Consider the following 112,661-nt stretch of genomic DNA (forward strand, 5'->3'; position numbering starts at 1 on the left):
CGCATTCTCTGAATCGCCCTGACCCAGCCCTCGGCCTTGGCCCGTTTGCGTACCGCGCCCTCAGAGACGGCGTACCACTCCGCGATCTTGCGGTTGGACATTGATCAGGCACGAAAATCCGCCTCGATCCCCTTCCAGTCGACCGACTTGCGGCTGGGTTGGGACACGGGCGCGCCTCGCTGGTACGCACCCCGGCGATCACGGGGGCGGCTGAAAAGTCTGCGAATGGGACCACATGCGGTTGGCGGCTCCCGCCTGCCTCGGCCGTAAACCCCCTGCCGCCGGGGTAGGGCTGGGCCAACAGGGCTCCGGAGGCCGCCAGGACGGCCGCTAGCGGCCGTTTGAGCGGTCGATGGTGGTGTTTATGCGGCCGAACCGCAGCGACGGCCTCAGGCCCGCATGCGCGTCGCCCCGACAGCCGCGCGCTTCCGCGAGTGGCGCGACCCGCACAGGCACTGGCCGTTGGCCGGGTCGAGGGGAGCGCCGCCGTCGCGACCCTCGACGATGTGGTCGGCGAAGAGACGGACTCCGGTGCGCCCGCAGTCCGGCTCTTCGCAGCGGTAGCCGGCCCGGCGCAGGACCGCTGCGCGCCAGGAACGGTGCTCCGGCGTCGTCAGCTCGGCGTCGGCCGCCCTGGCGGGCGGCCACGCCGTGCGCGTGTCGAGAATGGCGACCCGGGGACGGAGGCAGGAGAGGCGAGGCACCAGCGGTGCCGACCAGCCTCGGCGATGACGACACGTCGGATCATGGTACCTCACGAGGCAGTGCGAACCTCGGATTGGGAGCGACGGATCCGGACCATGACCATGGACGCGCCCTGCATCGCCGCGGTGTCAGCCGCGAGTGACACCGCCCTTCGCGTCAATTGGGAGGGCGGCGGTGAGGATGTCGTCGAACTGGCCGGATGGATCGGGCGGACGAGCCCGTTGCTCGCGCCGCTGCGGGATCCGGTGCTCTTCCGCCAGCCACAGATCGTCGCCTACGGCAGCGCTGTCGGCTGGGGCGACCCGGATGGCGACCTCGCCATCGACTCCCACCACCTCATCCTGCTCGCCACCGAGCAGCGGTCCTTCAAGGCCGAGGACCTCGCAGTTTGGCAGCTCCGTGCCCAGGTCACCGACCAGGAGGCCGCCGAGTTCCTCGGTATCCCTCTGAGCGCCTGGATCGCCTACAAGGCGGGCGCCGAGATCCCGAAGGTCGTCGGCATGGTGTGCCGGGCCGCGGTGCGCGACCCGGTACTGTTCTCGGCCCATCTGCGGCCCAAGATGGTCGGCCGGGCGCGCAGCAGCGCCTGACCTCGTCCCCGCAGGTTGGCGGGTCGGTTGACGCCTGGGCACTCCGACGGCTTGCATGAGCCTGGTCACCAACGAGCGCACGAAGCTGACGGCGGCGTACCTCAACACGGCCGCCGGCAGCCTTTTCACCGCCGGCGTGGTCGCACCGATCGTGGCAGCGGTGTTCGGGGTGACCGGACCTTCGGGCGGCGTGCCGACGTTGACACTCGGGCTGGGCGCCATGATCTTTCTTTGTGCGAGCATCGCGCTCCATGCCGCAGCACGCTACGTCCGCAAGGGGCTGAAACCATGACGGACAGTCAGGTTCTGGCCTTCATCGTCGTGCCGGCCGTCGCCGTCTTGTTCGGCTGGGGCGTCGCCTACTGGGCACGTCACGCGAGCTGACCCTCCGGGGAGGAGCACTCCGCTACGTGCGACCTCAGGCAGCGTCTCGATCGGCTTCCCGAGCGGCAAGGGTTCCGCGGCCGAGCCGGACCTCCATGCCGTTCCAGTGCTGCCGCTGCAGCATCAGCCAGAACGCGGCCTGTCCCGGCATCATGCCGCCGCTCCCCGCGTCAAGGGCAGGTAGACCCCGCGCTCCTGCTCCGCCTGGATGGCGGAGCGGCGGCACCGGATCACCTGCAGCTCGGCGTCCACCCGGCGCATCTGCGCGCCCTGGTAGGCGAAGTCGTCGCAGTACGCGAGCGCCGCACGCTCGGCCTTCGGCTCCGCCTCGCGGCGGGCGAGCTGCGCGATGCGTTGATCTGGGGGCGATCATCGGCCATGGTCCCAGCCGGCCGAGAGCCGACGTTCGCCCCGGTGGACGCGCGCGGCCGGCGCCGCCAGGTCCTGGGCGCTCGAGCGCCGTTCGACGGCGAAGAGCAGCGCGATCGCGCCCGCCGGAGCCATCGAGTTCCGCGCCACGGAGGTCGCGCAGCAAGGTCGATCCCCGCGTAGGCGGGGGAGCCGTTTTATAGAACTTGCGGTCGGTAAACCGCGGCGGTCGATCTCCGCGTAGGCGGGGGAGCCGCATTCTGCCGGGCGTGAGCCGCAGCGATGGCGGGTCGATCCCCGCGTAGGCGGGGGAGCCGCATCGGAGAGCGTGTGAGCGATCTCCTCGACGGGTCGATCCCCGCGTAGGCGGGGGAGCCCGGCGCTGGCCGGCCCCGGTGAGGCTCTCGGCGGGTCGATCCCCGCGTAGGCGGGGGAGCCATCGAAGCCGACATCTCGAAACTATACGATATGGGTCGATCCCCGCGTAGGCGGGGGAGCCACCGCCGGCGAGAGCGGTTCGGCACCCTTCGGGGGTCGATCCCCGCGTAGGCGGGGGAGCCTGGTCGGCTGATGGTCATCAACCCACCATTCCAGGTCGATCCCCGCGTAGGCGGGGGAGCCTCGCGCCAGTCGATCGGCGGGTCGATGCGGTCGGGTCGATCCCCGCGTAGGCGGGGGAGCCGCGCCAGAGCTCGCGATCCTTGAGCGTGTAGCGGGTCGATCCCCGCGTAGGCGGGGGAGCCTCTGCCTGCTAAGTAGCTGGCACTGTTAACGATGTCAAAGATCGTCGCTACCGGCGGACGAGAAGCGCGCCGTCGAGGTCCGCGAGGGTTCGAGGGGGTAGGCCGAGCGTGCGGAGACCGAGACGCCCGGGCGCGGCGTCATCCTTCCAGAGCAGCACGATCGAGCCGCCCGGCATGTCCACCCACCACTCCGACAGCACGGTCCAGATCCGCTCGCGAACGCCCTTGGAGAGTTCGGCGCCGACGAAGACGCCCGGTGCAGCCTCCGGCATGACGGAGGACAGGAAGCCGCGGAAGCGGTCGGCGACGTCCCGCGTCACCACCACGGTCATGGGCATGGGGGGCACCGATGCGTCATCGCGCATCGTCCTCGAACAGGGTCTTGATGCGGTCGATCATGGCCGGGATCACGCCGTCGCGGCGAAGCCGCTCGGCGACCGTCCGGCGCGCCAGGCGCTCGATCGGGTCGGTGGGGCGCTTCTCGTGCGCCTTCGCGGCCTTGAAGGCACAGGGGACGGTGATCGTGTCGCGGAAGAGATCCGCGACATCGAGCACGAAGCTCTGGCCGGAATCCTCGTGAACGAACCCGAGTTGCGGAATGGTCGCCGTGGCGGCGACCGCGATCGCGGCCGCCCCTTCGACGGCCGAGGCGGCATGGTTGAGGGCTTGGTTCGGGATGTCGGCCGCGTTCGGGTTCTGGCGGTCGTAGCGGCGGCCCTGCCAGCGGATGCCGTGGCGCTCCGCCGCCTGGCGGTAGATCTCCTTGACCCTCGCCCCTTCGATGCCGCGGAGCACGGCGATGTCGCGATGCGGCAGGACCTCGCCGAGGCGTAGCGCGTACATCCGGCGAGCCACCTTCATCCGGCCGCCCTTGGCATCGGCCCAGGCCATCGCCTGCCGGCGTGCGAGCGCGGAGCTGTCGGGCAGCAGCGGTTGGGCCGTGTAGAAACGCACGCCGCCCTCGCCGATCGCGGCGAGCCCCGTGTTGTGGCGGGCGAGGATGCGCAACGCATCGTGGCTCACGGTCGAGCCCGGCCCGAGCAGCACCATCGAGAGCGCCTGGTGCGGGATGCGGTAATCGCCGGCCTCGACCGTGTCGCTGCCGGCCGCCACGAAGCGCAGGCAGCCGTCCTCGACCGTCAGCGCGCCGCGGTCGAGCCAGACGAGGCCGTGCCGATCGGCGTGCGGCTGGCGCGCGGTCTCGAGTCCCAGGCGGCCCTTCAGCATGGCGCTACCTCGGTGGCTTGAGCAGCAGCATGCCGAACCCGAAGGCGCGGTGGCGGCCGACGCCCCGCGCGAGCAGGGCCGCGAAGGCGTCGGGGTCCCGCACCGCCAGCACCCCGGTCACGGTCGCGTCCGGGTGCCCGGCGGCGCCCTTCATCGTCGCGCTCGAGGGCGGGATGGGACGCAGGTCCCTGTCGCGGCCGCGGCGGAGCGCGCGGGTGAGCCGGAAGGCGTCGAGGCTCGCCCGCTCCATCTCGGCGCCGCCCGCCGCGAGGTGCCGCGCGAGCCACTCCCGGTAGACCTCGCCCCGGCTGAACGGGGCCGGCCGACCCTCGTGGGCGTCGAGCGCCGCGAGATAGGCATCCTTCTCGGCCGTCTTCGTCCGATCGCCGTCGCGGTCGCGGCGGACCATCGGGCGGATGCGGGTGTGAAAGCCGAGCCGCATCCCGGCCGGGAAGCGCTCCGGCATGGCCTTGGCCGCCAGCCCGTCCAGTCCGAGCGCCTCGGCCACCTCGGGCTCCGCGAAGGCGGTGGCGTGATCGCGCAGGTCCGCGACGACACGGGTCGTGTAGGCGAGGATCTGCGGGGCCGGATCGGCGCCCGGCCGGTCGCGCCGGTGCGGCGGATCGAGCAGCAGGAAGGGCTTCGGTGCAAGATCGCCGAAGGCGGCCTGGAGGATCGCGTGGAGCGCGTAGCCGAGGTCGTCCGGGCCCTGGGCCGCGACCACCTTGCGGCGATCGGCCCAGCGCAGGAGCGGGCCCATGGCGGGCCGCATCTGGAGGAGGCTCAGCGTCATGCCGGCCCCCCGGACCGCGCCAGGGCGCGCACGCGGACGAGCCGGTGCCCGCCATGCACGCCCGAGCGCCAGTTGCGCTCGTCGGTCACGGGGCGGACATGGTCGCCGGGTGCATCCGGCTCCGAGGCCGGCAGCATGACCCGCAGGGTGGGGCCGCCGTCCGCCGGCGGCAGCGCGACGAGCGCCTCGAGGAGATCGCCCGCCTCGACGATCCGGCGCGCGGGGTCCGCCTCGAGGAGCGGCCGGGACGGCAGGCAGGGCTTGCGCCCGAGAAAGAGCGGCCGCGCGGGGTGGAGCAGCGCCGCGGCGAGATCGTCCAGCGTCGGCCCGGCCTCGGCCGCCGTCAGCCGCAATGCGACGGCACAGGACACGTCGCAATCGTAGTCGCGGCGGCGCAGATGCGGCCCGACATAGCTGCCGGCTCCGCCGGCGCGGCCTTCCGGCCGTCCGCGCGTCGTCCAGCCGCGGTCGTCCTTGTCGAGCTCCGCCGTCTGGAAGTCGGTGATGCGCGGGCCCGCGCGGTCGAGGCGGGCCGCGAAGACCAGCCGGTTCTGCAGAGCCTGGAGCCGGTCGCCTTCCCCGCGGCGGTAGCCGAGGGCGTTGGCCAGCAGGCCGGTGAGCAGCGAAGCGCCGGGGAAGTCCGTGACGACGCCGCGCGCATCCACGACCTCGCCGCCGAAGGCGAGCAGGGGGGCCTCAAGACGCAGAAGGAGGAAGCGCGGCATCAGGCGGGATCCTGTCCGTTCCCCGTGGCGCGCACCGTCCCGGCGGCCCAGGCGGCAAGATCGTCCAGGGCCTGCATCTCGCCGAACCCCGGGGAGGGCGCATCGACGACCGAGAGATGCGCGCGCGCGTCGTCGTGCCCGTAGGCAGCATCGAACCGGGCGAGGCAACCGGCCATGGCGGTCACAGCCTCGATGGCGAGGTCGCCGTCGCGCCGCAGCGGCACGGCCTTGCGGAAGGCACCCGCGAGGGTGCGCGGCTGGCGCGACCCGGCTTCGATCAGCATCAGGTCGGCATAGGCGTAGGGCGCCGTCGACCCCTTCTTGGCGCCGGGCGACACGGTGGCGATCAGGTGGACGAGGTGCTCGACGACACGTGCCGCGAGGTCGGCGTCGCCCGCGAGGTTGGAGACCAGGAGCGCCACGTCGACCACGACGTAGCCGTAGTAGAGGCCGGAGGTGAGCTCGGTGTCGAAGATGCCACCCGACCCGACCTCGCCAGCCGCCTCCCGCAGGTCGTCGACGACGGTGAAGTAGTCGCTCTCGCTCTCCTGGCTGTGGACCGTGAAGGCATGAGCCACGTGAATCGCCGCGTCGGTGTTGGCCTCCGGGTCTGAGGTGACCATCCGGCCGAAGAGCGCCGCCTCGAGCCCGGAGGCGAGCTTGCCGGCCGTGGCCAGCATCGCGGCCAGGTTCGCCTTGCCGGTGCCCTTGGCGATGCGGGTGTCAATCTCTGCCTCAGCCGATTTCGCGTCCTTCGCCGCGGCGGCGGCTTCGGCCCCGATCCGGGCTAGGTAATCGATCTCGGGCTGACCCAAAAGCAGTGCCTGCCGGTCGGGGATTTTGGCGCTGTTCTTGCCGTAGAGGTGCTTCACCAGTGCTGCGCCAACTGCCTCGACGATCTCGGGCGCGCCGGAGATCGTCGGCAGGATGCGCCGCTCCACGATCTCGCGCGAGCGCACGCCCATTGGGGCGCCGATGCCCTTCAGCGCCCAGGCGTCGTCGGCGAGCCGCCAGTGTCGCTTCAGGCTCTGCGACGAGATCCGGGTGCGGACCGTGCCGCCATAGGGCAGCCGCTTGGCCAGGCCGGCATCGTCTCGGTTCAGCAGCACCGCCGGATAGGAGGCGAGGCTGTGGATCTGCAGGAAGCGGGTCACGCGGCGTCTCCGGTGGAAGTCGAATTCGGTGCGGCCTCGGCCTTCGCCTCGGCCCGGTAGTAGCCGCGGGCGATGCGGTGGCGGATGGATTGCGCTCTGTCGTCTTCGATGGTGCGGGCCGACGCGACGAGGTCGGCGACGGCGAGGATCGGTAGCCGCTCGCCCGCGGCGACGAGGAACCGAACGGCGCGAGGCAGGGCGATCCGCAGGTCGTCCATCGTGGCGTCGAGCAGGTTCGTGAACCGGCGCTCGCTGAAGCCCGCCTCGAACAGGGCGCGGCCGAATTGCAGCTGTGCGGAACGCGATCGCTCGGCCCAGACCGTCGCCTGCGCATTCTCCTCGGCCGGCTCGTCGTCGCGGCGCGGGAAGGACAGGTGGTCGGGCGCGGCCAACGCCGCCGCATGGATGACGAGAGCCAAAGCTGGAAGTCCGATCTCCCGCAACTCCGCCTCCGAGGTGTGGCGGGCGAGGAGCCGGTGCAGGGCCGGCTCGGCCAGCGCTCCGTCCGGATCGAGCCGCCGCAGTTCGGCCAGCGGCCCGGTGCCGAAGCTGTCGCCGTGCGTCATCGGAGCCGCCATCCGGGCGGCGATCTCGGCGATGCGGCGGCGGGGCGCTGGGTCTCCGCCGGCAGGGTCAGGCTGCGTCGTCACGCTTCGTCTCCGCGAAGAAGGGGGGCAGGCCGGTCTTCGGGTTGCGCGTGCCGGCCCAGAACAGGGTTTCGGCCCGGGTCAGCGCCCGCCAGCGCCGCCCCACGGCCTTCGACAGGCCGGCATCCGCCTCCACGACGAGGGGCCAGGCGATCGTGTGGACGAGGTACCGCACCCAGGCCCCGCGGGCGGAGGCGGGCTCGGTGCCCGGCTCGAACTCGGCCCACAGGTTCTCGAAGAACGTTGCATCGACCGCGCGATCGAATCGGCCGAGAAGGTCCCGCGCACGGGCCTCCGCGCCCTTGTTCTTGTAGTCGATCGTCTCCGGCCCGTTCTGGAAGAGGGCGAGCAGCGCGGGCTTCAGGACGCGGTTCTGGATGTCGCCGGCAAGCGCGACCCGTTCCATCGCGGCCCGCCCGAGACGATCGGTGTCGCGGCGCCGGATCCTGTCGCGAACGACCCTGGTGACCGATACGCGCCGCTCGTGGAGGCCTTCCCTCTTGCCCTGCCCGCGGGTCAAAGCACATGCCACGATGACGAGCCCCTCGTCGCCGTCGGTAGGAAGTGTCTCGGCGAGCACCGGCAGCGCGTGCCCGTCCTGCCCGAAGAGCAGACGGACCATGCGCCGGTAGTGAAAACCGCTGGCATCGACGGTGAGGATTCTGATGCCGTCCTTGTCGGTCACCGTCGGCGCCCAGGGGTCGCCGGGCGCGCCGCCCGGGATCGGCACGATGCGCGGCACCTTCGAGCCCCCGGCCCGGGCAGCAATGCGGCCGCCCTCGTCGACGAGCCGGACCCGCCGGCAGATCTCGACATAGAGCGGGTCGAGTTCGGAGGGCTGGAGCGATCCCGCACCGTCCCACGGGCGCAGCCAGACGAGCCCGAGACCGTCGCGGGCCGCGTGGACCGGCGAGGGCTCGTCCGTCTGGCGGCGCGCGACCAGGGCCTCGACGTCGCGCCGGACCTGCGACATCGTCCCTTCGGCCGGCGCGATGCTGAAGGCCGGGCGGTTGGCAAAGCCGCCGTTCATGCGGCTGATCCCGTAATTCCCTGCCCCCAGGAAACCTTCGGTCGTCTGCAGCGTCACGAGCGCGAACAGCCAGTCGTCCGGCTCCGCCGCCATCATGACCTCGCTCTTGAGGTCGTGGTTCTTGGACGTGACCAGCATGTCGAGCGCGTCCGGCGTCGGAACGGCGTTCTTGAGGTCCTTCAGCCCGCCCGGGATCGGCGGCTGCAGCAGCGCCGGCTTGTCGGGCGGCGTGACGAGGCACCAGGGCTCGTCGCCCGGGAAGTCGGGGGTCAGCCCGCGCAGCAATCCGCACCAGGACGCCTCGTCCTCCGGCATCGCATCGCGGCCGGCCCGGATCAGCGCGAGGGCGCCGAGCTGCACCAGAAAGGCGTGCCAGGCGTGGCGTTGGTGAGGACGGAGTGCCGGAAAAGCATCGATCTTGTTCCGGGCGAGGGCGGCGAGGACGCCGGACAAGGACGCGAACAGCAAGTCGCCATCCCGTGTGCGAACGCGCAACAGCGCCTCGACGCATGCATTCCGGACCATTTGGTTGGCCTCTCCCGACCCAAGACTGCTGTCGCACCACTACACTTTCAAGTTGTTTTCGAACTCAATAATTCGAACGTCATTTTTATAGCCTCCCGGCAGCTTGTGCCGCCTGTCTAGGCCCGGCAAAAAGAAGCCCCGCCTGCGCGGGGATTGACCCAATGAGGTTCGCGGGCTTTTCGCGGCTTCAGCGGCTCCCCCGCCAACGCGGGGTTCACTCCATCCGCCTCAGCCCAAGACGATCATACGTGAACGCAATTGAGCCGAGGCGGAAAGTGAACCCTCCCGCTTCATCGAGCGGTTCCACATCTTGGGGCTGGGCCTCGACCGGCACATCTCCGGCCATGTGGTGCGGCAGCTTCAGCGCCGGCACGAGCCGCCCGAAGGGCCCGATCGGCAACGGGCGCTCGCCGGACATGAAGTCGACGTGCCGGTCTGCGCCGCCAAGGCGGGTGGCGATGACCTCGTCGGGTTCGATCCGGAAGGTGCTGAACCGCTGATCGAAGCGCAGCAGGGCGCCTTGCGCGGCGCTGAGGTCGGCGAAATATTTTCCCGTGCGCTTGTCGAAGTGCGGCCTCCAGTCGGGATCGGTGGCCATCAGCTCCGCTTCGATCGCGCAGAGTGCATCGGGATGGGTCGCCGCCTCCACGAGCTGGCGGTTCATGTCCGGGATGGTCCAGACGGACTTGGCATCGACGAGCCGCCGGGTCAGTTCGAGGATGCGCAGATCCTCGTAGACGCCGCCCTTCTCGCCGGATCCAAGACCGTACGCGCGAAGGCTCGTGCGAATGAGCTCACGGGCTTCGGGGACGAGCACGAGAGCCCGCGGCTCCTCATACCCGTGAGGGCGCGTCCGGCCGGCATGCCGGTGGAGCCGGCCGATCCGCTGCAGCAGGACGTCGACCGGGCACAGGTCGGTGAGCAGCAGGTCGGCATCGAGATCGAGCGACTGCTCAAGGGTCTGGGTGCCGACCACGATGCAGCCGCCGGTCGCACGCTCCCGCCCGATGGTGCTTTCGACGGCCGCGTCGAGGACGCGCCGGTCAGGCTCGGCGAAGCGGGAATGATGCAGCGTCGCTACCCGCCGCCCGTCCGCATGCGGTGCTTGGTACAGCAGCGCTCCGTCCGAAATGCCGACCCGCGCCTCCAGCGCCTCCTGGGTCCGCAGCGCCTGCCCGACCGTGTTGCGGATGATCAGCACCTTGGCGCCGTCAAGGGCCGCCGAGAGGGCCGTTTCCGCGACGGCGTCGGGATCGGTCAGGATTGGGCGGGCCTCCATGCGCACGGGCTTCGGCTGCCCGGCCAGGCCGAGTTGCTGGCGGCGCTCGATTCCGTCCTCGTACCAGGACAGAGCCGGGTAGGGCACGGTGTCCGCCTCGACCCGGCCCGGGACCTCCCCGCTTCCGAGCAGGCGAGCGCGCGCCCCCGCGCCGAGCGTTGCGGACAGGAGCAGCGCATGGCCGCCCGCCCCGACATGGAAGCGGAGCAGGTTCGTCAGCAGGTGCTCCATGTACGTATCGGAGGCGTGGACCTCGTCGATCACGAGAAGCTTGTTGAGGAGCGAGGCGGCCCGCAGATGCGCGTGCTTCACCCGCACTGATCCGAGCAGCACCTGGTCGATCGTGCCGACGGCGATCGGGGCCGCGAGGAACCGCTTCGGATGCTCGGCGGCCCAGCGGGCGGCGCGGTCGCCATCGTCGCTCCATTGGACGTCGAAATCGGGCAGGCGCGTACCTTCCGCCTCGTCGACGTGCATCTGCCCGGGAACCGCGAGAACGACGGCCGGCCGCTCCTGTGGTGGGAAGACGTTGTCCCGGAAGCGCTTGACCCTTTCGAAGATCTGCGTGGCCGCCACGCGCGTCGGCAGCGCGAAATAAAGGCCATCGACGGCCCCCGCGCGGAACAGTTCGGCGTACCGCCACAGCGCGGCCTCGGTCTTGCCGGAGCCGGTCTCGGCCTCCAGAACCAGCAGCCGCGCGGGATGGCGGGCCGTCTCGGCCTGGATCGGCTTCGCCACGAACGGCTCACGACCCTGCTGCGCGAAGGCGCCGGCGAAGCTCGCGCCGATCTGATGCTCGGCCGCGCGCGCGGGCCGCGCATCGAGCCCGGTCGCGGGCAGGACGAGAGCCAGCCGTTCCCGCGCGAAGGCCATCCTGTCGGCGTGGCGACCGTTGTCGAAGGGGAAGAAACCGGGAGCGGGATTCGAGCCGAGCCAGTCGGCGAGCATGAGGAGCCCCGCGAAGGCATGCTCGAAGCCCGCAAGGTCGGGCAATGGCTCAGCGTCCGCCAGGGCCTCCCCGAACCACGTGTCGAAGGCCGCGCGCATCGGCGCGAGCTTCGCGACGGGATCTCCGGAGCCGGCGCGCCAATGCGCCGAGGCATCCTTGATGTCGGCGTGCCGCCCTTCGTCGCCCAGGGCCCAGGGCCGTCCGTGATGCGCGAACACGGCGTCGAACAACCGGGAGCCGTCGGTGAGCCACGCCTCGACCCGGTCGAGCCCCAGCGTCTCGCTCATGCGGTCACATACCGCCTCCGCGCCGCGCCCACCGGAAAACACCCAGGCGAGTTCATCGATATGGCCGACCGGCGGCGCGCCGACATCCGACCGGGCTTGAAAACCGCGATTGGCCTTCCCGATATCGTGGAGGAACGCAAGCGCCGAGAGCTTGCTCGAGAATGCGTCGTTCTCCGTTGTTTTGATCGATCCCAGACATCTCAAACGTTCGCCGATCAGCGGTATCTTGATCAGCGCCTCGAGTGCCGCGCTGACATCAGCGGAATGTCCGACCAGGGAATGCCATTTACCGTCAGATCCCCGCTTCGCCCACAGCTCGTCATGCAAGAAGGCCTTCACAGAACGCCTCCTGGAGCCGACTCGCGTGACTCGTCAGTGAAAAACTTCAGGTGGCGAATTCAGCACTTTGCGTCCATCGGCGCAAGACCATTTTCCACCACAAGTACCCTGTCCCCCATCTCGAACGCCGGCCCCGCCGTGATGTGCGCGATCGCCTCATCCCCCCGCGCTGCCCTGTCCGCACCGACCGCCGGCCGCGGCTGCCGGCCGGCGGAGAGCTCGGTGGCGAAGGCGACGACGTCGGCGCTGGTCGAGCAGGGTTTGGCGGCGATGTCGAAGGTCTTGATGGCGGTGAGCGCCTGCGCCTTGGTCCGGCCGATGGCGCGACGGCTCGCGGCGACGGAGCGGTCGAACGCCGCGCTCAGCGGCGGATCCTCCGCCTTCTTTCCGGCCACGGCGCCGGGTAGGGAGGGCTCGCGCTCCCGCGTCTTGATCCAGGCGGCGGTCGAAGGTCTTGGTCTCGCGGTGGGTGACGACGACTTGCGTGACGACGACCTGGGCCTGAGACCCGATGGACCCGTCCTTGCGCTTGCGCTCGACGATGGGTCCCACGGCAAGCTACAGCATGGGCTCCAGGGCCACAGCATTGCCGTAGATGCCGCCACGGGATGGGGCGAAACCCGCGGCCAAGGCCGCGAACGGTCCAGCATGGAGATGGGTGCAGGTGACTGCGGCGGTTGAAAAATCCAGCAATGCCAGCGCGTGGCGGTTTTCGGTTGCACCGATGATGGACTGGACCGACCGGCATTGCCGGGCGTTCCACCGCACTCTCTCGGCCTGCGCGCTCCTCTACACCGAGATGGTGACGACCGGGGCGGTGCTGCACGGGCCGCGGGAGCGGCTGATCGGGTTCGATGCGGCGGAGCATCCGGTGGCGATCCAGCTCGGCGGGTCGGATCCGGGCGATCTCGCGGCGGCGGCCCGGATCGCCGAGGAGTTCGGCTATCGCGAGGTGAACCTGAATGTCGGCTGCCCCTCCGACCGGGTGCAGGACGGGCGCTTCGGCGCCTGCCTGATGCGCGAGCCGGCCCTGGTCGGCGAGTGCGTCGCCGCCATGAAGGCGGCGGTCGCGGTGCCGGTGACGGTGAAGTGCCGCATCGGCGTCGACGACCAGGACCCGGAGGCGGCGCTCGACGCGCTGACCGCGTCCGTGCGGGCGGCGGGCGTCGACGCGCTCGTCGTGCATGCCCGCAAGGCCTGGCTCAAGGGATTGTCGCCGAAGGAGAACCGGGACATCCCGCCCCTCGATTACGGCCGGGTCCATCGCCTGAAGGCCGCGAATCCCGATCTGGCCGTAGCCCTCAACGGCGGCCTGCAGGACCTCGCGGCCGCGAGGGCCGCGCTCGAGCCGGTGGACGGCCTCGCCCTCGACGGGGTGATGCTCGGGCGCGCGGCCTATGCCGAGCCGGCCCTGCTGCTCGGCGTCGATCCCGGGCTGTTCGGCGAACCGGCGCCGGTGGCCGATCCGTTCGCGGCGGTCCAAGCCTACGAGCCCTACATCGCCGCCCGGCTCCGGGAGGGGGTGCGTCTGCACGCCATGACCCGCCACATGCTCGGCCTGTTCAACGGCAGGCCCGGAGCGCGGCCCTTTCGCCGCCACCTCTCGGTCGCCGGGACGCGGCCGGATGCGAACCTCGACACCCTGCGCGAGGCGGTGGCGCTGGTCTCCCGCGAGCCGGCGAGCGCGGCGGCCTGAGGATCAGACCTGCGGTCAGCTTGGCAGCCGGCCGGTCCGCGGGCATGTTCGCTAGCGAACAGGCTCGTGCCCGAGGGCAGGCTGGCTTCCTGGGGAATGACGGACCGGATGATCGCACTCGACGACGGAGCGCCCGCGCCGCTCGGCGCCCATTTCGACGGGCGCGGGGTCAATGTCGCGCTGTTCTCCGCCCATGCGACGGCGGTGGACCTGTGCCTGTTCGACCCGACGGGCCGGATCCAGACCGACGTGATCCGGCTGCCGCGGCGCACCGACGACGTCTGGCACGGCTACCTGTCTGGCGTGCTGCCCGGCCAGCTCTACGGCTACCGGGTGCACGGCCCGTGGGAGCCGGGGCGGGGCCACCGCTTCAACCCGCACAAGCTCCTCCTCGACCCCTATGCCCGCGAGATCCACGGCCGGGTGCGCTGGCACGACGCGCTCTACCCCGCTCGCCGCGGCAGCCATCGCGAGGACGCGCTCGACCGGCGCGACAGCGCCCCGATGATGCCGAAGGGCGTGATCACCGCCCCCGAGGCGCCGGTCCACGACGATCCGCCCCTGCGCCACCCGCTGGTCGACAGCGTGATCTACGAGGCCCATGTCCGGGCCCTGACCCAGGCCCATCCCGGGGTGCCGCTGCCCTGGCGCGGATCCTACGCGGCGTTGGGCCACCCGGCGATCGTCGATCACCTCGTGCGCCTCGGCGTCACGGCGATCGAGCTCCTGCCGATCCAGGCCTTCGTCGACGACCGCTTCCTGGTCGAGAAGGGCCTTTCCAACTTCTGGGGCTACTCGCCGCTCAACTACTTCTCGCCCGAGCCGCGCTATCTCGGCCCCGCGGGGACCGCCGGCCTCAAGAGCGCGATCCGCCAGCTCCACGCCGCCGGCATCGAGGTGCTGATCGACGTGGTCTACAACCACACCTGCGAGGGCGACCATACCGGCCCGAGCCTGTCGTTCCGCGGCATCGACAATGCGAGCTACTACAAGCTCCAGCCCGACGATCCGCGCCGCGACATCGACTGCACCGGCTGCGGCAACACCCTCGACGTGGCGGTGCCGCGGGTGATGCAGATGGTGCTCGATTCCCTGCGCCACTGGGTCGAGGCCTACCGCATCGACGGCTTCCGCTTCGACCTCGCCTCGAGCCTCGCCCGCTCGCCGCACGATTTCACGCCGCGGGCCGCGGTGCTGCAGGCGATGGCGCAGGATCCGGTCCTGTCGCGGGTCAAGCTCATCGCCGAGCCGTGGGACATCGGCATGGGCGGCTACCAGCTCGGCGGCTTTCCCGTCGGCTGGAGCGACTGGAACGACCAGTTCCGCGACGCGGCGCGGGGCTTCTGGCGCGGCGATGCCGGCCAGCTGCCGAAGCTGACGCAAGGACTCACCGGCTCCAAGGAGATCTTTTCCGCCTCCGGCCGCGGGCCGTCCGCCAGCATCAACTTCATCGCCTCGCACGACGGCTACACGCTGGCCGACGTCGTCGCCTACGAGGAGAAGCACAACGAGGCCAACGGCGAGGGCAACCGCGACGGCCACGGCCACAACGTCTCGCGCAACTACGGCGTCGAGGGGCCGACCGACGATCCCACGATCCTGTCCCTGCGGGCGCGCCAGAAGCGCAACCTGCTCGCTACGATCCTGCTCGCCCAGGGCGTGCCGATGCTGCTGATGGGCGACGAGCGCTCGCGCAGCCAGGGCGGCAACAACAACGCCTATTGCCAGGACAACCCCACCTCCTGGGTCGACTGGGAGACCGATGGCGGCGACCCGGACCTCACCGCGTTCACCAGGTACCTCCTGGCGCTGCGCCGCGATCACCGGGCCCTGCGGCGGCGCAAGTTCCTCACCGGCGAGACAGTGGCGGCGGGAGGGCTCAAGGACGTGCACTGGCTCTCGCCCTGCGGTGCCGAGATGGACGAGACGGCCTGGGGCGATGCCGAGCGCCGCGCCTTCGGCATGCAGATCGGCAACGATGCTCCGGATGGGCGCCGCCTCCTGATCCTCGCCAATGCCGGCGAGGCGGTGCTGGATTTCCAGCTCGCCAAGGTCATCGGCGGGCCGTGGACGCCGCTCTTCGACACGACCGTCGCGGATGGGCGGCCGGTGGGGCGGGAGGCGGTGCGGCGCGGGGGAAGCCTGCGCCTGCCCGGGCGGGCGCTCCTCGTGCTCGCGCGGGATGGGGCGTAGCGCCGGCACCCCGTCACTCCTGCGGCGGCACCCGGCAGGGGCCGGAACGGGCGACGACGAGGGCGATGCCGCCGAGGATCGTGGCCGCGCTCGCCGCGAGGCGGAGTGTCACGGCCTCGTCGAGGGCGATCGCGCCGGCGACGGCGGTGACGACGGGCACGCCGAGCTGCACCGACGCGCCCTGGACCGGGGACAGGCCGCGCAAGGCGGCGTACCAGACCGCGTAGCCGAGGCCCGATGCCAGGATGCCCGACAGCGCCGCGTAGGCGACGCCCAGGAGGTCGATGGTCGGCCCCGTGACGATCGCCGGGCCCAGCGCCAACGCGGCGACCGGCGCGGCGCGAAGGAAGTTGCCGGCGGTGGCTGCGAGCGGATCGCGCGCGCCCCGCCCCAGCAGCGAATAGGCCCCCCACGCGACCCCTGCGGCGATCATCAGGCCGCTTCCCTCCACGGAGGGGGCCGAGGCGCCCGGGCCCAGGAGCGCCGCGAGGCCTCCGAGCGCGAGGACGAAGCCGAGCGCCTGCGGCCCGGTCGGCCTCTCGCCCCGGACCAGGGCCGCGGCGACCATGGTGACCTGCACGGCGCCGAACAGCAGCAGCGCGCCTGCGCCCGCCGGCAGCGTCACGTAGGCGAACGAGAAGGCCCCGGCATAGACGCACAGCGCCAGCGCGCCGCCCCACGAGCCGCCGACCGGCGTGCCCCGTCGCTCGAGCCGGAGGACGAGCCACAGGGCGGCCGCGCCGGACACGAGCCGGATCACCGTGAAGCGGCCCGGATCGATGAGCTGATGGGCAAGGGCGAGGCGGCACAGGAGCGAGTTCCCGGCAAAGGCCAGCAGGGCGAGGGCGGTGAGCCCGGCGATTCGCATCGCCGGAACCCGCGGGAGCGCTGCGCGCGTCACGGTCCCGCTCCGGGTCAGGCGTGGGCGGCGGCGAGGGCGCAATCGAGGTCGGCATGGAGATCGTCGACGGCCTCGAGGCCGGTCGATAGGCGCAGCAGGTCGGCGGGGCAGGGGGTCCCGGGCCCCTCGATCGAGGCGCGGTGCTCGATCAGGCTCTCGACGCCGCCGAGCGAGGTTGCCCGCTTCCACAGCCGCACGGACGCGGCCGTCGCGACGGCCGCCGCCTCGCCGCCGCGGACCCGGACCGAGAGCATGAACCCGAAGCCGTTCTCCATCTGCCGGGCCGCGACGGCGTGGCCGGGGTGGCCGGGCAGCCCCGGATAGAGCACCTGGGCGACCAGCGGATGCGCCGCCAGCCGCTCGGCGAGCGCCTGCGCGGCGCGCGCCTGGGCGGCGGCCCGGACGAAGACCGTCTTCAGCCCGCGCTGAAGCAGGTAGGCCTCCAGCGGACCGAGGATCGCGCCCCCGCCCCGGCGGATCGTCTCGAGGCGGTCCCAGTACTCGTCCGGCCGCGCGCCCGCCAGGACGCCCGCGATCACGTCCGAATGGCCGTTGAGCACCTTGGTGGCGGCGTGCATGACGATGTCCGCCCCGAGCGCCAGCGGCCGGGTGTGGTACGGCGAGGCGCAGGTGGAATCGACCGCGAGCCGGGCCCCGGCCGCGTGGGCGATGTCGGCGGCGGCGGCGATGTCGGTGATCGTCCACAGCGGGTTCGAGGGCGTCTCGATCCAGACGAGCTTGGTCTCGCCCGGCCGCATCGCGGCCTTCAGGGCGTCGAGGTCGTCGGTGGCGACGAAATCGACCCGCAGGCCCCACCGGGTCGCCTCGGTGCGCAGCCAGTTGCGCAGCGACCAGTACATGACGGCCGAGGCCACGACGTGGTCGCCGGGGGCGAGCGCCATGAAGCAGGCGGTCGCGGCCGCCATCCCGGAGGAGAACAGGAGCGCGCCGGCCGGCGCCTCCTCCAGCATGGCGATGACGGCCTCGGTGTCGCGCACCGTGGCGTTGTCCGGCCGGCCGTAGACGAAGCCCGAGGCATAGCCGTTGTCGGGATCGCGCAGGTAGGTCGTGGACAGGTGGATCGGCGGCACGACCGCGCGGGTCTGCGCGTCGATGCGGCCCATCGCCTGCGCCGCCAGGGTCTGTCTCGTCCAGCCGTCCATCGTCCCGCCTCCGCGTCGCGGTCCGGCCCGTCCGGCTCGTCCGCCGCGGCAGCGTGCCTGGAAGCCGCCGCCCGGTTTGGGCTATTTCCGCTGCCGGGCGGCGAAATCAGCCGGATTGCGGGGGTTGGACGGCGAAAATGGTCGAACTCGACGATTTCGATCGCGCGCTCCTGAGGGAGATGCAGCGCGACAACCAGACCCCCGCCCGCATCCTGGCCGAGCGGGTCGGGCTCTCGCCGAGCGCGGTGCTGCGACGGCTGCGCCGCCTGCGGGCCGAGAAGGTCATCACCGCCGACATCTCGGTCGTCAGCCCGAAGGTGCTCGGCGTGCCGGTCATGGTGCACGTCCTCGTCTCCATCGAGCGGGGATCGCGGACCTACAGCGACTTCGCGCGCAAGCTCCGTCTCCGCCCCGAGGTCCGGCACGCCGCCTACGTCACCGGCGGCGCGGATTTCGTGCTGCACCTGCAGGTCGAGAGCATGGAGGCCTACGCCGCCTTCGCGCGGGAGGTCTTCCACGACGATCCGAACGTCTCGGAATACCATACCTACGTCGCCATGCAGGAGATCGTCGGCCCGGCCGCGAGGAGACCGCCGGACCCGTGAGTCGGGCGCGCCCGACGTCCGGCGTGGGTCGTTACGCCCCGGGCAGGAACAGCCCCCGCTCCGCCTCCACCACCGCGTAGATGTGCTCCGCCACCGCCCGGATGCGGGCGAGGTCGCGGCTGTCGGCGTGCATCATCAGCCAGAAGCTGCGGGTGAGCGTGATCGCTTCCGGCAGCACGCAGGCGAGGTCGGGGTGCCCGGCTGCCATGAAGCAGGGCAGCACCGCGAGGCCGAGGCCCGCCGCCGTCGCCTGGAGCTGCGCGTTGAGGTTGGCGCTGCGCAGGCGGGCGCCGACCCCCGGCGCGACCTGGTGCAGGTAGTCGAGCTCCGGCGAGTAGAGCAGCTCGTCGATGTAGCCGACGAAGCGGTGGCCCGGGAGGTCGCCCCGGCTCCGGATCGGCGGATGCCGCGCGAGGTAGGACGGGGCGGCGTAGAGCTTGAGGGCGTAGTCGGTGAGCTTGCGCCCGACGATCCGTCCCTCCGGCGGCAGGCTCAACCCGATCGCGATGTCGGCCTCGCGCTTCGACAGGCTGAACAGCCGGGCGGTCGCCACGAGCTCGATGTCGAGTTCGGGATGGCGCTCGACGAGGCCGGCGAGGCGCGGCGCCAGGAAGGTGCTGCCGAAGCCGTCCGGGGCGCCGATCCGCACCGTGCCGACGAGCTGCGACGCCGCCCGGCCGATCGCCGCCTCGCCGTGGATGATCGCCGATTCGACCGCGTCGGCGGTCGCCACCAGGGCGAGGCCGCCTTGCGTCGCGGTGTAGCCCGAGGCGCGGCGGTGGAAGAGCTGCTCGCCCAGCCGCCGCTCGAGCCGGTCGATGCGCCGGATCACCGTCGCGTGGTCGACCCCGAGGCGCCGGGCCGCCGCCGAGACCGTGCCGGCCCGATGCACCGCCAGCACGAAGCGGTAATCGTCCCACACGTCGCCTTTTCCACCCTCCGGTTCCCGCATTCGCGCACACCCGTTCCGCTCCCACGCCCCTTCCGCTATGGGGATCGCCAGGGCAAGGTGGCCCCAACACATCCGATCCAGGGAGGATCCCTCATGGCGCGCGAAGTCGGGCACTTCATCGGCGGCGAGCACGTTCCCGGCCGCTCGGGCCGCACTTCCGACATCTACCAGCCGATGACCGGCGAGGTGATCGGGCGACTGGCGCTGGCGAGCCGGGCCGAGATGCGCGCGGCGATCGAGAATGCCGCCAAGGCGCAGGTGGGGTGGGCCGCCACCAACCCGCAGCGCCGCGCCCGCGTCATGATGCGCTTCCTCGACCTCGTCGCCCGCGAGATGGACGGCCTCGCGGATCTCCTCGCCCGCGAGCACGGCAAGACCATCCCCGACGCCAAGGGCGACATCCAGCGCGGCGTCGAGGTGGTGGAGTTCGCCTGCGGCATCCCGCACCTGCAGAAGGGCGAGTACACCGAAGGCGCGGGCCCCGGCATCGACATCTACTCGATGCGCCAGCCGCTGGGCGTGGTCGCCGGCATCACGCCGTTCAACTTCCCCGCCATGATCCCGATGTGGAAGTTCGCGCCCGCCATCGCCTGCGGCAACGCCTTCATCCTCAAGCCCTCGGAGCGCGATCCGGGCGTGCCGATGCGGCTCGCCGAGCTGATGATCGAGGCGGGCCTGCCGGCCGGCATCCTCAACGTCGTCAACGGCGACAAGGAGGCGGTCGACGCGATCCTCGACGACGACATCATCCAGGCGGTCGGCTTCGTCGGCTCGTCCGACATCGCCCAGTACGTCTATGCGCGGGCGACCGCGACGGGCAAGCGCGCCCAGTGCTTCGGCGGCGCCAAGAACCACATGATCATCATGCCCGACGCCGACATGGACCAGGCGGTCGACGCCCTGATGGGCGCCGGCTTCGGCTCGGCCGGCGAGCGCTGCATGGCGGTCTCGGTGGCGGTGCCGGTCGGCGAGAAGACCGCCGACGCGCTGATGAGCAAGCTGATCCCGCGGGTCGAGAGCCTGAAGATCGGCCCGTCGACCGACCCGAGCGCCGATTACGGCCCGCTAGTGACGAAGGCGGCGCTGGAGCGCGTGCGCAACTACGTCGAGATCGGCGTGAACGAGGGCGCCAAGCTCGCGGTCGACGGCCGCGCCTTCAAGATGCAGGGCTACGAGAACGGCTTCTACATGGGCGGCTGCCTGTTCGACCACGTGACGCCGGAGATGCGGATCTACAAGGAGGAGATCTTCGGCCCCGTCCTGTCGGTGGTGCGGGCGAAGGACTACGCCGAGGCCCTGCGGCTCCCCAACGAGCACGAATACGGCAACGGCGTCGCGATCTTCACCCGCGACGGCGACGCCGCCCGCGACTTCGCCGCCAAGGTGCAGGTCGGCATGGTCGGCATCAACGTGCCGATCCCGGTGCCGCTGGCCTACTACACCTTCGGCGGCTGGAAGCGCTCGGGCTTCGGCGACCTCAACCAGCACGGGCCCGATGCCGTGCGCTTCTACACCAAGACCAAGACGGTCACCCAGCGCTGGCCGTCGGGGGTGAAGGAAGGCGCGCAATTCTCGATGCCGGTGATGCAGTAAGCACGTCGCGCGCGCGGGTTTCTCCCTCCCCCCTCTGCGGGGGAGGGTGCCCCGCGAAGTGGGGCGGGAGAGGGGCAGCGCGACGCTGAAGGACGTGGCGCCCTTCACCCTGGTCGCGACCTCTCCGGAAGCGGCGCCCCCTCTCCCGGCTCGCTCCGCTCGCCACCCTCCCCCGCAGAGGGGGGAGGGAATCGGCGCCTTTTCCGGCGCCGGACACGGACAACAACCAAACAGAACAGGAGGAAAAGCCGCCATGACCCTGTTCACCCTCCCCGAGGACCAGATCGCCATCCGCGACATGGCGCGCAGCTTCGCGGCCGAGCGGATCGCGCCGCACGCCCTCGACTGGGACGAGCGCAAGCATTTCCCCCTCGACGTGCTGCGGGAAGCCGCCTCCCTCGGCATGGGCGGCATCTACATTTCCGAGGAGCACGGCGGCTCGGGCCTGACCCGGCTCGACGCCGCGCTGATCTTCGAGGCCCTGAGCCTCGGCTGCCCGACTGTGGCGGCGTTCCTGTCGATCCACAACATGGCCGCCTGGATGATCGACCGGTTCGGCTCAGGAGCCCAACGCGAGCGCTTCCTGCCTCCCTTGTGCCGGATGGATCAGGTCGCGGCCTACTGCCTGACCGAGCCGGGCTCGGGCTCGGATGCGGCGGCGCTCCGCACCACCGCGCGGCGCGAGGGCGACCATTACATCCTCGATGGCGCCAAGCAGTTCATCTCGGGCGCCGGCGCAGCGGACTGCTACGTCACGATGGTGCGCACCGGCGAGGCGGGGCCGAAGGGCATCTCGACCCTGGTGGTGCCCTCCGACGCGCCGGGCCTGTCCTTCGGGCCGAACGAGCGCAAGATGGGCTGGAACGCCCAGCCGACCCGGGCGGTGATCTTCGAGAACTGCCGGGTCCCGGTCGAGAACCGCCTCGGCGAGGAGGGGATCGGCTTTCGCATCGCCATGGCGGGGCTCGACGGCGGCCGGCTCAACATCGGCGCCTGCTCGCTCGGCGGGGCGCAGGCCGCCCTCGACAAGAGCGTCGCCTACATGGCCGAGCGCAAGGCCTTCGGGCAGCGCCTCGATCAGTTCCAGGCACTGCAGTTCCGCCTCGCCGACATGGCGACCGAGCTCGAGGCCGCCCGCGCGCTCCTCTACGGCGCGGCAGCCAGCCTCGACCGCAAGGATCCCGACGCGACCCAGCGCTCGGCGATGGCCAAGCGCTTCGCCACCGATACCGGCTTCCGGGTCGCCAACGAGGCGCTGCAACTCCACGGCGGCTACGGCTACCTGTCGGAATACGGCGTCGAGAAGATCGTCCGCGACCTGCGGGTGCACCAGATCCTGGAGGGCACCAACGAGATCATGCGGTTGATCGTGGCGCGGGGGCTGGTGGGGAGCTGAGGCGTGGCCCCGTCAAGCCGAGCGGGGTTCGAGCGCCCGCCGAACGCCCTCGGGATCGTGCGCGATGACCGTGAGGTAGGCCTGCGCGGGCTGGTCGGGGATCGTGCGGCCCTGCTCCCAGTCGCGCAGGGTACCGAGCGGGATGTGATAACGCGCGGCGAACTCTTCCTGGCTCAGCGCCAGGGCCCGCCGCAGGGTGCGGATGCGGGGCAGGCGTCGGGCATCGGCCAGTCCTTCCGGAGTAACCGGGCGCGCGTCAGGGTCATCCGCAGCGGCGCTCGCAACCGCCTCGTCCGTCATCGGTCGCAGGGGCGTCGGCGCGAACGGTGTCTCGCGTCCGTCCGTGTGGCACCGCACGACGGTGCCGTCAGACCGAATTCTCGCGGAAATAATGGTCTCGCTCATGTCGCTCTGCCCGTCGAGCGGAGATCAGGCGGATCTCCTCACTGCGTTCCGTATAGGTCACGAACAGGATGACGCCGTCGCACATGCCGAGCATGTTGATGCGCTCCTCGCCATAAGCCTCCCTTTCGTCGATCTGCTCGACGGCAAAGGGATCACGAAACGCCGTGACGGCGGTCTCGAACGCGACGCCGTGGCGGCGCAGGTTCGAAGCCGCCTTCCGCTCATCCCAGGTGAACCGGTTCGCCATGGATGTACGGACGCCCCGCAGCTCATTCAACCAACCATAAGGCAACAAGGAAAACAACGATGACGCAGATCGCCTTCCTGGGCCTCGGCAACATGGGCGGGCCGATGGCCGCCAACCTCGTGGCGGCCGGGCACGCGGTGACGGGATTCGACCTGGTGCCGGCGGCCCTCGACGCCGCCCGCACCGCCGGCATCACGGTCGCCGAGAGCGCCGAGGCCGCGGTGGCGGGCGCCGGGATCGTCGTCACGATGCTGCCGGCGGGGCGCCACGTGCTCGCGGTCTACGATGCGGTGCTGCCGCACGTCCCGCCCGATGCGCTGATGATCGACTGCTCGACCATCGACGTCGCCAGCGCCCGGGCGGCGCACGAGACGGCGCGGGCCAAAGGGCTCGCGAGCCTCGATGCCCCGGTCTCCGGCGGCGTCGGCGGCGCCAAGGCCGCGACCCTGACCTTCATGGCGGGCGGATCTCCGGAGGCCTTCGCCCGGGCCGAGCCGGTCCTGGCGAAGATGGGCCGCAAGGTCGTGCATTGCGGCGAGGCCGGTGCCGGCCAGGCCGCCAAGATCTGCAACAACATGATCCTCGGCATCTCGATGATCGGCGTCGCCGAGGCCTTCGTACTGGCGGAAAAGCTCGGCCTGTCGCATCAGGCGCTGTTCGACGTCGCCTCGACCTCCTCGGGCCAGTGCTGGTCGCTCACCACCTACTGCCCGGTCCCGGGCCCGGTTCCGGCGTCCCCGGCCAACACCGATTACAAGCCGGGCTTCGCCGCAGCCCTGATGCTGAAGGACCTGCGCCTGGCGCAGGAGGCGGCCGCGGGCGCGGGCGCGGCGACACCGCTCGGCGCCCATGCCGAGGCGATCTACGCCGCATTCGAGGCGGCGGGGCAGGGGGGGACCGACTTCTCCGGCATCGTCCGCCACCTGCGCGAGGCCGGCCGGGAGTGAGGTGACGGGGGCGACGCCCCCGCGAAGGGTTTTTAGAAGGGGCGGCCGGGGGTCCCGGCCGCCACCGGGGCTCAGCTGTGGGCCAGGATCGCCAGCAGCAGCAGGGCGATGATGTTGGTGATCTTGATCGCCGGGTTCACGGCCGGGCCGGCGGTGTCCTTGTAGGGATCGCCGACGGTGTCGCCGGTCACCGCCGCCTTGTGGGCGTCGGAGCCCTTGCCGCCGTGATGGCCGTCCTCGATGAACTTCTTGGCATTGTCCCAGGCGCCGCCGCCCGAGGTCATCGAGACCGCGACGTAGAGGCCGGTGAGGATCACGCCGAGCAGCATCGCGCCGACTGCCGCGAAGGCCTGGCCCTTGCCGGCGATGGCCTGGATCACGAAGAACAGCACCACCGGCGACAGCACCGGCAGCAGCGAGGGAACGATCATCTCCTTGATCGCCGCCTTGGTCAGCATGTCGACGGCGCGGCCGTAATCGGGCCGCTCGGTCCCCTGCATGATGCCGGGCTTCTCGCGGAACTGGCGGCGGACCTCCTCCACCACGGCGCCCGCCGCGCGGCCCACCGCCGTCATGGCGATGCCGCCGAACAGGTACGGGATCAGGCCGCCGAGGAGCAGGCCGACGACCACGTAGGGGTTCTGCAGCGAGAAATCGACGGTGACCCCCTGGAAGAAGCGGTACTGCGTCGCCGAGGCGTTCTTGATGAAGTAGTTGAGGTCCGAGGTGTAGGCGGCGAAGAGAACCAGTGCCCCGAGACCCGCCGAGCCGATGGCGTAGCCCTTGGTGACGGCCTTTGTGGTGTTGCCGACCGCATCGAGCGCGTCGGTGGACTTGCGCACCTCCTTCGGCAGCCCCGCCATCTCGGCGATGCCGCCGGCATTGTCGGTGACGGGCCCGAAGGCGTCGAGGGCGACGACGACGCCGGCGAGCGCCAGCATGGCGGTGACCGCGATGGCGATGCCGAACAGCCCGGCGAGCGAGTAGGTGACGATGATGCCGGCGACGATCACGATCGCCGGCAGCGCGGTCGATTCGAGCGAGATCGCCAGTCCCTGGATCACGTTGGTGCCGTGGCCGGTGACCGAGGAATGGGCGATCGACTTGACCGGCCGGTAGCGAGTGCCGGTGTAGTACTCGGTGATGACGACGATCAGCGCCGTGATGACGAGGCCGGCCACCGCGCACAGGAACAGGCTGAGCGAGGTGAAGCTGTCGCCGCCGGTGGTGGTGAAGCGGGTCGAGAAGCCGCCGAACATCACGAGGTTGAGCCCCGCGATCGCCACGACCGAGAGCGCGCCGGCGCCGATCAGGCCCTTGTAGAGCGCCCCCATGATCGACTGGTTCGAGCCGAGCCGGACGAAGAACGTGCCGATGATCGAGGTGACGATGCAGGCCGCACCGATCGCCATCGGGTAGATCAGCATCGTCTCGAGCACGTTGCGCCCGGCCACATCGACCTGGCCGGCGAAGAAGATCGCCGCCAGCACCATCGTGGCGACGAGGGTGACCGCGTAGGTCTCGAACAGGTCGGCGGCCATGCCGGCGCAGTCGCCGACATTGTCGCCGACATTGTCCGCGATGGTGGCGGGGTTGCGCGGATCGTCTTCCGGGATCCCGGCCTCGACCTTGCCGACGAGGTCGCCGCCGACATCGGCGCCCTTGGTGAAGATGCCGCCGCCGAGACGGGCGAAGATCGAGATCAGCGAGGCGCCGAAGCCCAGCGCGACGAGGGCGTCGATCACCTCGCGGCTCGACGGGTTCAGGCCGGCGAAGCGGGTGAGGTAGGTGTAGTAGAGCGCGACGCCCAGCAGCGCGAGGCCGGCCACCAGCATGCCGGTGACCGCGCCCGACTTGAACGCCACCGAGAGGCCGGCGCCGAGCGACTGGGCCGCGGCCTGGGCCGTGCGGACGTTGGCCCGCACCGAGACGTTCATGCCGATGAAGCCGGCGACGCCCGACAGGACCGCGCCGATCAGGAAGCCGACCGCGACCTTGACCCCGAGGAACCACGCGAGGAGCACGAACAGCACCACGCCGACGGCGCCGATGGTGGCGTATTGGCGGCGCAGGTAGGCCTGGGCGCCCTCGGCGATCGCGCCGGCGATCTCCTGCATGCGCTGCGTGCCGGAATCGCGCCGCATGACGTCGTTGATGGTGACGATGCCGTAGGCGACGGCGCAGAGGCCGCCCAGGATGATGAGCAGGAGTGCGGTCATTCTACCGTCCTTGATTGTCGGGCGTTCCCGCGACGTCGGACGGCCGAGATGGCGAGCGGCCGTTTTGCGCGACGCGAGCCTCCCTCCCTGTTGAGCGGGTCGGCGCGCCGGCGTCGATCCGCCTCATAGTCGTGCCAAACTTCCCACCCGAGCGCAAACGCTCCCAAGCTTCGTCCGCCTGAGACTTTCGATGCCGGGCGCCGGGCATCCGGGGCGGGTCAGAAGTGGCTGAACGAGCCGGAGCGGAAGCTCCTCGGGCTGCCGTCGGGCGCGCGGAAGACCGGCGGGGCGCCGCCCTCGGTCACGATGCCGATCTCGGCGAGCGGCAGGCCGGCCCGTCGGGCCGCCTCCAGCAGCGCCGGCACCTGCGCCGGGTCGGCCGCGCACAGGATCTCGTAATCGTCGCCGCCGGTGAGCGCGGTGTCGAGGGGCGCTCCCGCCGCCACGGCCGCCCGGGCCGCCTCCGACAGTGGGATGCGGGCGATCTCGACCTCGGCCGAGAGGTCGGCGGCCCGCATCATCTTGGCGAGGTCGCCGACGAGCCCGTCGGAGACGTCCATCGCCGCGCGGGCGTGCGCCCGCAGGGCCGGGGCGAGGGGGAGGCGGGCCTGCGGGTGCAGGTAGCGGTCGACCAGGGCGGCGCGGGCGGGGAAGGACAGCGCTTCGCCCCAGGCCGCCGCGGGCTTCTGCCGGAGCTTGAGGCCGAAAGCCGCGTCGCCGATGCTGCCGGAGACGAGGAGGCGGTCGCCGATCCGCGCCGCGCCGCGCCGCACCATCGCGCCGGACGGGACCTCGCCGAGCGCGGTGATGCCGACGAGGGTCTGCCCCCCGGACCGCACGGTGTCGCCGCCCAGAAGCGGGCAGCTCGCCAGCGCCGCGGCCTCGCTCAGGCCGGTGCAGAACTCGGCGAGCCAGGCCTCGTCCCACGAATCCGACAGAGCCAGGGTGAGGAGGAAGCCCCGCGGTTCGGCGCCCTTGGCGGCGAGATCGGACAGGTTCACCCCCAGCGCCTTGCAGGCGATCGAGGAGGCCGGGTCGTCGGGGAAGTAGTGCACCCCGGCCACCACCGCGTCGGTGGTCAGCACGAGGTCGTGTCCCGGGCTCGGAGTGAGCAGGGCCGCGTCGTCGCGCAGCGACAGCCCGCCGGCGCCGGCGAGCGGCGCGAAGTAGCGGGCGATCAGCTCGTCTTCCGTGGGGCGGGGCAGGTTCTGAGGGGCCATCGCGTGGCGGTCTCGCGGCGGGGGGCGGAAGGCGGGCGACACCGCGATCCGCCCGAGCCTCGGCCGCCAGCTAGAGCGCAGTGCGGCGGATGCCGCAACGTTCTAACGGCGAAACTCGGAAAATTTTCCGAAATGCCTGCGGCGTGTCGCGCCGCCGGCCGGGGACGGCACGCGGACTCAGCCGGCGCGGGACCCCTTGGTGAAGTCGTCGGGGCGCACCGCGCGACCGACCTTGTCGAGCACCGCGTTGACGAGGCCGGGCTCCTCGCCCTCGTAGAAGCTGTGGGCGACGTCGACGTATTCCGAGATCGCGACCTTCACCGGCACGTCGCGGCGGAACATCACCTCGTAGGCGCCGGCGCGCAGGATCGCCCGCACCACCGCCTCGAGGCGCCGCAGGGGCCAGCCGGCGGCGAGGGCCGCGTCGAGGCGCTGGTCGATCGCCCGCTGCTCCTCGACGGTGCCGCGCAGCAGGTCGCGGAAGAAGGCGGTCTCGGCCGGCGGGTGCTCGACCTCGTCGATGACCTGGCCGATCCAGAAGGCCTCGAACTCGGCCAGGGCGTCGATCACGCCCTTGCCGGAGATCTCCATCTCGTACAGGGCCTGGACCACCGCGAGGCGGGCGCCGCTGCGCTCGGCGGGCTTCATCTCACTCGGTCTCCGAATTACGGCGGGGGGTGAATCCGATCGTGCGGTCCTGGCGGCCCGCTTCCTCGGCGCGGCGAAGCGCCAGCACCGCCAGCGCCGCCTCCGCCGCGCCGCCGCCCTTGTTCATCTCGGCGACGCGGGCGCGGGCCTGGGCCTGGGCCTCGGTCTCGACGGTCAGGATGCCGTTGCCGAGCGGCAGGCGAAGCCCCACCGACAGGTCCATCAGCGCGCGGGCGCTCTCGCCGGCGACGATGTCGTAATGGCCGGTCTCGCCGCGGATGACGCAGCCGAGCGCCACCACGGCGTCGTAGGGCTTGCGCGCGCGGGCCGCGGCCTCGAGCAGGATCGCGACGGTCTGGGGGATCTCGAGCGCGCCCGGGACCGTCACGACCACCGCCTCGGCCTCGGCGGCCTCGATCGCGGCACGCGCGCCGGCGAGGAGCTCGTCGGCGATGTCCTCGTAGTAGCGGGCCTCGACGACCAGCACCCGGGCTCCGGTGAGCCGGGGACGGTCGGCTCCGCTGTCGCGGCGTGGCGTGACCATGGCGAAACTTCTTGCATCTCGAACGGGCGCCGGCACGAGCGCGCGGCCGGACGGCCTCGCTGCGAGGCATCGCCGGCGGGGGAGGGGAGCACTAGACCGAAGCCGGTCCTGCCACAAGTGCGCGCGTCTCCCGCGGATCGTCGCGTCTCGCCCGCGACGGCTCGCCGGACTCGCCGCCGCTCTCCTTGCCAAGCGAGGACAATCCGGTCATCCCGGGCGTCGGAGCCGGGCCGCGACCCTGCCCGCAAGACGAATCTTGCCGCAAGAAGAAACTCGCCACAACCAGATCCGCCCGGGAGGGGAAAGCCGTGACGACCGACATCGAAGCCCGCACCATCAAACGCATCAGCTGGCGCCTGATCCCGTTCCTGATCGTCTGCTACTTCGTAGCCTATCTCGACCGCGTCAATGTCGGGTTCGCCTCGCTGACCATGAACCGGGACCTCGGCATCTCGGCCACCGCCTACGGTCTCGGCGCCGGGCTGTTCTTCATCACCTACTTCATCTTCGAGGTGCCCTCGAACCTGGCGCTCGAGAAGTTCGGCGCGCGGCGCTGGATCGCCCGCATCATGCTGAGCTGGGGCGTGATCTCCGGCGGCATGGCCTTCATCGGCGGCGAGACGAGCTTCTACATCATGCGCCTCCTGCTCGGCGCGGCCGAGGCCGGCTTCTTCCCGGGCATCATCTTCTATCTCACGCTCTGGTTCCCGGCCGCCTACCGGGCCCGCATCGTCTCGCTGTTCATGGTGGCGATCCCGCTCTCGAGCGTCATCGGCTCGCCGATCTCCGGTCTGCTGCTCGAGATGGACGGCGTGCTCGGCTTCAGGGGCTGGCAGTGGCTCTACGTGATCGAGGCGCTGCCGGCGATCGTGCTGTCGGTGATGACCTACCTCTACCTCACCGACCGGCCGGCCGACGCCAAGTGGCTCGCCGCCGACGAGCGCGCCTGGCTCGAGCAGACGCTCGCCGCCGAGGCCGCCCACAGCCCGCGCCAGGGCCACGTGCCGCTGACCCAGGAGATCCTCAACCCGCGGGTGCTCGCCATCGCGGTCGTGTATTTCGGCGCCGTCGCGCTGCTCTACGCCTTCGGCTTCTTCCTGCCGCAGATCTTCAAGGGCTTCGGTCTCACCAACGCCCAGACCGGCTTCCTGATGATCGTCCCGTACGCCGTCGGCACCGTCGGCATGCTGTGGTGGGGCAAGCGCTCGGACGCCAAGCGCGAGCGGCGCTACCACCTGGCCGCGGCGCTCGCCTGCGCCTCGCTATGCACCATCGGGGCGGCACTCGTCGGCGATCCGATCGTCAAGGTGCTGCTGTTCTCGGGCGCCGCGCTCGGCATCTTCGGGGCGCTGCCGATCACCTGGACGCTGCCGACCGAGACCCTGTCGGGAGCGGCCGCCGCCGGCGCGATCGCGGTGGTGAACTCGATCGGCAACCTGTCGGGCTTCGTCGCCCCCTACGCCGTCGGCGCGATCAAGGACTGGACCGGCAGCTTCACCGGCGGCCTGCTGCTGATCGCCTGCGCGGGCATCGTCGGCATGATCACGGTGCTGCGCCTGAGCCACACCAGCGCACCCGTGGTGTCCGGTCGCGTCGGCGCCGCCGCCGAGTAGGCCCGCGAGGCTCCGGGACGGCCCCGCCGGGCCGTCCCGGAAACCCGCGCCACACTCACGGGAAATCTGGAATTCCTCCGGATCGCGCGGCCTTTTCGCCCTTTATTCCGGGGCTTGGCCGTGCAAGAGAGCTACCCGCGCGGCGACGCCCGGTCGCATTGCCGCCACGAGCGGGGAGGTGCTTCGGTCCGGCAGGATCGGGGAACCAGAACCCCGCCGACCCTTCCCGCGGGCCTCGACGCCTTCATCGCCGCGCTTGAGCGGCCCGCGCCGTCAACGATTTCTCGGGAGAGCCGGAACTTGGCCACCACCGCCGCCCCCTCCGACGCCGCGCATCCCCACGGGACGACCCGCCGGGACTTCCTGTTCCTCGCCACCGGCGCGGGTGCCGTGGTCGGGGCCGTCGCTCTGGCCTGGCCCTTCGTCGCCTCGATGGCGCCCGATGCCGAGACGATCGCCGCGGGCGCGCCCATCGACGTCGACCTGACGCCGATCGCCGACGGGCAGATCGTCAACGTGTTCTGGCGCGGCAAGCTGATCTTCGTGCGCCACCTCACGGAAAAGGAAGTCGCCGACATGAAGGCGGTCGCCCCCGCCGGCATGATCGACCCGGCGCCGTTCCTCGGCCGCGTGAAGGACGGCCACGAGCGCTGGCTCGTGACCTACGGCAACTGCACCCATCTCGGCTGCGTGCCGATCGCCAATGCCGGCGGTCACGAGGGCTGGGGCTGCCCCTGCCACGGTTCGCAGTTCGACGCGGTGGGCCGCGTGACCCGCGGGCCCGCGCCGATCAACCTGCCGATCCCGCCCTACGCCTTCCAGGGCGACACCAAGGTCCGCATCGGCGAAGGCGCCACCGCCTGACTCCGCCGATCGTGAAGCAACGCCAGACGCGGGCTGCCCCATGAGCGCACACGCCACCACCTACGTACCCAAGAGCCGCATCGCGAAGTGGTTCGAGGCCCGGCTGCCGATCGTCGGCCTGGTCCATTCCTCGTTCATCGCGTTTCCGGTTCCCCGTAACCTGAACTACTTCTGGACGTTCGGCGCGATCCTGATGGTGATGCTGGGCTCCCAGATCATCACCGGCGTCTGGCTGGCGATGCACTACCAGCCCTCGGCGACCGAGGCGTTCAACTCCGTCGAGCACATCATGCGCGACGTGAACTACGGCTGGCTCCTGCGCTACATGCACGCCAACGGCGCGTCGATGTTCTTCATCGCGGTCTACGTGCACATGTTCCGCAACCTCTATTACGGGTCGTACAAGGCCCCGCGCGAGGTGCTCTACATCCTCGGCGTGATCATCTACCTGCTGATGATGGCGACCGCGTTCCTCGGCTACACCCTGCCGTGGGGCCAGATGTCGTTCTGGGGCGCCACCGTCATCACCAACATCCTGGCGGCGATCCCGATCGTCGGCGACACGATCCAGAGCCTGCTCTGGGGCGGCTACTCGGTCGGCAACCCGACCATCAACCGCTTCTTCTCGCTGCACTACCTGCTGCCGTTCATGATCGCCGGCGTCGTCGTCCTGCACGTCTGGGCGCTGCACGTCACCGGCCAGAACAACCCGACCGGCATCCCGATCAAGACCGGCAAGGACGCCGTGCCCTTCACCCCCTACGCGACCATCAAGGACGTGTTCGCGGTGGTGGTGTTCTTCGTCTTCTTCGCCTACTGGATCTTCCTGCAGCCGAACTACCTCGGCCACGCCGACAACTACATCCCGGCGAACCCCGCCGTGACGCCGGCGCACATCGTGCCCGAGTGGTACTTCCTGCCCTTCTACGCCATCCTGCGGGCGGTGCCGGACAAGCTCGGCGGCGTGATCCTGATGTTCGGCGCGGTGATCATCCTGGCGCTGGCGCCGTGGCTCGACACCTCGCGGGTCCGCTCGGCCAACTACCGGCCGATCTACCGCCAGTTCTTCTGGGTCTTCATCTTCTGCTGCTTCCTGCTCGGCTGGCTCGGCTCGAAGCCCCCGGAGGGCGGCTACGTCCTCGCCTCGCGCCTCGCCACGGTCTACTACTTCGCCCACTTCCTGATCGTGATGCCGCTGGTCGGCCTCTTCGAGACCCCGAAGCCCCTGCCGGGCTCGATCCTCGAGAGCGTCACCGGCCCTGGCAAGCAGGTCGGCTCCTCCGGCATGCCGGCCGGCGCCGCTGCGGCTCCCCCGACCAAGGGCTGACGAATGCCCCGGGCGGGCGGGTGCTCCAGGCATCCGCCCGCTCCATGATCGCGATGAAGCACTAACGACGCCGCAAGGGGCATCGAGGGGAATGATCAGAACACGCACTCTCGTGGCAGCCGCGCTCGCCGCCATCCTGTCGGTCGGCGCCGCCTCGGCGGAAGAGCACGGGCCGCTGCCGCACCGCGAGAAGTGGACCTTCTCGGGGATGTTCGGCACCTTCGACCAGGCGCAGCTGCAGCGCGGCTTCCAGGTCTACCGCGAGGTCTGCTCGAACTGCCACAGCCTGAACTACATCCGCTTCCGCAACCTCGAGCAGGAGGGCGGGCCCGATTTCTCCGCCGCCCAGGTCAAGGCGCTGGCGGCCGAGTACAAGGTCAAGGACGGGCCGAACGATTCCGGCGACATGTTCGAGCGGCCTGGCCGCCCGGCGGACAAGATCCCGGCGCCGTTCCCGAACGAGCAGGCCGCGGCCTCCGCCAACGGCGGCAAGGCGCCGCCGGACCTGTCGCTGATGGCCAAGGCCCGCACCTTCGCCCGCGGCGGTCTGTGGTTCATCATCGATTGGCTGCCCTTCATCGGCTACACCGAGCAGGGTCCGGACTACATCCACGCCCTCCTCAACGGCTACAAGGAGGAGGTGCCGAAGGGTGTGACCGTGCCCGAGGGCGGCCACTACAACGAGTTCTATCCGGGCCACGTCATCGCGATGCCCAAGCCGCTCAGCGACGGTCAGGTGACCTACGCCAAGGGCGCCGACGGCAAGCCGGTCGCGCCGGAGACGGTCGACCAGTACTCGCGCGACATCACCGCCTTCCTGATGTGGACGGCCGAGCCGCACCTCCTGGCGCGCAAGTCGCTGGGCCTGCGGGCGCTGCTCTTCCTCATCGTGCTGGCCGGCCTGCTCTACTACGTGAAGAAGAAGATCTGGTCGGACGTCGGCGGCGAGACGCACGGGCTGCAGCCCGAGCTGCACAAGACGCACTGACGCCAGCTCCCAACCCTGCCAGAGGCCCCGCAAGGGGCCTCTTTTCGTTACAGGAGAACCCTGATGGCCAAGGCCGTGCTCGGAGTGATCGGCGGGTCGGGCGTCTACGACCTGCCCGGGCTGGAGGACGTGCGCGAGGAGGCGATGACCTCGCCCTGGGGCGAGCCCTCGGACGCCTTGCGCATCGGCCGGATCGGACGGACCGAGGTGGTGTTCCTGGCGCGCCACGGCCGCGGCCACCGGCTCTCGCCGTCGGGCATCGACTACCGGGCCAATATCGACGTGATGAAGCGCGCCGGCGTCACCGACATCGTCGCGCTCTCGGCCTGCGGCTCGTTCCGGCAGGAGCTCTATCCCGGCCTGTTCGTGCTCGTGGACCAGTTCGTCGACCGCACGGTCGGCCGGACCTCGTCGTTCTTCGGCAACGGCTGCGTCGCCCACGTCTCGATGGCCCATCCGGTCGGACCGGCCCTCCAGGCCCGCATCCTCGCCGCCGCGGAGGCCGAGGAGATCGCGGTGCGCAAGGGCGGCACCTACGTCTGCATGGAGGGGCCGCAATTCTCGTCCTACGCCGAGTCGCTGAGCTACAAGGCTCAGGGCTACGACGTGATCGGCATGACCAACATGCCGGAGGCCAAGCTCGCCCGCGAGGCCGAGATCACCTACGCGACGATCGCGATGGTGACCGACTTCGATTGCTGGCACCCGGAGCACGACGCCGTCGACGTCGCCGCCGTGGTGGCGGTGGCCCGCGCCAACGCCGCCAAGGCCGCCCGGCTGGTGAGCCGGCTGGCCCGCGACCTGCCCGCCGAGCGCGAACCCTGCCCGGCCCGTTCCGACCGGGCGCTGGACGGCGCGATCATGACGGCGCCGACCCACCGCGACCCGGCACTGATGGCCAAGCTCGACGCGGTCTGCGCGCGGGTGCTGGCGGACCTCTGATCCTGCCGACTCCGCACCCCCACGCTGGCATGACGGTATAAAGCCCGGATCACCCCTGGCATTTCCGCGGGCTGCCTTTTAACAAGGCAGCCCGTTTTCCGTTGACGACAGCTGCCCCTCGATGACCGATACCCCTCTCCGTACAGGCCGCGTCGACCGGCGCACCGCCGAGACCGACGTCAGCGTCGCGCTCACCCTCGACGGCACCGGCAAGGCCAGCATCGCGACCGGGGTCGGCTTCCTCGACCACATGCTGGAGCTGCTCGCCCGTCACGCGCTGTTCGACCTCGAGATCAAGGTCACGGGCGACCTCCACGTCGACCAGCACCATACCACCGAGGATTGCGGCATCGCGCTGGGCCAGGCCTTCCTCCAGGCGCTCGGCGACAAGCGCGGCATTCGCCGCTACGCCGACCTGCACCTGCCCATGGACGAGGCACTGACCCGGGTCGCCGTCGACATCTCGGGGCGGCCGTTCCTGGTGTTCCGTACCGAATTCGCCCGTGAGAAGATCGGCGTCTTCGACACCGAGCTGGTGCGGGAGTGGTTCCAGGCCTTCGCGATGAATGCCGGGATCACCCTGCACGTCGAGACGCTGTACGGCGACAACCAGCACCACATCGCCGAGAGCTGCTACAAGGGTCTGGCACGTGCCTTGCGGCACGCCGTCGAGGTCGATCCCCGCGAGGGCGGCCGGGTCCCTTCGACGAAGGGCTCGCTCTGAGGTTGCAGAACGCCGAGCGCGGCGCCGATCCCGACCAGACGGATCCCGGGGAGACCGGATGACCACCTACACCCTGCACGTCCCCGACGAGGTCGATCCCGGCGAGCCGGAGGCGCTCGACCGCGCCAAGCTGGTGCCGGACGCCTTCGTCTGGCCGGCCTTCTGGTTCTCCGCCCTGTGGTTCTTCTGGCACCGGCTCTGGCTCGCCGGGCTCGTGGTGCTGGCGGCCGAGATCGTGGTCTGGGCGGTAGGCTTCGCCCTCGGGTTGAGCCCGGTCGCCGGCTTCGTCATCGCGGTGCTCTTGTCCTGGCTCGTCGGGCTCGAGGCCTCGTCCCTGCGGCGCTGGACCTATGCCCGCACCGGCCGCCCGATCCGCGACGCGGTGACGGCGTCGGACGTCAAGGAGGCCGAGGTGAAGTTCGTCGCCCGGTGGCTGCGGGAGGAGGGCGCCCGCCTCGGCACGAGCCCGACGCCCCGGCCGGTCACCCCGGCGACCATCCGCGCCGAGAGCCCGGCGCTCGGCCTGTTCCCGGAAGCGCAGGGACCCCGGTGAGCGCCGCAACCACCTCGTCATCCGTTCCGTTGACCCCGATCACCGCGACCCGGGAGGACTTCCGTTGAGCGCGGACACAGTCGCCATCATCGATTACGGCTCGGGCAACCTGCACTCGGCCGCCAAGGCCTTCGAGCGCGCCGCCCGCGAGGCCGGCCTCGACGCCCGCATCGTCGTCACCTCCGACCCCGGGACCGTGGCCGCCGCCGACCGCGTCGTGCTGCCCGGCGTCGGCGCCTACGCCGATTGCCGGCGCGGGTTGGATGCCGTCTCCGGCATGGTCGAGGCGATGACCGAAGCGGCCCACGGCCGCGGCCGGCCGTTCCTCGGCATCTGCGTCGGCATGCAGCTGCTGGCGAGCCGCGGCCTCGAATACGAGGTCACGCCGGGCCTCGGCTGGATTCCGGGCGACGTCGCGCCGATCACGCCGTCCGATCCGGGCCTGAAGGTGCCGCATATGGGCTGGAACACGCTGCAGGAGCGCCGGTCGCACCCGCTGCTGGACGGCATCCCGACCGGGCCGGAAGGCCTGCACGCCTATTTCGTGCACAGCTACGCCCTGGTTCCGGCGGAGACCGGCGACGTGGTGGCCACCGCCGATTACGGCGGTCCGGTCACCGCCATGGTAGCCCGCGGTACCGTCGCCGGCACCCAGTTCCACCCCGAGAAGAGCCAGACCCTCGGCCTCAGGCTGATCGGCAACTTCCTGCGCTGGCGGCCCTGAGGGCCGCCGCCTCCTCCATCTCCTCAAGCCTTGCGGTGACGACGCGTGATCCTGTTTCCGGCCATCGATCTCAAGGAAGGGCGCTGCGTCCGCCTCGTGCAGGGCGACATGGCCCAGGCCATCGTCTTCAGCGACGATCCGGCGGCGCAGGCCGCGACGTTCCAGGAGCAGGGCTTCCCCTGGCTCCACGTGGTCGATCTCGACGGCGCCTTCGCGGGCGCGCCGATGAACGCCGCGGCGGTCGACGCGATCCTCGCCGCGGTCGAGATCCCGGTGCAGCTCGGCGGCGGCATCCGCGAGATGCGCACCGTCGAGGGCTGGCTCGCCAAGGGCGTCAGCCGGGTCATCATCGGCACCGCCGCCGTCAAGGACCCGACCTTCGTGCGCGAGGCCGCCCGCCGCTTCCCCGGCAGGATCGCCGTCGGCATCGACGCCAAGGACGGGCGTGTCGCGGTCGAGGGCTGGGCCAAGACCTCGACGGTGACGGCGGAAGAGCTCGGCCGCCGCTTCGAGGATGCCGGCGTCGCCGCGATCATCTACACCGACATCGCCCGCGACGGCATCCTCAAGGGCCTCAACATCCCGATGACGCTGGCGCTGGCGCAAGCCGTGAAGATCCCGGTCATCGCCTCCGGGGGGCTGGCCTCGATCGAGGACGTGCATCGGATCCTGGAGCCGGATTGCGCGGGCCTTGCCGGCGCGATCACGGGGCGGGCGCTCTACGACGGCCGGATCGACCCGAAGGAGGCGCTGGCCGCCATCGCGCGGGCGAAGGCTGCACTGGGCGCGTAGGGCACGAGGCGGCCGACGGCGTGAGGCGGACGGGGCCGTCCCGTGCTAGGATCGGGACGGCTTATCCGAAGGTGTGAGACGAGCGTGACCGCCGCGACCCGCAAACCCAAACCTGCTCCGGTACAGCCGACGCGGCAGCCCGCGAAAGCGTATGACGACGATTTCTACGGCTGGACGATAGAGCAGGCCGCGGCTTTGCGCGCCGGCCACCTCTCGGCCCTCGACCGTGACAACCTGGCCGAGGAGATCGAGAGCTTGGGCCGCTCGGAGCTGAGCAGTCTCGTCAGTGCCTGGCGGGTCGTGCTGCTGCACATGCTGAAATTCGATCATCAGCCCGAGCGGCGCTCCCGAAGCTGGGCTCTCTCGATTCGCGATCAGCGCGATCAGGCAGCCGATGTTCTCGCCGACAGCCCTGGCTTGAAGCGCCGCCTGGACGAAGCGATGGCCCGCGCCTATCGCGGTGCCCGCCTCGACGCTTCGCGGGAGACCGGCCTGCCGCTGCGGACGTTCCCGGAGGAATGTCCCTACACGCGCGACGAGATGCTGACGCGCGACTTCCCCATCGACCCCAAACCCTGAAACGGCGTCCCGTGCTCAAGACCCGCATCATCCCCTGCCTCGACGTCAAGGACGGCCGCGTCGTCAAGGGCGTGCAGTTCCTCGAATTGCGCGACGCCGGCGATCCGGTCGAGGCCGCCAAGGCCTACGACCGCGCAGGCGCCGACGAGCTCTGCTTCCTCGACATCACGGCGAGCCACGAGGACCGCGGCATCCTGCTCGACGCGGTCAGCCGCACCGCGGAGGCCTGCTTCATGCCGCTCACCGTCGGCGGTGGGGTGCGCAAGGTCGAGGACATCCGCACCCTCCTGCTCGCCGGGGCCGACAAGGTCTCGATCAACACAGCGGCAGTGAACGACCCGGACCTGGTGGCGCGGGCGGCGGAGAAATTCGGCGCGCAGTGCATCGTCGTGGCGATCGACGCCAAGCGCGTCTCAGGAGCCGGCGAGCCCGGCCGCTGGGAGATCTTCACCCATGGCGGCCGCAAGCCCACCGGCATCGACGCGATCGACTTCGCCCGCCTCGTGGCCGGGAAGGGCGCCGGGGAATTGCTGGTCACCTCGATGGACCGGGACGGGATGCGTTCCGGCTACGATCTCGGCCTGACCCGGGCGATCACCGACGCGGTGACCGTGCCGGTGATCGCCTCGGGCGGCGTCGGGGGCCTCGACGACCTCGTAGCGGGCGTGCGCGACGGGGGCGCGAGCGCGGTGCTCGCCGCCTCGATCTTCCATTTCGGCCAGCACACCGTGGCGGAAGCCAAGGCCCACATGGCGGCGGCGGGGCTGGCGATGCGGCTCGACCCGACACCCTGACTTCCTCGGCAATCACCGCGGGACATGCTGCGGGTTGCCGCTTGACCGCTCGGCACCCCCGGCCCCAGGGTTCCCCCGGACAACAACGGCCGCCGCATGACCTCCTTCACCCTCGCCGACCTCGACCGCATCGTCCGCGAGCGCGCCGCCGCCTCGCCGGAGGAATCCTACACGGCGAAGCTCGTCGCGGGCGGACCGGCGCGGCCGGCCAAGAAGCTCGGCGAGGAGGCGGTCGAGGCCGCCATCGCGGCGGTGCAGGGCGACCGCGATGGGCTGACGGCGGAGGCCGCGGACGTGCTCTACCACCTGCTCGTGGTGCTCAGGACCGCCGAGGTGCCGCTCGACGCGGTGATGGCGGAGCTGGAGCGGCGCACGGCCCAGAGCGGCATCGCCGAGAAGGCGGCGAGGAGGCCGGCATGAATGATGGCGGCCTGACCGGAACCGGCCCGGCTCCGACCCTCGGCGCGGCGGAGCTGGCGGCGAGCCTCGACGAGGCGACCGACCACCTCTCGCCCTACCGGGTCTTCTCCCGCGAGGAATGGGCGCACCTGCGCGCCGACACGCCGCTCACCCTCACGGCCGAGGACGTGATGCGGCTGCAATCGCTCAACGACCCGATCTCGCTCGAGGAGGTCATCGCGATCTACCTGCCGCTGTCGCGGCTGCTCTCGCTCTACGTCGCGGCGACGCAGGGGCTGTTCAAGGCGACCCAGCGCTTCCTCCTCGCCGAGCGCGAGGTGAAGGTGCCCTACATCATCGGGGTCGCCGGCTCGGTCGCGGTCGGCAAGTCGACCACCGCCCGGGTGCTGAAGGCCCTGCTCGCCCGCTGGCCCAACACCCCGAAGGTCGACCTCGTCACCACCGACGGGTTCCTGTTCCCCAATGCCGAGCTGAACCGCCTCGGCCTCATGGAGCGCAAGGGCTTTCCCGAGAGCTACGACACCCCGACGCTGCTGCGCTTCCTCGCCGACATCAAGGCCGGCAAGCGCCACGTCGCGGCGCCGCTCTATTCCCACCTCGTCTACGACGTGGTGCCGGGGGAGACCACGGTGGTCGACCGGCCCGACATCCTGATCGTCGAGGGGCTGAACGTGCTCCAGCCGGCACGCCTGCCGCGGGACGGCACGGCGATTCCCTTCGTCTCGGACTTCTTCGACTTCTCGGTCTACCTCGACGCGCACGAGGACGACCTGCACCGCTGGTACGTCAACCGCTTCCTGCGCCTGCGCCACACCGCCTTCCGCGACCCGCTCTCGTACTTCCGCAAATACGCGGAGATCAGCGAGGAGGAGGCGCTGACCATCGCCGACGGGCTGTGGAACCGCATCAACCTGCTGAACCTGCGCGACAACATCGTCCCGACGCGCCAGCGCGCCAGCCTGATCCTCGCCAAGGGCGCGAGCCACCGCATCGAGAGCGTGGCGCTGCGGAGGTTGTAGCTGCGCCGTTTGACTGTCCTCCCGTCCGCGGCCAGCATGCGGAAAAACCGGGAGGAACCACCATGAGACGAGCCCTTCGGCGCGCCGGCCTGGCGCTGGCCGCGACCCTGTGCGCGGGCGCGGCACAGGCGCAAGTGTCCGACGACGTGGTCAAGATCGGCGTCCTGTCGGACATGAGCGCCGCCCAGGCCGACAGTACCGGCCCCGGCTCGGTGACGGCGGCCCGGATGGCGGCGGAGGATTTCGGCGGCACGGTGCTGGGCAAGCGCATCGAGGTCGTCTCCGCCGACCACCAGAACAAGCCGGATGTCGGCTCGAACATCGTCCGCCAGTGGCTCGAATTGCAGCAGGTCGACGTGGTGGCCGACGTGCCGACCTCGTCGGTGGCGCTCGCGGTCCAGAACCTCACCCGCGAGCGCGATCGCCTGTTCCTGAACTCCTCGGCCGGCTCCTCCGACCTGTCCGGCCCGGCCTGCTCGCCGAACGCGATCCACTGGACCTACGACACCTACTCGCTCGCCAACGGCACCGCCGGCCCGCTCGTCCAGCAGGGCGCGAGTTCCTGGTACTTCGTCACCGCCGATTACGCCTTCGGCCACGCGCTCGAGCGCGACACCGGCCAGGCGGTGACCCGCGCCGGCGGCACGGTGATCGGCTCTGTGCGCCACCCGATGGGCATGGCGGACTTCTCCTCGGCGCTCCTCCAGGCGCAGGCCTCGGGCGCCAAGGTGATCGCGCTTGCCGATCCCGTCGGCGACACCGCGACGGCGGCCAAGCAGGCGGGCGAGTTCGGCATCCAGCAGCAGGGCCAGAAGCTCGTCGGCCTCCTGATCGACGTGGTCGACCTGCGGGCGATCGGCCTCGAGACCGCCCAGGGCATGCTGCTCACCACCAGCTTCTACTGGGACCGCGACGACGAGACCCGCGCCTTCGCCCAGCGCTTCCTCAAGCGCCACGGCCGGATGCCGACCCAGTTCCAGGCCGGCGTCTATTCGAGCGTCTCGAACTACCTGAAGGCGGTGCAGGCCGCCGGGACCGATGCGGCGAAGGCGGTGATCGCCAAGATGCGCGAGACCCCGGTCAACGACTTCTACGCCAAGAACGGCCGGGTGCGCGAGGACGGCCGCATGGTCCACGACATGTACCTGATGCAGGTGAAGGCGCCGGCCGAATCGAAGGGCGAGTGGGACCTGCTGAAGCTCGTCTCGACCATTCCCGGCGACCGGGCGTTCCGGCCGATCGAGGCGGGGAACTGCCCGTATCTCGCCAAGCCTGAGCCGGGCAAGCCTGAACCGGGCAAGGCCGGCTGACGGGCGGACAAGGAAACGCCCACGCCAAGTTCGATGGTGGAGGTGAACGGCGTGGGCGCAGGCCTCGTCTCGAGCCAGTCCGCCAAGACTAAGCCGATCGGCCGCATCCGCTATCACCCATTTGGGGGAGGCCGCCTCCGTTCGGGCAGGATGCGTCCCGCCGGGTAGCCCCCCGGCGGGGCGATCCTCATGCCTCGTCCTCGCTCAGCGGATACGCCGCCTCGACCACGTAGGGCCCGCCGCCGACCGATTCCCGCGCCGAGTAGAGGGCCACGCGCTCGGCGGTGAACGACACGCGCGAAAAAACCGGCTGCACCGCGAGGTACTGCGCCACCCCGTCCGGGCCGGCGCCGCGCTTGAGCCGCGCCAGCGTGACGTGGGGGGTGAAGCGGCGCGTGTCGGGGGCGACGCCGAGCTGGCGCAGGATGCGCTCGTGCTCGGCCTGGAGTTCGGCGAGGTCGGGATCCGGCACCACGCGGGCGTAGAGTGCGTGCGGCTTGTCGCCGCCGAACACCTCGAGCGCGTCGAGGGTCAGCGTCAGGGGAGGGCGGGGCCGGATCCCCGCGAGCGCCTCGGTGATCTCCTCGGCGAGGCCGCCGTCGACGTCGCCGATGAAGCGCAGGGTCACGTGGTAATCGGCGGGCTCGACCCAGCGGGCGCCGGGCAGGCCGCCCCGGAAGGCGCTCAGGCCGAGCCCGGTCCCGGGCGGGAGCTCGATCCCGGTGAACAGGCGCGGCATGGCTCACGGACCCTTGCGCAGGCGCGTCAGGAACTCCTCGACGCGGGGCAGGATGCCGGCGACGATCGTCGCGACCCCGTCCTTCGTCGGGTGCAGGCCGTCGGGCAGCGTCAGGCTGCGGTCGCCCGCGACGCCGTCGAGGAAGAACGGGTAGAGGATCAGGCCGTAGCGCTCGGCCAGCCGCGGATAGATCGCGTCGAAGCGCTTGCCGTAATCGGTGCCGAGATTCGGTGCCGCCCGCATCCCGGCGAGCAGGACCGGGATGCCGCGGGCCTTCAGCCTGGCGACGATCGCGTCGAGCGCCTTCTCGGTCACCGCCGGGTCGGTGCCGCGCAGCATGTCGTTGGCGCCGAGCTCCAGGATCACCCCGTCGGTCCCGTCCGGCACCGACCAGTCGACCCGGTCGAGCCCGCCCGTCGCGGTGTCGCCGGAGACGCCCGCATTGGCGACCGTCACGGCATGGCCGCGCGCCTTGAGGGCGGCTTCGAGCTGCAGCGGGAAGGCGGCCGCCGCCGGCAGGCCGTAGCCCGCCGTCAGGCTGTCGCCGAGGGCGACGAGGTTGAGGGGGCGATCCTTCCCGGGCTCCTTCGAGCCCTGGGCGTGGAGCGGCGTCACGAGCGTCATCAGCAGCGAAACGATCAGAAATGCGAGCGCCGCGCGGCGGCCATCATGGCGAACCATCGATGCGCGGCCCATATCGGGCCGGCGGGCCGCCTGTCCTGCGTAGGTCCGTCCCAACACGTCACCTCCGGCGGCGGCCCTTCGCGGTCGCCGCGCTACAGATCGGCTTTCCCTGCATGACCGACAAGGCCACCGGACCGGCGATCGCGCTCGACGGCGTCGATCTCAGCCTCGGCCGCGGCGCCGCCCGGGTCCACATCCTGAAGGGCATCTCGCTCGCCGTCGCGCCCGGCGAGGCGGTCGGCCTCGTCGGTCCCTCGGGCTCGGGCAAGTCGACCCTGCTGATGACCATGGCCGGGCTGGAGCGGCCGGATTCGGGCCGGGTGGTGATCGAGGGCACGGATCTGGCCGGCCTCGACGAGGACGCCCTGGCGCGCTTCCGCGGTCGGCGCATCGGCATCGTGTTCCAGTCCTTCCACCTCGTGCCGACGATGACGGCGCTCGAGAACGTCGCGCTCCCGCTCGAACTGGCGGATGCGCCGGATGCCCATGCGCGGGCGGCGCGGGAGCTGGAAGCGGTCGGCCTCGGCCACCGCCTGCACCATTACCCGGCCCAGCTGTCGGGCGGCGAGCAGCAGCGCGTGGCCATCGCCCGGGCGGTGGTGCCCGAGCCCGCGATCCTCGTCGCCGACGAGCCGACCGGCAACCTCGACGAGGCGACCGGCGCGCAGATCGTCGAGCTGCTCTTCGCGCTCAAGCGCGACCGCGGCGCCACCCTGGTCCTCGTCACCCACGATCCCGGGCTCGCCCGCCTGTGCGACCGCACGGTGCGTCTGCGCTCCGGGCTGATCGACGCGGCGGTGAGCGCGTAACCCCATGCATGGCAGCCTTCCCGACCTCGCCGCCTCCGGTCCGGGCCGTCCCTCCTGCCTGCCGCTGACCCTGCGCCTGGCCCTGCGCGAACTGCGCGGGGGCCTGCGCGGCTTCACGGTGCTGCTCGCCTGCATCGCCATCGGGGTCGCCACCATCGCGGGCGTCGCCTCGCTGTCGCGCTCGCTCTCCGACGGGCTCGCCCGCGAGGGACGGCGGATCCTCGGCGGCGACGTCACCTTCGGGCTGATCCACCGCGAGGCGAGCCCGCAGGAGCGGGCCTTCCTGGATTCGCGCGGCCGCGTCTCGGTGGTGGGCTTCACCCGCGCCATGGCCTCGGCCGGGGACAAGGGCGCCGCTCTCGTCGAGCTGAAGGCGGTCGGGCCCGATTACCCGGTGGTCGGCGCGCTGGCGACCGAGCCGGCGATGCCCCCCGCCGGGATCTTCGCCGCCCGCGACGGCGTCTACGGCGCCGCCGCCGACCCGGCGCTGCTCGCCCGCCTCGACCTCAAGCTCGGCGACCGGCTCACCGTCGGCGGCGCCGAAATCGTGCTGCGCACGGTGCTGGCCGCTGAGCCGGACAAGATCGCCGGCGGCATCGGCTTCGGGCCCCGCCTGATGGTGTCGCTCGACGCGCTCAAGGCCTCGGGCCTCGTCCAGCCCGGCAGCCTCAACAAGTTCGTCTACCGGGTGACCCTGCCGGAGGGCGACGACGCCGCGGTCGAGACGACCGTGAGCGCGGCGAAGGCGGCCCTGCCGGAGGCCGGCTGGGAGATCCGCTCGCGGCTCAACGCCGATCCGCGCTTCGCCCGCAGCATCGAGCGCTTCACCCAGTTCCTCACCCTGGTCGGCCTGACCGCGCTCCTCGTCGGCGGCGTCGGCGTCGCCAACGCGGTGCGGGCCTTCGTCGAGCGCAAGCGCGCCTCGATCGCGACCCTGAAGAGCCTCGGCGCACCGGGCCGCCAGGTGGTCGGGATCTACCTGACGCAGGTCATGCTGATCGCCGGGATCGGCATCGCGGCCGGCCTCGTCGTCGGCGCCGTCATCCCCTTCGCGCTGGATGCCGCCTTCGGCGCCCTGCTGCCGCTGCCGCTCGATCCGACGCTCGCGCCCGGCGAACTCGCGGTCGCGGCGCTCTACGGCGCGCTGACGGCCCTCGCCTTCGCGATCGGGCCGCTCGGCCGCGCCCACGACGTCGCGGTCTCGGGGCTGTTTCGCGACACCGTCGATCCCGACCGGCGCTGGCCGCGGCCGCGCTACCTCGCGATTCTCGGCTTCGCTCTCGCCGGCCTCGTCGGGCTGGCGCTCGCCACCGCCTACGACCGGGCCGTGGCGCTGATCTTCATCGCGGCGGCGGGCCTCGCCTTCGGGCTCCTGCGCCTCGTCGCCGCCGGGCTGATGGCGCTCGCCCGCCGGCTGCCGCGCCCGGCCCGGGCCGCCCCGCGGCTGGCGCTCGCCAACCTCCACCGCCCGGGGGCGCTGACGCCCTCGATCGTGCTGTCGCTCGGCCTCGGCATCACGCTGCTCGTCACCTTGAGCCTGATCGACGCCAACATCACCCGGACGCTGACCCGCTCGCTGCCGGCACGCGCGCCGAGCCTGTTCTTCCTCGACATCCCGAGCCGCGATTCGGAGGCCTTCGACCAGTTCCTCGGCCGCGCCGCGCCGCGGGCCAAGATCGAGCGGGTGCCGATGATGCGCGGGCGGATCACCGCGCTCAACGGCGTGCCGGCGGGTAGGATCAAGGCCGGCGAGGACGCCGCCTGGGTGCTCGACGGCGACCGCGGCATCACCTACGCCGAGGACCTGCCGGACGGCTCGACGATCACGTCCGGCCGGTGGTGGAAGGGCGAGGAGGCGGGCAAGCCGCTCGTCTCCTTCGACGACCAGCTCGCCCGCAGCCTGAACCTCAAGGTCGGCGACACCGTCACCGTCAACGTGCTCGGGCGCAGCCTCACCGTCCGAATCGCCAACCTGCGCCACGTCGAGTGGCGCAACCTCGGCATCAACTTCGTGATGGTGTTCTCCCCCGGCACTTTCCGGGGCGCGCCGCACAGCGACCTCGCCACCCTGACCCTGCCGGAGGGGCCGGATCCCGCCCTCGAGGCCCGCATCCTGCGCGATGCGGCCAAGGAATTCCCCTCGGTGAGCAGCGTGCGGGTGAAGGACGCCCTCGACGCGGTCAACGACCTCGTGGCCAAGCTCGTCTTCGCGATCCGCGGCGCCAGCGCGGTGGCGGTGGCGACGAGCCTGTTCGTGCTGGCCGGCGCGCTCGCCGCCGGCCACCGCGCCCGGCTCTACGACGCCGTGGTGCTCAAGACGCTCGGCGCCACGCGGGCGCGGCTGCTCTGCGCCTACACGATGGAGTACGGCGCGCTCGGCCTCGCCACGGCCCTGTTCGGCCTCGCCGCCGGGACCCTGGCCGGCTGGGTGATCCTCACGAAGGTCATGCGTCTCGACTTCGCCCTCGACCTCTCGGGGGCGGTGCTCGCGGCGGTCCTGGCGGTGGTGGTGGCGATCGTGCTCGGGCTCGCCGGGACCTGGCGCATCCTCAGCCAGAAGCCGGCGCAGTACCTACGAAATCTGTAGGAGTGTTAATCCTTCGCACCGCCTGCGGCGGATTGACCTTGGGTTCGGCCGGATTCCGATCGACGTCGGATCCGCCAACGCCCTTGTGCGCGCTCGCCGCACCCCACATATTCCGGTCAAGGCGACTGGCCCCGCGAGGGACCGGATGCCGATCCGACGCGCAAGCGTCCGAGGGTCGCGTGAGAACCTCGCACCAGGAACATCCACGCTAGAGAGCTTCCGAAGGAATCTCCCATGGCATTCGAGAACAGCCCGTTCCGGCAGGGGAACGCGAGCGGCTACGGGGGGCCCACGGGCTACGCCCAGAGCCAGGTGCAGGTCGACCAGGGCCTGCGCGCGTTCATGCTCGGCGTCTACAACAACATGGTCATCGGCCTCGGCATCTCCGGGCTGGTGGCGATCGGCATCAACAAGCTCGCGGTGGCGACCTCGCAGGCCGACGCGGTGGCGCGGATCGGCTCGATCCCGCTTACCCCGATCGGTAAAGCGCTCTACGGCTCGCCGCTGATGTGGGTGATCGCGCTCGCGCCGCTCGCCTTCATCTTCCTGTTCTCGTTCCGGATGGACCGGATGTCGGCCGCGTCGGCCCGCACCACCTTCTTCGCCTTCGCGGCGGTGATGGGTGCGTCGCTCTCGACGCTGCTCATCCGCTACACCGGCGCGAGCGTGGTCCAGGTGTTCTTCATCACGGCGGCGGCCTTCGGCGGCTTGAGCCTCTACGGCTACACGACGACCCGGAGCCTGTCGGGCATCGGCTCGTTCCTGGTGATGGGCCTGATCGGCCTCGTCATCGCCAGCCTGGTGAACATCTTCCTGGCCTCGAGCGCCCTGCAATTCGCGATCTCGGTCATCGGCGTGCTGATCTTCGCCGGCCTGACCGCGTACGACACGCAGAAGCTCAAGGAGATGTACGTCTACGGCAACTTCGACGGCGAGACCGCCGCCAAGGTGTCGGTGATCGGCGCCCTGACGCTGTACCTGGACTTCATCAACATGTTCCAGTTCCTGCTCTCGCTGATGGGCAACCGGAACAACTGAGCCGGATCGGGGCGCTGCGCAGCCCCGGCCTCCGCGACCCGAAGCCCCGGCCCGCAAGGCCGGGGCTTTTCTTTTGCGAGGCTGAGGGCGGCGCGTGATGCGGGTTGACGGCGACACATTGCTGACTTAAGTCAGACATATGCCGATCGACGCCATCAGCCGCATCCGCCGCTTCAACCGGGCCGTGACCGCCGCGGTCGGGGCCCTCGACACCTCGTTCCTCGGCCGCGGCCGGCCCCTCGGGGCGGCGCGGGTGCTCAACGCCATCGGGCACGGGCGGGGCGACGTCGCCACCTTGCGCGACTATCTCGGGCTCGATTCCGGGCTGACGAGCCGGCTCCTGCGCGGCCTGGAGGAGGAGGGGCTGGTCGTCACGCTGCCCCATCCCTCCGATGCCCGCCGCCGCGTCGCCGCCCTGACCGAGGCCGGCCGGAAGGAGTTCTCCGCCTACGAGGCCCTGTCGAACGGGCAGGCCGCGGACCTGATGGCGCGCTTTCCCCGCGGCGACGATCTCCTGCGCGCGATGGACCTCGTCGCGACCGCGTTCGGCCGCGAGGGAATCGCCATCGAGGAGGCCGATCCGCGCTCCGACGCGGCCGTGCACTGCCTGACGGAGTACTACGCCGAGCTCGGGCGGCGGCTCTCGACCGGCTTCGACGTCGCGCTCTCCCGCGATCCGGAGGCCGCCGACATGATGCGGCCGCGCGGTGCCTTCCTGGTCGCCGTGTCGGACGGGCTGCCGGTCGGCTGCGTCGGCCTCAAGGGCAAGGGCGGCGAGGTCGCCGAGATCAAGCGGCTCTGGGTCTGCCCCTCCGCCCGCGGCCTCGGCCTCGCCCGCCGGCTGATGGAGGCGGCGGAGGCCGCCGCGCGCGACCTCGGGATCACGACCCTGCGCCTCGATTCGAACAGCGCCCTCACCGAGGCCCTGCAGCTCTACCGCCGCACCGGCTGGATCGAGATCGAGCGCTTCAACGACGACCCCTATCCGGATTTCTTCTTCGAGAAGCGGATGTGAAGGCGCGTCTCACCCCCGCGCCCCGCGCAGGATCAGCCGGCTGCCCCTGACCTCGTAGGAGGCCAGCCGCTCCAGGAAACTCATCCCGAGCAGGTTGACGCTCAGCGCCCCCGGGCGGGTGACCAGGGCGGCGACGCGGGTCTCGGTGATCGGACCGACCGCGACGGTATCGAGCACCACCGGCGCCGCGGCGGTGCGGCCGTTGGCGGTCTGCACCTGGACCCGGTAGGCGGCCGGCCCCGGATGGATGCCCAGCGCCGCGGCGGTCTCGGCGGTGAGCACCACCGCGGAGGCGCCGGTATCGAAGGCGAAGGACTGCCCGCGGCCGTTGACCTTGGCCTGCACGGTGAAGCCACCGTCGATGCGCCGGGCGATCACCACCTCCTCGCCGCGGCCGGGCACCGGCTGGCCCGGATTCATCTCGGCCAGCGCCCGGAACGCCATGTCCCGCGCCTGGTCGCGGTAGGTGTAGAGGACGGCGCCCCCGGCCCCGACCGCGCCCCAGACCGCGAGCGCGAACAGCCCCTCGCCGAAGCCGGCGCGGAAGCGGTGGCCGACGCCGTTCAGCACCAGCAGGAGGGCGGCGCCGGCGCCGGCGAGGCCTGCCGCCTCCTCGGGCCGCAGGCCCGCGACCTCGCGCGCGCCGAGCTGTCCCAGCGCGGAGGCGCAGGCGAGGAGCAGGAGCCCGATGCCGACGGCGCCCGGCACCGGTCAGGCGACCGCGGGAGCCGGGCCGGGCTCCGGCAGGGCCCCGGCTTCGAGGGCGGCGAGGCGTGCCGGCAGGCCCGCCATGATCCGCAGCCGCTCGGCCTCGGGCAGTCCGCCCCAGGCGGCGATCTCGCTGCCGGTGCGGCCGCAGCCTTCGCACAGGCCGGAGACCGGATCGAGGACGCAGAGACGGATGCAGGGCGAGGAGGGGGTCGGCGACGAGGCGGGCATCAGGCGGGAATCGCGATCACGAGGGCGAGGAGGGCGGCGATCTCGGCCATCTGCTGGCTCGCCCCGATCACGTCGCCGGTCTGGCCGCCGACGAGGCGGGCGGCCATCCGGGTCAGCGTCCAGGCGGCGACGAACGCCGTGAGCGCGGCCAGCGTCAGGCCCAGCCAGGGCAGGCCGAGGAGGACGGCGATCGCCAGCACGGCGAGGCAGAGCGCCCAGGCGGTGGCGTGGGTTGCCCCCGTCGGCCGCCCGACCGCGTGGGCGGCGCCGTCCGGGCGCGCGGGAGGCAGGCGGCAGAGCGGCCACAGCGCCGCGGTGCGCGAGAGCGCCGCGGCGGCGAGGAGCGCCAGGGCGACGCGCCAGCCGATCCGGTCGGCGAGCGTCGCCAGCGCGCCGATGCGCAGAGCGTAGGACAGGACCAGGGCGGCGGCCCCGTAGGCGCCGATGCGGCTGTCGCGCATGATCTCGAGGCGCCGGGCCGGCGTCAGGCCGCCCCCGAACCCGTCGGCGACGTCGGCGAGGCCGTCCTCGTGCAGCGCCCCGGTGACCAGGGTGGCAAAGGCGAGCGCCAGGGTGGCGGCGAGGAAGGGCCCGAGCCCGAGGGCGAGGGCGGCGGCGAGCGCGACGGCGCCCGGCAGGCCGATCACCAAGCCGGCGAGCGGCAGCATCCGCGGCACGATGCGGAAGTCGGGCGCGGCGTGCCGGTCGGTCTCGCCCGGCAGCGCCGGCACCGGCAGGCGGCTGTAGAAGCGCAGGCAGGCGGCGAGGTCGGCGAGCGGCGGCCAGGGGCCGGAGGAGGGCGGGGGCGGCTCGAACGCATCGTCGGCCCGATCCTCCGCCCGGCCGGGTTCGGCGCTCCTGTCCGTCGCCATCACGCAACCCATCCCGACGCCGTCGACCCCCGTTGCGACCCGCGCGCGCGGATTCGCCCCGACACGGCATTTTGCTGTATCTGCACGCCTCACGATAGCCCCGCCTCCAGGGTTGCCCCCGCAGGACACGCTCGCCATGGCCGATACACCGACCCCCGGGATCCCGACCGACGCCGCCCCGTTCGACGACATCCGCCGCCTGATCGCCACCATGCCGGGGCCGGACGAGGCCGCCGCCGCCGAGGTCTCGGCCCGGGATTCGCTCCTGACCAAGCCCCCCGGCAGCCTCGGGCGGCTCGAATTCCTCGCCGCCTGGATGGCGGCCTGGCAGGGCAAGGCGCCGCCGAGCCTCGACCGGCCGCTGGTCTGCGTCTTCGCCGGCAGCCACGGCGTCGCGGCGCGGGGCGTCTCGGCCTACCCCTCGGCGGTCAATCGCCAGATGCTCGACAACTTCGCCGCCGGCGGCGCGGCGATCAACCAGATCTGCGCCGCCTACGGCCTCGGCTTCAAGGTGTTCGATCTCGCCCTCGACATGCCGACCGGCGACATCACGACCGAGCCGGCGATGACCCAGAAGGCCTGCGTCGCCACCATGGCGTTCGGCATGGAGGCGGTGGCGGCGGGCACCGACGGGCTCGCGGTCGGCGAGATGGGCATCGGCAACACCACGGTGGCGGCGGCGATCTACGCCGCCCTCTACGGCGGCGAGCCGGCGCGGTGGGTCGGCCGCGGCACCGGCATCGACGAGGCCGGCCATGCCCGCAAGGTCGCGGCGGTGGAGGCGGCACTCGCGCGCCACCAGGGCCATCTCGACGATCCGCTGGCGGTGATGGCCCGCTTGGGGGGCCGCGAGATCGCCGCGATGGCCGGCGCGATCCTGGCGGCGCGGCTGCAGCGGGTGCCGGTGGTGATCGACGGCTACGTCTCGACCGCCGCGGCGGCGCTCCTCCACGCCCTCGATCCCCGCGCCCTCGACCATTGCCTCGCCGGCCACGTCTCGGCCGAGGGCGACCACGCCGCGGTGCTGGAGCGTCTCGGCCTGCGCCCGCTCCTCGACCTCGGGCTTCGCCTCGGCGAGGGCAGCGGCGCGGCGCTCGCGCTCGGCGTCGTCAAGGCGGCGGTGGCCTGCCACCGCGAGATGGCGACCTTCGACCAGGCGGGGGTGTCGGGGCCGGTGGCGTGACGGTCAGGCCGGGCGCGCCAGCGCCTTGCGCACCCGCCCGACCAGGGCCCAGAGCCGCGGATCGCGCTTGATCCGCCGCTTCAGGCGCGCGCCCGCCGCGGAGGCGGCGCCGAAGGCCCGGCCGCGCAGGGTCACCGGCAGCACCGCGTCGACGAGGGCGATGGTCTCGTCGCAGACGCTCGCCTTGTAGCGCGCCTCGCCGACCCCGAGATCGAGGGCGGTGCGGCCGCGCCGGGCCTGGTCGCGGATCAGCGCCTGCAGCAGCAGGTCGCCGGGGCTGAAGCGGGCGAGCGCCGGATCGGGATCGAACGAGGTCAGCATGCCGCTGAAGCGGCGCGCGTCGACGGCGCCGACGAAGGTCGCGAGGATGCGCCCGCCCTCGGTGGACAGGCAGTGCAGCTCGAGGGCGCCGGCCCGGGCTGCCGCGCGGAGGAAGCCGCGCGCCGCCGGATCGGCGAAGGGATCGGCGATGCCCCCTTGCGCGAAGCGCACCGCCTTCTGGGCGAGGTAGGCCGCCAGGATCGCCTCGCCCCCGGCCTCGTCCGCCGCGACGCGGTGCGCGACCGGGCCGTGCGCCGCGACCAGCCACTTCTCCTTCTGGCGCAGCTTGCGCCGGGCGTCGCCGCTCAGCACGCGCTTGAGCACCGCCTCCGGGTCGGCCTCGAGCGCCAGCCCGTAGGCGTCGCTCGGCGAGGCGGTACCGGCTTGCGCCAGCGGGTTGCCCACCCCGTTCCAGACCCGCGGCTGGTCCGGCAGGTGGATCACGTCGATCCCGGCCCGCATGCCCGCGCGCCGCAAGCCCAGGCGATAGGCCTCGCCCGGGAGGGCGGCGGCCTCCGGGCCGGCGAAGACCGGCATGTGGTAGTTCGCGTGCCGGCCGCCGATCACCCGGGCGACCCGGATGCCGGCCTCGCGCCCGACCGCCAGGGGCAGGAGCGCCAGGGGGCGCCCGGCGGCGTCGCGCAGGAGCACCGGGCAGGGGCGGGCGCCCAGCGGCAGGGCGGCGGCGCAGGCCGCCACCCAGTCGAAGCGCTGGTAGGGCGTCATCACCACGCCGGGCGCGGATTCGAGGGCGCGCCAGACGCTTTCCGCGGCCGCGAGGCTCGGGAAGATTTCGGGCACCAGGGCGTCGGCCGGGCCTGCCTCGGCCATCGCGCCGTCCGCCGCGAGTCGCATCGTCCCGCTCATCGCCCCGCTCCCGCCCATTCCCGTGCCGGGATAGCGGCCAAGCGTGCAGAATCCGCAAACGGCGTAACGAAGCTTTGGCCGATCGCGGCGATCCTCCGGTCATGCTCGCGACCGACGCCCGCCACCGCCTGTTCCATGCCGGCTTCGCCGCCATCGCGGCCACGGGGGCCGATCGCTGGCTCGCGCCGCTCGCCCGCGGGTGCGGGGTGATCCTGACCTTCCACCACGTCCGGCCGGACGCCCCCCCGCCGGGCGCCTACGCGCCGAACCGGCTGCTGTCGATCACCCCGGCCTTCCTCGACCGCACGCTCGCGGCGCTCCGGGCGCGGGGCTTCTCCGTCGTGCCGCTCTCCGAGCTGCCGCGGCGGCTCGGCGCGGGCGGACCGCCCTTCGCGGTGCTGACCTTCGACGACGGCTACCGCGACAACCTGGAACACGCCGTCCCGGTGCTGCGCCGCCACGGTGCGCCCTGGACGCTCTACGTCACCCACGACTTCGCCACCGGCACCGGCCGGCTGTGGTGGATCGAGCTCGAGCGGGCGATCGGCGCCCTCGACCGGGTGCGGCTGCCGGAGGTCGGGCTCGACCTTCCCGCCCGCGGCGCGGCGCGGAAATCCGCGGCCTTCGCGCAGGCCTACCGTGCCCTTCGGGCCGGGCCGGAAGAGGTCTTGCGCGCGGCGATCCTGCGGCTCTGCGCCGAGGCCGGGATCGATGCGGGGGGAATCGCCGCCGAGCTGTGCCTGTCGGGCCCAGAGCTGCGCGACCTCGCCCGGGACGAGGCGGTGACGCTCGCCGCCCACACCCTGACCCACCCGATGCTCGCCAAGCACGACGCCGCCACGGCCCGGCGCGAGATCGTCGAGGGCCGGGCGCGGCTCGCCGCGCTCCTCGGCTGCGTGCCGGAGCACCTGTCCTACCCGGTCGGCGATCCGGGCTCGGCGGGCAAGCGGGATTTCGCCCTCGCCCGCGAGGCCGGCTACCGCACCGGCGTGACGACGCGGCCCGGCCACCTGTTCCCGGGACACGCCGACCACCTGCACGCCCTGCCGCGGGTCTCGGTCAACGGCTGCTTCCAGACCGACGCGGCTCTCGACGCGCTCCTGTCGGGCGTGCCGTTCCTGGCCTGGAACCGATTCCGGCGGTTCAATGTCGAGTAAGGGAGGGTGACCCCTTGGGGTTAAGATCCAATCAAGAGAGCGCGCTGCTTGCAGTTCATTACATAATATCAAAATATCGGATTTTCAGAAGCGTTATAAATAAGGATTTACAGACAAATTTTTGTTTTTTGATTATCATGTCTGAATGGTCGAAGCATTTAATTGATCAATTAGAGCAAATCGCGATCACACTTGAATTGGACGCTTATATAGGTCGTTGATTTTTTTCCAAATTTATCCGAATAACTCGTATTAAATTTGTCAAAAACGCTCTAACTGGTTGAAAATCCTGTTACGCAGGCAGTTAGTGTGCGCTCGGTCAGTGACACACAAAAGTGTTAAAACTGCCAAATATACAATTTCCATTCATTGCATCAGATAATAGTATCCCGATTGTTTTGATACGGTAACCTTCGGAGTGTATCATGAAGGCGGATCACATGGTATTCATCAATATTGGATGAATGAAAGATTACGCTGGTCCATCGGCAAGCGACATGCCAGTAGTGGCCGCGGCTATCTCAATGACGGCAACATAGGGCTTGAGGTTCTTAACTTGGCTCCTTTTGATGGCGAAGTCTATGGCTACGTCCCTCGTTCCGCTCGTATCAACCTTAAGAACCTGGGCGGTTCGTCATCCGACGAGTCCGTAACTCCGGTCACAGTCATCTGGATTGCTCGAAATCCCAGCGACAAGAAGACATATGTCGTCGGATGGTACAAGAGTGCTGCTATATTTAAAAATAACAATCATATAAAATTAAAACGCAGTAAGGGATTCGATGTTAGCTATCAGATCGAGGCTCCAGCGGACGAAGCAGTTCTACTGCCCATCGACCAGCGTTTGTTTAAAATTCCGACTTCGAAGAAAGAGGGCAATTTGGGACAGAGCCCAGTGTGGTATGGCGGAAAAGACGAGTTCCGCGCATTGGTAGCTGCATATGTCGCTGCGGATGGTGTGTTCGCGGAGGAACCGAAGGCCGGAACCAAGGGGGCCAAGCACCAAACTGACCCAGAGTTGCGGCAGCGGATTGAGCTTGCTGCGATTCGACATGCCACCGCCTACTATCGATCAAAAGCAGGAGGCTCACAGGCCGTCCGCTCCGTCGAGAAGGATGGCATCGGATGGGATTTGAACGTTACGGCTCCCACCGGTGCGGTACTGAAGGTCGAGGTGAAGGGGTTGAGCGGACGGGACCTTGTGGTCGAGCTAACACCAAACGAATTTGCAAAAATGAGGAGCACTGAACACCGGGCACAGTATATCATCTACGTGGTCACAGAGGCTCTGACGTCCGATGCCCGCAGCCACGTTTTCAGGCACAATGCGGAGGCCAGCAAGGGCAGCGATCTCGTATGGGCAACAGCTGATGGTCGGCAGCTTGAGATCAAGCAGATCGTCGCAGCAAGGCTCTCGGCACGCTACGAAACAACCACTTGAAATCCATGCCAGAAGATCCGCCTCAGGGTGGGAGGAAGGGGTCTGCCTCCCACCCTCGGCAGCCTTTCTCAAGTTCAAGCCGCCAGATTATTGACCTTAGGGTATCCTCCGACGAAGTGGATACCTGTTCGTCGAAGACAATGCGGCAAAATCAAAGTTCTAGCAGGCTGCTGAAAAAGAGTCGTTCCGGTCTGGTGCGTAGTTCGGCGCTGTTTGGTTTGGCGGGCTTCGCCTTGCGCTGGCGTCGCGGTGGCTCGTAGCGCCGGGCTTGCCCGATGCGCTGAAGCAGGGTTCAGCCGAGTGTCGCAAGAGGCGCTGGTGTTTTTGTGTCAGGCTGTCGCTCCCGTTCCGAGGAGTTTTGGCAGCCGCGCGAGGTTGAAGGCTGCGGCTGTGACGGTGAAGGCCATGTCGATCCGCTCACGCCCTCGGACCCGGAAGCGGCCGATCAGGCCGATCTCCTTGCTCCAGCCGAAGCTTTCCTCGATCCGCTTGCGGATGGTCTGGCTGATCGCATAGCCGGGCTGGCGTGTCGTGCGGCCGTCGATCGCGGAGCGGCGTCCCGCCGTGTTGCAGGCGACGTGCGGCGTCACCGCCATGGCGCGCAGTTCGTTCACGAAATCCGCGGCGTCGTCACCTTTGTCGGCACCCTGGGTGATGCGGGTGAGACGGTTGGCCTGGGATTGCCCCGTTGCTGTGGACGGCTGTGGGGCTTGGCTGAGCAGGATCTTGGTTGCGGGTTTTGGGCTGTGCTCCTGTTCGTAGACGAGGGGTGAGCGGTAGCCCAGGGCGGAGTGTCGCCGCACGGGGTTGTAGAAGCCTTCGAGGTAGCTGAAGAGGGCCATGCGGGCCTCTGGCCGGGAGTGGAAGCGCCGGCGGGCGAGCAATTCGCATTCCAGGGTCGAGAAGAAGCTCTCGGCCATGGCGTTGTCGTAGGCATCACCGACCGAGCCCATCGAGGGCCGCACACCGGCTTCGCGGCAGCGGCTGCCGAAGGCCAACGATGTATATTGCGAGCCCTGATCCGAGTGATGGATCACGTTTTGCGGTTTTCTCTGGCCGACAGCCAACTCAATTGCGTCCAGAACCAATTCAGTTCGCAGGTGATCCGCCATCGACCAGCCGACGATACGGCGGCTGAATGCGTCGAGAACGATAGCCAGGTAGAGGAACCCTGCACGCATCGGGATATAGGTGATGTCCGCGGCCCACAGCCGGTCGGATTCATCGGCGGCAAAGCTACGATTGAACCGCTCCGGGTTCCTCGGAGGCTTTTTGTCTTGGGTCATGCAGCCAGGGCTTGGTCGCCGACGTTGGCTGGCCAGGGCGCACACCCTGGTCACGCTCAGACTGACGCACCCAGTTCCTCAGTGTCTCGCCCGAGCAGCCGATCTTGATCTCGTCTTCGCCGAGGCTGTAGCGTCCCTGGGAGCATGCGTCCGCGTCCCCACGACGACGATTGCCATCTCGGGTGATCGCGGGCGTTGCAAACAGCAGGGCGTGCCGCCGATTGGCCGGCCTGATGCGGCCGACCCGGCCGGATCACCCGGGCGCATCGATGTCGTGAACCGCCGCGTCCGACCCGACGCGGCTTCTCGGCCTCCTCGTCGCTCGCGTCCGGAAGACGGCACGATCCGGACCTTCGCCGCGGCGACGCTTGCGGTCGGCCGTGCCTCGCTTCACATCTGCGCTCCCAGTTCGGCCGACAGGCGCTCGGCGGCGTCCCGGAGCCTCGGCGCCAGGAGACCGGCCCGCTCGATGCCGAGGCGCGAGGACGGGCCGGACAGCGCGAGGGCTCCGATCAGCCGGCGCCCGGCACCGAAGATCGGCATCGCCATGGAGGCGACGTGGGGATCGGTGATCCCCGAGGTGTAGAGCGGCAGCTCGGGCGTCGCTGCCGGATCCACCCGATCGCCGAAGGTTGCCAGCACCTGGGCGATGGCCGACTGGTCCATCGGCCGCATGTCGCCCGGACGCACGTTCATCCGCAGCGGGTAGGGCGAATCAGCCCGGAACAGGCACAGCCGCTGGTTGCCGCGGCGAATGTAGAACGAGGCCGTCTCCATCGACTCGGCGGCCAGGCGCTCCAGCACCGGGACCACCCGTTCTTCCAGTGCGAAGGATTGCTGGTAGACCGAGCCGATCCGCGCCGCCTCGACGCCGAGGCGGTAGCGCCCGTCGTCCAGCCGCTCGATCAGGCCGAACTTCTCGAGCGAGATGCACAGCCGCATGATGGTGCTCTTCACGAGTTCCGTGCGCCGGGCGAGCTCCGTCAGTTCGAGCGCGTCGTCGCCGCGCTGAAACGCGGTCAGGACGGTCAGCACCCGCTCGGCCGAGGCGACGCCTTCGAGCTTGGGTCTCGGTCGGGCCTCTTTCGGCATTCGTTTCACGCTCACGGGTCTTGCGGGCTTCGCGGTCGCTTCCCTTAGCGGCGCCGCGCGCCGCCGCCAAACCACCCGCTCGGTCGCTCACCCCCTGCGGCATTCGTGCAGCATCCGGCACGCTTGACCCGCGCCGGCGACGCCGATACTCAAAATGAAACACCGTTGCAAAAAACGGCTGGGAGCAAGCGTCATGACACGGGCGGGACCGGCGCAGCCGGCATTCACACCATCGGCCTCGGTCGACGAGCAGGCGCTGCATCGCAAGATGATGTGGCGCATCCTGCCGTTCCTGTTCGTCTGCTACGTGGTCAGCTACCTCGACCGCGTGAATGTCGGCTTCGCCGCGCTGACGATGAACAAGGATATCGGCCTCACGGCGACCGCCTTCGGCGTCGGCGCCGGCCTGTTCTTCTTCGGCTATTTCATCGCCGAGATCCCCAGCAACCTGATCATGATGCGCGTCGGGGCGCGGATCTGGATCGCCCGGATCATGATCACCTGGGGCCTGGTCTCGGCGGCGACCGCCTTCGTCACCGGCCCGGTGCAGTTCGGCATCGCGCGCTTCCTGCTCGGCCTCGGCGAGGCCGGCTTCGTCCCCGGCGTGTTCCTGTACCTGAGCCTGTGGTTTCCCTCCGCGGTGCGGGCGCGGGCGACCGCCCTGTTCCTGCTCGGGATCCCGGTCGCCAACATCGTCGGCTCGCCGATCTCCGGCGCGCTGATCCAGCTCGAAGGGTTCGGCCTCAAGGGCTGGCAGTGGCTGCTGATCCTCGAGGCGGTGCCGGCGGTGGCTCTCGGCATCGCCTGCCTGTTCGTCCTGACCGACCGGCCCGAGAAGGCGGCCTGGCTGTCGGCGCCCGAGCGCGACGCTCTCGTCGCCAAGCTCGCGGCCGAGAAGGCGGTAATCGAGCAGAAGCACAAGATGACGCTGGCCCAGGCGCTCCGGAACTGGCGCGTCCTGATGCTGGCCTGCGTCAATTTCTGCGCCATCGTCGGATCCCTCGGCATCGGCCTGTGGCTGCCGCAGATCATCAAGCAATTGGGCCTCGCCACGTCGCTCGTCGGGGTGGTGACGGCGATCCCCTACATCTGCGGCGCGGTCGCCATGGTGGTGTGGGGCCGGATGTCGGATCACGGCAGCGACCGGACGATCTACCCGGCGATCTCGCTCTTCGTCGGCGCGGCGGCCCTGGTGGCGAGCGCCGTCACGCCGACGCCGGTCCTCACCATCGCGGCGCTCTGCGTGGCGGTGATGGGCATCAACTCCTTCGTCGCCACCTTCTGGGCGGTGCCGTCGAGCTTCCTCACCGGGCGGGCGGCCGCCGGCGGGATCGCCATGATCGTCTCGATCGGCAATCTCGGGGGCTTTGCCGGGCCGTACATGATCGGTCTCGTGCGCGACCTCTCGGGCGGGTTCACCGCGCCGCTCTTAGCGGTCGGCGCCTGCCTGCTGGTCGGGGCGCTGCTGATGCTTGCCTTCGGCCGCCAGGTCCGCCGGGCGGACACCCCCGTCGCGGTCGCGGCCTGACGTCATGATCCCGCGCCTCGCCTCCCTTCCTGAGACGGCGCCGCTCCACGCGGCCTTCTGCGCCGAATTGCGGGCGCGGGGCTTTGCCGGCGATCTCTCCCTGTCGCCGGCCGATCGCACCGTGCTGGCGACCGACAACTCGATCTACCAGCTTACCCCGAAAGCCGTCGCCTTCCCGCGCGACCGCGACGACCTCGTGCGGATCGCCCGGCTGCTCGCCGAGGATCGTTTCGCCGAGATGCGGATCGCGCCCCGGGGTGGGGGCACCGGCACCAACGGCCAGTCCCTCACCGACGGGCTGGTGGTCGACCTGTCGCGGCACATGAACCGGATCCTGGCGATCGATCCGGTTGCCCGTACGGTCCGGGTCGAGGCCGGCGTGGTGAAGGACCAGCTCAACGCGGCGCTGAAAGTCCACGGGCTGTTCTTCGCCCCCGAGCTCTCGACCTCGAACCGCGCCACGATCGGCGGCATGATCTCGACCGATGCGTGCGGCCAGGGCTCGTGCCTCTACGGCAAGACCCGCGACCACGTGCGGGCGCTGACCACGATCCTCTCCGACGGGACGGTCTGGGAGTCCGAACCCCTCGACGCGGCCGGGCTCGCGGCGGTGCAGGCACGGGGCGACCGGGCCGGCGCCATCCACCGCGAGATCGACCGAATCCAGCGCGAGAACGCGCCGCTCATCGCCGAGCGGTTCCCGCCGCTGAACCGCTGTCTTACCGGCTACGACCTCGCCCACATCCGGCGCGCCGACGGGCGCTTCGACCTCAACGCGGTCCTGTGCGGCTCGGAGGGCACCCTCGGCTTCCTCGCCGAGGCGACGCTCAAAGTCCTGCCGCTGCCGAGCCACGCGGCCCTGGTCGTTCTGCGTTACGGCAGTTTCGACGCGGCGCTCCGCGATGCGCGGGCGCTGAGCCGTCTCACGCCGACCTCGATCGAGACCGTCGATTCGACGGTGCTGGCGCTCGCCCAGGGCGATCCGGTCTGGGACGGCGTCGCCGCCTTCTTCCCCGAGGATGCGGGCGAGCGGGCCCGCGGCGTCAACCTCGTCGAGTTCGTCGGCGACGGCGAAGAGGCGGTCGCGGGACAGCTTGCCCGCCTGACGGCCCTGCTCGACGCGGCCGGCCACGCGGCGGGGCGGCGCGGCTACACGATCGCGCGGGCTGAGGCCGAGATCGGCCGGATCTGGACCATGCGCAAGAAGGCGGTCGGCCTTCTCGGCAACCGGACCGGCGAGGCGCGCCCGATCGCCTTCGTGGAGGACACGGCAGTCCCGCCGGAAAACCTCGCCGATTTCATCGCCGCGTTCCGGGCCGTCCTCGACCGTCACGGCCTCGAGTACGGCATGTTCGGCCACGTCGATGCCGGCGTGCTCCACGTCCGGCCGGCGATCGACATGAAGGCACCGGGCGCCGAAAACCTGGTGCGTGCGGTGACCGAGGAGGTCGTCGCGCTGACGCAAGCCTATGGCGGCCTCCTCTGGGGCGAGCACGGCAAGGGCGTGCGCTCCGAGTTCTCGCCGCTTGTGTTCGGCCCGCTCTACCCGGCCCTCCAGGCGGTGAAGGCCGCCTTCGACCCGAGGAACCAGTTCAACCCCGGCAAGATCGCGGCACCCGACGGCGGCGCGCTCCTCACCATCGACGGCGTGCCGACCAAGGGCAGCCACGACCGGGCCATCCCGGCGGAGGTGCGGGCCGCTTACGACGAAGCTCTGCACTGCAACGGCAACGGCGCCTGCTTCACCTACGATCCGGACGAGGCGATGTGCCCGTCCTGGAAGGGCACGCGCGAGCGCCGGCACTCGCCCAAGGGCCGCGCCCAGCTGATGCGCGAGTGGCTGCGCCGGCTGGCGGTGCAAGGGGTCGACCCGCTGGCGGAAGCCCGCGCGTCGCGGACCCGCTCCGGCTGGCTCACCTTCCCGGCCCGCCTCGCCGCGAGCCTACGCCGGCGCGACGACGACTTCTCGCACGAGGTCCACGAGGCGATGGCCGGGTGCCTTGCCTGCAAGTCCTGCACCGGACAATGCCCGATCAAGGTCGACGTCCCGACCTTCCGGGCGAAGTTCCTGGAACTCTATCACGGCCGCTACCTGCGGCCGCTGCGCCACCACGCGGTCGCGGCCCTGGAGCCCCTGGCCCCCTGGCTCGCGAAGGCCCCGCGTCTCGTCAATGCCGCGACGCGGCTCGGGGCGGGGAGGGCGGTGGGCCTCGTCCACGCGCCGAAACTGTCCGGGATCGATCTCGGACGGGAGATAGCGCGCCGCGGCGTGGTCCTGGCCGACGCGGAGGCCCTGGCGCGGCTCTCGCCGGCCGAGCGGCTGGCGAGTGTCGTCGTGGTGCAGGACGCCTTCACCAGCCACTACGATACGCCGGTGCTGCTGGCCCTCCTCGACCTGCTGATCGGCTTAGGCGTCCGGCCCTGGCTCGCGCCCTTCCGGCCCAACGGCAAGCCGTTGCACGTCCACGGTTTCCTCAGGGAGTTCGCGCGGGTCGCCGCCGCGAACGCCGCCGACCTCGACCGGATCGCCGCGACCGGCGTGGCGCTTGTCGGCCTCGACCCGTCGATGACGCTGACCTACCGCTCCGAGTACCGCCAGGCCTTGGCCGGCCGCGACCTGCCGCAGATCCATCTCGTCCAGGAATGGCTCGCCGGGCGCCTCGACGCCCGCGCGACCGACCCCGACGGGGAGCCCTACTGGCTGCTGGCGCACTGCACCGAGCGGGCGACGGCGCAAGCCGCCGTGGCGGCCTGGGCGACGGTTTTTCGGGCCTTCGGCCTCCCTCTCGCGGTCCTGCCCGCGGGCTGCTGCGGCATGGCCGGCACCTACGGTCACGAGGCCGAGAACCGGGCGGCCTCCGAGCGCATCTACGGCCTCAGCTGGGCGAAGCCCGTGGCGGACAAGGGCCGGACCGGCCGTCTCCTCGCCGACGGCTATTCCTGCCGCTCGCAAGCCAAGATCGTCGACGGCGTGCGGCTGCCGCACCCGGTCGAGATCCTGCGCGACCACCTCGCCACGAAGATCCCCGCGCCCCGCCTCACGGCGGCGGTGCACTGACCCCGACATCACAGGAGTTATCCATGACCGAGCGCACGCAATTCCGGTTCGGCCTCGTCGGCTACGGCGAGATCGGCAGCACCCTCGGGGCGGGCCTGCGCGGCGCCGGCCTCGAGAGCATCGCCTGCTACGACAAGTACGCCTTCGACGGGCCCTATGCCGACCTGATCCAGGGAAGGGCGCGGGAGGCCGGGGTCACGCTCGTGCGCTCGAACGCCGAACTCGCCGAGGCCGCCGATTTGATCGTCAGCGTGACGCCGGGCGTCGCCTCCCTCGACAGCGCCGAGGCCTTCGCGCCGGTGCTCTCGGAGCGCCACACCTTCCTCGACTTCGCCTCCGCCACCCCGAAGGTGAAGCAGGGCGTCGCCGAGCGCCTCGCGGCCACCGGCGCGCTCCTCGGCGACGGCGCCATCGAGGGCACGCCGCTGCACGGCTATTCCATGCGGATGCTGTCGAGCGGGCCCGCCGGCGAGCGGGTGCGCGACCTGCTGGTGCCCTGGGGGATGCAGATCGCCTTCATGGGCCCGACCCTCGGCACGGCGTCGGGCATCAAGATCCTGCGCTCGGTCCTCATCAAGGGCATCGAGGCCCTGCACGACGAGATGCTGCTCGCCGCCCGGCAATACGGCATCGACGAGGTCGTGCTCGCCTCCGCCTCGAAGACCCTGGCCCGGCCCTGGATGGACACGGTGCAGAGTCTGACCCCGTCGGGCGTCATCCATGCCAAGCGCCGGGCCGAGGAGCTGGAGATGTCGGCCGAGGCGGTCGCCGATTCCGGTGTCGAGCCGATCATGGCCCGGGCCATCGCCCAGCGCCTGCGCTGGAAGGAGAGCCTGGGGCTCAAGGACCACTTCAAGGGCGTCGTGCCGGCCACCTATCAGGAGGCGCTGGACGCGATGGTCGAGAAGGCGGGGTTGAAGGCGGTGAAGCCGAACTGATCTCGAACCGTTCAGGTCCAGTTCTCCGCCGATAGAAATCATGCACTCCTGGTCGTTCCGGGGCCGCGCAGCGGATCCCGGCGTGCCGAAGGCACGCACAGAGCCGCCTAGTCTGCCGAGTTCAGTTGAACGCTGTTCGCTGTTTCTGAAAACCTGAGTGTCTGTATTCCCGTCTCCGCTGCGCGGCCCCGGAATGACGGATTTGTTCTCAGGTCCCGTGAGCCAAGCAATCCTCTCAGATTCGGAATCCCCCATGCCCATCGGCTTCAAGATCCATCCCCGCACCCGCACGGTCGACGCCGCCACGGTCGAGAAGTTCAAGGCGATCGCGGTCGCCAACATCAGCGATTCGATGAGCCGCATGGTCCATGGCGGGCCGCAGCTTCGTCCGATGCATGGCGGCGGCGTGCTCTGCGGCGTCGCGCTGACCGTCAAGGCGCGCCCGGGCGACAACCTGATGGTGCATGCCGCCCTCAACCGCGTGAAGCCCGGCGACGTCATCGTCGTCGATGCCGGCGGCGACCTGAGCAACGCGATCCTCGGCGAGCTCATGCTCTCGCATGCTCAGCAGGTCGGCTGCGCGGGCGTGATCGTCAACGGCGCCGTCCGCGACTTCGGTTGGATCAAGGCGAACTCTTTTCCGGTCTACGCCGCCGGCGTGACCCATCGCGGGCCGTACAAGAGCGGCCCTGGCGAGGTGAACTGCACGATCGCCATCGACGGGATGGTGATCGAGCCCGGCGACCTGATCGTCGGTGACGACGATGGCTTCGTCTGCGTGCCGTACGACCTCACGGAAAAGGTCTTCGCCGCCGCCGACAAGAAGCAGCAGGGCGAGGCCAAGACCATGGCGGCGATCAAGGCCGGCACTGTCGACCGGTCCTGGGTCGAGCGCGAGCTTGAGAAGGCCGGCTGCGAAGGTCTCTGAACGACGCAAAGACACCAAGAATCGGGAGGACGGGACGTGAGCGCCGCAACAGACGAGCCGCAGACCCTCGAGGCAACGACCATGCGCCGGGTGATCCTCCGGCTCGTGCCGTTCCTGATGGTCTGCTACTTCTTCGCCCTGCTCGACCGGGTGAACGTGGGCTTCGCCGCCCTGCAGATGAACCAGGATCTCGGGCTGACCCCGGCGATGTTCGGCTTCGCCGCAAGCCTGTTCTTCGTCTCGTACTTCCTGGTCGAGGTGCCGAGCAACCTGGCGCTCCAGCGCGTCGGGGCGCGACGCTGGATCGCCCGGATCATGATCACCTGGGGCCTGGTGACGATGGGCATGGCGCTCGTGACCGGGCCGCATTCGCTCTACGTCATGCGGTTCATCCTGGGGGCGGCGGAGGCCGGGTTCTTCCCCGGCGCGATCCTGTATCTCACCTACTGGCTGCCGGGCCGGTACCGCGCCCGCGTGCTCGCCACCTTCACGGTCTCGATCCCGCTCGCGACCTTCCTCGGCTCGCCGGTGTCGGTCTCGCTGCTCGAACTGCACGGCTTCCTCGGCCTCAAGGGCTGGCAATGGCTGTTCGTGCTGGAGGGCCTGCCGACGGTGCTGCTGGGCATCGCCTGCCTGTTCGTGCTGACCGACAAGCCGAAGGACGCGACCTGGCTTTCGCCTGAGCAGCGCGGCTGGCTGGTCTCCCGCCTCGCCGAGGAGGCGGCGGGCAAGACCCCGGTCGGCCACATCTCGCTCTGGGGGCTCCTGCGCAACAAGTATTTCCTCACCATGGCGCTGGTCTGCGCAGGCGCCTCGGCCACCGGCAGCACGCTCTCGGTCTGGCAGCCGCAGATCATCAAGTCGTTCGGGCTCACCAACCTCCAGACCGGCTTCGTCAACTCGGTGCCCTACGGCATCGCGACGGTACTGATGATCCTGTGGGGCCGGCACTCCGACCGCCGGGCCGAGCGCACCTGGCACACCGCGATCCCGCTGCTGCTCGCCGGCCTCGGCCTCGCCTTCCTCAACCTCGCGGGCGGCATCACCCTGACGATCGTCGCGGTGTCGTTCGCCCTTGTCGGCGCCTACGCCTTCAAGGGGCCGTTCTGGGCGCTCTCGGCCGGCTGGCTCTCGGCCGGCACCCTGGCGGCGGGGCTCGCCGGCATCAACGCCATCGCCAACCTGATCGGCGGCGGCCTGATGGTGAACGTCGTCGGCCTGGTGAAGACCGCCACCGGCAGCTTCGCCCTGGGCCTTCTCCCGGTGGCGCTCCTCGACCTGGCGGCCGCCGTCAGCGTCGTGATGATCAGCCGCTCGCACGCCCGCTCCGTGCGGGCGCAGGCGGTGCCGGCCTGATCGATCCCGCATCTTCCGAGGCCACCGATGTACTTCGCTCCGCCACCAACCGTCACGGCCGAAATCTTCACCCGCCTGCCGGACCACTACCGCGTGCGAAAGCCCACAGCCTGGGCCGACGCCAATCGCGGCGGGGAGGCGATCGACTCCTTCCTCGAAGGACCCGTCTTCGACCGCCGGGGCCGGCTCTACGTCACCGACATCCCGCACGGCCGCATCTTCCGGATCGCGCCGGACGGAACCTGGGACCTCGTCGCCGAGTATGACGGCTGGCCCAACGGCCTGAAGATCCATCGCGACGGGCGGATCTTCATCACCTGCTACAAGCACGGCATCATGCGGCTCGACCCCGATACGGGATCGGTGACGCCGTTCCTCGAAACCGCGGGATCGGAGGGATTTCGCGGCGTCAACGACCTGACCTTCGCGTCGAACGGCGATCTCTACTTCACCGACCAGGGCCAGACCGGCCTCCAGGATCCGACCGGCCGGGTCTACCGCCTGCGCCCCTCCGGCGAGCTGACCTGCCTGATCGACACCGTGCCGAGCCCCAACGGCATCGTGGTCGACACCGCGATGAAGAACCTGTTCGTCGCGGTGACCCGGGCGCAGCAGATCTGGCGCATCCCGGTCGGGACGAGCGGGCTGGTCTCGAAGGTCGGGGTGTTCGCGCAGCTCCATGGCGGCATGGGCGGGCCGGACGGCATCGCGCTCGACGAGGAGGGCTGCCTGATCGTCGCCCATACCGGCTTCGGCTCGATCTGGCGCCTGTCGCCGGTGGCCGAGCCGCTGCTGCGGGTGAGATCGCCCGCCGGGATCTCGACCACCAACGTCGCGTATGGCGGGCCGGACCGAACAACCCTGTTCATCACCGAATCCGCCACCGGCAGCATCCTGACGGCGCCGATGCCCGCCCCCGGCCAGCCCCTCTTCTCCCACGCATGAGCGCCCCGATGAGCACGATGACGCGGCGCGATCACCTCGCGCTCTTGGCAACCGGCTCCTTGGCAACCGGCTCCTTGGCGGCCGGCTTCGCCCTCGGCAGTGCCGGCCCGGCCGCCGCCCAGGCCGTGCGCTGGTCCGGCGGCACCGGCCGGCCCCGGATCGCGGTGCCGGCGAACGCCACCGACTGCCACCACCACATCTACGATGCCCGCTTCCCCCCGGCGCCGGCCGCGACGCTGCGGCCGCCGGATGCGAGCGTCGAGGATTATCGCGCGCTTCAGCGCCGGCTCGGCCTGACCCGCAACGTCGTGGTGCAGCCCTCGACCTACGGCACCGACAACCGGCTGCTGGTGGAGTCGCTCAAAGCCTTCGGGCCGACCGCCCGCGGCATCGCGATGCTCGACGCCGGCGTCACTCCCGAGGAACTGCGCCGCCTCGACGAGGCCGGCATCCGCGGCGTGCGCTTCGGGACGCGGCTCCCGGGCGGCGCGCCGATCACCGATCTCGAACCGGTCGCCCGCAAGATCGCCGATCTCGGCTGGCACATCCAGCTCGTCTCCGAGGGCGAAAGGATCGTCGAGCTGAAGGAGGTGCTGGAGCGTCTGCCGGTCCCGGTGGTGTTCGACCATATGGGCCACCTGCCCGAGCCCGCCGGGCCCGACCATCCGGGGTTCCGGGTGATCGCCGACCTGATCGCCAAAAGCGGCGCCTGGGTGAAGCTCACCGGCGCCTACATCCTGTCGAAGTCCGGCCCGCCGCTTTACGCCGATCGCGGCCGGCTCGCCCGCGCCTACGTCGCGCTCGCCCCCGAGCGGCTGGTCTGGGGCTCCGACTGGCCGCACCCGACCGCGCCGGCCGATGCCAAGCCCGACGATGCTGGCCTCCTCGACCTCCTGGCGGACTGGGCGCCCGATCCGGCCGTGCAGGCCAAGATCCTGGTCTCGAATCCGGCCCGGCTCTACGGCTTCTGAAAGATTTTCAAATGATCCCGCGCGGCGCAGGCAAGTTGCGGGCCCCCCTCTCCCGTGTGGGAGAGGGGTCGGGGTGAGGGTGGCTCGGGTTCGGAATCGATCGCCGAAGGTCGAGCTGCGCAGCTCGACAGCTCAGGGGCATTGCGGAACCTGAGCCGCCCTCACGCGGCATCTCCGATCTCCAGGCCTCTCTCCCACATGGGAGAGGGGAGATGCGCCTTATTGTCAATCGACACAAAACAAGAATTAGGAGAGATCACCATGACGGCTACTCTCACTCCATCGCGCCGGGACATGCTGAAAGCCGCCGGCGCTCTCGCTGTCACGACCTTGCCCACCGGCAAGGCCCTCGCCCAAGTCACGGCCCCCGCCCAAGTCACGGTACCATTCTCCTCCGGCACCGAGCGGCCGAAGACCGAGGTGCCGGCGCAGGCCTGCGACTCGCACATCCACATCTTCTCGACGCGCTTTCCGGCCTCGCCGCACTGGAAGGGCCAGCCGGTCGCCGACAGCGACGTTGCGGCCTACCGGCTGTTCCAGCAGCGGATCGGGACCAGCCGCACGGTCGTCGTGACTCCGTCGACCTACGGCATCGACAACCGCGCCACCCTGGACGGGGTGGCGCAGCTCGGTGCGTCGGCCCGCGCCGTCGTGGTCGTCGATCTCGACGTGACCGAGGCCGAACTGAAGGACATGGCCGCCCGGGGGGCCGTCGGCATCCGGGTGAACTTCGTCACCCCGCAATCCTGGGGCGTCACCACGGCGGAGCGCCTGGAGGCGATGGCCCGGAAGGTCCATCCCCTCAACTGGCACGTCCAGGTCTACATGACCGGCGATCAGATCGCCGACCATGCCGAGGTGCTGGCGCGCCTGCCGACCCCGCTGGTCATCGATCACCTCGCCCGCCTCCTGCCCGGGCAGGGGCCGAACCACCGCGCCGTCCCGGTCGTCCGCAAGCTCCTCGATGGCGGACGGACCTGGATGAAGCTGTCGGGCGCCTACCTCAACACCACGAGCGGCCCGCCGGCCTACGCCGACGCGACCGAGGTCGCCCGGCTCTTCGCGAAGGCGGCGCCGGAGCGCATGGTCTGGGGCAGCGACTGGCCCCATCGCGGCGAGAAGCACATGCCGGACGATGCCGGCCTGTTCGACCTCCTGGCCGAGTGGGCCCCGGGCGAGGCCGCGCGGCGGCGCATCCTCGTCGAAAACCCGGCGACGCTTTACGGCTTCGGCAGGTCCTGAGCGGCGAGCCCTCAGCGGGGCGTGGGATCCTTGATCGCCGCGCCGTTGCGTGACTGGTCCCGGGCCGACGGTCGAGGGACAGCCGCGGGGCCCGGCGTGCAATCTCGCCCCAGGCTCGGCAACATCCGGGCCCGAGGCGCGCGATCGACCGACTTCGACGATCCGCCATCAAGCGTTGCGCAGCCAGTCCCGGCGCGATCGTCGAAGGTCCCGAACTGGCGCGTAGCCGACCGGTCGGCATGCTTACTCCTGACCCAGGCTGTGTGAGCGCGCGGTTTTGGTCGCCGGTATGCGGAGTGAGCCCTTGCGGCGACCCCGCGTGCAGAGGGGGCTTGTGCCCGGATCGCCGTGATCGGCGCTCCAACTCCCAACGATCCGGATCATCCGCTTCATGGTGTAGGCCAGAACCTGCGGGCTCATCTCGGTTCTGACCCTCGCGAGTGTTCGGGTCAGGAGGTGCGCCGTTCCCATACACGGCGGCCTTGGTCCTTGGGCGGCTTCTGGTCCCCGGAGCGACTGATGCCTGGCTCACTGCCGCGGCGGCGACGGTGGCGAGGACGGTGGCGCCGACTTGCCACGAATCCGGCCTGACGTAAGTCCTGGTCACTCGTACGGCCGGGTCGCCCTGGCCGAGGGACGCTCCGAGAACGCATCGTACCAGGCCGTCAAGGCCGGACGCTGCTCGCGCCAGTCGAGGTCGGCGAAACGGAAATCGGCGTAGCCGAGCGCACAGCCCAGGGCGATGTGATCGATGCCGAACTCCCCGGCTCCAAGTGCTCCGGCGCTTCGCTCGAAGCGATCGATCGTCGCCGCGGTCTTCTCGGCGAAGGCCAAGAGCCACGCCGCCGATTGCTGTTGGGGCGGCTTCGACCGCTCGTTGCGCCACAGGTTCAGGACGTCGATGAGGCCGTTGGCCAGGGCCTGCCGGCTCAAGGTCGCCCAGCGTCCCGCCCCGGCGGCCGGAACGAGGCCGCCTCCGGCCAGGGCATTCAGGTATTCGACGATCACGCCGGAATCGACGAGGACGGTCCCGTCCTCGAGAACGAGGGTCGGGATCTTGCTCAGCGGATTGTCCGCCATCAGGTCCCGGTTCGGCCGGCCGATCGCCACGCGGGTACTGCGACAGTCGATCCGGCCGACGAGGCCGAGTTCGTGGGCCGCGATCATCACCTTGCGGGCGTAGGGAGATCGCGGCGACCAGTGGAGAATCATCGGCATCGTCGTCCTCGCTGAGCGTGAGGCCCGGCCCCCGGTCATCGCTCCCGGGTCACGAGGCCGAGGATGCCCGTCAGCGAGGCGGACACCACCAGCATCGCCGCGAGCCCGAGGAGCCCGGCATTGAACGAGCCGGTCGCGTCCTTGAGCACGCCCATGATCCAGGGTGCCACGTAACCGCTCAGGCTGCCGACCGCGTTGATGAAGGCGATGCCGCCCGCCGCCGCCGCGCCGGTGAGGTAGCGCGAGGGCAGGCTGTAGAAGGCCGGGCGCGCCGAGCTCAGTCCGATCACCGCGAAAGTGATGCCGATCATCGCCGGGATCAGGGAGCCGAACATCACCGAGATCACGAAGCCGGCCGAGGCGACGAGGCAGGTCGCCGCGAGGTTGGCGAGGTGCCGGCCCGTCCGGTCCATGTGGCGGGCCCAGGCGATCATCGCCACCGAGGCGACGAGGTAGGGCACGGCCGAGAGCCAGCCGATCGCCACCGTCGAGAGGCCGTGCCCCTTGAGGATCAGGGGCAGCCAGATCGCGATGCCGTTGATGCCGAGCCAGTAGCTGAACAGGATGCCGGTGAGGAGCCACACCTTGCCGTCCCGCAACGCCGCCAGGAAATCCTTGCGCGGCCGGCTCGTGCTCTCGCGCTCCAGCGCCTCGATGAGGGCGCCGCGCTCCTCCGCCGTCAGCCAGGCCGCCTCCCTGGGCGTGTCGCGCAGGACCATCAGGGTGAGAACGCCCATGATGCAGGCCGGCAGGCCCTCGACCACGAACAGCCATTGCCAGCCCTTCCAGCCGAGGAGGCCGTCGAGCTGCAGGAGGCCGACCGAGAGCGGGCCGCCGACCACCGAGGAGAGCGGGATCGCCACCAGGAACCACGACAGGACCCGGACGCGGTTCCGGGCCGGGAACCAGGTCGAGAGGTAGAACAGCACGCCCGGGAAGAAGCCGGCCTCGGCCGCGCCGGTGAGGATGCGCAGGCCGTAGAAGCTCGTCGGCCCCGTCACCAGGGCGGTTGCCGCCGACAGGAGGCCCCAGGAGATCATGATCCGGGCCAGCCACCGCCGCGCGCCGACCCGGTAGAGGATCAGGTTGCTCGGCACTTCGAGCAGGCAGTAGCCGACGAAGAACAGCCCGGCCGCCGCCCCGAACTGGGCGTTGGTGAGCCCGAGGTCGCGGTTCATGGTCAGCGCCGCGAAGCCGACGTTGGTCCGGTCGATGTAGTTGAAGAAGTAGGCGACCGCGAGGATCGGGATCAGCCGGACGAGGTTCTTGCGCGTCGCGCTGGCGAGCAGCGCCTCGGAGGTGGTCGCGGCCGGGATGGTCGCGAGCGTGGCGGTGGCGGTCGTCATCGGATCCTCCGGCCTCAGGCGAAGCCGAAGAAGCGGGTCGGGTTGTCGACGAGCAGGAGCCGGCGGTTCGCCTCGTCGGGCACGATCGCCCCGATGAAGTCGACGAGGTCGCCGTCGTCGGGCATCGGCCCGTGCAGGTTCACGTGCGGCCAGTCGCTGCCCCACAGCACCCGCTCGGGCGCGTGCCGGGCGAGGCCGGAGGCGAGCGGCACGACGTCGGAGAAGGGCACGCCTGTCTTCGAGAGGCGCTCGGGGCCGCTCAGCTTGACCCAGACCTTCCCTGTGTCGAGGAGCCGCTTCAGGGCGCCCGCCACCGGACCGTCCGGCCCCTCGGCGATGTCGAGGCGGGCCATGTGGTCGATCACCACCGGCGTCTCGATGGTGCGGATGAAGGTCTCCTCCTCCACGAGCTGCCGGCCGCCGACATGGATCTCGGTGTGCCAGCCGTGGGGCCGGATCAGGCGGATCGCGGCCGTGATCGCCTCCGGCGAGAGCCGGCCCGCGAGATGGGCCATGAAGTTGAAGCGCGAGCCGCAGATGCCGGCCTCGGCGAAGTTCGCGATCTCCTCGGGCGGCGTGTCGGGGCGCACCAGGGCGACGCCGCGATAGCGACCTTGTCCGCTTGCCAGGGCATCGAGCAGGGGCCGGTGGTCGAAGCCGTGACCCTGGCTCTGCACGATCACCGCGCGAGCGAGGCCGACCGCCTCGTGCATCCGGCGAAGCGCCGTCTCCGGCGCCTCGTTCGGCGTGAAGCTGCGGTCAGCCGGCAGCGGGAAGCGGTCGAACGGGCCGTAGATGTGGCAGTGGGAATCGCAGGCGCCGGCCGGCAGGGCGAGAGCCGGCTTGCGGGGATGGGCGACCGGCGGCGGTCCTTCCGGCTGCGGCGAGGCTGCGGGCGTCGTGGCGGTCGCGGTGCTCGACATGAGGGTCCGGTCTCTCTGTTCGGCAGTGCGGCTCGATCGCGGGGCCATCACGGCCAGGACCGACCCGATCGGGACATGGGAGGGTCGTCAGCGCGTCGGCACGGCCGTCGGAGCCTCGACGGGATCGAGGCCGCTCCGCTCGAGGGCCGCGCGAGCCTCGGGCGTGGCCAGGAAGGCGACGAAGGCCCGTGCCGCCTGCTGGTCCTTCGCGCCCGCGGAGATCGCCGCCGTCATGGTGCTGACGTTCTGGACCTCGTCCGGCACCGGCCCGACCAGATCGACCCCGGCGACGGTGCGCAGCTCGCTCACCTGCTGGATGCCGAGGGCGATCTCGCCGCGGGCGATCGCCTCGCCGACCAGCTCGCCGGTGACCTTGTGCATCTTGCGCGCGATCCGATCGGCGATCCCGAGGCGCTTCACCAGCTCCGTCGAGACGAAGACGCCGCTCGCGCCCTCCGAGTAGCCGATCGAGGGCGCCGCCAGGAGCGTGTCGCGCAATTCGGCTACCGTGCCGATCGGCGGCTTTGCCGCGCCGGCCTTGACCCCGACGCCGATGCGCGAGCGCACCACGTCGGTCCGCGAGGCTGGAGTGAAGCGGCCCTCGGAGACGAGCTTGTCGAGGGAGCCGGAGACGATCAGCAGCACGTCCGCCGGCTGGCCGGCCGCGATGCGGACCGGCAGCGCATCCTTGGTGGTTCCGAAGGACGGCCCCCAGCTCAGGGCGAGCGTATGGCCCGTCGCCTTCTCGAAGCGAGGAGCGATGGTCTTGAAGGCGCCCGTGAAGGCGCCCGACACCAGGACGTGGATTTCGCCCGCATTCGCCGCCCCGGTGGCCAGCATCATGGCGGCGAGACCCATCGCGGCGGCGCTTCCAGCCTTGGATGAGGTCATGCTCTCCTCCCTTGTCGCATCGTGCTGCGTCGAAACCTGCGACACCGGGCCTGACGGCAGCCGCACCTGTCTTGGGCAAGCAGGCGGGTCGAACGCGGCGGCGAACGGGCAGGTTTTGAAAATGATCCGCTCTGCGGCGGTGGTTTTGGATACCGAGACCAAGCCCGGACATCAAGTCGGATCAGGCACAAAAGTGCATAAAAACGCTGTTTTTCGTCGCTATGCCGATTGATTATAGCAATATATTCTGACAAAGCATTGGACGTTGCTCAGGGAACCGCTATCCGTCGGGATCGGAAGGGGACCCCTATGAGGCCCCCACCAAGAAATCCCCGTGAGGAAACGAGCGAGATGGCACGCCTGAAGCAGCTCTACGTCCAGGTCATCATCGGCATCCTGGCCGGAATCGCCCTCGGCGTGCTGGCGCCGAGCGCCGCCATCGCCGTCAAGCCGCTCGGCGACGCCTTCATCGGGCTGCTGCGCATGATGCTGGCACCGATCATCTTCTGCTCGGTCGTGCTCGGGCTCACGCACGTCGCCGACATGCGCCAGCTCGGCCGCCTGGCGCTGAAGTCTCTGCTCTACTTCGAGATCCTGACCACGATCGCGATGGCGCTGGGCTTCGTGGCGGTCAACGTGATCGAGCCCGGGGTCGGGCTGCACGCGACCAACCTCGCGATGAACGAGAACGTCGCGAAGATCGCCAGCAACGCCAGCCACTTCACGGCGATGGGGTTCTTCCTCTCGATCATCCCGCACACCCTCGTCGACGCCTTCGCCAAGGGCGAGATCCTGCAGGTGCTGCTGATCTCGATCCTGACCGGCGCGGCACTCAGCGTCGGCGGCGCCGGCCGCGACTCCCTGATCCTGCGCGGCATCGGCGAGGCGCAGGACGTGCTGTTCCGCATCCTCGGCTTCATCATGCGGCTGGCGCCCTTGGGCGCATTCGGCGCGATGGCGGCGGCGGTCGGGGCGTTCGGGGCGACGACGCTGGTCTACCTCGCCAAGCTCGTCATCCTGTACTGGCTGACCTCGCTGTTCTTCGTCCTCGTGGTGCTCGGCGGCGTCGCGGCCTCGATAGGCCTGTCGATCTTCGCGATCCTGCGGCTGATCCGGGACGAACTGCTCGTCGTGCTCGGTACCGCCTCGAGCGAGGTCGTGCTGCCGCGGCTGATGGAGAAGCTGGAGAAGGCGGGCTGCGACGGGGCGATCGTCGGCTTCGTGGTGCCGAGCGGCTACAGCTTCAACCTCGACGGCACCTCGATCTACATGGCGATCGCCGTCGCCTTCATCGCCCAGGCCACCGACACGCCGTTCGATCTCTGGCAGCAGGCCGGCGTGCTGGCGATCCTGCTCCTCACCTCGAAGGGCGGCACGACGGTGGCGGGCGGCGCCTTCATCAAGCTCGCGGCGACGCTGCAATCGGTGCGCTCGCTGCCGCTCAACGGGCTGGGCCTGCTGTTCGGCGTCGACCGCCTGATGGCGACGTGCACGGCGCTGACCAACGTCGTCGGCAACGTCGTGGCGACCTTCACCATCGCCCGCTGGGAGGGCGCCTTCGACCCGCAGAAGTGGAAGGCCCTCCAGGCCGAGATGGCGGCGGGCGGAATCGCGCTCGAGGCCGAGACGCCGCGCGCGATCGCGCCGGCTCAAGCCCCGCCCTCGCCGACCTCGCATTGAGGCAAGGCGCGTGTCAGCCCTCCGCCGCTTCCTCGACCATGCGGGCGCCGGCCCAGGCGCCCCTTGCCACCAGCCCGGCCACGCAGGCCCGCACCAGGCGCGACAGTTCAAGCGTCAGCCAGGCGCTGCGTGCCTCCACCGGCATACCGATGCAGATGGTCGAGGTGAGCGGCGGGCGCTCGATCGCGCGGGCCACGAACTCGCCCCGCTCCACCTCGAGCGCGACGCCTGCGAAGGTCTGGATCGTCGCCCCGAAGCCGCGGCGCACCAGCGACTTGATCAGCGGGATGCTGTCGACCTCGATCGCCACGTCGAGGCGCAGGTCGTGCTGGAGCGCCGCCCGCTCGATCAGCCGGCGGTTGCTGTGGGGCAGCGAGGGCAGGATCAGCGGCACTTCGGGCAGGTCGGCGAACCCGATGCCCTCCGGCGCGGCCGCCGGGTGATCGGGGGACAGAGCCAGCACCATGCGCTCGTGCAGGAGCGGGCGCAGCGCGATGCCTTCGAGCGGCATCGGATTGTGCAGGACGGCGATGTCGATGCGACGGTCCAGCAGCCACTCCTCCAGGAGGGTGCTGATGCCCTCGCGGATCACCAGGGTCGCCTCGGGCCAGCGCGAGCGGAACTGCTCGTAGATCTCCGGCACGATCAGCAGGCCGGAGGTCGGCGCCACGCCGAGCGCCACCTGGCCGGAGAAGGTCTGGCGGCCACCGCGCACCCGGTCGACGGTCTGGCCGATATGGTCGATCAGCGCCTCGGCCTCGCCGAGCAGGATCGCCCCGGCCTCGGTGATCTCGACGCCGCGGCCGTGGCGGACGAGGAGCTGCACGCCGAGCTCGTCCTCGAGCTTCTTGAGCTGCCGGCTCAGGGCGGGCTGCGCCACGTTGAGCCGGCTCGCCGCGGCGCTGAAGCTCCCGGCCCGCGCGACCTGCACGAAGTAGCGCAGCTCCCGGATGTCCATCGCCGCTCCCGCGCTCCCGCCCCGGTCCGGCCGTGATGCCGGTTGGCCGAAGACCAAACCACCGCCGCCGCGCCGGGTCAAAGCCGCGGGCGGCGCCCTACCCCGATTGCCGAGGACGAGACGATGAGAATCCGAGATCTGCCGCGCGAGGAGATGACGGAGGCGCAAGGACGTGTCGCCGACGAGGCCGTGGCCGGCAAGCGCGGCCGCATCCCGGCCCCGTTGCGGGCCTGGATCCACAGCCCCGAACTCGGCGCCCGGGCGCAGCGGCTCGGCGAGTTCTGCCGCTACGACACCACCCTCGGCCCGCGCCTGTCGGAGCTGGCGATCCTGGTCGTCGCGCGCTTCCACACCGCCCATTACGAGTGGTTCGCCCACAAGCGCGAGGCGCTGAAGGCCGGGCTCGATCCATCGATCGTCGCCGACATCGCCGCGCGCCGGATCCCGGATCTCGCCGAGCCGCGCGACCGGGCCGTCTACGACTACGTCTCGACCCTGCTCGTCACCCATCGCGTGCCCGACGACGTCCACGCGGCAGCCGTCCGGGCGCTCGGCGAGGCGGGCGTCGTCGAGCTCGTCGGGGTCGTCGGCTACTACATCCTCGTCGCCCTGACGCTGAACGCCTTCGAGATCGGCTTGCCGGACGGCGAGACCTCCGATCTCGCGCCCTGACACGGCGCGAACATCTTCGAACGACCTCAGACCAAGGAGAACGGCGATGGCCGGACGGTTGCAGGGCAAGGTGGCGATCATCACGGGAGCGGGCTGCGTCGGCCCGGGCTGGGGCAACGGCCGGGCGGCGGCGGTGATCTTCGCCCGCGAGGGCGCGCGGGTCTTCGCGGTCGACCTCCGGGCCGAGGCGATGGGGGAGACCGTCGCCCGCGTCCGGGAGATCGGCGGCGACATCACCACGCATCTGTGCGACGCGACGAAGGCCGGAGAGGTCGAGGCGATGGTCGCGGCCTGCGTCGCGGCCTACGGGCGGGTCGACATCCTGGTCAACAACATCGGCGGCTCGGCCGCGGGCGGCGCCGTCGCGCTCTCCGAGGAGGCCTGGGACCGGCAGATCGACTTCAACCTGAAATCCGTATTCCTGACCTGCAAGTACGCGATCCCCGAGATGGAGAAGGTCGGCGGCGGGTCGATCGTCAACACCGCCTCGACGTCGGGCATCCGCTACACCGGGTCGCCCCAGGTCGCCTATGCCAGCACCAAGGCGGCGATCATCCAGTTCTCGCGGGTGACGGCGGTCGAGTACGCATCGAGGCGCATCCGCGTGAACACGGTCGTGCCGGGCCAGATGCACACGCCGATGGTCGAGGCGCGCCTCGCCGGCCAGCGCTCGGGCGGAGACGTCGACGCCCTGCTGCAGACGCGGCTGAAGCGCATCCCCCTCGGCTTCATGGGCGACGGCACCGACACGGCCAACGCCGCCCTGTTCCTGGCATCCGACGAGGCGCGCTTCGTGACCGGCACCGAGATCGTGGTCGATGGCGGCATGACCGCGCGCTGCGACTGACCTCACATCCTCAAGAGCGCGCCGCCACGACGGCGGCGGCTCGCGGCTCATCGTTCGACCTCGGCGGCGGCCCGGACGCCGGGGAGCGATCTCGCACGCCTGTTGCGGCGAGCGAGACTGTCTGCCGGTGCCCCTGCACGATCTGGAGGAACGACGATGCGACGCCTTCTGCACGCCCTTGCCCTCGGCTCCCTGATGCTCGCCGCGACCCCGGTCTTCGCCCGCGACGCCGGACCGGTCACGCACAGCATGACCGGGCGCGGCAACGTGACGATCGAGGCCCTGTCCCAGGGCAGCGGCCCGACGATCGTGATCCTGCCCTCGCTCGGCCGGTCGGGGGAGGATTACGACGCGGTGTCGCGGCTGCTGGCCGAGGACGGCTTCCGGGTGCTGCGGCCGCAGCCGCGCGGCATCGGGCGCAGCGCAGGGCCGATGGAAGGACTGACCATGCACGACCTCGCGGCGGACGTCGCCAGCGTGATCGAGCACGAGAAGGCGGGCCCGGCGGTCGTCGTCGGCCACGCCTTCGGCAACTTCGTCGCCCGCCAGATCGCGGCGGACCGGCCCGACCTGGTGAAGGGCGTCGTCGTCGCGGCCGCGTCCGCCGGCAAGGTGCCGCCCGGCAGCACAGAGAAGCCGATCGGCCCCGAGATGCGCAAGGCCATCGACGGTCCCTCGGACCCGTCGCTGCCGGAGGAGAAGCGCCTGAAATACCTGCGCATCGCGTTCTTCGCTCCGGGCAACGACCCGCGGGTCTGGCTCGGCGGTTGGAACGAGGCCGTCCACCACATGGAGTCGCACGCCCGCAACCACACGCCGGTGGACGATTACTTCGCGGCCGGCAGCGCCCCGATCCTCGACCTGCAGGCCGAGCACGACCCGGTGGCTCCCCGTCGCTTCGCCGGCGTTCTGAAGTCGCTGCTCGGCGACCGGGTGACGATCGTGGTGATCCCGAATGCCAGCCACGCGCTGGTGCCGGAGCAGCCCGCGGCCGTCGCCCGTGAGATCGCCAAGTTCACCCGCAACCTCGACGCCAAGTAAGACCCCGGCGCCTTCGAACGGAAGCGTTCGAAGGCGCCGGCCCAGCCTGCAAGGCGTCCCTGTCCTCGCGTCGGCACCGATGCCCCGGACGCCTTGGCTGCGCGCGCCCGGAACGGCGGCCCGTGCCCGGCATCTGCGCGTTCCCCGGCTCCGATCGGGTCGCGACGCTCGACGATCGTCGCCCCGGACACGGATCGAACGGGATCGTTCAATACCGCGAGTTCCGGGCCGTATCGGAAGCCGGTCCCGCGAGACGGTTCGCTCGCGGTGCCCGGCCCCGGACGAGGGACAGCACGGACCTGCGCCACCTTCGTGACTTCGTGACACTCGCCGAGCCGCGGCATTGCGGGCGGGCGAGGCCTGAACATGGCGCAGTCGCCGCCGCCCCGGCGGAGCAAGGCCTGGAGGACGAGTTGGGAATGGTCCTGTCCGACCGCGGCACGCGGCGGGTCGCGCTCGCCCCGGCCGACACGGTTCTGTTCCGTGAGGCGCGCCAGATGACGTTCTCGGCCACGGCATGGGCCGGGAAGCCGGCGGGCGCGATCACCGGCACGCGGCCGGAGCGCACGTCCTCTTCCGCCACGATTCCGCGCATCCCACCCCAATGGTCGCCGTGGGTGAGGGAGTAGATCACCGCCGAGACCGGCAGCCCTTCGCCGGCAGCGGCGACCTCCACGCCTGCATGGTCGCCTATGTCGGCGAGGTGCGGCCGGACCGGGAGCCGTGACCGCCGCTCCCGCCCCGCGGCGCGTCCCGCCCGGTCACGAGGCGATCAGCGCCGGCATCGCCGGCCGCTCGTGCCGCGGGCCGGCGGGATCGGGCGGCGCGGCGCAGGTCCGGTTGCGGCCGCTCAGCTTCGCGTCGTAGAGGGCGGCATCGGCGAGCCGGAACAGGTCGGTCGGCGCGCCGGTCCCGTAAACCGTGCTGGCGGCGAGGCCGATGCTGACGGTGACCGGGCCGACGTCGCGCCCATCCGCCTCGACGGCGACCACGGCGACGCTCCGGTGCACCCTCCTGGCGACGCAGGCGGCGCCGTCGGCATCGGTGTCCGGCAGGACGATGGCGAATTCCTCGCCGCCGAACCGGGCGACGAGGTCGCCCGGCCGGCAGGCGCTCGCCGACAGCGCCCGGGCCAGTGCCTTCAGCACCCGGTCGCCCACGGCGTGGCCGTAACGGTCGTTGAAGCCCTTGAAGTGGTCGGCGTCGACGATGAGCAGGGAGACGGGATGGCGGCTGCGGCGCGCCTCCGCCCATCTCCGCTCGAACGCATCCTCGAAGTGGCGGCGATTGGGCAGGCCCGTGAGCACGTCGGTATGCGCCGTCTTCTACGATATGCGCGATCAGGATCTCGGCGCGCAGGTATTCGAGGAAGGCGTGGCGCTCGGTCCGTTCCAGGACGAAGGACCCCATCAGCAGGAGGCAGGCGCCGGACAGGTAGAAGCTGATCGCGAACTGGAACGAGGCCACGTCGATCTCCGGCCGGAGCGAGAGGCACCCGACCTGGATCGCGACCGCCGCGGCGAGCGCGAGGGCGGCCATCCGCACCCGCACCCTCTGCACCAGGGTGCAGTACGACATCGTGATCATGCCGCCGAACTGATAGATCAGGACGTAGGGCGAGGCGGTGAAGAGCGTGGCCGCCGACGGGAGCAGGATGGCGAGGATCGTGCAGCCGACGATCATCAGATCGTCCTGCCTGTTCGTGGACGTGCGGGCGTGGGCCCAGAGCGCCAGGAGGGTGATCGGCGTGAAGACCAGGAGCCGCAGCACGGCGAGCCAGCCGGCGATGTCCGCCATGATCTGCCGGTCGGCAAACAGCGCCGCGTCGTAGATGACGATGGCCGCCAGCACCGTGATCCGGGAGGCCCGAAGCCGACGGGTCCGCATCTCGGCCTCGAAACGCGCCTCGATGGCCGGCGCGAAGCGCAGGCGGTTGAGACCATCGAGCTCGGCCTAGATGCCGGGCACAGGCGGCAGATTCGACAAGGGCGGCGTCCCGACGGTCCGGCGTACCGGCTTTTACTATCCAATGCGATCTTAATATCTCATTTCCGTAGCGGAAATGCGCCGTCGGAAGTGTAGATTGCCGGCCCGGGTTCAAAAACTCGCGAGGCAATCACCGATCGTATTCGTTGCCGACGCCGCGTGCCGGCGAACACGAGAGAGGCCGATCGGCGGCGATGCCCCGGCCCCGGCTCCGCGATGTCTGGCGACGCGGCAGTCCCGGGCCCCGGCGCGATGGGTCGAAAACGCCTGCATTGCTTGCCCGGAGACGGCGGAGGCTGAGCGATCACGGTCTCTTGCCTCCGGCGGGATCGGGCGTCGTCGCCCGACCTCCGTTCGCCGGGTAGAGGGTCAGGGCGACGCTCCCTCTTTTCCCCGCCAGGGCCGCCCGGTCCCGCGCGGCGTCACCCGCGCGCCCCGGGAACCACGAGGACGACGCGGGTGGACTGGACGACGGGCATGGATCGGCCCCTCTCGCGCGACGGCGCCGCGCCGTCCGGGTCCGGCGTCACGGGGCGGGCCGATCAGCCCCGTCGGCAGGAGGGACGCCGCGACGGCGAGGAGCAGGGCCTCCCCGCTTCCGATCGTCCGGTAGCGGGACCCTCCTCGATCGTCGCCCCGGCTACCGCACCGCCTCGCGGTGCGGCGACGCCGCCTGCGGCCGCGCCGCCGGCCCGGGGGCGGCCGCCTTGCCGAACCGGGCGTAGAGCGCCGGCAGCACGACGAGCGTCAGCAGGGTCGCGCTGATCAGGCCGCCGATGACCACGGTGGCGAGCGGCCGCTGGATCTCGGCCCCGGTCCCGGTGGCGACCGCCATGGGCACGAAGCCGAGCGAGGCGACCAGCGCCGTCATCGCCACCGGCCGCAGGCGGGTCATCGCGCCCTCCAGGATGGCCTCGCGCTTCGGCCGCCCCTCGGCGATCAGCTGCGTGACGAAGGTCAGCATCACGAGCCCGTTCAGCACCGCCACGCCCGAGAGTGCGATGAACCCGACCGCCGCCGGCACCGAGACCGGCATGCCGCGCAGCCATAGGGCGGCGATGCCGCCGGTGAGCGCCAGCGGCACCGCGCTGAACACCAGGAGCGCGTCGCGGGCGGAGCCGAGCGCGGAGCAGAGCAGCAGGAAGATCAGGAAGAAGCAGACCGGCACCACCACCGTCAGCCGCTGCCGGGCCGAGGCGAGGTTCTCGAACTGCCCGCCCCAGGTCACGAAGGAGCCCGGCGGCAACGCCACCCGGCGCGCGACCCCGGCCTGCGCCTCGGCGACGAGCGAGCCGATGTCGCGGCCGCGCACGTTCGCCGTGACAACGATCCGGCGTCTGCCGTTCTCGCGGCTGATCTGGTTCGGTCCCTCGGTGACCGAGAAGCGCGCCACCTGCCTGAGCAGGACCGAGCCCGCCCGGCCGTTCGGCCCGGGCGGCAGCGGCACCGGGATGGTTTCCAGCGCCTCGCGGTCCTCGCGGACCTTGTCGGTGAGCCGCACCACGATCGGGAAGCGCCGGTCGCCCTCGAACACGATTCCCGCCTCGCGACCGCCGATCGCCGCCCCGATGACCTCCTGGATGGCGCCCGTGCTCAGGCCGTAGCGGGCGGCCCCGGCCTTGTCGATCGTGATCTCCAGGAACGGCAGGCCGGCGATCTGCTCGACCTTCACGTCCTCGGCGCCGTCGATGCCCTTCAGCACCGCGGCGATCTGGTTGGCGGTCCGCAGCATCGGCGCGAAGTCCTCGCCGAACACCTTCACGGCGAGGTCGCCGCGGGTGCCGGCGAGCAGCTCGTTGAAGCGCAGCTGGATCGGCTGCGAGAACTCGTAGACGTTGCCGGCGAGCCGGCCGATCGCGGCCTCGATCCGCTCCTGCAGCGCGGCCTTGGACAGGCTCGGGTCCGGCCAGTCCTCCTGCGGCTTCAGGATGACGAAGGTGTCCGACGAGTTCGGCGGCATCGGATCCGAGGCGACCTCGGCGGTGCCGGTCTTCGAGAAGACGTAGGCGACCTGCGGGAAGGTCGAGACCACCGTCTCGACCTTGAGCTGCATCGCCTGCGACTGGCTCAGCGAGGTCGAGGGGATGCGGGTGGCGTTGAGCGCGATGCTCTTCTCGTCGAGCTGCGGGATGAACTCGGTGCCGAGCCGGGTCGACAGGAGGCCGGCCCCGGCAAGCAGCAGCAGCGCCAGGGCGACGAAGGCGAGGGGCGCCCGCACGGCCGCGGCGAGCACCGGCCGGTAGGCCCGCTTGAGCGCAGCGACGACGAGGTTGTCCTCCTCGGTGACCTTGCCGGTGACGACGACCGCGATCAGCGCCGGCACGAAGGTCAGGGACAGGACGAAGGCCGATGCGAGCGCGATGATGACGGTGAGCGCCATCGGCTCGAACATCTTGCCCTCGACCCCCGTGAAGGTGAGGAGCGGGACGTAGACCAGGATGATGATGGCCTGGCCGTAGAGCGAGGGCTTGATCATCTCCTCGGCCGAGGCGTGCACGGTCCTGAGCCGCTCCTCGGTATCGAGGGCGCGCCCGAGCGCGTGCTGCCGCCCGGCGAGGTGGCGCAGCGCGTTCTCGGTGACGATCACCGCCCCGTCGACGATGAGGCCGAAATCGAGCGCGCCGAGGCTCATCAGGTTGGCCGAGATCTTCGCCTCGACCATGCCCGTGAGGGTCATCAGCATGGCGACCGGGATGACGAGCGCCGTGATGACCGCGGCGCGGATGTTGCCGAGCAGCAGGAACAGGATGACGACGACGAGGGCCGCGCCCTCCAGGAGGTTCTTCGCCACCGTCTTCACCGTCGCCTCGACGAGGCGGGTGCGGTCGAGGACGGTCTGGACCTCGATCCCGGGCGGCAGGCTCCCGCGGATCTGGGTCATCCGGGCATCGACCGCGGCGGCGACCGTGCGGCTGTTCTCGCCGATCAGCATCAGGGCGGTGCCGATCACGACCTCCCGCCCGTCCTCGCTGCCTGAGCCGGTGCGCAGGTCGCGCCCGATGCGGACCTCGGCGACGTCCCGGATCCGCACCGGCACGCCGCCGCGGGTCGCCACGACGACGGTCTCGATGTCCTCCATCGTCTCCAGGCGGCCCGCCGCCCGCACGACGTAGCCCTCGCCGTTGTCCTCCAGGTAGCGCGCGCCCTGGTTGGCGTTGTTGGCCTCAAGCGCCCGGGCGACGTCGGAGAAGGACAGGTCGAGGGCGGCGAGCTTCGTCGGGTCGGGCTGGACGTGGTACTGCTTCTCGAAGCCGCCGATGCCGTCGACGCCGGCCACGCCCGGCACGGTCCTGATCCGGGGCCGGATGATCCAGTCCTGCACCGTGCGCAGGTAGGCGGTCTGCTCCAGCTCCGTCTTCAGGCGCTGGCCCTCGGGCGTCAGGTAGCCGCCGTCCGGCTGCCAGCCGGGCGCGCCCTCGGCCGAGACCGCGCGCGCGCCGGGCTTCGCGTAGTGGATCGACCACATGTAGATCTCGCCGAGGCCGGTCGAGATCGGCCCCATGGCGGGCTCGGCGCCGGGCGGCAGGTCCTTCCTCACCTGGGCGAGGCGCTCGGCGACCTGCTGGCGGGCGAAGTAGATGTCGAGCGTCTCGGAAAAGACCGCGGTGACCTGCGAGAAGCCGTTGCGCGAGAGCGAGCGGGTGTAGTCGAGCCCCTTGATGCCCGCGAGCGCGGCCTCGACCGGGTAGGTGACCTGCTTCTCGATGTCGACCGGCGAGAGCGAGGGCGCGGTCGTGTTGATCTGCACCTGGTTGTTGGTGATGTCCGGGACGGCGTCGATGGGCAGCTTCGTGACCGCGTAGCCGCCGAAGCCGGCGACGAGGAGCGACAGGAGCAGCACCAGCCAGCGCCGGCGGATCGAGACGTCGAGGATGCGGGAGATCACGGCGCCTCTCCTCAATGGTCGTGGCCGGCGTCGCTCTTCCCGAGCTCGGCCTTGAGGAGGAAGGTGTTGGCGACGGCGACGGCCTCGCCGGCCTTCAGCCCGGAGACGACCTCGACGGCGTCGTCGTCGGAGCGTCCGAGCGCGACCTCGCGCTTCTCGAAGCCCTCGTCGGTGCGCACGAAGACGACCCGCCTGCCCTCGACGGTCTGGAGCGCCGACTTGGCGACCCGCACCGGGACCCGGTCGCGGGCGATCTCGATCTCGGCGGTGACGAAGGTGCCGGGACGCCAGGCCATGTCCTCGTTCGGCAGCGCGACGACCACCCGGGCGGCGCGGGTCTCGGCGTTGAGCAGCGGGCTGACGAAGATCACCCGGCCCGGCGCGCCGGGCGCGTCGCCCGCCCGGCCCGGGGTGACGGTCACGCCCGCCCCCTCGCGCACCTGGGGCAGATCGGCGGTCGGGACCGAGAGCTCGATCCACACCGTCGAGAGGTCGGCGACGGTGTAGACCTCGGACGGATCGCCCTCCTTGCCGACGGACGTGCCGACGTCGACCTTGCGCTCGACGATGCGCCCGGACAGGGGCGAGCGCAGCTCGTACTGGCGCAGGGTCGATGCGTTCGGGGTCGTCTCGTCCCGCCGGGCGAGCCGCGCCACCTCGGCGGCGTTCAGGCCGAGCGCCGAGAGCTTCTGGCGGGCGAGGTCCTGGCGCAGGGCGGCCTCGGTGGCGACGGCCCGGGCGTTCAGGTAGGCCGATTCGGCCGAGACCCGCTTGTCCCACAGCGCCTGCTGGCGCTCGAAATTGGTCTTCTCCAGCTCGGCCCGCACCACGGCGGTGAGGTACTCGCTCTTGGCGTCGGCGACCTCGCGGCTGTCGAGGACGGCGACGACCTCGTCCTTCCTCACCGCGTCGCCGAGGCGCTTGCGCAGTTCGGCCACCGTGCCGACGACCCTGGCCGGCACCCGGGCGATCCGGTCGGTGTCGGGCGTGACGGTGCCGGGCACCAGGATATGGCGCGACAGCGTCCCGCCCTCGACCGGGGCCACCGCGATGTCCTGGCTCGCGACCTGCTCGGCGGTCATCGCGACGTGACCCTCCTCGCCGTCGGCATGCGCGTGCGCGCCGGGGGCGCGGCCGCCCGGCGCGGCGGGGTCGGCGTCGCCCGCGGCACGGTCCGTCGGCGGGGCCGCGATCCGGGTCGCCGCGACCTCGGGCGCGGCGGTGGAGACGAGCAGGGAGGGCGGCACGCCCGCCGCCGTGAGGGCGCCCCTGACGAGCCCGGAGACGGACGGGACGGCGGCGCCGACGGCGATGCCGACGGCCAGGGGAAGCGTGGCCGGGAGGATGCGCATGGGAGGACTCGGCCGGGGGCCGGACGCCCCGCGGGGCGGTCACGGGCGATCCCGTCTGTTCGCGTGGAGGAGGCCGGCGCCGCGAGCGGCACCGGGCGGGGACACGCGCCGCTTTGGGCGCGGCGTCACCTCACGCGCGAGGAGGCCTCGGCAGACGGTCGGGAGCGAGGGAGGAGACCGCCTCGGTCAGCCGGGCATAGAGCGGGGGCGCGCCGTCGCAGGCGGGGTCCGCGGAGGCGGCCGCCAGCGGCGCGGCCTGGTGGCAGCCGCAATGGAGGTGGCAGGCCAGGCCGGGATCGGCGGCGCCCGCATCGTGCGCGGCGGCGCTCGCGACGACGGCCTCCGGGCCGGTGACGATCATTTTCCCGGTGACGATTCCTGGCCCGGTGACGATCCCTTGCCCGGTCGCCTGCCCCCGGCTGCCGGCATGAAAGGCGAGGTCGGCCGCCTCGCCGGATTCGGGCGCGACCAGCGACAGGGCGAGCACGAGCGCGAGCATGCGGGCGGCGACCGCCCACCATCCTCCCGCCGCCCCTCGGCGGTTATGCCCGTGCCCCGATGCCATCTCCGGCCTTATGGGCGATTCAGGCCGGGTCGCACAAGGCTCTGCCCGACCGGGCCCTATGCCGGAACGGGATTGCCGAGCGTCGAGTTGAGGGGGCTGCCGAGCCGGGAGCCGCCATGAGCAAGCCTGTTCCGAGTCAGTCAGTCCTGAGAACGTCCCGTCTCGCCCTGCTCGGCCTGATGCTCGCGACCGGCCCGCACGCGGTCCTGGCGCAAGGGGCCGCCGACGCGCCCGCCGTCGTCGAGGACGGCGAGCCCCGTCCGGGACCGCCTCCGGCGCAGCCGGACGTCGCCGATCCGAACGGGCGGGCCGGCGAGGCCCTGACCGAGCCCGGCGGGCGATCCGCCATCCCGAAAACGCTTCGCGCCTCGGGGTCGAGGGCCGGCGGGCCGGCGAACGACCTCAATCCCGGCGGCCGCGCCGAAGCGGCAGCCCCGCCGAAGGGCGATCTCGGCCGGGTCGTCGCCGGCAAGGAGCTCTTCCACGGCAATTACTGCGGCAAGGGGCAGCGTGGCGAGGGCCTGCCCCCGACGGACGACCTCGACGCCGCGTGCATGCGCCACGACGCCTGCTACGACACCGCCGGCTACAGCTCCTGCGCCTGCGACGCGACGCTCAGGCGCGAGGCGTCCCAGGTTTCCGACAGCCCGGGCGCGTCCCTGGAGGTCCGGCGCAGGGCCCTCAGCGTGATCGAGGCCGCGGAGGCAATGGAGTGCCGCACCCCGTGATCGCGGCTCCGCGAACGCCTCGCCGCGATGCCGCCGCGTCGCCTCAAGGCCCCGTGCCCCGGCGATCCGGGATCGGGACGGCGCCACGCCGGTCCCGGTCGAGCTCCGACATCAGGTCCGCGAGATACGACGCGAGCCGCCGGCGCGCCCCGGAATCCGGGCAGGCGACCGTGACGCCGATGCCGGGGGCCTCGCCCTCGTGCCGGCGCAGCACCGATTCGGCCATCAGCGCGACCTCGCGTTCGGCCCGGGCCGTCAGCACGCGCACGCCGCGGCGCGTGGCCAGGATCACCTCGTAGCGGACAGGGGTCACGGGTCGGCTCCCGTCGAAGGAACGGCCCGGGTGCCCGGGCCGGATCGAAGGCCCGATAACGGGCGAGGTCCGGGAATCGATCCGGCGAAGCCCGAGATTTTCCGCCGGCGGTCGATCGGCGGTCCCGGTCGCCGGGCCCCGCTCGGGCCGGGCGTTCACGGCCTGACCGCGGGGTAGACCGCTTCCGCAAAGCCGGGCAGAAACGGCGGTCCGCGCGAGGTCACGGCGCGCGAGGGGGAGGGTTCGACGATGCGGCGCGGGGTGCTGTCCGCGGTGCTGACGCTCTGCGCGTGCGCCGGCACGATCGCGCCGGCGCAGAGCCAGGGGCGGACCCGCATCCTGCCGGAGGGCGGCGTCGCCGTACGGCTGACCGCCGAGGAGCGCGCCCGCATCGGCGTCGTCACGGCCCGCATCGCGCCGCAGCCGCACAAGGTCGAGATCCTGGCCTACGGCAGCGTCCTCGATCCCGCCCGCATCACCGATCTCACCAACAGCTACGCCGGCGCCGGCGCCGCCCTGCGGACGGCCAGGGCGCGCGCGGAGGTGTCGGCCGGGGTCCTGCGCCGGGCCCGCAGCCTCGGCCCCTCGGTCGTCGCCGGCGCCCAGCTCGAGACCGCCGAGGCCACCGCCGCGACCGACGAGGCGGCGGTCGCGGCGGCCGAATCGCAGCTGCGGACCCTCGCGGCCACCGCCCAGCAGGAATGGGGCCCGGTGCTCGGCCGGGCGATCGTGGAGCGGGCCTCCCTCGCCACGCGCCTGATCGAGCGGGCGGACCTCCTGGTTCAGGTGACGCTGCCCTCCGGCGAGGCGATGAAGGCGCCCCCCGCCACCGCCGCCGCCGAGGTGCCGCCCGAGAGCGAGCGGGTGACGCTGCGCCTCGTCTCGCCGGCGACGCGGACCGACCAGCGCATCCAGGGCGTCAGCTACTACTACCTCGCGGCCGGCGACGGCGGCCTCCTGCCGGGCATGAGCGTGCAGGCCTTCCTGACCTCGCCGCAGCAGGCTGTCGGGATCGCCGTGCCGGAGAGCGCGGTGATTCACTGGCAGGGCGGCGCCTGGATCTATCGGGGCGTCGGCGCCGACACCTTCGCCCGGCACCCGCTCAAGCCGGACGCCGCGACCTCCGCGGACCGCTACGTAGTCGACGACCTCGGCGGGGAGGCCGACATCGTCGTCACCGGGCCGCAGGCGGTGCTGAGCGAGGAGCTGAAGGGCCGGATCCAGGCCTCCGGCGACGCGGACGACGACTGAGCGGCACGGCGTGACCCCGACCGAACCGCGCAGCACCGATCCGCAGGCGGCCGACGGCCCGGGGCCTGCGCCCTCCGGCTTCCAGGCGGCGCTGGTGCGGTTCGCCGTCCGCCGACCCGGGATCGTCGTGGCGCTCGCGCTCGCGCTCGTCGTCTACGGCCTGACTGCCCTCGGCTCGGCCAAGTACGACGTCTTCCCGGAATTCGCTCCCCCCGCCGTCACGGTGCAGACCGAGGCGCCCGGCCTCAACCCGGAGCAGGTCGAGGTGCTGGTCACCCAGGCCGTCGAGGTCGCCGTCAACGGCCTGCCCGGCCTCGCGACCCTGCGCTCGAACTCGATCCAGGGGGTCTCGGTCGTCACCGCGACCTTCCGCCAGGGGACCGACATCTACCGGGCGCGCCAGCTCGTCGGCGAGCGGCTGGCCGGGCTCGCCGGGCGGCTGCCGCAGGGCGTGGCGTCGCCGACGATGACGGCGCTCACCTCCTCGACGAGCGCGATCCTGCTCGTCGGCCTGACCTCGCCGACGCGCTCGCTCATGGACCTGCGCACCGTGGCGGACTGGCGGGTGCGCCTGCGCCTCCTCGCGGCGCCGGGTGTCGGCGAGGTGCTGGTCTATGGCGGCGACGTCCGCTCGATCCGCATCCAGGTCCGGCCGCAGGACCTCGTCCGCTTCCGCATCGGCCTCAACGACGTGCTCGCCGCTGGCCGCAAGGCGACGGGCGTGCGCGGCGCCGGCTTCATCGACACGGCCAACCAGCGCATCACCCTGCAGACCGAGGGGCAGTCGGTGACCCCGGCGGCGGTCGCCCGCACGGTGCTGATCAACGAGGGCGGCGCGAGCGTGGTGCTGGGCGACGTCGCCGACGTGGTCGCCGGCCCGGAGCCGGCGATCAGCGCCGCCCTCGTCGACGGGCAGCCCGGCGTCCTGATGATGATCGGCGCGCAATACGGCGCCAACACCGTCGAGGTCGCGGCCGGGGTCGAGGCGGCGCTCGCCGACCTGCAGCCCGGCCTCGCCCGGGACGGCATCACCCTGCGCACCGACCTGTTCCGGCCGGCAGGCTTCGTCGCGCAGGCGACCGGCCACGTCCTGCAGGCCCTGGCGCTCGGCGGCCTCCTCGTCGTCGCGGTCCTGCTGGTCTTCCTGTTCGACTGGCGCACGGCGCTGATCAGCGCGGCGGCGATCCCGCTCTCGCTCGTCGGCGCGGTCCTGGTGCTCGGGGCGTTCGGCTTCAGCCTGAACACCATGACCCTCGGCGGGCTCGCCATCGCCATCGGCGAGGTGGTCGACGACGCGGTGATCGGCGTCGAGAACGCGATGCGCCGCCTGCGGGAGAACCGGCGCCTCGCCGTTCCCCGGCCGGAGCCGCGCGTGGTGCTCGACGCCATCCTGGAGGTCCGGGTCTCGGTCGCCTACGCGACCTTCGCGGTCCTGCTCGTCTTCCTGCCGGTGCTGGCGCTCTCCGGCGTGCCCGGCCGCCTGTTCGGTCCCCTGGCGGTCGCCTACATTCTGGCGGTGCTGGCCTCGCTCGTCGTGGCGCTCACGGTCACGCCGGCCCTCGCGCACCTGCTGCTCGCCGGACGCAAAGCGCTGCCCACCCGGGAGCCGCCGGTGACCCGGGCGGTGCGGGGCGCCTACATCCGGCTCCTGGAGGGGCTGGCGCGCCACCCCGTCCCCGTCGCCGCGGCCGGGCTCGTCGCCGTCCTCGTGAGCGCCGTCCCGGTGCCGTCCTTCGGCGGCGCGTTCCTGCCCGACCTCAAGGAGGGGCACTTCATCCTGCACATGGCCACCGCCCCCGGCACCTCGCTGCAGGAGACCCTGCGGCTCGGCGGCCATGTCGCGGCGGGGCTCAAGGCGATCCCCGAGGTCCGGGCGGTCGCCCAGCAGGTCGGCCGGGCGGAGGCCGGCTACGATCTCGGCGGCACGCACGAGAGCGAGATCCACATCGACCTGGCGCCCGGCCTCGACGGCGAGGCCCAGGAGCGGGCCGAGGCCGGGATCCGCGCGCTGATGGCGGCGACGCCCGGCGCGACCTTCTCGCTGAAGACCTTCCTCACCGAGCGCATCGAGGAGGTGGTGTCGGGCTTCACCGCCCCGGTGGTGGTCAGCGTCCAGGGTTCGGATCTCGACCGGATCGAGGCGGCCGCCCGCGACGTGGCGCGGGAGCTCGCCGAGGTCCGGGGCGCCGCCGACATCCAGCTCCGGTCGCCGGCCGGCCTGCCGCAGATCACCGTCGCGCTGCGCCCCAACGACCTGCGCCACTGGGGCCTCGACGCGATCGAGGTGCTGGAACTCGCCCGCACGGCCTTCCAGGGCGACACGGTCGGCCAGTCCTACGAGGGCAACGCGGTCTTCAACGTCGTCGTCGTCCTCGATCCCGCCGCCCGCGCGCGGCCGTCGCGCCTCGGCGACCTGCCCCTGCGCACCCCCGGCGGCAGCACCATCCGCCTGTCGCAGGTCGCCGACGTCTACGAGACGATGGGGCGCTACGCCATCGCGCATCACGGCGCGCAGCGGGTCCGGGTGGTGACGGCGAATGTCGAGGGCCGGGACGTCGCCTCGTTCACCGACGCGGTGAAGCGCAAGATCGCCCGGGAGGTGACGCTGCCGCCCGGCGTCTTCGTCGGCATCGGCGGGGCGGCGGACGCCCAGGCCAAGGCCCGCCGCGACCTGGCGCTCTATGCCGGGCTCGCTGGATTCGGCATCCTGCTGCTGCTGGCGGTCGTCACCGGGTCTCTCGCCAACCTCGTGCTGATCCTCGTCAACCTGCCCTTCGCCTTCGTCGGCGGGGTGCTGGCGGTGGCCGCGACCGGCGGCGTCGTCTCCCTCGGCGTCATCGTCGGCTTCGTGACGCTGTTCGGCATCTCGCTGCGCAACACCATCATGATGATCGCCCATTACGAGCATCTGGTGCTCGTCGAGGGGCGGCCCTGGAGCAAGGCCACGGCGATCGAGGGGGCGGCCGACCGCGTGGTGCCGATCCTGATGACCTCGCTCGTCACCGGCCTCGGCCTCCTGCCCCTGGCGCTCGGTGCCGGCGAGCCGGGCCGCGAGATCGAGGGGCCGATGGCGATCGTGATCCTGGGCGGCCTCGCCAGCTCGACGCTCCTGAACCTCTCGGTCCTGCCGGTCCTGGCGCAGCGTTTCGCGCGGTTCGGGCGGGGCGCGGCGGGCTGAGCGCCCCGGGGCGGGCCGCGCCCGGCCTGGATCCCGGCCTCACGCAACCCGGGCCGTCCAGCCGCCTCGCGCGGCCGGACGGCGACAGCACGCCGGCGGTAACCCTCGCCGCGGAGGGGAGGGGTGCCGCGCTGGCTTGCCGAGATGGGTCCCGACAGGATCCCGGCCCTACTTCTCCGCCCGGCTCGGGCTCTTCAGCTGCCCGTAGACCACGCCGGCGAAGCTGCCGATCGTCGTCGGCCAGTCGAGCCCGGTGGCGGTGTGGTCGGCCACCTGGCAGAAGGTGGCGGTCAGGCCGTTGACCAGCTCGGCCGAGGTCGCCTGCGGGGCGGCCTGGCGCACGGCCGGCAGCAGGGTCGAGATGCGGGGCAGCATCTGCTCGGCCTTGAGGTCCTTGAGCTGGCCCGCCGCATCCGCCTGCTTCAGGGCCTCGGCGAGCGTCGGGTTCGAGACGGTCTCGCACGGCGCGTTGCCGGCCAGCATCGACTGGGTGTCGGCGCGGAGCTTCGCCACCTGGCCGGGCTCGGCGGTCGGCGGAGCCTGGTTGCCGAAGGTCTGGCGGACGTAGTTCGTCACCGCCGCCACCTCGGCGTCGGTCATGCCGACGCCGACCGCCGGCATCGCCGCGTAGTCGCCCTTGGCGTCGAGGCCGCCGAGGATCACCCGGATCACCGTCTCCGGGCCCTTGGCCAGCACCGCGCCGTTGCCGGCGAGCGCCGGGATCGCCCCCGGCATGCCCTGGCCGTCCGGCCGGTGGCAGGCGACGCAGCGGTTGAGGTAGGTGTCGGCACCCGGCGCCGCGGAGGCCTGGGTGAAGTCGGACTTGACGTCGGGCGTGTAGGTCGGCTTCGGCGCCAGGGTCTTGAGATAGGCGGCGATGGCGCGCACGTCGCCGTCGCTCAGCTTGCTCAGGCTCTCCTCGATCACCTGGCGCATCGGCCCGGCGACGACGCCGGCCCGGCCGGGCGCCGCCCCGGTCTTGAGGTAGGTGAAGAGCTGGTCCTCGCTCCAGAGGCCGAGGCCCTCCTTGTCGTCGCCCGACAGGTTCGGGGCGTACCAGCCGTCGATCGTGCCGCCCTCGAGGTAGCCGCTCCACTGCGAGGAGCCGACGAGCTTGCTGCCGTTGTGGCAGGCGCCGCAATGGCCCGGCCCCTCGACCAGGTAGGCGCCGCGATTGACCTGCTCGCTCGCCTTCGGGTCGGGCTTGAAGCGGCCCTCGGTGAAGAAGGCGAGGCGCCAGGCCAGCAGGCCGTCGCGGATGCTGAACGGGAAGGCGATGTCGGCGGGCTTGCGCGGCGCGTGCACGGGCTCGAGCGAGAACAGGTAGGCCTTGATCGCCCGCACGTCCTCGTCGGTGATGCGGGTGTACCAGGGGAACGGGAAGGCGGGGTAGAGGTAGCTGCCGTTCTTGGTGATGCCCTGGTGCATCGCGCGCTTGAAGTCGTCGTCGCTCCAGGTGCCGATCCCGGTCTCCTTGTCGGGGGTGATGTTCGGCGTCGCGAGCTTGCCGATGCCGCCCGGGAAGTTGATGTAGAGCCCGCCCGCATAGGGCTTGCCGCCCGGCGCGGTGTGGCAGGCGACGCAATCGCCCGCGGTGGCGAGGTAGCGGCCCTTGTCCACCAGGTCGGTGGAGGCCGGCTGTGCGAACGCCGCGCCGGCCGCGAGGGCGAGCGCGCTCGAACCGAGCAGGGTGTTGAGCGTGCGACGGATGACGGGCCTGCGGCGCATGGGGGGCTTCCTCCGGGGGGTCATGGGGCGGCGGACCGCAGCCGCAGCCAGAGATCGGCGACGTGGGCGGCGCCGGCGCCCGCGAGCGCGGCGGCGAGCCAGAATCCGGGGGCGCCCGCGAGCACGGCGCGCAGCGCCAGCATCAGGCAGGCGCCCGAGGCGAGGTTGACGAGGAGCGCGCCTCGTCCCGGGCCGCCGCGACGGCGCCACAGGACGAGCAGCCCGGCCTCCGCGGCGACGATCAGCAGCGCGGCATCGACGATGTGGCCGCTCGTGAGGAGATCCGGCAAGCGTGAATACTCCTGGCTGCAGCGAAGACGCGCAGTCGATCGGGGACTTAATCTAGGAAACGCGCGGGTCCAGCCCTGCAAACCCGGAAACAGCCTGCCCGTTCGCCGGAAACGCGCCACGGTTCACGATGTCGCATCAGCGGCAATCCGGCTTCGGACGATCCGATCGCCCGCCATCCGAGACTCGTCGAAGATCTCGCGAGCAGGCGGATCGCCGCGAAGGCTCAGAACGGCCCGTTGAGGCGCACGATCGACCAGTTGAGGCAGGCCGCGATTCCGACCCAGACCAGGTAGGGCAGGAGCAGCAAGGCCCCGAGACCGGAATGGCGCCCGACCGCGAGGATCAGCAGCGCCACCGAGAGCCAGAGCGCCGCCACCTCGATCAGGGCCCAGTCCGGCCGCTGCAGCCGGAAGAACACGCCGCTCCAGGCGATGTTGAGCACGCCGTTCAGCGCGAAGGCGGCGAGCAGCCAGCCCCGTTCCGGGCCTTCCGGCGCGGCGTTCCAGGCCAGCACCCCGGCGATCGCCGCGAGGGTGAAGATCGTGGTCCAGACCGGGCCGAACGCCCAGTCGGGCGGCTTCCAGGACGGGACCTGCAGGCTCCGGTACCAGGGGCCGAGGGCGGTGAGCCACGCGCCCGCGCCCGCCACCACGATGGCGGCGGCCGCCGCCACCAGGATCGGGCCCCAGCGGCCCCCGAGCGCCTCGATCACGGCGACACCCAGCGGAACAGGTGGGCGAGGTCCTTGAAGAAGATCCGCGCATGCGCCGCGGGTTTCGCCCGCACCAGTTCCTTGTTCATGTAGGCGTCCCAGGTGAGCGATTGCACGTCGGGGTCGCGGCAGATGCTGACGAAGCGCTCGCGCAACGCATCGTTGCGGTACCAGACGCCCTGCATCAGCCGCAGGATCCAGAAGACCCGGCCATGCGCCTTGAGGAAGCGGCGCCTCGCCTGGCGCAGGGCGCGAGCGTCGCCGGTGGCCAGGAAGGCGTGCCCGGCCTCGGCCGCCAGCCGCCCGCCGAACATCGCGTAGTAGATGCCCTCGCCCGAGGCCGGGGCGACGAGACCGGCGGCGTCGCCGGTGAGCAGCACGTCGCGGCCGTTGTCGAAGCGCGCGAGGGGCTTGAGCGGCAAGGGCGCGCCTTCGCGGCGCAGCGTCTCGCCGCCCTCGAGCCCGGTCGCGGCGCGCAAGCGGCCCACCGCCCCGCGCAGGGAGAACCCCTTGCGGGCGCTGCCGGTGCCGATGCTCAGCGTGTCGCCGTGCGGGAAGATCCAGGCGTAGAAATCGGGCGAGAGGACGCCCTGGTAGTAGACGTCGCAGCGCGTCGCCTCGACCGCGCCGGCGGGCGGGGTGCGGACGATCTCGTGATAGGCGAAGACCTGCCGCATCCGGGCATGGGCCGGAACCTCCTGGCGCCCGACCGCCGAGTTGGCGCCGTCGGCGCCGATGACGAGGCGGGTGCGCAGGGTCGCCTCGGCGCCGCTCTCGCCGCGGTAATGCACGCTGACCGGTCCGTCGCCGGAGCGGCCGAGGCGCAGGTAGGTGCCGCTCACGCGCTCGGCGCCCGCGAGCGCGGCGCGCACCCGCAGCCACTCGTCGAAGGGCCCGCGATCGACCATGCCGACGAAGCCCTCGCCGACCGGCATGTCGACCGCCTTCTCGCGCGGCGAGACCATGCGGGCGGAGCGGATCTTCGCCACCAGCAGATCGTCGGGAATCGCGAAGTCGCGGATCAGGCGCGGCGGGATCGCGCCGCCGCAGGGCTTGATCCGCCCGGCCCGGTCGAGGAGGACGACCCGGCGGCCGAGCCGCGCCAGATCGGTCGCCGCCGTCGCACCGGCCGGTCCCCCTCCCACCACCACCGCGTCCCAAATCGTCTCGCCCAAGGTCGTCTCGCCCAAGGTCGTTTCGCCCAAGATCGTTTCGCCCAAGATCGTCCCGCCCATGGCCGTGCCTCCCGTCCGGGCCGGGTTCGGCCGGATCGTTGTCGTCAGACCGCGTGCCGCATCGTCAGACCCGCCGCTGGTCGCACGGCCCTGTCCGGCCGGCCGATCCGGGCCGCGAGCCCGGCGGCGACGAGGAACAGGGCGGCCTCCGCGAGGAAGACCGCCGCGTAGGCCGGCACGACGGTGCCGAAGGCGAGCCGCGCGAGGTCGACCCCCGCCGCGCCCAGGAAGCCGCCGAGGCCGAAGGCGAGGCCCTGCGCCGCGCCCCACACCCCCATCCGGGTGCCGTGACGGCTCTCGCCGTCGGGCGCGCCGCCGGTGCCGGCGAGCGCCATCATCTGGCCGATCGCCGCGACCGCGAAGATGCCGTTGAACAGCCCGAGCCCGGCGACGCAGGGACGCAAGGGAGCCTCCGGCCCGGCAAAGCCGCAGGCCGCGATTGCCGCGAGCGCCGCGGCCGAGCCGAGGCAGCCCGCGACCGTCCAGAGCCGCAGGGAGGCGAGCCGCCCGCGCCCGTTGGCGGTGACGAGGGCGACCAGCACCATGCCGGCGAGCACTCCGCCGTTCTGCACGCCCGAGAGCTTGGTGGTCGCGCCCGGCGACCACGCGAAGACGAGGCCCGCGAAGGGTTCGAGGATCAGTTCCTGCGCGCTGTAGGCCAGCATCGCCAGGAACACGAACACCGTGAAGCGGCGCGCCTGCGGCTCGGCCCAGACCTCGGCGAGCACCCGGGCGAAGGGCCGCGCCGGCGCGGAACCGGCGGGACCCGGGTCCCGCGCCGGCTCGACGCGCCACAGGGCCGCGACCGCGACCAGGAAGGCGATTCCCGACACGCCGCCCGACACCGCGACGAGGCGGGCCGCCGAGAACGGGTCGAGCAGGTGTCCGGCGGTCGGCGCGGTGACGACGAAGCCGGCGATCATCATGATCCAGACGATCGTCGCGGCCGCACCCCGGCGATGCGGGGCGACGCCGGTGGAGAGCAGCACGAGGAGCGAGGTGCCGGCCGCCCCGACGCCGATGCCGACGGCGAGGAAGGACGCGACGAGGAGCGCGAAGCCCGCCGCCGGCTGGCCGGCGACGAGGACGGTGCCGAGCGCCGCCCCGACGCCGCCGAGGGCCAGCAGCGCCATGCCGCCGACGATCCAGGGCGTGCGGCGCCGCCCGAGATCCGAGCCGTAGCCCCAGCGCGGGCGCAGGGCCTGCACGGCGTAGTGCAGCGCCACCAGCCCGCCGGGCAGGGCGGCCGGCAGCGCGAGTTCCACCACCATCACCCGGTTGAGGGTCGAGGTGATGAGGACCACGATGGCGCCGAGCGCCGTCTGGACGAGACCGAGGCGCAGGATGGTGCCCCAGCCGAAGCCGGATCGCGCGCTCATGCGAGGCCTCCCCGGAGCGCGAAGGCGGCGGCGAGCATGCCCAGCACGTAGAGGAGCGTGCCGGTGCCGTTGTACCAGGCCGCGCGGCCGTGCGGATCGGCGAGGAAGCGGCGCATCAGCAGCGCCTGCCCGGCGAGCAGGGCGGCGACGAGGCCGGCCTGCCAGGGCGCCCCCCAGGCGGCGAGGAGGAGGACGACGACGGCCTGCGGCGCCGCCATCACCAGGCAGGCGAGGCGGGCGGCGGATCGCGCGCCGAGCCGTACCGGCAGCGAGCGGATGCCGGTGCGCCGGTCGCCCTCCATCGACTTGAAGTCGTTGAGGGTCATGATGCCGTGCGCGCCGAGGCTGTAGAGGAGGGCGACCAGGATGATCCGCCCCTCCGGCAGGGCCGACCCCATCACGGCGGCGCCGGTGAACCAGGGCAGGCCTTCGTAAGCGAGGCCGCAGGCGGCGTTGCCCCACCAGCCGTCGCGCTTCAGCCGCACCGGCGGCGCGCTGTAGAGCCAGGCCAGCGACAGGCCGACCAGGGCGGCGCCCAGCACCCACGGCCCGAGCCGGGACGCGACCGCGAGCGACAGCAGCGTCCAGGCGAGCGCGACGTAGAGGCCCCAGCGGCCCGGGATGCGACCCGACGGGATCGGGCGGTGTGGCTCGTTGATGGCGTCGACGTGCCGGTCGAACCAGTCGTTGGCCGCCTGGCTGGTGGCGCAGACGAGGGGCCCGGCGAGCAGGATGCCGGCGGCGACGAGGGGCCAGCGCCCCCCGACCGCGACCCCGGACGACACCACCCCGCAGGCGAAGGCCCACATCGGCGCGAACCAGGTGATCGGCTTGAGCAGTTCCAGCAGCGCCCGCGGCGCCGGAACCGCCGGGGGCGCGATCAGGGGCTTGGTCAGGGGCTCGGTCGTCATGCCGCGAGGGTGGAACCGCCCCGGAAGAGTGTCAAGCGGACTTTACACTCTCGCGCGCCCGATCGCTCGGACAGGCGCCCTCAATCGGCGCCGTCGTCCGCATCCTCGGTCCCGTCGAGGTCGCCGAGGCCGTAGCGGCGCATCTTGGCGTAGAATCCCTGCCGGCTGAGGCCGAGCATCTCGGCCGCCGAGGCGCGGTTGTCGTGGGTGATGCGCAGCGCCGCCTCGATGCACAGGCGCTCGATCAGGTCGGTGGTCTCGCGCACCAGCGCCTTCATCGAGACGCGGCCGACGAGCTCGGTCATGTGCTCGACCGAGCGCGGCAGCTCCCGCCCGCCCGGGCTCGCGGCGGCGACGCGGCGGGGCAGGGTGCGCAGGGTGAAGCCGAAGCACGGCCGGTCGCCGCCCGGCACCGACACCGCCGCGACCTCGACCTCGTCGACCGCCCCGAACTCGCCGCGGATCACGGTGGCGAAGTGGCGCACCGAGCCGTGCTCGGCGAGCGTGGTGAACAGGGCGCCGATCTCGGTGCCCTCGCGCCCGAGCCAGCGCTCGAGCGGTTCGCCCTTGGCCTGGTGCTCGGTCGCGAGCTGGGCGAGGTCGAGGAAGGCCGCGTTGACCCCGACGATGCGCCGGTCGCGGTCGGTGACGACGAAGCCCTCGGGCATCGCCTCGATCACTTCGAGCGCCCCGGAGCGCGCGGCGGCCGGGTTCTGGGCCGGGACCAGGGGGTTGAGGCGGACGAGGACGCTCGTCCCGGTCTCCTCGCGGAACAGGGTCGCGGCGACCCGGGCCTCGCCGCGGCGCTGCGCTAGGCGGGCGGTGAGGTCCTCGGCCTGGCCGGTGAGGCGCAGGCCCACGATGAGCGCCTGGACGGCGCGGCCGCCCTCGGGCTCGAACAGGTCGACGAGGTCGCGCCCGACGATGCGCTTGACCGCCCGGCCGAGGAGCCGGGCGGCGGCGGGGTTGATCTCGGCGATGCGCCGCGTGCCGGCATCGACGATCAGGATCGGCTCGCCGGCGAGCTGGAACAGCACCCGGTAGCGGGTCTCGGCGCTGCGCAGGCGGGCGTAGTCGCGCTCGAGCGCCTGCTGCGAATCGGCCAGCCGCTGCTGCAGCGCCGAGAGCGCCCGCAGGTCGCGCCCGATGACGATGATGCGGTCGTCGTCCGGCACGCGCAGGGCCGCGTAGCGGATCGGCACGTCGACGCCGCCTTGCGCCGAGGGGTGGTTGACCTGGCGCCAGCGCGTGACGGCGCCCGGTTCGGCATCCTCCAGCAGGCGCGCGATCTTCGGCCGGCTCTCGACCGTGACGGTGTCGATCCAGCGCCGGCCGAGCCAGGTCTCGCCGGCCTCCTCCGACAGCCCGTCGGCCCCGAAGGCGGCGTCGCGGATCACGCCGTCGCCGTCGACGACGAGGGACACGTCGCTGGCGGCAGCGACGAGGCTGCCCGTCGTCCGGGGATCGAGGCGGGAGACGGCGTCTCGCAGCACCGCGAAAGCTTCCTTCGCAGCAGGGCTCACGGGTCTGTTCAAGGGCCACCACTGTACGCCGACCACATCGAACAGGTCTTTCAGCAGGCTCTAATCCGCAGATCAAGCAAGCTTTGTACGATTCCGGGCGCTTCGCGCGCGTCGTCGACAGCCGCGTCGGCTCCGACGAGCCGGACCCGGTCGGGCCGGCCGTGAAAAGCGGGACCGCCGACGACCACCCGCAGGTCGCGGTTGCGCGAGGCGCGCCGCAGCATCGGCACCGCCGCGGCCAGCCGGTCGAGGCAGACGTCGCAGGAGAGCGACAGGCCGACCACGTCGAACCACTCGGCGCGCAGGCGCTCCAGCGCGTCGGCGGGCCGGGTGTCGAAGCTCGTCGTCACCTCCCAGCCGGCCTCGGCGAAGAAGTGGGCCGCGAGGGTGAGCCCGAAGGTGTGGGTCTCGCCCGGCGCCGGCACCAGCAGCACCCGCCGGCTCGCCGGGTCGACCGGAAGCGGGTCGAGGCAGAGCGTCTCGAGGTCGTGGACGAGGCGGCGCAGCCGCGCCATCGCGGTCGTGACCTGGACGAAGTCGCAGGCATCCTCCTCCCACAGCCGGCCGATATGGCGCGCGGTCGGCGCCATCAGGCCGACCAGCACCTCCTCGAGGCTCATCCCGTCCTCGACCAGGGCGCGCAGCTCGGCCAGCCCGTCGCGATCGGCCTGATCCAGCATCAGGGCGGTCAGGCGGGCGATGTCGTCGGTCCCGGCGCGGCGTCCGGAGCGATCGCGCGGCCGGGTTTCGCTGCGATGGGCGAGCATCAGCCGCGGGATGATCTCGGCCTCGACGACCTGGGCGAGGTCGTCGCGCCAGCGCGGTTGCCTATGTACTCCCCCGGAGTTCAGGGGCAGAGAAGACCGGTCCCGAAAAGCCCGCTCGCGGCGGGCCGCCAGATCGCCGGGCAGGGGACCGGACTGTGCTTGATCTCCCACCGGCACCTCCCCGATGCGCAGGAAAATCGGGCCTTTTCGATGGTGTGTCGACTTTTCTACATTGGGAGCGTCGTCACCGTGACGGCGTAATCCGATTTGCATTCCAGGATACAGCTCCGCCGCGCTGCCGCAAGGCCGATTCACGACCGCCTCCCTCGATTGTCATCGCGGGTAACTGTCAACTTAGGTTGACACTCCGGCGCCGCCGGTCCTAGGCTTCCCCCATCGGCATCCGCGGGGAACGCGGGCCGGACAGGCGAGGGCAGGCGCGATGGCGACGTCCACGGACCGGCCGTTTCTCTACAGCGAGGCCGAGCGGCGCCGCCGCGACGCCTCGCCCTGGACCCTGGTCCAGGGCGTGCTCGCGCCGCTCCAGTTCGCGGTCTTCCTGGTCAGCCTCGCCCTCGTCACGCGCACGCTGGCGACCGGGGAGGGGGCGGCGCTCGCCAACGCCTCGGTGGTGGCCAAGACGCTGACCCTCTACGCGATCATGGTCACCGGCTCGCTGTGGGAGAAGGCGGTGTTCGGGCGCTACCTGTTCGCCCCGGCCTTCTACTGGGAGGACGTGGTCAGCATGGGGGTGCTGGCGCTCCACACCGCCTACCTGGCGGCGCTGGCGACCGGCGCCCTCGGCACCGCCGGGCTGATGCTGCTGGCGCTCTCGGCTTACGCCTCCTACCTCGTCAATGCCGGCCAGTTCCTGCTCAAGCTGCGGACTGCCCGGCTGCAGGCGCCCGCCTACGCCATGGAGGCGGCGCGATGACGGCGCTCGCTTCCCCCCTCGCCGCTCCGGTCCCTTGCGGTCCCGAGATCCGTCACGAGCGCGGCCAGCGGGCGGTGTTCTGCGGGCTCACCGGCATCGTCTGGCTGCACCGCAAGATCCAGGACGCCTTCTTCCTGGTCGTCGGGTCGCGGACCTGCGCCCACCTGATCCAGTCGGCCGCCGGCGTGATGATCTTCGCCGAGCCGCGCTTCGCCACCGCGATCATCGAGGAGCGCGACCTCGCCGGCCTCGCCGACGCGCACGAGGAGCTCGACCGGGTGGTGCGCCGCCTGCTGGAGCGCCGGCCCGACATCCGGCTCCTGTTCCTCGTCGGCTCCTGCCCGTCGGAGGTGATCAAGCTCGATCTCGGCCGCGCCGCGGCCCGGCTGTCGGGCACCTTCGCCCCCGACGTGCGGGTGCTGAGCTATTCCGGCAGCGGCATCGAGACGACCTTCACGCAAGGCGAGGATGCCTGCCTCGCCGCCCTGGTGCCGGACCTCCCCCGGGGCAACGACGACTCCCTCCTCGTCGTCGGCGCGCTCGCCGACGTGGTCGAGGACCAGTTCGCGCGGCTCTTCGCCGATCTCGGCATCGACCGCGTGCGTTTCCTGCCCGGCCGCCGCGCCGCCGACCGGGCCCCGGTCGGCCCGAACACCCGCTACCTCCTCGCCCAGCCCTTCCTCGCCGACACCGCCCGGGCGCTGGAGGATCGCGGCGCCACCCGCATCCCGGCGCCATTCCCGCTCGGCGCCGAGGGCACGACCCTGTGGCTCGCGGCGGCCGCCCGCGCCTTCGGCATCGCGCCGTCCCGCGTCGTCGCGGCGACGGAGGCCGGCCGCGCCCGGGCGGGCCGGGCGCTCCAGGCCCACCGCGCCGCGCTTGCCGGCCGGCGGGTGTTCTTCTTTCCCGATTCGCAGCTCGAGGTGCCCCTCGCCCGCTTCCTGTCGCGGGAGATGGGCGCGGAGCTGATCGAGGTCGGCACCCCCTACCTCCACCGGAGCCACCTCGCCGAGGATCTCGCGCTGCTCCCCGACGGCACGGCGGTCACGGAGGGCCAGAGCCTCGACGACCAGCTCGACCGCTGCCGGGCGGCGCGGCCGGACCTCACGGTCTGCGGCCTCGGCCTCGCCAATCCGCTCGAGGCGGAGGACCTCGCGACCAAGTGGTCGATCGAGCTGCTGTTCACCCCGATCCAGGGCTACGAGCAGGCCGGCGACCTCGCCGGGCTGTTCACCCGACCGCTTGCCCGCCGCGCGCGGCTGGAGGGCTGAGGCCGATGCAGCTCACGCTCTGGACCTACGAGGGCCCGCCCCATATCGGCGCCATGCGGGTCGCCACCGCGATGCGCGGCCTGCACTACGTGCTGCACGCGCCGCAGGGCGACACCTACGCCGACCTGCTCTTCACCATGATCGAGCGGCACGGCGCCCGCCCGCCGGTGACCTACACCACCTTCCAGGCCCGCGACCTCGGGTCGGATACCGCCGAGATCTTCAAGCAGGCGGTCGCCGCCGCCTACGAGCGCTTCCGCCCCCAGGCGATGATCGTCGGCGCCTCCTGCACCGCCGAATTGCTGCAGGACGATCCGGGCGGGCTGTCGCGGGCGCTCGGCCTGCCGATCCCGGTGATCCCGCTCGAACTCCCCGCCTACCAGAAGAAGGAGAACTGGGGAGCGTCGGAGACCTTCTACCGGCTCGTGCGCACGCTCGCCGGCCCGCGCACCGACGCTCCCCGGATCCAGGCCAGCTGCAACATCCTCGGGCCGACCTCGCTCGGATTCCGCCACCGCGACGACCTGCGCGAGGTGCGCGGCCTCCTCGGAGAGCTCGGCATCGCCGTCAACGTCGTGGCGCCGCTCGGCGCGACGCCGGCCGATCTCGGGCGGCTGGGTCAGGCGGCCTTCAACGTCGTGCTCTATCCGGAGGTGGCCCGCAGCGCCGCGCAGTGGCTGGAGCGCACCCACGGCCAGCCCTTCGTCGAGACCGCGCCGATCGGCGTGAAGGGCACCACCGCCTTCGTCGAGGCGGTGGCGGCGCTCGCGGGCGTCGATTCCGCCCCCGTCCTCGACGGCGAGGGATCGCGCCTGCCGTGGTACGCGCGCTCGGTCGATTCGACCTATCTCACGGGCAAGCGCGTCTTCGTTTTCGGCGACGCGACCCATGCGGTCGCGGCGGCCCGGGTCGCCACGCGGGAGATCGGCTTCTCCCTCGTCGGACTCGGCACCTATTCGCGGGAATTCGCCCGCGAGGTTCGGGCGGAGGCCGAGAGCCACGGGATCGAGGCGCTCGTCACCGACGATTACCTCGCGGTCGAGGCGGCGATCGCCGCGGCGCAGCCGGAACTGGTGCTCGGCACCCAGATGGAGCGCCACGTCGCCAAGCGGCTCGGCATCCCCTGCGCGGTGATCTCGGCGCCGATGCACGTCCAGGACGTGCCGGCCCGCCACGCGCCGCAGATGGGGTTCGAGGGCGCCAACGTCCTCTTCGACACCTTCGTCCACCCGCTGATGATGGGGTTGGAGGAGCACCTGCTGGCGATGTTCCGGGACGACCCGGAATTTCACGACGGCGTAGCCCCGTCCCATCTCGGCGGCCGCCCGCGCGAGGCGGAAGCCGAGGCGGAGGTCGTCGTCGCCGCCGCCTCGACGGTCACGCCGGTGGTCTGGTCGATCGAGGCCGAGCGCGAATTGAAGAAGGTCCCGTTCTTCGTGCGGGGCAAGGCCCGCCACAACACCGAACGCTACGCCCGCGAGCGGGCGCTCCCGCTCATCACCGTCGAGACCCTGTACGATGCCAAAGCGCATTTCAGCCGGTGACGGACCGGGCGCGCTGCCGGAGCTGCGCGTCGTCATCGTCACCCTCGACAACCACCTCGCCGGGGCGGTGGAGCGGGCGCGCCGGGTGCTGGCGACGACCGCCCCCGGCCTGATTCTCGGCTTCCACGCCGCCGCGGAGTGGGACACCGACCCGGCGGCGCTCGAAGCCTGCCGGGCCGACATCGCCCGGGCCGACATCGTCCTCTCGGCGATGCTGTTCATGGACGAGCACGTCCGGGCGGTCCTGCCGGCCTTGCTCGCCCGCCGCCCGGATTGCGACGCGATGGTCGGGTGCCTCTCGGCGGCCGAGGTCGTCCGCACCACGCGGATGAACCGCTTCGCCATGGACGGCTCGCAGCGCGGCGCGCTCGATTTCCTCAAGCGCCTGCGCGGCAAGTCGGGCCCCGGCGGGGCGCAGGGGAGCGGCGCGCGCCAGATGGCGCTGGTACGCCAGATCCCCCGGATCCTGCGCTTCATCCCGGGCTCGGCCCAGGACGTGCGGGCCTATTTCCTCACCCTGCAATACTGGCTCGCCGGCTCGGACGAGAACGTCGTCAACCTGGTGCGCTTCCTCGCCGGCCGCTACGCCGCCGGCCCGCGCGCCGCCTGGCGCCGGCAGCTCTCGGCCGCCGAGCCGCTGGCCTACCCGGAGACCGGGCTCTACCACCCGCTTCTGGCGGAGCGGGTGACCGAGCGCCTCGACCGGCTGCCGGCGCAGGGCAGGGCGGGACGGGTCGGGCTCCTGCTGATGCGCTCCTACGTGCTCGCCGGCAACACGGCGCATTACGACGGGGTGATCGCCGCGCTGGAAGCCCGCGGGCTCACCGTCGTGCCGGCCTTCGCCAGCGGGCTCGACAACCGCCCGGCGGTGGAAAAATTCTTCCTGCGCGACGGGCGGCCGGCGATCGACGCGCTCGTCTCGCTCACCGGCTTCTCCCTCGTCGGCGGGCCGGCCTACAACGACGCCCACGCCGCGAGCGCGATGCTGGCGCGGCTCGACGTGCCCTACCTCGCCGCGCAGGCGGTCGAGTTCCAGACCCTGGAGCAGTGGGAGGCCTCCGCCCGCGGCCTGTCGCCGGTCGAGGCGACCATGATGGTGGCGATCCCGGAACTCGACGGTGCCACCGCCCCGATGGTCTTCGGCGGCCGCGCCGCCGGCATGGGCGATTCCCGCGACATGGCGGTGCACCCCGAGCGCGCCGCCCGCCTCGCCGACCGGGTCGCGCGCCTCGTCTCGCTCCGGTCCCGCGCCCGGTCAGAGCGCCGGGTCGCGGTCGTGCTGTTCAACTTCCCGCCGAATGCCGGCGCCACCGGCACGGCCGCCTTCCTGTCGGTGTGGGAGTCGCTCCACCGCGTCCTCGCCGGGCTCAAGGCCGAGGGCTACTCGGTCGAGGTGCCCGAGACCGTCGACGCCCTGCGCGACCGGGTGCTGGAGGGCAACGCCGCCCGCTACGGCGCGCCCGCCAACGTCGTCCACCGCATCCCGGCCGACGAGCACGTGCGGCGCGAGGCCCACCTCGCCGAGATCGAGGCGCAATGGGGACCGGCCCCCGGCCGGCACCAGAGCGACGGCTCCGCGATCCTGGTGCTCGGCGCGCAGTTCGAAAACGTCTTCGTCGGGGTGCAGCCCGCCTTCGGCTACGAGGGCGACCCGATGCGCCTGCTGTTCGAGCAGGGCTTCTCGCCGACCCACGCCTTCTCGGCCTTCTACCGCTACCTGCGCGAGGACTTTTCCGCCGACGCCGTGCTGCATTTCGGCACCCACGGGGCGCTCGAATTCATGCCCGGCAAGCAGACCGGGCTGTCGGCCGCGTGCTGGCCCGAGCGGCTGATCGGGGCTTTGCCGAACGTCTACCTCTACGCCGCCAACAACCCGTCCGAGGGGACGCTGGCCAAGCGCCGCATCGCTGCAACGCTCGTGAGCTACCTGACCCCGAGCCTCGCCCAGGCCGGGCTCTATCGCGGGCTCATCGACCTCAAGGCCTCGCTGGAGCGTCGCCGCGCCCTGCCGCCGGAGGAGGCCGCCGAGCGGGCAAAGCTCGCGGTGCTGATCCACGCCCAGGCCCTCGCCCTCGACCTCGCCGAGGGCGAGAGCTGGGGCGAGGACGCGGAACACCGCATCGCCGACCTCGCGATCCGGCTGATCGAGCTCGAACACACCCTGATCCCGCACGGGCTGCACGTGGTGGGGCAGGGGACGCCCGCGGAGGAGCGGATCGACCTGCTGCTGGCGCTCGCCGAATCCGTCCACGGCCTCGCGCCGGACCGCGCCGGCCTCGCGCGGCTCGTCGCCGGCGCCTCGCCCGAGGAGGTGGCCGGTCCGGGTGCCGACGACGCCGCGCTCGCCGCCTTCCGGGCGCTGGCCGAGACCGACCAGCTCCTCGCCGAGGATCACGAGATCCCCGCTTTGCTCCGCGCCCTCGACGGCCGCTTCATCGCGCCGGTCGCCGGCGGCGACGTGCTGCGCTCGCCCGCGATCCTCCCCACCGGGCGAAACCTGCACGGCTTCGACCCCTACCGGATCCCGAGCGCCTTCGCGCTCGCCGACGGACGGGCGCAAGTCGAAAAACTGCTCGCCCGCCACGCATCCGGTGGCGGCAGCTATCCCGAGAGCATCGCGCTCGTTCTCTGGGGCAGCGACAACCTGAAGAGCGAGGGCGCGCCGATCGCCCAGGCGCTGGCGCTGATGGGCGCGGCGCCCCGCTTCGACGGCTACGGCCGGCTGTGCGGCGCCACGCTGATCCCGCTCGACGATCTCGGGCGCCCGCGCATCGACGTCGTCGCGACCCTGTCGGGCATCTTTCGCGATCTCCTGCCGCTCCAGACCAAGCTCCTCGCCGAGGCCGCCTATCTGGCGGCCAGCGCCGACGAGCCGGAGGCGATGAACTTCGTGCGCAAGCACGCGCTGGCCCACCAGGCGGCGCAGGGCATCGACCTCGAGACGGCGGCGCTCCGGGTCTTCAGCAACGCGGAAGGAGCCTACGGGGCCAACCTCAACCACCTCGTCGATTCCGGGCGCTGGGAGGACGAGGCCGAGCTGTGCGAGACCTTCTCGCGCCGCAAGAGCTTCGCGTATGGCCGCACCGGCAAGCCGGAGCCCCGCCGCGCCCTGATGCAGGCGGTGCTGGCCGGCGTCGACCTCGCCTACCAGAACCTCGATTCGGTCGAGGTCGGGGTGACCAGCGTCGACCATTACTTCGACGGGCTCGGCGGCATGGCCCGCGCCGTGGCGAAGGCCCGGGGTACTGCGGTCCCGGTCTACATCAGCGACCAGACCCGCGGCGAGGGCCGGGTGCGCTCGCTCTCCGAGCAGGTGGCGCTCGAGACCCGCACCCGCATGCTCAACCCGAAATGGGTCGAGGGGATGCTGGGCCACGGCTACGAGGGCGTGCGCCAGATCGACCAGCACCTCACCAACACGGTCGGCTGGTCGGCCACCACCGACGGGGTGGCGCCTTGGATCTACCAGCGCATCACCGAGACCTACGTCCTCGACGAGGCGATGCGCGAGCGCATGGCGGCGCTCAACCCCGCCGCCTCGGCCAAGGTCGCCCATCGTCTGATCGAGGCGCACCGGCGCGGCTTCTGGACCCCCGACCCCGAGACCCGGGCCGCCCTCGACCGGGCCGAGGAGGCCCTGGAGGATCGGCTGGAAGGCATCACCGCGGAGGCTGCCGCATGAACATCGCGATCCGAAACCCCGTGCCGGCGCGCCATGCGGCCGAAGGGCGCCAGGAAGGAAGCCTCCAGGTCGCCCTCGATCCGGACATCCGCATCGAGACCGCCAAGGTCTTCGCCGTCTACGGCAAGGGCGGCATCGGCAAGAGCACGACCTCGTCGAATCTCTCCGTCGCCTTCTCGAAGCTCGGCAAGCGCGTCCTCCAGATCGGCTGCGACCCCAAGCACGATTCGACCTTCACGCTGACGAAGCGCCTCGCGCCGACCGTCATCGATGCGCTCGAGGCGGTGCAGTTCCACTCCGAGGAGCTGCGCGTCGAGGATTTCGTGGTCGAGGGCTATAACGGCGTGCGCTGCGTCGAGGCCGGCGGACCGCCCGCCGGCACCGGCTGCGGCGGCTACGTCGTCGGCCAGACGGTGAAGCTCCTCAAGGAGCATCACCTCCTGGAAGACACCGACGTGGTGATCTTCGACGTGCTCGGCGACGTGGTCTGCGGCGGCTTCGCCTCGCCGCTCCAGCACGCCGACCGGGCGCTGATCGTCACCGCGAACGACTTCGATTCGATCTTCGCGATGAACCGGATCGTCGCGGCGATCCACGCCAAGTCGAAGAATTACGGCGTGCGCCTCGGCGGCGTCATCGCCAACCGCTCGGCCAAGACCGACGAGATCGACCGCTTCAACGACGCGGTCGGCCTCAAGCGCCTGGCGCATTTCCGGGATCTCGACGTGGTGCGCCGCTCGCGCCTGAAGAAGTCGACGCTCTTCGAGATGGATCCCTCGCCGGAATTGCTGGCGGTGCAGGCGGAATACCTGCAGCTGGCCGAGCAGCTCTGGGCCGGCGTCGACCCGCTCCCGGCGGTGCCGATGAAGGACCGGGACCTGTTCGAATTCCTCGGGTTCGACTGATGACCAGCCCCACCTACGCCGCCCGCCGGGCCCAGCTCGAGACCTATTTCGACCGCACCGCCGTCGAGGCCTGGGCGCGCCTCACCTCCGATGCGCCGGTGAGCCGCATCCGCGCCACCGTGCGCGCCGGCCGCGACGCGATGCGGGCGGAACTCCTGTCCTGGCTGCCCGCCGACCTCACCGGCCGGCGCCTGCTCGATGCCGGCTGCGGCACCGGCGCGCTCGCCGTCGAGGCGGCGCGGCGGGGTGCCGAGGTCGTGGCGGTCGACGTGTCGCCGACGCTGATCGACCTCGCCCGCGAACGCACGGCGAGCCTCGGGCTCCCGGGCTGCCTCGATTTCCAGGTCGGCGACATGCTGGACGAGGGGTTGGGGACCTTCGACCACGTCGTGGCGATGGATTCGCTGATCCATTACCGCACCCCCGACATCGTCCGGGCGCTGGCCCGCCTGGCCTCCCGCACCGACGCCTCGGTCCTGTTCACGGTGGCGCCGCGCACGCCGCTCCTGACCGTCATGCACATGGCCGGCCGCCTCTTCCCCCGCGGCGACCGGGCGCCGGCGATCGAGCCGGTCGGGGATCGCTCGCTCGCTCGCCGTATCGCCGCCGAGCCGGGGCTGTCCGCCTTCGCGCTTGCCCGCAGCCGGCGGATCAATTCCGGCTTCTACCTCTCCAACGCCCTCGAACTGGCACGCCGATGAGCAAAGCCAGCCGCATCGCCCGGGTGCTCGCCGATCTCGGGCCCCGCTACCTGCCCTTCGCGGATGCCGCGACGAAGGAGTTGCCGCTCGGCCGGCTACTGCGCCTGTCGCTGTTCCAGGTCACGGTCGGGATGGCGGCGGTGCTGCTGATTGGCACCCTCAACCGGGTGATGATCGTCGAGCTCGACGTGCCGGCCTGGATCGTCGCCGTGATGCTGTCGCTGCCGCTGCTGGCCGCCCCGTTCCGGGCGCTGGTCGGCTTCCGCTCAGACACCCACCGCTCGGTCCTCGGCTGGCGGCGCGTGCCCTACCTGTGGTTCGGCACGCTGTTGCAATTCGGCGGCTTCGCCATCATGCCGTTCGCGCTCCTGATCCTGTCGGGGGACACGACCGGGCCGATCGTCGTCGGCCAGGTCGCGGCGGCGCTGGCCTTCGTGCTCGTCGGTGCGGGCTTGCACACCACGCAGACCGTGGGCCTCGCGCTCGCCACCGATCTCGCGCCGGCCCATGCCCGCCCGAAGGTGGTGGCGCTGCTCTGCGCCATGCTGCTCGCCGGCATGATGGCGAGCGCCGTGGTGTTCGGCCTGGCGCTGCACCATTTCTCGGCGATCCGGCTGATCCAGGTGATCCAAGGCGCGGCGCTCGCCACCCTCGTCCTCAACGGCATCGCCCTGTGGAAGCAGGAGCCGCGCGACACCTCCCGCAAGGCGGTGCCGGCGCGCCGCTTCGGCCAGGCGTGGGGGACTTACGCGGCGCAGCCGCAGGCGCGCCGGCGCCTCGTCGCCATCGGCCTCGGCACGGCGGGGTTCAGCATGCAGGACATCCTGCTCGAACCCTATGGCGGCCAGATCCTGCACCTGCCGGTCGCGGCGACGACCGCGCTCACCGCGGTCCTCGCGATCGGCGGTGGGCTCGGGCTCCTGACCGCGGCACGCTGGCTCAACCGCGGCGGCGATCCGTTCCGGGTCGCGGCGGCCGGCGCCGTCGTCGGCATCGCGGCTTTCTCGGCGGTGGTCTTCGCCGCCCCCCTGGGCTCCGGCGGGCTGTTCACCTGCGGCGTCGCGCTGATCGGGCTCGGCGGCGGGCTCTTCGCCCACGGCACGCTGACCGCCTCGATGGCCGGGGCCGCCCCCGAGCAGGCCGGCCTGGCGCTCGGCGCCTGGGGCGCGGTCCAGGCGACCGCCGCCGGGGCCGCCATCGCGGCGAGCGGCATCCTGCGCGACCTCGGCTCGGCGCTCGCGGTCTCGGGCCGGCTCGGCGAGGCGCTCGCCCAGGCCTCGACCGGCTACCTCGTCGTCTACCACGTCGAGATCGGGCTGCTCTTCGCCACCCTGGTGGCGATCGGGCCGCTGGTGCGCCGGCCCGATCGCGCCCCGCTCTCCGCCCGCCCGGCCCTATCCTAGGAGGAGGCCATCATGCCCAAGGGTGCCCTCACAGGCTATCTCGACGTCGCGCAAGTGGTGCTCTACGCATTCTGGATCTTCTTCGCCGGCCTGGTCTTCTACCTGCGCCGCGAGGACCGCCGGGAAGGCTACCCGCTCGAATCCGAGACCCATGGCGGCCTGAAGGGCTGGGACTGGCTGTTCGTGCCAAGTCCCAAGACCTTCCTGCTGGCCGACGGCTCGACCGTGCTGGCGCCCCGACCCCACGAGGGGCCGGTCGGCGAACTCAAGGCGGTCAAGCTCGAACCCTGGCCCGGCGCCCCGATCGTCCCGACCTCGACCGACGATTCCCGCCTCGCCGATGGCGTCGGCCCGGGTGCCTACGCGCTGCGCGCCGAGCGGCCGGACCTGACCTGGGAGGGCAAGACCCGCATCGTGCCGATGCGCGTCGCCGAGGAGTTCACGGTCTCGGCGGACGATCCCGATCCGCGCGGCATGCCGGTCTACGGCGCCGACGGCGGGCTCGCCGGCACCGTGACGGAGATCTGGGTCGATCGCGGCGAATCGCTGCCGCGCTACTACGAGATGGAGCTGGAGGGCGCCCGCGACCGCACCGTGCTGATCCCGGTGACCTTCGCGGACGTGAAGCGCTTCAGCCAGCACAAGAAGATCGTCGTCGCGGCCTTGCTGGCGCGCCAGTTCGCCGGCGTGCCGCAGCAGCGCGATCCCGACAGCATCACCCTGCGGGAGGAGGAGCGGGTCATCGCCTATTTCGGTGCCGGCACGCTCTACGCCACCGAGGACCGCCAGGAGCCGCTGCTGTGACGGAGAACCTGCCTCACGGGCTGCCCGGCCCGCTGCCGAAGGGCGAGCGCCTGCTGTGGCAGGACCGCCCGGCCTATGTGAGCCTGGCGCGCCGCGCCTTCCACGTCGACCTCGTCGCGCTGTATTTCGGCGGGTTCGCAGCCTTCCAGGCCGTCTCCGCCGGGCGGGTCGCGGCGGCCTGGCCGGTCCTGCTCGCCGGCGCCCTGGCGCTGGCGATCCTGCTCGCGCTCGCCTGGGGTGCCTGCCGCACCACGGTCTACAGCCTGACCGACCGGCGGCTGATGCTGCGCATCGGCATCGCGCTGCAGATGGACATCAACCTGCCGCTGCGCGAGATCGAGGGTGCGGGCTTCCATCGCTTCGCCGACGGCAGCGGCGACCTGCCGCTCCGGCTCAAGCCCGGCGTGCGGCTGGCCTACCTGCATCTCTGGCCGCATGCCCGGCCCTGGCGCCTGACCCGGCCCGAGCCGATGCTGCGCTGCGTGCCGGACGCCGACGGGGTGGCCAAGCGCATCGCCGCGGCGCTCGCCGAGGCCAACGGCCAGCCGGTCCAGGCCCTGCCGCCGGCGCCCGCCGCCAGCCCCGCCCTGCCCGGTCGCCTCGCGGCGGCGGGCCATTAGGGAGGCGAGGATGGCACACGACATCCCGGTCCCCCGCGCGCTCCTGCGCAATGCCGGCCTCCTCGTCGCCTTCTCGCTCGCCGCGGTCGCGGTGGGCCGGTTCGGCGGCGTCGGGGTCACGCAGATGCCGCCGGCTCACGCCGTCCAGGCACTCGACCTCACGGTCGCGGACCGGCCGGACGGCCGCGTCGACCTGCACGAGGCCGGCAGCGGCCGCCTCGTCGCCGAGGTCCAGCCCGGCCAGGACGGGTTCCTGCGCGCCACCTTGCGGGTGATGGCCCAGGCGCGGCTGCGCGAGGGCCTGCCGCGCGACCCGCCGTTCCGGCTCACCCGCTGGGACAACGGCACGCTCACGCTCGACGACGTCGCGTCGGGCCGGCGGATCAACCTCGAGGCCTTCGGGCTCGACAACGCGGTCGCCTTCGCGCGGCTGCTCGAACAGGGGAGGGGCGCATCGTGATGCACTGGTTGGGCGGCCGACGCCGCATCGAGGTGCCGTGCACGGTCGAGATCGAGCAGACCGCCGAGAGCCTGCACGCCCACGTCACGCTGGACGGCGGGCTCCTCATCGCCCCGGGCGACGAGGTGACGGTGCACGACGCGCCGACCTCCGTCCCTTACGGCGACCGGATCGTGGTCCGCCGCACCGCGACCGTGGTGCGGGCCGGCGCCGTGGAGCGCCTGTGGACCCGCATCGCGGGACATTTCGAGCTCACCGAACTCTACGAAGTCAGCTTCTCGGAAAGGACGCGGCTATGAGCGCGACGACCCTGAAGACCCCGAACGAGAGCACCCAATCGGCCCAGGAAACCACCTTCCTCAGCCCGCGCTTCTACACCACCAACTTCGAGGAACTCGACCGCACGAACGTCGAGCCGGTGCGGGCCGAGTGGGACGTGCTCATCGCCGAGATGCGCAGCGACCCCAACAAGCGCCACTTCGTGCGCAATTCGGACTTCGACCTCGATCTCTCGGGCCTCGATCCGGAACTGCGCAAGGAGTTCCTCGACTTCCTGGTCTCGTCGATCACCGCCGAGTTCTCGGGCTGCGTGCTCTACGCCGAGATGCGCAAGCGGGCCAAGAACAAGGACATCCGCGAGCTGTTCGGCTTCATGAGCCGCGACGAGGCGCGGCATGCCGGCTTCATCAACGACACGCTGAAGGATTTCGGGGTCGGCATCGACCTCGGCTTCCTGACCAAGGCCAAGAAGTACACCCATTTCCGGCCGAAATTCATCTTCTACGCCACCTACCTGTCCGAGAAGATCGGCTACGCCCGCTACATCACGATCTTCC

Annotated in this window: 103 protein-coding genes, 2 pseudogenes and 1 CRISPR repeat array (1 of these 106 running past the window's edge); of the genes and pseudogenes, 59 read left to right on the forward strand and 46 right to left on the reverse strand. The window is 71.4% G+C overall.

Translation table 11 applies throughout. The features are described 5' to 3' along the window. Window positions 1-389 precede the first annotated feature (389 nt). Complete coding sequence (locus A5481_RS34965) at window positions 390-704, reverse strand: HNH endonuclease signature motif containing protein (RefSeq protein ID WP_048433107.1); 315 nt, start codon at window positions 702-704, stop codon at window positions 390-392. A 96-nt stretch (window positions 705-800) separates the two neighbouring features. Between A5481_RS34965 and A5481_RS14705 the strand changes: the two genes are divergently transcribed. Next, window positions 801-1,295: a hypothetical protein gene (locus tag A5481_RS14705; RefSeq protein ID WP_197514189.1), complete on the forward strand. Its 495-nt coding sequence runs from the start codon at window positions 801-803 to the stop codon at window positions 1,293-1,295. A gap of 55 nt (window positions 1,296-1,350) precedes the next feature. Beyond that, a complete protein-coding gene (locus A5481_RS14710) occupies window positions 1,351-1,587 on the forward strand; it encodes a hypothetical protein (RefSeq protein WP_048433108.1) in 237 nt (78 codons plus the stop codon). A 625-nt stretch (window positions 1,588-2,212) separates the two neighbouring features. After that, window positions 2,213-2,791: direct repeats of the CRISPR family, unit length 30 nt; unit sequence CGGGTCGATCCCCGCGTAGGCGGGGGAGCC. 47 nt (window positions 2,792-2,838) lie between these two features. Here A5481_RS14710 and cas2e read toward each other — a convergent pair. The 9 genes from cas2e to A5481_RS14755 form a co-directional block, all read right to left on the reverse strand. Further along, window positions 2,839-3,129, reverse strand: coding sequence for a type I-E CRISPR-associated endoribonuclease Cas2e (gene cas2e / locus A5481_RS14715; protein WP_048433109.1), 291 nt, complete (start codon window positions 3,127-3,129; stop codon window positions 2,839-2,841). A 16-nt stretch (window positions 3,130-3,145) separates the two neighbouring features. Beyond that, a complete protein-coding gene (gene cas1e, locus A5481_RS14720) occupies window positions 3,146-4,018 on the reverse strand; it encodes a type I-E CRISPR-associated endonuclease Cas1e (RefSeq protein WP_048433110.1) in 873 nt (290 codons plus the stop codon). Between the two features lie 4 nt (window positions 4,019-4,022). Then, window positions 4,023-4,811 (reverse strand): type I-E CRISPR-associated protein Cas6/Cse3/CasE, encoded by a 789-nt coding sequence (locus A5481_RS14725; RefSeq protein WP_048433111.1) that lies wholly within the window; start codon window positions 4,809-4,811, stop codon window positions 4,023-4,025. Next, window positions 4,808-5,536, reverse strand: a complete 729-nt coding sequence (gene cas5e / locus A5481_RS14730; RefSeq protein WP_048433112.1) for a type I-E CRISPR-associated protein Cas5/CasD — start codon at window positions 5,534-5,536, stop codon at window positions 4,808-4,810. Before cas5e ends, A5481_RS14725 begins: the two co-directional genes overlap by 4 nt. Then, complete coding sequence (gene cas7e, locus A5481_RS14735) at window positions 5,536-6,690, reverse strand: type I-E CRISPR-associated protein Cas7/Cse4/CasC (protein ID WP_048433113.1); 1,155 nt, start codon at window positions 6,688-6,690, stop codon at window positions 5,536-5,538. The genes cas5e and cas7e overlap by 1 nt, the downstream gene beginning before the upstream one ends. Next, complete coding sequence (locus A5481_RS14740) at window positions 6,687-7,340, reverse strand: type I-E CRISPR-associated protein Cse2/CasB (protein WP_156311784.1); 654 nt, start codon at window positions 7,338-7,340, stop codon at window positions 6,687-6,689. Before A5481_RS14740 ends, cas7e begins: the two co-directional genes overlap by 4 nt. Next, window positions 7,324-8,835, reverse strand: coding sequence for a hypothetical protein (locus A5481_RS14745; RefSeq protein ID WP_053082308.1), 1,512 nt, complete (start codon window positions 8,833-8,835; stop codon window positions 7,324-7,326). Before A5481_RS14745 ends, A5481_RS14740 begins: the two co-directional genes overlap by 17 nt. A 271-nt stretch (window positions 8,836-9,106) precedes the next feature. Beyond that, window positions 9,107-11,746: a CRISPR-associated helicase/endonuclease Cas3 gene (locus A5481_RS14750; RefSeq protein ID WP_048433116.1), complete on the reverse strand. Its 2,640-nt coding sequence runs from the start codon at window positions 11,744-11,746 to the stop codon at window positions 9,107-9,109. A gap of 59 nt (window positions 11,747-11,805) precedes the next feature. Continuing rightward, window positions 11,806-12,141 (reverse strand): hypothetical protein, encoded by a 336-nt coding sequence (locus A5481_RS14755; protein WP_048433117.1) that lies wholly within the window; start codon window positions 12,139-12,141, stop codon window positions 11,806-11,808. 269 nt (window positions 12,142-12,410) lie between these two features. Here A5481_RS14755 and dusA point away from each other — a divergent pair, with 269 nt between their 5' ends. Both dusA and glgX read left to right on the forward strand, forming a co-directional pair. Beyond that, window positions 12,411-13,442 carry a tRNA dihydrouridine(20/20a) synthase DusA gene (gene dusA, locus A5481_RS14760; RefSeq protein ID WP_280818806.1) on the forward strand — a complete coding sequence of 344 codons (1,032 nt, stop codon included), beginning with the start codon at window positions 12,411-12,413 and terminating at the stop codon, window positions 13,440-13,442. Between the two features lie 108 nt (window positions 13,443-13,550). Further along, window positions 13,551-15,635: a glycogen debranching protein GlgX gene (gene glgX / locus A5481_RS14765; RefSeq protein ID WP_064504025.1), complete on the forward strand. Its 2,085-nt coding sequence runs from the start codon at window positions 13,551-13,553 to the stop codon at window positions 15,633-15,635. 13 nt (window positions 15,636-15,648) lie between these two features. On the opposite strand, the gene A5481_RS14770 is transcribed toward glgX, so the two are convergent. Both A5481_RS14770 and A5481_RS14775 read right to left on the reverse strand, forming a co-directional pair. Next, on the reverse strand, window positions 15,649-16,503 hold the full coding sequence (locus tag A5481_RS14770) for a DMT family transporter (RefSeq protein WP_064504014.1): 855 nt from the start codon (window positions 16,501-16,503) through the stop codon (window positions 15,649-15,651). Window positions 16,504-16,550: 47 nt separating this feature from the next. Beyond that, a complete protein-coding gene (locus A5481_RS14775) occupies window positions 16,551-17,699 on the reverse strand; it encodes a trans-sulfuration enzyme family protein (RefSeq protein WP_048436447.1) in 1,149 nt (382 codons plus the stop codon). Window positions 17,700-17,836: 137 nt separating this feature from the next. Here A5481_RS14775 and A5481_RS14780 point away from each other — a divergent pair, with 137 nt between their 5' ends. Continuing rightward, on the forward strand, window positions 17,837-18,304 hold the full coding sequence (locus tag A5481_RS14780; protein ID WP_048436446.1) for an Lrp/AsnC family transcriptional regulator: 468 nt from the start codon (window positions 17,837-17,839) through the stop codon (window positions 18,302-18,304). A gap of 31 nt (window positions 18,305-18,335) precedes the next feature. Here A5481_RS14780 and A5481_RS14785 read toward each other — a convergent pair whose 3' ends face one another. After that, window positions 18,336-19,256, reverse strand: a complete 921-nt coding sequence (locus A5481_RS14785; protein ID WP_048436445.1) for a LysR family transcriptional regulator — start codon at window positions 19,254-19,256, stop codon at window positions 18,336-18,338. Between the two features lie 93 nt (window positions 19,257-19,349). Between A5481_RS14785 and A5481_RS14790 the strand changes: the two genes are divergently transcribed. Then, window positions 19,350-20,849 (forward strand): CoA-acylating methylmalonate-semialdehyde dehydrogenase, encoded by a 1,500-nt coding sequence (locus tag A5481_RS14790; protein ID WP_048436444.1) that lies wholly within the window; start codon window positions 19,350-19,352, stop codon window positions 20,847-20,849. Between the two features lie 253 nt (window positions 20,850-21,102). Beyond that, window positions 21,103-22,245, forward strand: a complete 1,143-nt coding sequence (locus A5481_RS14795; protein WP_048436443.1) for an isobutyryl-CoA dehydrogenase — start codon at window positions 21,103-21,105, stop codon at window positions 22,243-22,245. Window positions 22,246-22,257: 12 nt separating this feature from the next. On the opposite strand, the gene A5481_RS14800 is transcribed toward A5481_RS14795, so the two are convergent. Next, window positions 22,258-22,650 (reverse strand): helix-turn-helix domain-containing protein, encoded by a 393-nt coding sequence (locus tag A5481_RS14800; protein WP_425339766.1) that lies wholly within the window; start codon window positions 22,648-22,650, stop codon window positions 22,258-22,260. Continuing rightward, complete coding sequence (locus A5481_RS14805; RefSeq protein WP_048436441.1) at window positions 22,613-22,897, reverse strand: BrnT family toxin; 285 nt, start codon at window positions 22,895-22,897, stop codon at window positions 22,613-22,615. Before A5481_RS14805 ends, A5481_RS14800 begins: the two co-directional genes overlap by 38 nt. Before the next feature lie 59 nt (window positions 22,898-22,956). On the opposite strand from A5481_RS14805, the gene mmsB reads away from it, so the two are divergent. Continuing rightward, window positions 22,957-23,844: a 3-hydroxyisobutyrate dehydrogenase gene (gene mmsB, locus A5481_RS14810; RefSeq protein ID WP_048436440.1), complete on the forward strand. Its 888-nt coding sequence runs from the start codon at window positions 22,957-22,959 to the stop codon at window positions 23,842-23,844. 71 nt (window positions 23,845-23,915) lie between these two features. Here mmsB and A5481_RS14815 read toward each other — a convergent pair whose 3' ends face one another. From A5481_RS14815 to ribH, 4 genes are all read right to left on the reverse strand, one after another. Next, window positions 23,916-26,063, reverse strand: coding sequence for a sodium-translocating pyrophosphatase (locus A5481_RS14815; protein ID WP_048436439.1), 2,148 nt, complete (start codon window positions 26,061-26,063; stop codon window positions 23,916-23,918). 218 nt (window positions 26,064-26,281) lie between these two features. Continuing rightward, window positions 26,282-27,283 (reverse strand): thiamine-phosphate kinase, encoded by a 1,002-nt coding sequence (gene thiL, locus A5481_RS14820; protein ID WP_082984924.1) that lies wholly within the window; start codon window positions 27,281-27,283, stop codon window positions 26,282-26,284. A gap of 177 nt (window positions 27,284-27,460) precedes the next feature. Further along, entirely contained in the window at window positions 27,461-27,931 is a 471-nt protein-coding gene (gene nusB / locus A5481_RS14825) for a transcription antitermination factor NusB (protein WP_048432729.1), read from the reverse strand. A 1-nt stretch (window position 27,932) separates the two neighbouring features. Then, on the reverse strand, window positions 27,933-28,475 hold the full coding sequence (gene ribH / locus A5481_RS14830; protein WP_048432730.1) for a 6,7-dimethyl-8-ribityllumazine synthase: 543 nt from the start codon (window positions 28,473-28,475) through the stop codon (window positions 27,933-27,935). A 308-nt stretch (window positions 28,476-28,783) separates the two neighbouring features. Here ribH and A5481_RS14835 point away from each other — a divergent pair, with 308 nt between their 5' ends. From A5481_RS14835 to A5481_RS14900, 14 genes are all read left to right on the forward strand, one after another. Next, entirely contained in the window at window positions 28,784-30,088 is a 1,305-nt protein-coding gene (locus A5481_RS14835; protein ID WP_048432731.1) for an MFS transporter, read from the forward strand. Between the two features lie 300 nt (window positions 30,089-30,388). Then, window positions 30,389-30,952: a ubiquinol-cytochrome c reductase iron-sulfur subunit gene (petA, locus tag A5481_RS14840; RefSeq protein ID WP_048432732.1), complete on the forward strand. Its 564-nt coding sequence runs from the start codon at window positions 30,389-30,391 to the stop codon at window positions 30,950-30,952. 40 nt (window positions 30,953-30,992) lie between these two features. Continuing rightward, window positions 30,993-32,279 carry a cytochrome b gene (locus A5481_RS14845; protein WP_048432733.1) on the forward strand — a complete coding sequence of 429 codons (1,287 nt, stop codon included), beginning with the start codon at window positions 30,993-30,995 and terminating at the stop codon, window positions 32,277-32,279. 91 nt (window positions 32,280-32,370) lie between these two features. After that, a complete protein-coding gene (locus A5481_RS14850) occupies window positions 32,371-33,267 on the forward strand; it encodes a cytochrome c1 (RefSeq protein WP_048432734.1) in 897 nt (298 codons plus the stop codon). Between the two features lie 63 nt (window positions 33,268-33,330). Then, entirely contained in the window at window positions 33,331-34,209 is an 879-nt protein-coding gene (locus tag A5481_RS14855; RefSeq protein ID WP_048432735.1) for an S-methyl-5'-thioadenosine phosphorylase, read from the forward strand. A gap of 121 nt (window positions 34,210-34,330) precedes the next feature. Next, window positions 34,331-34,933 carry an imidazoleglycerol-phosphate dehydratase HisB gene (gene hisB, locus A5481_RS14860; protein WP_048432736.1) on the forward strand — a complete coding sequence of 201 codons (603 nt, stop codon included), beginning with the start codon at window positions 34,331-34,333 and terminating at the stop codon, window positions 34,931-34,933. A gap of 58 nt (window positions 34,934-34,991) precedes the next feature. Then, window positions 34,992-35,486, forward strand: a complete 495-nt coding sequence (locus A5481_RS14865) for a DUF2628 domain-containing protein (protein ID WP_048432737.1) — start codon at window positions 34,992-34,994, stop codon at window positions 35,484-35,486. A 64-nt stretch (window positions 35,487-35,550) separates the two neighbouring features. After that, a complete protein-coding gene (gene hisH / locus A5481_RS14870) occupies window positions 35,551-36,210 on the forward strand; it encodes an imidazole glycerol phosphate synthase subunit HisH (RefSeq protein ID WP_048432738.1) in 660 nt (219 codons plus the stop codon). Between the two features lie 45 nt (window positions 36,211-36,255). Continuing rightward, a complete protein-coding gene (hisA, locus tag A5481_RS14875; RefSeq protein ID WP_048432739.1) occupies window positions 36,256-37,002 on the forward strand; it encodes a 1-(5-phosphoribosyl)-5-[(5-phosphoribosylamino)methylideneamino]imidazole-4-carboxamide isomerase in 747 nt (248 codons plus the stop codon). Window positions 37,003-37,086: 84 nt separating this feature from the next. Continuing rightward, window positions 37,087-37,581: a DUF29 domain-containing protein gene (locus A5481_RS14880; protein ID WP_048432740.1), complete on the forward strand. Its 495-nt coding sequence runs from the start codon at window positions 37,087-37,089 to the stop codon at window positions 37,579-37,581. A gap of 11 nt (window positions 37,582-37,592) precedes the next feature. After that, window positions 37,593-38,375, forward strand: a complete 783-nt coding sequence (gene hisF / locus A5481_RS14885; RefSeq protein ID WP_048432741.1) for an imidazole glycerol phosphate synthase subunit HisF — start codon at window positions 37,593-37,595, stop codon at window positions 38,373-38,375. A 96-nt stretch (window positions 38,376-38,471) separates the two neighbouring features. Next, the gene (locus tag A5481_RS14890) at window positions 38,472-38,795 is read left to right on the forward strand and encodes a phosphoribosyl-ATP diphosphatase (RefSeq protein ID WP_048432742.1); all 324 of its coding nucleotides are present in this window, start codon (window positions 38,472-38,474) and stop codon (window positions 38,793-38,795) included. Further along, window positions 38,792-39,814: a type I pantothenate kinase gene (gene coaA / locus A5481_RS14895; protein ID WP_048432743.1), complete on the forward strand. Its 1,023-nt coding sequence runs from the start codon at window positions 38,792-38,794 to the stop codon at window positions 39,812-39,814. Before A5481_RS14890 ends, coaA begins: the two co-directional genes overlap by 4 nt. Window positions 39,815-39,876: 62 nt before the next feature. After that, a complete protein-coding gene (locus tag A5481_RS14900) occupies window positions 39,877-41,124 on the forward strand; it encodes an ABC transporter substrate-binding protein (RefSeq protein ID WP_048432744.1) in 1,248 nt (415 codons plus the stop codon). A 187-nt stretch (window positions 41,125-41,311) separates the two neighbouring features. Here A5481_RS14900 and thpR read toward each other — a convergent pair whose 3' ends face one another. Both thpR and A5481_RS14910 read right to left on the reverse strand, forming a co-directional pair. Further along, on the reverse strand, window positions 41,312-41,863 hold the full coding sequence (gene thpR / locus A5481_RS14905; RefSeq protein ID WP_048432745.1) for an RNA 2',3'-cyclic phosphodiesterase: 552 nt from the start codon (window positions 41,861-41,863) through the stop codon (window positions 41,312-41,314). Window positions 41,864-41,866: 3 nt separating this feature from the next. Further along, window positions 41,867-42,487 carry an arylesterase gene (locus tag A5481_RS14910; RefSeq protein WP_048432808.1) on the reverse strand — a complete coding sequence of 207 codons (621 nt, stop codon included), beginning with the start codon at window positions 42,485-42,487 and terminating at the stop codon, window positions 41,867-41,869. 173 nt (window positions 42,488-42,660) lie between these two features. Here A5481_RS14910 and A5481_RS14915 point away from each other — a divergent pair, with 173 nt between their 5' ends. The 4 genes from A5481_RS14915 to A5481_RS14930 all read left to right on the forward strand — a co-directional run bounded on the left by A5481_RS14915 (window position 42,661) and on the right by A5481_RS14930 (window position 47,996). Beyond that, on the forward strand, window positions 42,661-43,356 hold the full coding sequence (locus tag A5481_RS14915; protein ID WP_048432746.1) for an ABC transporter ATP-binding protein: 696 nt from the start codon (window positions 42,661-42,663) through the stop codon (window positions 43,354-43,356). Between the two features lie 4 nt (window positions 43,357-43,360). Next, on the forward strand, window positions 43,361-45,943 hold the full coding sequence (locus tag A5481_RS14920) for an ABC transporter permease (protein WP_048432747.1): 2,583 nt from the start codon (window positions 43,361-43,363) through the stop codon (window positions 45,941-45,943). Window positions 45,944-46,177: 234 nt separating this feature from the next. Continuing rightward, window positions 46,178-46,981 carry a Bax inhibitor-1/YccA family protein gene (locus A5481_RS14925; protein ID WP_048432748.1) on the forward strand — a complete coding sequence of 268 codons (804 nt, stop codon included), beginning with the start codon at window positions 46,178-46,180 and terminating at the stop codon, window positions 46,979-46,981. A 139-nt stretch (window positions 46,982-47,120) separates the two neighbouring features. Next, window positions 47,121-47,996 (forward strand): helix-turn-helix domain-containing GNAT family N-acetyltransferase, encoded by an 876-nt coding sequence (locus tag A5481_RS14930; RefSeq protein WP_048432749.1) that lies wholly within the window; start codon window positions 47,121-47,123, stop codon window positions 47,994-47,996. 9 nt (window positions 47,997-48,005) lie between these two features. Here the strand turns inward: A5481_RS14930 and A5481_RS14935 are convergent, their stop codons facing one another. From A5481_RS14935 to cobS, 3 genes are read right to left on the reverse strand one after another with little or no spacing between them, the layout of a single operon-like run. Beyond that, window positions 48,006-48,704: a retropepsin-like aspartic protease family protein gene (locus A5481_RS14935; RefSeq protein WP_053082283.1), complete on the reverse strand. Its 699-nt coding sequence runs from the start codon at window positions 48,702-48,704 to the stop codon at window positions 48,006-48,008. A gap of 3 nt (window positions 48,705-48,707) precedes the next feature. Further along, entirely contained in the window at window positions 48,708-48,935 is a 228-nt protein-coding gene (locus A5481_RS14940; RefSeq protein WP_048432750.1) for a DUF1289 domain-containing protein, read from the reverse strand. Next, on the reverse strand, window positions 48,935-49,807 hold the full coding sequence (cobS, locus tag A5481_RS14945) for an adenosylcobinamide-GDP ribazoletransferase (protein ID WP_048432751.1): 873 nt from the start codon (window positions 49,805-49,807) through the stop codon (window positions 48,935-48,937). The genes A5481_RS14940 and cobS overlap by 1 nt, the downstream gene beginning before the upstream one ends. Window positions 49,808-49,943: 136 nt before the next feature. Between cobS and cobT the strand changes: the two genes are divergently transcribed. Continuing rightward, window positions 49,944-50,990 (forward strand): nicotinate-nucleotide--dimethylbenzimidazole phosphoribosyltransferase, encoded by a 1,047-nt coding sequence (gene cobT / locus A5481_RS14950; protein WP_048432752.1) that lies wholly within the window; start codon window positions 49,944-49,946, stop codon window positions 50,988-50,990. 3 nt (window positions 50,991-50,993) lie between these two features. Here the strand turns inward: cobT and A5481_RS14955 are convergent, their stop codons facing one another. After that, window positions 50,994-52,178: a GNAT family N-acetyltransferase gene (locus A5481_RS14955; RefSeq protein WP_082172995.1), complete on the reverse strand. Its 1,185-nt coding sequence runs from the start codon at window positions 52,176-52,178 to the stop codon at window positions 50,994-50,996. A 101-nt stretch (window positions 52,179-52,279) separates the two neighbouring features. Here A5481_RS14955 and A5481_RS14960 point away from each other — a divergent pair, with 101 nt between their 5' ends. Together A5481_RS14960 and A5481_RS32450 are read left to right on the forward strand one after the other, a co-directional pair. Then, window positions 52,280-53,335 (forward strand): polysaccharide deacetylase family protein, encoded by a 1,056-nt coding sequence (locus tag A5481_RS14960; RefSeq protein ID WP_048432811.1) that lies wholly within the window; start codon window positions 52,280-52,282, stop codon window positions 53,333-53,335. A 418-nt stretch (window positions 53,336-53,753) separates the two neighbouring features. Beyond that, complete coding sequence (locus tag A5481_RS32450) at window positions 53,754-54,776, forward strand: protein NO VEIN domain-containing protein (protein WP_156311761.1); 1,023 nt, start codon at window positions 53,754-53,756, stop codon at window positions 54,774-54,776. Between the two features lie 329 nt (window positions 54,777-55,105). Here A5481_RS32450 and A5481_RS35240 read toward each other — a convergent pair. The 3 genes and pseudogenes from A5481_RS35240 to A5481_RS14970 all read right to left on the reverse strand — a co-directional run. Beyond that, window positions 55,106-55,459, reverse strand: a pseudogene (locus A5481_RS35240) (transposase); the annotation flags it as partial. A gap of 63 nt (window positions 55,460-55,522) precedes the next feature. Beyond that, window positions 55,523-56,086: pseudogene (locus A5481_RS35245) on the reverse strand (IS3 family transposase); the annotation flags it as partial. 366 nt (window positions 56,087-56,452) lie between these two features. After that, window positions 56,453-57,154, reverse strand: coding sequence for an IclR family transcriptional regulator (locus tag A5481_RS14970; protein WP_048432753.1), 702 nt, complete (start codon window positions 57,152-57,154; stop codon window positions 56,453-56,455). A gap of 193 nt (window positions 57,155-57,347) precedes the next feature. On the opposite strand from A5481_RS14970, the gene A5481_RS14975 reads away from it, so the two are divergent. The 8 genes from A5481_RS14975 to A5481_RS15010 all read left to right on the forward strand — a co-directional run bounded on the left by A5481_RS14975 (window position 57,348) and on the right by A5481_RS15010 (window position 68,120). Next, window positions 57,348-58,682, forward strand: coding sequence for an MFS transporter (locus tag A5481_RS14975; RefSeq protein ID WP_048432754.1), 1,335 nt, complete (start codon window positions 57,348-57,350; stop codon window positions 58,680-58,682). A 4-nt stretch (window positions 58,683-58,686) separates the two neighbouring features. Beyond that, the gene (gene ydiJ / locus A5481_RS14980) at window positions 58,687-61,740 is read left to right on the forward strand and encodes a D-2-hydroxyglutarate dehydrogenase YdiJ (RefSeq protein ID WP_048432755.1); all 3,054 of its coding nucleotides are present in this window, start codon (window positions 58,687-58,689) and stop codon (window positions 61,738-61,740) included. A 23-nt stretch (window positions 61,741-61,763) separates the two neighbouring features. After that, window positions 61,764-62,678: a DUF1932 domain-containing protein gene (locus A5481_RS14985; RefSeq protein ID WP_048432756.1), complete on the forward strand. Its 915-nt coding sequence runs from the start codon at window positions 61,764-61,766 to the stop codon at window positions 62,676-62,678. Window positions 62,679-62,931: 253 nt separating this feature from the next. After that, window positions 62,932-63,606 (forward strand): RraA family protein, encoded by a 675-nt coding sequence (locus tag A5481_RS14990; RefSeq protein WP_048432757.1) that lies wholly within the window; start codon window positions 62,932-62,934, stop codon window positions 63,604-63,606. A 36-nt stretch (window positions 63,607-63,642) separates the two neighbouring features. Beyond that, window positions 63,643-64,962: an MFS transporter gene (locus tag A5481_RS14995; protein ID WP_167350037.1), complete on the forward strand. Its 1,320-nt coding sequence runs from the start codon at window positions 63,643-63,645 to the stop codon at window positions 64,960-64,962. 27 nt (window positions 64,963-64,989) lie between these two features. Next, complete coding sequence (locus tag A5481_RS15000; RefSeq protein ID WP_048432759.1) at window positions 64,990-65,907, forward strand: SMP-30/gluconolactonase/LRE family protein; 918 nt, start codon at window positions 64,990-64,992, stop codon at window positions 65,905-65,907. A gap of 8 nt (window positions 65,908-65,915) precedes the next feature. Next, window positions 65,916-66,878 (forward strand): amidohydrolase family protein, encoded by a 963-nt coding sequence (locus tag A5481_RS15005; protein WP_048432760.1) that lies wholly within the window; start codon window positions 65,916-65,918, stop codon window positions 66,876-66,878. 261 nt (window positions 66,879-67,139) lie between these two features. Continuing rightward, window positions 67,140-68,120 (forward strand): amidohydrolase family protein, encoded by a 981-nt coding sequence (locus A5481_RS15010; RefSeq protein WP_048432761.1) that lies wholly within the window; start codon window positions 67,140-67,142, stop codon window positions 68,118-68,120. A 603-nt stretch (window positions 68,121-68,723) separates the two neighbouring features. Here A5481_RS15010 and A5481_RS15015 read toward each other — a convergent pair. From A5481_RS15015 to A5481_RS15030, 4 genes are all read right to left on the reverse strand, one after another. Beyond that, complete coding sequence (locus tag A5481_RS15015) at window positions 68,724-69,338, reverse strand: glutathione S-transferase family protein (protein ID WP_245238702.1); 615 nt, start codon at window positions 69,336-69,338, stop codon at window positions 68,724-68,726. Window positions 69,339-69,373: 35 nt separating this feature from the next. Further along, window positions 69,374-70,684 (reverse strand): MFS transporter, encoded by a 1,311-nt coding sequence (locus A5481_RS15020; protein ID WP_048432762.1) that lies wholly within the window; start codon window positions 70,682-70,684, stop codon window positions 69,374-69,376. Between the two features lie 14 nt (window positions 70,685-70,698). After that, on the reverse strand, window positions 70,699-71,607 hold the full coding sequence (locus A5481_RS15025) for an amidohydrolase family protein (RefSeq protein ID WP_048432763.1): 909 nt from the start codon (window positions 71,605-71,607) through the stop codon (window positions 70,699-70,701). An 87-nt stretch (window positions 71,608-71,694) separates the two neighbouring features. Next, window positions 71,695-72,498, reverse strand: a complete 804-nt coding sequence (locus A5481_RS15030) for a substrate-binding domain-containing protein (RefSeq protein WP_048432764.1) — start codon at window positions 72,496-72,498, stop codon at window positions 71,695-71,697. Between A5481_RS15030 and A5481_RS33530 the strand changes: the two genes are divergently transcribed. Both A5481_RS33530 and A5481_RS15035 read left to right on the forward strand, forming a co-directional pair. Continuing rightward, the gene (locus A5481_RS33530; RefSeq protein WP_156311762.1) at window positions 72,497-72,730 is read left to right on the forward strand and encodes a hypothetical protein; all 234 of its coding nucleotides are present in this window, start codon (window positions 72,497-72,499) and stop codon (window positions 72,728-72,730) included. The two genes, A5481_RS15030 and A5481_RS33530, sit on opposite strands and share 2 nt — an antisense overlap. A gap of 119 nt (window positions 72,731-72,849) precedes the next feature. Then, window positions 72,850-74,178 (forward strand): cation:dicarboxylate symporter family transporter, encoded by a 1,329-nt coding sequence (locus A5481_RS15035; RefSeq protein WP_048432765.1) that lies wholly within the window; start codon window positions 72,850-72,852, stop codon window positions 74,176-74,178. 13 nt (window positions 74,179-74,191) lie between these two features. Here the strand turns inward: A5481_RS15035 and A5481_RS15040 are convergent, their stop codons facing one another. Further along, a complete protein-coding gene (locus tag A5481_RS15040) occupies window positions 74,192-75,136 on the reverse strand; it encodes a LysR family transcriptional regulator (protein ID WP_048432766.1) in 945 nt (314 codons plus the stop codon). A 123-nt stretch (window positions 75,137-75,259) separates the two neighbouring features. Here A5481_RS15040 and A5481_RS15045 point away from each other — a divergent pair, with 123 nt between their 5' ends. The 4 genes from A5481_RS15045 to A5481_RS35925 all read left to right on the forward strand — a co-directional run bounded on the left by A5481_RS15045 (window position 75,260) and on the right by A5481_RS35925 (window position 78,325). Further along, entirely contained in the window at window positions 75,260-75,808 is a 549-nt protein-coding gene (locus tag A5481_RS15045; RefSeq protein WP_048432767.1) for a carboxymuconolactone decarboxylase family protein, read from the forward strand. Window positions 75,809-75,854: 46 nt separating this feature from the next. After that, the gene (locus A5481_RS15050; protein ID WP_048432768.1) at window positions 75,855-76,655 is read left to right on the forward strand and encodes an SDR family NAD(P)-dependent oxidoreductase; all 801 of its coding nucleotides are present in this window, start codon (window positions 75,855-75,857) and stop codon (window positions 76,653-76,655) included. 156 nt (window positions 76,656-76,811) lie between these two features. Continuing rightward, window positions 76,812-77,696 carry an alpha/beta fold hydrolase gene (locus A5481_RS15055; RefSeq protein WP_048432769.1) on the forward strand — a complete coding sequence of 295 codons (885 nt, stop codon included), beginning with the start codon at window positions 76,812-76,814 and terminating at the stop codon, window positions 77,694-77,696. A 419-nt stretch (window positions 77,697-78,115) separates the two neighbouring features. Beyond that, window positions 78,116-78,325 (forward strand): hypothetical protein, encoded by a 210-nt coding sequence (locus A5481_RS35925; RefSeq protein WP_048432770.1) that lies wholly within the window; start codon window positions 78,116-78,118, stop codon window positions 78,323-78,325. 132 nt (window positions 78,326-78,457) lie between these two features. Here A5481_RS35925 and A5481_RS15065 read toward each other — a convergent pair whose 3' ends face one another. After that, on the reverse strand, window positions 78,458-79,003 hold the full coding sequence (locus A5481_RS15065) for a GGDEF domain-containing protein (protein WP_053082284.1): 546 nt from the start codon (window positions 79,001-79,003) through the stop codon (window positions 78,458-78,460). Here A5481_RS15065 and A5481_RS33540 point away from each other — a divergent pair. Then, on the forward strand, window positions 78,996-79,778 hold the full coding sequence (locus tag A5481_RS33540) for a hypothetical protein (protein WP_156311763.1): 783 nt from the start codon (window positions 78,996-78,998) through the stop codon (window positions 79,776-79,778). The two genes, A5481_RS15065 and A5481_RS33540, sit on opposite strands and share 8 nt — an antisense overlap. A 544-nt stretch (window positions 79,779-80,322) precedes the next feature. Here A5481_RS33540 and A5481_RS15075 read toward each other — a convergent pair. From A5481_RS15075 to A5481_RS15085, 3 genes are all read right to left on the reverse strand, one after another. Next, window positions 80,323-83,568 carry an efflux RND transporter permease subunit gene (locus A5481_RS15075; protein WP_048432772.1) on the reverse strand — a complete coding sequence of 1,082 codons (3,246 nt, stop codon included), beginning with the start codon at window positions 83,566-83,568 and terminating at the stop codon, window positions 80,323-80,325. 11 nt (window positions 83,569-83,579) lie between these two features. Next, window positions 83,580-84,920 (reverse strand): efflux RND transporter periplasmic adaptor subunit, encoded by a 1,341-nt coding sequence (locus A5481_RS15080; RefSeq protein ID WP_048432773.1) that lies wholly within the window; start codon window positions 84,918-84,920, stop codon window positions 83,580-83,582. Between the two features lie 130 nt (window positions 84,921-85,050). After that, window positions 85,051-85,419, reverse strand: coding sequence for a hypothetical protein (locus tag A5481_RS15085; protein ID WP_342447324.1), 369 nt, complete (start codon window positions 85,417-85,419; stop codon window positions 85,051-85,053). 245 nt (window positions 85,420-85,664) lie between these two features. On the opposite strand from A5481_RS15085, the gene A5481_RS15090 reads away from it, so the two are divergent. After that, window positions 85,665-86,213 (forward strand): phospholipase A2 family protein, encoded by a 549-nt coding sequence (locus A5481_RS15090; RefSeq protein ID WP_197514192.1) that lies wholly within the window; start codon window positions 85,665-85,667, stop codon window positions 86,211-86,213. Between the two features lie 43 nt (window positions 86,214-86,256). Here the strand turns inward: A5481_RS15090 and A5481_RS15095 are convergent, their stop codons facing one another. Then, a complete protein-coding gene (locus tag A5481_RS15095) occupies window positions 86,257-86,526 on the reverse strand; it encodes a hypothetical protein (protein ID WP_048432775.1) in 270 nt (89 codons plus the stop codon). A gap of 249 nt (window positions 86,527-86,775) precedes the next feature. Between A5481_RS15095 and A5481_RS15100 the strand changes: the two genes are divergently transcribed. After that, window positions 86,776-87,777, forward strand: coding sequence for an efflux RND transporter periplasmic adaptor subunit (locus A5481_RS15100; protein WP_245238704.1), 1,002 nt, complete (start codon window positions 86,776-86,778; stop codon window positions 87,775-87,777). A gap of 10 nt (window positions 87,778-87,787) precedes the next feature. Next, a complete protein-coding gene (locus A5481_RS15105; protein WP_082172999.1) occupies window positions 87,788-90,955 on the forward strand; it encodes an efflux RND transporter permease subunit in 3,168 nt (1,055 codons plus the stop codon). 168 nt (window positions 90,956-91,123) lie between these two features. On the opposite strand, the gene A5481_RS15110 is transcribed toward A5481_RS15105, so the two are convergent. The 8 genes from A5481_RS15110 to A5481_RS15145 form a co-directional block, all read right to left on the reverse strand. Continuing rightward, window positions 91,124-92,683: a cytochrome c gene (locus tag A5481_RS15110; RefSeq protein ID WP_048432776.1), complete on the reverse strand. Its 1,560-nt coding sequence runs from the start codon at window positions 92,681-92,683 to the stop codon at window positions 91,124-91,126. A gap of 20 nt (window positions 92,684-92,703) precedes the next feature. Continuing rightward, window positions 92,704-92,973, reverse strand: coding sequence for a hypothetical protein (locus A5481_RS15115; protein ID WP_048432777.1), 270 nt, complete (start codon window positions 92,971-92,973; stop codon window positions 92,704-92,706). 224 nt (window positions 92,974-93,197) lie between these two features. Next, on the reverse strand, window positions 93,198-93,686 hold the full coding sequence (locus A5481_RS15120) for a TspO/MBR family protein (protein WP_156311764.1): 489 nt from the start codon (window positions 93,684-93,686) through the stop codon (window positions 93,198-93,200). Further along, entirely contained in the window at window positions 93,683-94,861 is a 1,179-nt protein-coding gene (locus A5481_RS15125) for a geranylgeranyl diphosphate reductase (RefSeq protein WP_245238706.1), read from the reverse strand. The genes A5481_RS15120 and A5481_RS15125 overlap by 4 nt, the downstream gene beginning before the upstream one ends. 104 nt (window positions 94,862-94,965) lie before the next feature. Next, complete coding sequence (locus A5481_RS15130) at window positions 94,966-96,300, reverse strand: BCD family MFS transporter (protein ID WP_048432778.1); 1,335 nt, start codon at window positions 96,298-96,300, stop codon at window positions 94,966-94,968. Then, complete coding sequence (gene chlG, locus A5481_RS15135) at window positions 96,297-97,211, reverse strand: chlorophyll synthase ChlG (RefSeq protein WP_048432779.1); 915 nt, start codon at window positions 97,209-97,211, stop codon at window positions 96,297-96,299. The genes A5481_RS15130 and chlG overlap by 4 nt, the downstream gene beginning before the upstream one ends. A gap of 80 nt (window positions 97,212-97,291) precedes the next feature. Continuing rightward, a complete protein-coding gene (gene ppsR, locus A5481_RS15140) occupies window positions 97,292-98,704 on the reverse strand; it encodes a transcriptional regulator PpsR (protein WP_048432780.1) in 1,413 nt (470 codons plus the stop codon). Between the two features lie 80 nt (window positions 98,705-98,784). Then, window positions 98,785-99,672, reverse strand: a complete 888-nt coding sequence (locus A5481_RS15145) for a cobalamin B12-binding domain-containing protein (RefSeq protein ID WP_245238708.1) — start codon at window positions 99,670-99,672, stop codon at window positions 98,785-98,787. A gap of 271 nt (window positions 99,673-99,943) precedes the next feature. Here A5481_RS15145 and bchF point away from each other — a divergent pair, with 271 nt between their 5' ends. The 12 genes in view from bchF to acsF are tightly spaced (at most 12 nt apart) and all read left to right on the forward strand, a layout consistent with a single transcriptional unit that may run on beyond the window. Further along, a complete protein-coding gene (gene bchF, locus A5481_RS15155; RefSeq protein ID WP_048432783.1) occupies window positions 99,944-100,435 on the forward strand; it encodes a 2-vinyl bacteriochlorophyllide hydratase in 492 nt (163 codons plus the stop codon). Continuing rightward, window positions 100,432-101,706, forward strand: a complete 1,275-nt coding sequence (locus A5481_RS15160) for a ferredoxin:protochlorophyllide reductase (ATP-dependent) subunit N (RefSeq protein WP_048432784.1) — start codon at window positions 100,432-100,434, stop codon at window positions 101,704-101,706. The genes bchF and A5481_RS15160 overlap by 4 nt, the downstream gene beginning before the upstream one ends. A 5-nt stretch (window positions 101,707-101,711) precedes the next feature. After that, window positions 101,712-103,250 carry a ferredoxin:protochlorophyllide reductase (ATP-dependent) subunit B gene (gene bchB, locus A5481_RS15165; protein WP_048432785.1) on the forward strand — a complete coding sequence of 513 codons (1,539 nt, stop codon included), beginning with the start codon at window positions 101,712-101,714 and terminating at the stop codon, window positions 103,248-103,250. Then, window positions 103,225-106,932 (forward strand): magnesium chelatase subunit H, encoded by a 3,708-nt coding sequence (locus A5481_RS15170; RefSeq protein ID WP_048432786.1) that lies wholly within the window; start codon window positions 103,225-103,227, stop codon window positions 106,930-106,932. The genes bchB and A5481_RS15170 overlap by 26 nt, the downstream gene beginning before the upstream one ends. Continuing rightward, entirely contained in the window at window positions 106,929-107,837 is a 909-nt protein-coding gene (gene bchL, locus A5481_RS15175) for a ferredoxin:protochlorophyllide reductase (ATP-dependent) iron-sulfur ATP-binding protein (RefSeq protein WP_048432787.1), read from the forward strand. The genes A5481_RS15170 and bchL overlap by 4 nt, the downstream gene beginning before the upstream one ends. Further along, window positions 107,837-108,538, forward strand: a complete 702-nt coding sequence (bchM, locus tag A5481_RS15180; protein ID WP_048432788.1) for a magnesium protoporphyrin IX methyltransferase — start codon at window positions 107,837-107,839, stop codon at window positions 108,536-108,538. Before bchL ends, bchM begins: the two co-directional genes overlap by 1 nt. Further along, window positions 108,535-109,941, forward strand: a complete 1,407-nt coding sequence (locus tag A5481_RS15185; protein WP_048432789.1) for a BCD family MFS transporter — start codon at window positions 108,535-108,537, stop codon at window positions 109,939-109,941. Before bchM ends, A5481_RS15185 begins: the two co-directional genes overlap by 4 nt. 12 nt (window positions 109,942-109,953) lie before the next feature. Beyond that, window positions 109,954-110,745, forward strand: a complete 792-nt coding sequence (puhA, locus tag A5481_RS15190) for a photosynthetic reaction center subunit H (protein ID WP_048432790.1) — start codon at window positions 109,954-109,956, stop codon at window positions 110,743-110,745. Continuing rightward, window positions 110,742-111,365: a photosynthetic complex putative assembly protein PuhB gene (gene puhB / locus A5481_RS15195; protein WP_048432791.1), complete on the forward strand. Its 624-nt coding sequence runs from the start codon at window positions 110,742-110,744 to the stop codon at window positions 111,363-111,365. The genes puhA and puhB overlap by 4 nt, the downstream gene beginning before the upstream one ends. Window positions 111,366-111,375: 10 nt before the next feature. Beyond that, window positions 111,376-111,825 (forward strand): photosynthetic complex assembly protein PuhC, encoded by a 450-nt coding sequence (gene puhC, locus A5481_RS15200; protein ID WP_048432792.1) that lies wholly within the window; start codon window positions 111,376-111,378, stop codon window positions 111,823-111,825. Further along, complete coding sequence (locus tag A5481_RS15205; protein ID WP_048432793.1) at window positions 111,825-112,124, forward strand: hypothetical protein; 300 nt, start codon at window positions 111,825-111,827, stop codon at window positions 112,122-112,124. Before puhC ends, A5481_RS15205 begins: the two co-directional genes overlap by 1 nt. Beyond that, on the forward strand, window positions 112,121-112,661 hold the 5' portion of the coding sequence (acsF, locus tag A5481_RS15210) for a magnesium-protoporphyrin IX monomethyl ester (oxidative) cyclase (RefSeq protein ID WP_048432794.1). Its footprint extends 521 nt past the window's final position; 541 of the gene's 1,062 nt are visible here — the first part of the coding sequence; its start codon is at window positions 112,121-112,123; the stop codon falls past the right edge of the window. The genes A5481_RS15205 and acsF overlap by 4 nt, the downstream gene beginning before the upstream one ends.

Source organism: Methylobacterium platani, assembly GCF_001653715.1.
Classification (GTDB): domain Bacteria; phylum Pseudomonadota; class Alphaproteobacteria; order Rhizobiales; family Beijerinckiaceae; genus Methylobacterium; species Methylobacterium platani.

Excerpts from the sequence above, each read along its gene's own strand:
- A5481_RS14705 (WP_197514189.1), top strand. The coding sequence starts at position 801 with ATGACCATGGACGCGCCCTGCATCGCCGCGGTGTCAGCCGCGAGTGAC.
- A5481_RS14710 (WP_048433108.1), top strand. The coding sequence starts at position 1,351 with ATGAGCCTGGTCACCAACGAGCGCACGAAGCTGACGGCGGCGTACCTC.
- cas2e (WP_048433109.1), bottom strand. The coding sequence starts at position 3,129 with ATGCCCATGACCGTGGTGGTGACGCGGGACGTCGCCGACCGCTTCCGC.
- cas1e (WP_048433110.1), bottom strand. The coding sequence starts at position 4,018 with ATGCTGAAGGGCCGCCTGGGACTCGAGACCGCGCGCCAGCCGCACGCC.
- A5481_RS14725 (WP_048433111.1), bottom strand. The coding sequence starts at position 4,811 with ATGACGCTGAGCCTCCTCCAGATGCGGCCCGCCATGGGCCCGCTCCTG.
- cas5e (WP_048433112.1), bottom strand. The coding sequence starts at position 5,536 with ATGCCGCGCTTCCTCCTTCTGCGTCTTGAGGCCCCCCTGCTCGCCTTC.
- glgX (WP_064504025.1), top strand. The coding sequence starts at position 13,551 with ATGATCGCACTCGACGACGGAGCGCCCGCGCCGCTCGGCGCCCATTTC.
- A5481_RS14770 (WP_064504014.1), bottom strand. The coding sequence starts at position 16,503 with ATGCGAATCGCCGGGCTCACCGCCCTCGCCCTGCTGGCCTTTGCCGGG.
- A5481_RS14775 (WP_048436447.1), bottom strand. The coding sequence starts at position 17,699 with ATGGACGGCTGGACGAGACAGACCCTGGCGGCGCAGGCGATGGGCCGC.
- A5481_RS14780 (WP_048436446.1), top strand. The coding sequence starts at position 17,837 with ATGGTCGAACTCGACGATTTCGATCGCGCGCTCCTGAGGGAGATGCAG.
- A5481_RS14785 (WP_048436445.1), bottom strand. The coding sequence starts at position 19,256 with ATGCGGGAACCGGAGGGTGGAAAAGGCGACGTGTGGGACGATTACCGC.
- A5481_RS14790 (WP_048436444.1), top strand. The coding sequence starts at position 19,350 with ATGGCGCGCGAAGTCGGGCACTTCATCGGCGGCGAGCACGTTCCCGGC.
- A5481_RS14795 (WP_048436443.1), top strand. The coding sequence starts at position 21,103 with ATGACCCTGTTCACCCTCCCCGAGGACCAGATCGCCATCCGCGACATG.
- A5481_RS14800 (WP_425339766.1), bottom strand. The coding sequence starts at position 22,650 with ATGAGCGAGACCATTATTTCCGCGAGAATTCGGTCTGACGGCACCGTC.
- A5481_RS14805 (WP_048436441.1), bottom strand. The coding sequence starts at position 22,897 with ATGGCGAACCGGTTCACCTGGGATGAGCGGAAGGCGGCTTCGAACCTG.
- mmsB (WP_048436440.1), top strand. The coding sequence starts at position 22,957 with ATGACGCAGATCGCCTTCCTGGGCCTCGGCAACATGGGCGGGCCGATG.
- A5481_RS14815 (WP_048436439.1), bottom strand. The coding sequence starts at position 26,063 with ATGACCGCACTCCTGCTCATCATCCTGGGCGGCCTCTGCGCCGTCGCC.
- thiL (WP_082984924.1), bottom strand. The coding sequence starts at position 27,283 with ATGGCCCCTCAGAACCTGCCCCGCCCCACGGAAGACGAGCTGATCGCC.
- nusB (WP_048432729.1), bottom strand. The coding sequence starts at position 27,931 with ATGAAGCCCGCCGAGCGCAGCGGCGCCCGCCTCGCGGTGGTCCAGGCC.
- ribH (WP_048432730.1), bottom strand. The coding sequence starts at position 28,475 with ATGGTCACGCCACGCCGCGACAGCGGAGCCGACCGTCCCCGGCTCACC.
- A5481_RS14845 (WP_048432733.1), top strand. The coding sequence starts at position 30,993 with ATGAGCGCACACGCCACCACCTACGTACCCAAGAGCCGCATCGCGAAG.
- A5481_RS14850 (WP_048432734.1), top strand. The coding sequence starts at position 32,371 with ATGATCAGAACACGCACTCTCGTGGCAGCCGCGCTCGCCGCCATCCTG.
- A5481_RS14855 (WP_048432735.1), top strand. The coding sequence starts at position 33,331 with ATGGCCAAGGCCGTGCTCGGAGTGATCGGCGGGTCGGGCGTCTACGAC.
- hisB (WP_048432736.1), top strand. The coding sequence starts at position 34,331 with ATGACCGATACCCCTCTCCGTACAGGCCGCGTCGACCGGCGCACCGCC.
- A5481_RS14865 (WP_048432737.1), top strand. The coding sequence starts at position 34,992 with ATGACCACCTACACCCTGCACGTCCCCGACGAGGTCGATCCCGGCGAG.
- A5481_RS14890 (WP_048432742.1), top strand. The coding sequence starts at position 38,472 with ATGACCTCCTTCACCCTCGCCGACCTCGACCGCATCGTCCGCGAGCGC.
- coaA (WP_048432743.1), top strand. The coding sequence starts at position 38,792 with ATGAATGATGGCGGCCTGACCGGAACCGGCCCGGCTCCGACCCTCGGC.
- A5481_RS14900 (WP_048432744.1), top strand. The coding sequence starts at position 39,877 with ATGAGACGAGCCCTTCGGCGCGCCGGCCTGGCGCTGGCCGCGACCCTG.
- thpR (WP_048432745.1), bottom strand. The coding sequence starts at position 41,863 with ATGCCGCGCCTGTTCACCGGGATCGAGCTCCCGCCCGGGACCGGGCTC.
- A5481_RS14910 (WP_048432808.1), bottom strand. The coding sequence starts at position 42,487 with ATGACGCTCGTGACGCCGCTCCACGCCCAGGGCTCGAAGGAGCCCGGG.
- A5481_RS14915 (WP_048432746.1), top strand. The coding sequence starts at position 42,661 with ATGACCGACAAGGCCACCGGACCGGCGATCGCGCTCGACGGCGTCGAT.
- A5481_RS14920 (WP_048432747.1), top strand. The coding sequence starts at position 43,361 with ATGCATGGCAGCCTTCCCGACCTCGCCGCCTCCGGTCCGGGCCGTCCC.
- A5481_RS14925 (WP_048432748.1), top strand. The coding sequence starts at position 46,178 with ATGGCATTCGAGAACAGCCCGTTCCGGCAGGGGAACGCGAGCGGCTAC.
- A5481_RS14930 (WP_048432749.1), top strand. The coding sequence starts at position 47,121 with ATGCCGATCGACGCCATCAGCCGCATCCGCCGCTTCAACCGGGCCGTG.
- A5481_RS14940 (WP_048432750.1), bottom strand. The coding sequence starts at position 48,935 with ATGCCCGCCTCGTCGCCGACCCCCTCCTCGCCCTGCATCCGTCTCTGC.
- cobS (WP_048432751.1), bottom strand. The coding sequence starts at position 49,807 with ATGGCGACGGACAGGAGCGCCGAACCCGGCCGGGCGGAGGATCGGGCC.
- cobT (WP_048432752.1), top strand. The coding sequence starts at position 49,944 with ATGGCCGATACACCGACCCCCGGGATCCCGACCGACGCCGCCCCGTTC.
- A5481_RS14955 (WP_082172995.1), bottom strand. The coding sequence starts at position 52,178 with ATGAGCGGGACGATGCGACTCGCGGCGGACGGCGCGATGGCCGAGGCA.
- A5481_RS14960 (WP_048432811.1), top strand. The coding sequence starts at position 52,280 with ATGCTCGCGACCGACGCCCGCCACCGCCTGTTCCATGCCGGCTTCGCC.
- A5481_RS14970 (WP_048432753.1), bottom strand. The coding sequence starts at position 57,154 with ATGCCGAAAGAGGCCCGACCGAGACCCAAGCTCGAAGGCGTCGCCTCG.
- A5481_RS14975 (WP_048432754.1), top strand. The coding sequence starts at position 57,348 with ATGACACGGGCGGGACCGGCGCAGCCGGCATTCACACCATCGGCCTCG.
- ydiJ (WP_048432755.1), top strand. The coding sequence starts at position 58,687 with ATGATCCCGCGCCTCGCCTCCCTTCCTGAGACGGCGCCGCTCCACGCG.
- A5481_RS14985 (WP_048432756.1), top strand. The coding sequence starts at position 61,764 with ATGACCGAGCGCACGCAATTCCGGTTCGGCCTCGTCGGCTACGGCGAG.
- A5481_RS14990 (WP_048432757.1), top strand. The coding sequence starts at position 62,932 with ATGCCCATCGGCTTCAAGATCCATCCCCGCACCCGCACGGTCGACGCC.
- A5481_RS15000 (WP_048432759.1), top strand. The coding sequence starts at position 64,990 with ATGTACTTCGCTCCGCCACCAACCGTCACGGCCGAAATCTTCACCCGC.
- A5481_RS15005 (WP_048432760.1), top strand. The coding sequence starts at position 65,916 with ATGAGCACGATGACGCGGCGCGATCACCTCGCGCTCTTGGCAACCGGC.
- A5481_RS15010 (WP_048432761.1), top strand. The coding sequence starts at position 67,140 with ATGACGGCTACTCTCACTCCATCGCGCCGGGACATGCTGAAAGCCGCC.
- A5481_RS15015 (WP_245238702.1), bottom strand. The coding sequence starts at position 69,338 with ATGCCGATGATTCTCCACTGGTCGCCGCGATCTCCCTACGCCCGCAAG.
- A5481_RS15020 (WP_048432762.1), bottom strand. The coding sequence starts at position 70,684 with ATGACGACCGCCACCGCCACGCTCGCGACCATCCCGGCCGCGACCACC.
- A5481_RS15025 (WP_048432763.1), bottom strand. The coding sequence starts at position 71,607 with ATGTCGAGCACCGCGACCGCCACGACGCCCGCAGCCTCGCCGCAGCCG.
- A5481_RS33530 (WP_156311762.1), top strand. The coding sequence starts at position 72,497 with ATGCTCTCCTCCCTTGTCGCATCGTGCTGCGTCGAAACCTGCGACACC.
- A5481_RS15030 (WP_048432764.1), bottom strand. The coding sequence starts at position 72,498 with ATGACCTCATCCAAGGCTGGAAGCGCCGCCGCGATGGGTCTCGCCGCC.
- A5481_RS15035 (WP_048432765.1), top strand. The coding sequence starts at position 72,850 with ATGGCACGCCTGAAGCAGCTCTACGTCCAGGTCATCATCGGCATCCTG.
- A5481_RS15040 (WP_048432766.1), bottom strand. The coding sequence starts at position 75,136 with ATGGACATCCGGGAGCTGCGCTACTTCGTGCAGGTCGCGCGGGCCGGG.
- A5481_RS15045 (WP_048432767.1), top strand. The coding sequence starts at position 75,260 with ATGAGAATCCGAGATCTGCCGCGCGAGGAGATGACGGAGGCGCAAGGA.
- A5481_RS15050 (WP_048432768.1), top strand. The coding sequence starts at position 75,855 with ATGGCCGGACGGTTGCAGGGCAAGGTGGCGATCATCACGGGAGCGGGC.
- A5481_RS15055 (WP_048432769.1), top strand. The coding sequence starts at position 76,812 with ATGCGACGCCTTCTGCACGCCCTTGCCCTCGGCTCCCTGATGCTCGCC.
- A5481_RS35925 (WP_048432770.1), top strand. The coding sequence starts at position 78,116 with ATGGTCCTGTCCGACCGCGGCACGCGGCGGGTCGCGCTCGCCCCGGCC.
- A5481_RS15080 (WP_048432773.1), bottom strand. The coding sequence starts at position 84,920 with ATGCGCATCCTCCCGGCCACGCTTCCCCTGGCCGTCGGCATCGCCGTC.
- A5481_RS15085 (WP_342447324.1), bottom strand. The coding sequence starts at position 85,419 with ATGCTCGCGCTCGTGCTCGCCCTGTCGCTGGTCGCGCCCGAATCCGGC.
- A5481_RS15090 (WP_197514192.1), top strand. The coding sequence starts at position 85,665 with ATGCTCGCGACCGGCCCGCACGCGGTCCTGGCGCAAGGGGCCGCCGAC.
- A5481_RS15100 (WP_245238704.1), top strand. The coding sequence starts at position 86,776 with ATGCGGCGCGGGGTGCTGTCCGCGGTGCTGACGCTCTGCGCGTGCGCC.
- A5481_RS15110 (WP_048432776.1), bottom strand. The coding sequence starts at position 92,683 with ATGCGCCGCAGGCCCGTCATCCGTCGCACGCTCAACACCCTGCTCGGT.
- A5481_RS15130 (WP_048432778.1), bottom strand. The coding sequence starts at position 96,300 with ATGAGCGCGCGATCCGGCTTCGGCTGGGGCACCATCCTGCGCCTCGGT.
- chlG (WP_048432779.1), bottom strand. The coding sequence starts at position 97,211 with ATGACGACCGAGCCCCTGACCAAGCCCCTGATCGCGCCCCCGGCGGTT.
- bchF (WP_048432783.1), top strand. The coding sequence starts at position 99,944 with ATGGCGACGTCCACGGACCGGCCGTTTCTCTACAGCGAGGCCGAGCGG.
- A5481_RS15160 (WP_048432784.1), top strand. The coding sequence starts at position 100,432 with ATGACGGCGCTCGCTTCCCCCCTCGCCGCTCCGGTCCCTTGCGGTCCC.
- bchB (WP_048432785.1), top strand. The coding sequence starts at position 101,712 with ATGCAGCTCACGCTCTGGACCTACGAGGGCCCGCCCCATATCGGCGCC.
- A5481_RS15170 (WP_048432786.1), top strand. The coding sequence starts at position 103,225 with ATGCCAAAGCGCATTTCAGCCGGTGACGGACCGGGCGCGCTGCCGGAG.
- bchL (WP_048432787.1), top strand. The coding sequence starts at position 106,929 with ATGAACATCGCGATCCGAAACCCCGTGCCGGCGCGCCATGCGGCCGAA.
- bchM (WP_048432788.1), top strand. The coding sequence starts at position 107,837 with ATGACCAGCCCCACCTACGCCGCCCGCCGGGCCCAGCTCGAGACCTAT.
- A5481_RS15185 (WP_048432789.1), top strand. The coding sequence starts at position 108,535 with ATGAGCAAAGCCAGCCGCATCGCCCGGGTGCTCGCCGATCTCGGGCCC.
- puhA (WP_048432790.1), top strand. The coding sequence starts at position 109,954 with ATGCCCAAGGGTGCCCTCACAGGCTATCTCGACGTCGCGCAAGTGGTG.
- puhC (WP_048432792.1), top strand. The coding sequence starts at position 111,376 with ATGGCACACGACATCCCGGTCCCCCGCGCGCTCCTGCGCAATGCCGGC.
- A5481_RS15205 (WP_048432793.1), top strand. The coding sequence starts at position 111,825 with ATGCACTGGTTGGGCGGCCGACGCCGCATCGAGGTGCCGTGCACGGTC.